Annotated in this window: 101 protein-coding genes and 8 pseudogenes; 55 read left to right on the top strand and 54 right to left on the bottom strand. The window is 70.5% G+C overall.

The features are described 5' to 3' along the window. Positions 1–144 precede the first annotated feature (144 nt). The 3 genes from AB0P41_RS33435 to AB0P41_RS33425 all read right to left on the bottom strand — a co-directional run bounded on the left by AB0P41_RS33435 (position 145) and on the right by AB0P41_RS33425 (position 3,792). On the bottom strand, positions 145–318 hold the full coding sequence (locus AB0P41_RS33435; protein ID WP_365935878.1) for a hypothetical protein: 174 nt from the start codon (positions 316–318) through the stop codon (positions 145–147). A 375-nt stretch (positions 319–693) separates the two neighbouring features. Next, on the bottom strand, positions 694–2,184 hold the full coding sequence (locus AB0P41_RS33430; protein WP_356714611.1) for an SDR family NAD(P)-dependent oxidoreductase: 1,491 nt from the start codon (positions 2,182–2,184) through the stop codon (positions 694–696). Between the two features lie 132 nt (positions 2,185–2,316). After that, positions 2,317–3,792 carry an MFS transporter gene (locus tag AB0P41_RS33425; protein WP_356714610.1) on the bottom strand — a complete coding sequence of 492 codons (1,476 nt, stop codon included), beginning with the start codon at positions 3,790–3,792 and terminating at the stop codon, positions 2,317–2,319. Positions 3,793–4,020: 228 nt separating this feature from the next. Here AB0P41_RS33425 and AB0P41_RS33420 point away from each other — a divergent pair, with 228 nt between their 5' ends. From AB0P41_RS33420 to AB0P41_RS33395, 6 genes are all read left to right on the top strand, one after another. Then, entirely contained in the window at positions 4,021–4,917 is an 897-nt protein-coding gene (locus AB0P41_RS33420) for an RNA polymerase sigma factor SigF (protein WP_356714609.1), read from the top strand. Between the two features lie 147 nt (positions 4,918–5,064). Then, the gene (locus tag AB0P41_RS33415; RefSeq protein ID WP_365935877.1) at positions 5,065–6,291 is read left to right on the top strand and encodes a fused response regulator/phosphatase; all 1,227 of its coding nucleotides are present in this window, start codon (positions 5,065–5,067) and stop codon (positions 6,289–6,291) included. Further along, entirely contained in the window at positions 6,288–7,913 is a 1,626-nt protein-coding gene (locus AB0P41_RS33410; protein WP_356714608.1) for an ATP-binding protein, read from the top strand. Before AB0P41_RS33415 ends, AB0P41_RS33410 begins: the two co-directional genes overlap by 4 nt. After that, entirely contained in the window at positions 7,910–8,353 is a 444-nt protein-coding gene (locus AB0P41_RS33405; RefSeq protein WP_356714607.1) for a response regulator, read from the top strand. Before AB0P41_RS33410 ends, AB0P41_RS33405 begins: the two co-directional genes overlap by 4 nt. A gap of 98 nt (positions 8,354–8,451) precedes the next feature. Beyond that, positions 8,452–8,907: an ATP-binding protein gene (locus AB0P41_RS33400; protein ID WP_356714606.1), complete on the top strand. Its 456-nt coding sequence runs from the start codon at positions 8,452–8,454 to the stop codon at positions 8,905–8,907. A gap of 244 nt (positions 8,908–9,151) precedes the next feature. Next, complete coding sequence (locus tag AB0P41_RS33395; protein ID WP_356714604.1) at positions 9,152–10,288, top strand: DMT family transporter; 1,137 nt, start codon at positions 9,152–9,154, stop codon at positions 10,286–10,288. Here the strand turns inward: AB0P41_RS33395 and AB0P41_RS33390 are convergent. Beyond that, positions 10,258–11,556, bottom strand: a complete 1,299-nt coding sequence (locus AB0P41_RS33390; RefSeq protein ID WP_356714603.1) for a transglycosylase family protein — start codon at positions 11,554–11,556, stop codon at positions 10,258–10,260. The two genes, AB0P41_RS33395 and AB0P41_RS33390, sit on opposite strands and share 31 nt — an antisense overlap. Before the next feature lie 207 nt (positions 11,557–11,763). Here AB0P41_RS33390 and AB0P41_RS33385 point away from each other — a divergent pair, with 207 nt between their 5' ends. Beyond that, positions 11,764–12,834, top strand: coding sequence for a LacI family DNA-binding transcriptional regulator (locus tag AB0P41_RS33385; protein WP_365935868.1), 1,071 nt, complete (start codon positions 11,764–11,766; stop codon positions 12,832–12,834). Between the two features lie 81 nt (positions 12,835–12,915). On the opposite strand, the gene AB0P41_RS33380 is transcribed toward AB0P41_RS33385, so the two are convergent. After that, entirely contained in the window at positions 12,916–14,250 is a 1,335-nt protein-coding gene (locus AB0P41_RS33380) for an ROK family transcriptional regulator (protein ID WP_356714601.1), read from the bottom strand. Between the two features lie 143 nt (positions 14,251–14,393). On the opposite strand from AB0P41_RS33380, the gene AB0P41_RS33375 reads away from it, so the two are divergent. From AB0P41_RS33375 to AB0P41_RS33355, 5 genes are all read left to right on the top strand, one after another. Then, entirely contained in the window at positions 14,394–15,707 is a 1,314-nt protein-coding gene (locus tag AB0P41_RS33375) for a sugar ABC transporter substrate-binding protein (RefSeq protein WP_356714600.1), read from the top strand. A gap of 10 nt (positions 15,708–15,717) precedes the next feature. After that, positions 15,718–16,728 (top strand): sugar ABC transporter permease, encoded by a 1,011-nt coding sequence (locus tag AB0P41_RS33370; protein ID WP_356714599.1) that lies wholly within the window; start codon positions 15,718–15,720, stop codon positions 16,726–16,728. Positions 16,729–16,747: 19 nt separating this feature from the next. After that, positions 16,748–17,587 (top strand): carbohydrate ABC transporter permease, encoded by an 840-nt coding sequence (locus AB0P41_RS33365; protein ID WP_356714617.1) that lies wholly within the window; start codon positions 16,748–16,750, stop codon positions 17,585–17,587. A 20-nt stretch (positions 17,588–17,607) separates the two neighbouring features. Continuing rightward, positions 17,608–18,966: a GH1 family beta-glucosidase gene (locus AB0P41_RS33360; protein ID WP_365935866.1), complete on the top strand. Its 1,359-nt coding sequence runs from the start codon at positions 17,608–17,610 to the stop codon at positions 18,964–18,966. Positions 18,967–19,098: 132 nt separating this feature from the next. Then, the gene (locus AB0P41_RS33355; protein ID WP_356714597.1) at positions 19,099–19,476 is read left to right on the top strand and encodes a hypothetical protein; all 378 of its coding nucleotides are present in this window, start codon (positions 19,099–19,101) and stop codon (positions 19,474–19,476) included. A gap of 214 nt (positions 19,477–19,690) precedes the next feature. On the opposite strand, the gene AB0P41_RS33350 is transcribed toward AB0P41_RS33355, so the two are convergent. From AB0P41_RS33350 to AB0P41_RS33280, 15 genes are all read right to left on the bottom strand, one after another. Next, positions 19,691–21,457 (bottom strand): discoidin domain-containing protein, encoded by a 1,767-nt coding sequence (locus tag AB0P41_RS33350; RefSeq protein ID WP_365935863.1) that lies wholly within the window; start codon positions 21,455–21,457, stop codon positions 19,691–19,693. 91 nt (positions 21,458–21,548) lie between these two features. Next, on the bottom strand, positions 21,549–22,679 hold the full coding sequence (locus tag AB0P41_RS33345; protein WP_365935861.1) for a DUF1996 domain-containing protein: 1,131 nt from the start codon (positions 22,677–22,679) through the stop codon (positions 21,549–21,551). Between the two features lie 538 nt (positions 22,680–23,217). After that, positions 23,218–24,351, bottom strand: a complete 1,134-nt coding sequence (locus tag AB0P41_RS33340) for a S1 family peptidase (RefSeq protein WP_365935875.1) — start codon at positions 24,349–24,351, stop codon at positions 23,218–23,220. A 176-nt stretch (positions 24,352–24,527) separates the two neighbouring features. Continuing rightward, positions 24,528–26,042 carry a carboxylesterase family protein gene (locus AB0P41_RS33335; protein ID WP_365935859.1) on the bottom strand — a complete coding sequence of 505 codons (1,515 nt, stop codon included), beginning with the start codon at positions 26,040–26,042 and terminating at the stop codon, positions 24,528–24,530. Positions 26,043–26,235: 193 nt separating this feature from the next. Next, positions 26,236–27,738, bottom strand: coding sequence for a UDP-N-acetylmuramoyl-L-alanyl-D-glutamate--2,6-diaminopimelate ligase (locus AB0P41_RS33330; protein ID WP_356714593.1), 1,503 nt, complete (start codon positions 27,736–27,738; stop codon positions 26,236–26,238). Positions 27,739–28,069: 331 nt separating this feature from the next. Then, positions 28,070–29,617, bottom strand: a complete 1,548-nt coding sequence (locus tag AB0P41_RS33325; protein ID WP_365935857.1) for an ATP-binding cassette domain-containing protein — start codon at positions 29,615–29,617, stop codon at positions 28,070–28,072. Further along, entirely contained in the window at positions 29,614–30,423 is an 810-nt protein-coding gene (locus AB0P41_RS33320) for an ABC transporter permease (protein WP_356714591.1), read from the bottom strand. Before AB0P41_RS33320 ends, AB0P41_RS33325 begins: the two co-directional genes overlap by 4 nt. Further along, entirely contained in the window at positions 30,420–31,373 is a 954-nt protein-coding gene (locus AB0P41_RS33315; RefSeq protein WP_365935855.1) for an ABC transporter permease, read from the bottom strand. The genes AB0P41_RS33320 and AB0P41_RS33315 overlap by 4 nt, the downstream gene beginning before the upstream one ends. Beyond that, on the bottom strand, positions 31,370–32,962 hold the full coding sequence (locus AB0P41_RS33310) for an ABC transporter substrate-binding protein (RefSeq protein ID WP_365935853.1): 1,593 nt from the start codon (positions 32,960–32,962) through the stop codon (positions 31,370–31,372). Before AB0P41_RS33310 ends, AB0P41_RS33315 begins: the two co-directional genes overlap by 4 nt. Beyond that, positions 32,959–33,798 carry a class I SAM-dependent methyltransferase gene (locus AB0P41_RS33305; protein ID WP_356714588.1) on the bottom strand — a complete coding sequence of 280 codons (840 nt, stop codon included), beginning with the start codon at positions 33,796–33,798 and terminating at the stop codon, positions 32,959–32,961. Before AB0P41_RS33305 ends, AB0P41_RS33310 begins: the two co-directional genes overlap by 4 nt. Next, entirely contained in the window at positions 33,795–35,069 is a 1,275-nt protein-coding gene (locus AB0P41_RS33300) for an MFS transporter (protein WP_365935852.1), read from the bottom strand. The genes AB0P41_RS33305 and AB0P41_RS33300 overlap by 4 nt, the downstream gene beginning before the upstream one ends. Beyond that, positions 35,066–36,133: an enolase C-terminal domain-like protein gene (locus tag AB0P41_RS33295; RefSeq protein ID WP_365935850.1), complete on the bottom strand. Its 1,068-nt coding sequence runs from the start codon at positions 36,131–36,133 to the stop codon at positions 35,066–35,068. Before AB0P41_RS33295 ends, AB0P41_RS33300 begins: the two co-directional genes overlap by 4 nt. Then, positions 36,130–37,215, bottom strand: coding sequence for a pyridoxal-phosphate dependent enzyme (locus AB0P41_RS33290; RefSeq protein ID WP_365935848.1), 1,086 nt, complete (start codon positions 37,213–37,215; stop codon positions 36,130–36,132). Before AB0P41_RS33290 ends, AB0P41_RS33295 begins: the two co-directional genes overlap by 4 nt. Then, complete coding sequence (locus AB0P41_RS33285) at positions 37,212–38,051, bottom strand: DUF364 domain-containing protein (RefSeq protein WP_356714584.1); 840 nt, start codon at positions 38,049–38,051, stop codon at positions 37,212–37,214. Before AB0P41_RS33285 ends, AB0P41_RS33290 begins: the two co-directional genes overlap by 4 nt. Beyond that, entirely contained in the window at positions 38,048–39,304 is a 1,257-nt protein-coding gene (locus tag AB0P41_RS33280) for an ATP-grasp domain-containing protein (protein ID WP_365935846.1), read from the bottom strand. Before AB0P41_RS33280 ends, AB0P41_RS33285 begins: the two co-directional genes overlap by 4 nt. A 212-nt stretch (positions 39,305–39,516) precedes the next feature. Here AB0P41_RS33280 and AB0P41_RS33275 point away from each other — a divergent pair, with 212 nt between their 5' ends. Together AB0P41_RS33275 and AB0P41_RS33270 are read left to right on the top strand one after the other, a co-directional pair. Next, a complete protein-coding gene (locus AB0P41_RS33275; RefSeq protein ID WP_365935844.1) occupies positions 39,517–39,993 on the top strand; it encodes a DUF5709 domain-containing protein in 477 nt (158 codons plus the stop codon). A gap of 417 nt (positions 39,994–40,410) precedes the next feature. Further along, positions 40,411–42,243, top strand: coding sequence for an ABC transporter ATP-binding protein (locus tag AB0P41_RS33270; protein WP_356714581.1), 1,833 nt, complete (start codon positions 40,411–40,413; stop codon positions 42,241–42,243). 83 nt (positions 42,244–42,326) lie between these two features. Here AB0P41_RS33270 and AB0P41_RS33265 read toward each other — a convergent pair whose 3' ends face one another. Continuing rightward, a complete protein-coding gene (locus tag AB0P41_RS33265) occupies positions 42,327–43,175 on the bottom strand; it encodes a DUF1963 domain-containing protein (RefSeq protein WP_365935842.1) in 849 nt (282 codons plus the stop codon). A 209-nt stretch (positions 43,176–43,384) separates the two neighbouring features. On the opposite strand from AB0P41_RS33265, the gene AB0P41_RS33260 reads away from it, so the two are divergent. The 6 genes and pseudogenes from AB0P41_RS33260 to AB0P41_RS33235 all read left to right on the top strand — a co-directional run bounded on the left by AB0P41_RS33260 (position 43,385) and on the right by AB0P41_RS33235 (position 49,886). Further along, the gene (locus tag AB0P41_RS33260; protein WP_365935840.1) at positions 43,385–43,981 is read left to right on the top strand and encodes a hypothetical protein; all 597 of its coding nucleotides are present in this window, start codon (positions 43,385–43,387) and stop codon (positions 43,979–43,981) included. A 218-nt stretch (positions 43,982–44,199) separates the two neighbouring features. Continuing rightward, positions 44,200–45,639: an NADP-dependent phosphogluconate dehydrogenase gene (gene gndA, locus AB0P41_RS33255; protein WP_356714578.1), complete on the top strand. Its 1,440-nt coding sequence runs from the start codon at positions 44,200–44,202 to the stop codon at positions 45,637–45,639. A gap of 567 nt (positions 45,640–46,206) precedes the next feature. Then, complete coding sequence (locus AB0P41_RS33250; RefSeq protein WP_365935838.1) at positions 46,207–46,857, top strand: ATP-binding protein; 651 nt, start codon at positions 46,207–46,209, stop codon at positions 46,855–46,857. Between the two features lie 155 nt (positions 46,858–47,012). Next, positions 47,013–48,395: a DUF3500 domain-containing protein gene (locus AB0P41_RS33245; protein WP_365935836.1), complete on the top strand. Its 1,383-nt coding sequence runs from the start codon at positions 47,013–47,015 to the stop codon at positions 48,393–48,395. 54 nt (positions 48,396–48,449) lie between these two features. After that, positions 48,450–49,071, top strand: a pseudogene (locus AB0P41_RS33240) (LysE family translocator). Positions 49,072–49,181: 110 nt separating this feature from the next. Beyond that, positions 49,182–49,886, top strand: coding sequence for a GNAT family N-acetyltransferase (locus AB0P41_RS33235; RefSeq protein ID WP_356714574.1), 705 nt, complete (start codon positions 49,182–49,184; stop codon positions 49,884–49,886). An 88-nt stretch (positions 49,887–49,974) separates the two neighbouring features. On the opposite strand, the gene AB0P41_RS33230 is transcribed toward AB0P41_RS33235, so the two are convergent. From AB0P41_RS33230 to AB0P41_RS33220, 3 genes are all read right to left on the bottom strand, one after another. Continuing rightward, positions 49,975–50,277 carry a sulfurtransferase TusA family protein gene (locus tag AB0P41_RS33230; RefSeq protein ID WP_365935834.1) on the bottom strand — a complete coding sequence of 101 codons (303 nt, stop codon included), beginning with the start codon at positions 50,275–50,277 and terminating at the stop codon, positions 49,975–49,977. Next, a complete protein-coding gene (locus AB0P41_RS33225; RefSeq protein ID WP_356714572.1) occupies positions 50,274–50,957 on the bottom strand; it encodes a carbonic anhydrase in 684 nt (227 codons plus the stop codon). The genes AB0P41_RS33230 and AB0P41_RS33225 overlap by 4 nt, the downstream gene beginning before the upstream one ends. Before the next feature lie 73 nt (positions 50,958–51,030). Then, complete coding sequence (locus tag AB0P41_RS33220) at positions 51,031–51,516, bottom strand: Lrp/AsnC family transcriptional regulator (RefSeq protein ID WP_356714571.1); 486 nt, start codon at positions 51,514–51,516, stop codon at positions 51,031–51,033. A gap of 81 nt (positions 51,517–51,597) precedes the next feature. Here AB0P41_RS33220 and AB0P41_RS33215 point away from each other — a divergent pair, with 81 nt between their 5' ends. From AB0P41_RS33215 to AB0P41_RS33180, 8 genes are all read left to right on the top strand, one after another. Further along, complete coding sequence (locus tag AB0P41_RS33215; RefSeq protein WP_365935832.1) at positions 51,598–52,845, top strand: MalY/PatB family protein; 1,248 nt, start codon at positions 51,598–51,600, stop codon at positions 52,843–52,845. 55 nt (positions 52,846–52,900) lie between these two features. Continuing rightward, positions 52,901–53,365 (top strand): RidA family protein, encoded by a 465-nt coding sequence (locus AB0P41_RS33210; RefSeq protein WP_356714569.1) that lies wholly within the window; start codon positions 52,901–52,903, stop codon positions 53,363–53,365. Positions 53,366–53,524: 159 nt separating this feature from the next. Beyond that, the gene (locus AB0P41_RS33205; protein ID WP_365935829.1) at positions 53,525–54,958 is read left to right on the top strand and encodes an amino acid permease; all 1,434 of its coding nucleotides are present in this window, start codon (positions 53,525–53,527) and stop codon (positions 54,956–54,958) included. Positions 54,959–55,124: 166 nt separating this feature from the next. Next, positions 55,125–55,658, top strand: coding sequence for a DinB family protein (locus AB0P41_RS33200; RefSeq protein ID WP_365935828.1), 534 nt, complete (start codon positions 55,125–55,127; stop codon positions 55,656–55,658). Beyond that, positions 55,621–56,175: a hypothetical protein gene (locus AB0P41_RS33195; RefSeq protein WP_365935826.1), complete on the top strand. Its 555-nt coding sequence runs from the start codon at positions 55,621–55,623 to the stop codon at positions 56,173–56,175. Before AB0P41_RS33200 ends, AB0P41_RS33195 begins: the two co-directional genes overlap by 38 nt. Positions 56,176–56,300: 125 nt before the next feature. Continuing rightward, positions 56,301–57,044 carry a DsbA family protein gene (locus AB0P41_RS33190; RefSeq protein ID WP_365935824.1) on the top strand — a complete coding sequence of 248 codons (744 nt, stop codon included), beginning with the start codon at positions 56,301–56,303 and terminating at the stop codon, positions 57,042–57,044. Then, on the top strand, positions 57,041–57,907 hold the full coding sequence (locus AB0P41_RS33185; protein WP_365935822.1) for a cytochrome c biogenesis CcdA family protein: 867 nt from the start codon (positions 57,041–57,043) through the stop codon (positions 57,905–57,907). Before AB0P41_RS33190 ends, AB0P41_RS33185 begins: the two co-directional genes overlap by 4 nt. A gap of 67 nt (positions 57,908–57,974) precedes the next feature. Continuing rightward, positions 57,975–59,336, top strand: a complete 1,362-nt coding sequence (locus AB0P41_RS33180) for an MFS transporter (RefSeq protein WP_365935820.1) — start codon at positions 57,975–57,977, stop codon at positions 59,334–59,336. 229 nt (positions 59,337–59,565) lie between these two features. Here AB0P41_RS33180 and AB0P41_RS33175 read toward each other — a convergent pair whose 3' ends face one another. Then, complete coding sequence (locus AB0P41_RS33175) at positions 59,566–60,648, bottom strand: FAD-dependent oxidoreductase (RefSeq protein ID WP_365935818.1); 1,083 nt, start codon at positions 60,646–60,648, stop codon at positions 59,566–59,568. 77 nt (positions 60,649–60,725) lie between these two features. Further along, positions 60,726–61,754, bottom strand: coding sequence for an alcohol dehydrogenase catalytic domain-containing protein (locus AB0P41_RS33170; protein WP_365935816.1), 1,029 nt, complete (start codon positions 61,752–61,754; stop codon positions 60,726–60,728). Positions 61,755–61,881: 127 nt separating this feature from the next. Here AB0P41_RS33170 and AB0P41_RS33165 point away from each other — a divergent pair, with 127 nt between their 5' ends. The 4 genes and pseudogenes from AB0P41_RS33165 to AB0P41_RS33150 all read left to right on the top strand — a co-directional run. Next, the gene (locus AB0P41_RS33165; protein WP_356714560.1) at positions 61,882–62,769 is read left to right on the top strand and encodes a LysR family transcriptional regulator; all 888 of its coding nucleotides are present in this window, start codon (positions 61,882–61,884) and stop codon (positions 62,767–62,769) included. Between the two features lie 127 nt (positions 62,770–62,896). Beyond that, positions 62,897–63,178 (top strand): hypothetical protein, encoded by a 282-nt coding sequence (locus tag AB0P41_RS33160; RefSeq protein WP_365935815.1) that lies wholly within the window; start codon positions 62,897–62,899, stop codon positions 63,176–63,178. Positions 63,179–63,218: 40 nt separating this feature from the next. Further along, the gene (locus tag AB0P41_RS33155) at positions 63,219–63,746 is read left to right on the top strand and encodes a carboxymuconolactone decarboxylase family protein (RefSeq protein ID WP_365935813.1); all 528 of its coding nucleotides are present in this window, start codon (positions 63,219–63,221) and stop codon (positions 63,744–63,746) included. Positions 63,747–64,202: 456 nt separating this feature from the next. Further along, a pseudogene (locus tag AB0P41_RS33150) lies at positions 64,203–64,908 on the top strand (DUF475 domain-containing protein); the annotation flags it as partial. Positions 64,909–65,071: 163 nt separating this feature from the next. Here the strand turns inward: AB0P41_RS33150 and rraA are convergent. Further along, positions 65,072–65,557, bottom strand: a complete 486-nt coding sequence (gene rraA, locus AB0P41_RS33145) for a ribonuclease E activity regulator RraA (protein ID WP_365935812.1) — start codon at positions 65,555–65,557, stop codon at positions 65,072–65,074. A 188-nt stretch (positions 65,558–65,745) separates the two neighbouring features. On the opposite strand from rraA, the gene AB0P41_RS33140 reads away from it, so the two are divergent. The 5 genes from AB0P41_RS33140 to AB0P41_RS33120 all read left to right on the top strand — a co-directional run bounded on the left by AB0P41_RS33140 (position 65,746) and on the right by AB0P41_RS33120 (position 73,627). Further along, positions 65,746–66,624 (top strand): GntR family transcriptional regulator, encoded by an 879-nt coding sequence (locus AB0P41_RS33140; RefSeq protein ID WP_356714556.1) that lies wholly within the window; start codon positions 65,746–65,748, stop codon positions 66,622–66,624. Positions 66,625–66,786: 162 nt separating this feature from the next. Further along, positions 66,787–69,429 carry an aconitate hydratase AcnA gene (gene acnA, locus AB0P41_RS33135; protein WP_365935810.1) on the top strand — a complete coding sequence of 881 codons (2,643 nt, stop codon included), beginning with the start codon at positions 66,787–66,789 and terminating at the stop codon, positions 69,427–69,429. Between the two features lie 126 nt (positions 69,430–69,555). Continuing rightward, complete coding sequence (locus AB0P41_RS33130) at positions 69,556–70,722, top strand: extracellular solute-binding protein (protein ID WP_365935808.1); 1,167 nt, start codon at positions 69,556–69,558, stop codon at positions 70,720–70,722. A gap of 54 nt (positions 70,723–70,776) precedes the next feature. Beyond that, positions 70,777–72,549: an iron ABC transporter permease gene (locus AB0P41_RS33125; RefSeq protein ID WP_356714553.1), complete on the top strand. Its 1,773-nt coding sequence runs from the start codon at positions 70,777–70,779 to the stop codon at positions 72,547–72,549. Beyond that, positions 72,542–73,627 carry an ABC transporter ATP-binding protein gene (locus AB0P41_RS33120; protein ID WP_356714552.1) on the top strand — a complete coding sequence of 362 codons (1,086 nt, stop codon included), beginning with the start codon at positions 72,542–72,544 and terminating at the stop codon, positions 73,625–73,627. Before AB0P41_RS33125 ends, AB0P41_RS33120 begins: the two co-directional genes overlap by 8 nt. Positions 73,628–74,028: 401 nt before the next feature. Here AB0P41_RS33120 and AB0P41_RS33115 read toward each other — a convergent pair whose 3' ends face one another. Together AB0P41_RS33115 and AB0P41_RS33110 are read right to left on the bottom strand one after the other, a co-directional pair. Then, positions 74,029–74,304 (bottom strand): GlsB/YeaQ/YmgE family stress response membrane protein, encoded by a 276-nt coding sequence (locus tag AB0P41_RS33115; RefSeq protein ID WP_356714551.1) that lies wholly within the window; start codon positions 74,302–74,304, stop codon positions 74,029–74,031. A 216-nt stretch (positions 74,305–74,520) separates the two neighbouring features. Then, positions 74,521–75,702: an alpha/beta hydrolase gene (locus AB0P41_RS33110; RefSeq protein WP_365935806.1), complete on the bottom strand. Its 1,182-nt coding sequence runs from the start codon at positions 75,700–75,702 to the stop codon at positions 74,521–74,523. Positions 75,703–75,996: 294 nt separating this feature from the next. Here AB0P41_RS33110 and AB0P41_RS33105 point away from each other — a divergent pair, with 294 nt between their 5' ends. Both AB0P41_RS33105 and AB0P41_RS33100 read left to right on the top strand, forming a co-directional pair. Beyond that, positions 75,997–77,298: a histidine kinase gene (locus AB0P41_RS33105; protein ID WP_365935805.1), complete on the top strand. Its 1,302-nt coding sequence runs from the start codon at positions 75,997–75,999 to the stop codon at positions 77,296–77,298. After that, positions 77,295–77,987 (top strand): response regulator transcription factor, encoded by a 693-nt coding sequence (locus AB0P41_RS33100; RefSeq protein WP_365935803.1) that lies wholly within the window; start codon positions 77,295–77,297, stop codon positions 77,985–77,987. Before AB0P41_RS33105 ends, AB0P41_RS33100 begins: the two co-directional genes overlap by 4 nt. Positions 77,988–78,152: 165 nt before the next feature. Here the strand turns inward: AB0P41_RS33100 and AB0P41_RS33095 are convergent, their stop codons facing one another. Beyond that, the gene (locus tag AB0P41_RS33095) at positions 78,153–79,076 is read right to left on the bottom strand and encodes an SDR family oxidoreductase (RefSeq protein ID WP_365935801.1); all 924 of its coding nucleotides are present in this window, start codon (positions 79,074–79,076) and stop codon (positions 78,153–78,155) included. Positions 79,077–79,289: 213 nt separating this feature from the next. After that, positions 79,290–80,270 (bottom strand): TIGR03557 family F420-dependent LLM class oxidoreductase, encoded by a 981-nt coding sequence (locus AB0P41_RS33090; protein ID WP_356714546.1) that lies wholly within the window; start codon positions 80,268–80,270, stop codon positions 79,290–79,292. A 282-nt stretch (positions 80,271–80,552) separates the two neighbouring features. Between AB0P41_RS33090 and AB0P41_RS33085 the strand changes: the two genes are divergently transcribed. The 8 genes and pseudogenes from AB0P41_RS33085 (at position 80,553) to AB0P41_RS33050 (ending at position 85,607) form a co-directional block, all read left to right on the top strand. Continuing rightward, the gene (locus tag AB0P41_RS33085; protein ID WP_365935800.1) at positions 80,553–80,963 is read left to right on the top strand and encodes a four-helix bundle copper-binding protein; all 411 of its coding nucleotides are present in this window, start codon (positions 80,553–80,555) and stop codon (positions 80,961–80,963) included. Between the two features lie 191 nt (positions 80,964–81,154). Then, positions 81,155–81,481: a plasmid stabilization protein gene (locus tag AB0P41_RS33080; protein WP_356714545.1), complete on the top strand. Its 327-nt coding sequence runs from the start codon at positions 81,155–81,157 to the stop codon at positions 81,479–81,481. 100 nt (positions 81,482–81,581) lie between these two features. Beyond that, positions 81,582–81,821 carry a hypothetical protein gene (locus tag AB0P41_RS33075; RefSeq protein WP_356714544.1) on the top strand — a complete coding sequence of 80 codons (240 nt, stop codon included), beginning with the start codon at positions 81,582–81,584 and terminating at the stop codon, positions 81,819–81,821. Between the two features lie 91 nt (positions 81,822–81,912). Then, positions 81,913–82,973 (top strand): annotated as a pseudogene (locus AB0P41_RS33070) (cytochrome P450). A gap of 114 nt (positions 82,974–83,087) precedes the next feature. Continuing rightward, entirely contained in the window at positions 83,088–83,324 is a 237-nt protein-coding gene (locus tag AB0P41_RS33065) for a DUF2945 domain-containing protein (RefSeq protein WP_356714542.1), read from the top strand. Beyond that, positions 83,321–83,662 carry a DUF3140 domain-containing protein gene (locus AB0P41_RS33060; protein WP_365935798.1) on the top strand — a complete coding sequence of 114 codons (342 nt, stop codon included), beginning with the start codon at positions 83,321–83,323 and terminating at the stop codon, positions 83,660–83,662. The genes AB0P41_RS33065 and AB0P41_RS33060 overlap by 4 nt, the downstream gene beginning before the upstream one ends. A gap of 134 nt (positions 83,663–83,796) precedes the next feature. After that, positions 83,797–84,621 (top strand): SigB/SigF/SigG family RNA polymerase sigma factor, encoded by an 825-nt coding sequence (locus tag AB0P41_RS33055; RefSeq protein ID WP_365935796.1) that lies wholly within the window; start codon positions 83,797–83,799, stop codon positions 84,619–84,621. Then, positions 84,618–85,607 (top strand): polysaccharide pyruvyl transferase family protein, encoded by a 990-nt coding sequence (locus AB0P41_RS33050; RefSeq protein WP_365935794.1) that lies wholly within the window; start codon positions 84,618–84,620, stop codon positions 85,605–85,607. The genes AB0P41_RS33055 and AB0P41_RS33050 overlap by 4 nt, the downstream gene beginning before the upstream one ends. A gap of 42 nt (positions 85,608–85,649) precedes the next feature. Here the strand turns inward: AB0P41_RS33050 and AB0P41_RS33045 are convergent, their stop codons facing one another. The 13 genes and pseudogenes from AB0P41_RS33045 to AB0P41_RS32985 all read right to left on the bottom strand — a co-directional run. Further along, positions 85,650–86,546, bottom strand: coding sequence for a glycosyltransferase (locus tag AB0P41_RS33045; protein ID WP_365935793.1), 897 nt, complete (start codon positions 86,544–86,546; stop codon positions 85,650–85,652). Further along, the gene (locus AB0P41_RS33040; RefSeq protein WP_365935873.1) at positions 86,543–87,427 is read right to left on the bottom strand and encodes a glycosyltransferase; all 885 of its coding nucleotides are present in this window, start codon (positions 87,425–87,427) and stop codon (positions 86,543–86,545) included. The genes AB0P41_RS33045 and AB0P41_RS33040 overlap by 4 nt, the downstream gene beginning before the upstream one ends. Positions 87,428–87,452: 25 nt before the next feature. After that, entirely contained in the window at positions 87,453–88,466 is a 1,014-nt protein-coding gene (locus AB0P41_RS33035; protein ID WP_365935792.1) for a glycosyltransferase family 9 protein, read from the bottom strand. 2 nt (positions 88,467–88,468) lie between these two features. Next, on the bottom strand, positions 88,469–89,950 hold the full coding sequence (gene rfaE2 / locus AB0P41_RS33030) for a D-glycero-beta-D-manno-heptose 1-phosphate adenylyltransferase (protein ID WP_365935791.1): 1,482 nt from the start codon (positions 89,948–89,950) through the stop codon (positions 88,469–88,471). Continuing rightward, positions 89,947–90,570 (bottom strand): SIS domain-containing protein, encoded by a 624-nt coding sequence (locus tag AB0P41_RS33025; protein WP_365935789.1) that lies wholly within the window; start codon positions 90,568–90,570, stop codon positions 89,947–89,949. Before AB0P41_RS33025 ends, rfaE2 begins: the two co-directional genes overlap by 4 nt. Next, positions 90,567–91,808 (bottom strand): glycosyltransferase, encoded by a 1,242-nt coding sequence (locus AB0P41_RS33020; protein ID WP_356714534.1) that lies wholly within the window; start codon positions 91,806–91,808, stop codon positions 90,567–90,569. The genes AB0P41_RS33025 and AB0P41_RS33020 overlap by 4 nt, the downstream gene beginning before the upstream one ends. Further along, a complete protein-coding gene (locus AB0P41_RS33015) occupies positions 91,805–92,767 on the bottom strand; it encodes a glycosyltransferase (protein ID WP_365935787.1) in 963 nt (320 codons plus the stop codon). Before AB0P41_RS33015 ends, AB0P41_RS33020 begins: the two co-directional genes overlap by 4 nt. Beyond that, positions 92,764–93,771: a glycosyltransferase family 9 protein gene (locus AB0P41_RS33010; protein WP_365935785.1), complete on the bottom strand. Its 1,008-nt coding sequence runs from the start codon at positions 93,769–93,771 to the stop codon at positions 92,764–92,766. The genes AB0P41_RS33015 and AB0P41_RS33010 overlap by 4 nt, the downstream gene beginning before the upstream one ends. Further along, positions 93,768–94,322 carry an HAD family hydrolase gene (locus AB0P41_RS33005; protein WP_356714531.1) on the bottom strand — a complete coding sequence of 185 codons (555 nt, stop codon included), beginning with the start codon at positions 94,320–94,322 and terminating at the stop codon, positions 93,768–93,770. Before AB0P41_RS33005 ends, AB0P41_RS33010 begins: the two co-directional genes overlap by 4 nt. Next, positions 94,319–95,308, bottom strand: a complete 990-nt coding sequence (locus tag AB0P41_RS33000) for a glycosyltransferase (RefSeq protein ID WP_356714530.1) — start codon at positions 95,306–95,308, stop codon at positions 94,319–94,321. Before AB0P41_RS33000 ends, AB0P41_RS33005 begins: the two co-directional genes overlap by 4 nt. Beyond that, on the bottom strand, positions 95,305–96,939 hold the full coding sequence (locus AB0P41_RS32995) for a carbamoyltransferase C-terminal domain-containing protein (RefSeq protein WP_365935782.1): 1,635 nt from the start codon (positions 96,937–96,939) through the stop codon (positions 95,305–95,307). Before AB0P41_RS32995 ends, AB0P41_RS33000 begins: the two co-directional genes overlap by 4 nt. Positions 96,940–96,951: 12 nt before the next feature. Continuing rightward, positions 96,952–97,947, bottom strand: coding sequence for an NAD-dependent epimerase/dehydratase family protein (locus AB0P41_RS32990; protein WP_356714528.1), 996 nt, complete (start codon positions 97,945–97,947; stop codon positions 96,952–96,954). Positions 97,948–98,237: 290 nt separating this feature from the next. Continuing rightward, positions 98,238–98,558: pseudogene (locus AB0P41_RS32985) on the bottom strand (CBS domain-containing protein); the annotation flags it as partial. 137 nt (positions 98,559–98,695) lie between these two features. Between AB0P41_RS32985 and AB0P41_RS32980 the strand changes: the two are divergent. The 3 genes and pseudogenes from AB0P41_RS32980 (at position 98,696) to AB0P41_RS32970 (ending at position 101,031) form a co-directional block, all read left to right on the top strand. Next, a complete protein-coding gene (locus AB0P41_RS32980) occupies positions 98,696–98,926 on the top strand; it encodes a DUF6480 family protein (RefSeq protein WP_356714527.1) in 231 nt (76 codons plus the stop codon). Positions 98,927–99,439: 513 nt separating this feature from the next. Continuing rightward, positions 99,440–100,738, top strand: a pseudogene (locus AB0P41_RS32975) (MFS transporter); the annotation flags it as partial. Between the two features lie 98 nt (positions 100,739–100,836). Next, complete coding sequence (locus tag AB0P41_RS32970) at positions 100,837–101,031, top strand: hypothetical protein (RefSeq protein ID WP_356714526.1); 195 nt, start codon at positions 100,837–100,839, stop codon at positions 101,029–101,031. Positions 101,032–101,121: 90 nt separating this feature from the next. Here AB0P41_RS32970 and AB0P41_RS32965 read toward each other — a convergent pair whose 3' ends face one another. The 5 genes from AB0P41_RS32965 to AB0P41_RS32945 all read right to left on the bottom strand — a co-directional run bounded on the left by AB0P41_RS32965 (position 101,122) and on the right by AB0P41_RS32945 (position 105,230). Then, entirely contained in the window at positions 101,122–101,796 is a 675-nt protein-coding gene (locus AB0P41_RS32965) for an HAD family hydrolase (RefSeq protein ID WP_365935779.1), read from the bottom strand. 223 nt (positions 101,797–102,019) lie between these two features. After that, positions 102,020–103,078 (bottom strand): YihY/virulence factor BrkB family protein, encoded by a 1,059-nt coding sequence (locus AB0P41_RS32960; RefSeq protein ID WP_365935778.1) that lies wholly within the window; start codon positions 103,076–103,078, stop codon positions 102,020–102,022. Between the two features lie 92 nt (positions 103,079–103,170). Then, on the bottom strand, positions 103,171–103,398 hold the full coding sequence (locus AB0P41_RS32955) for a DUF5133 domain-containing protein (RefSeq protein ID WP_365935872.1): 228 nt from the start codon (positions 103,396–103,398) through the stop codon (positions 103,171–103,173). A 93-nt stretch (positions 103,399–103,491) separates the two neighbouring features. Next, entirely contained in the window at positions 103,492–104,301 is an 810-nt protein-coding gene (locus AB0P41_RS32950; RefSeq protein ID WP_356714523.1) for an SDR family oxidoreductase, read from the bottom strand. A 140-nt stretch (positions 104,302–104,441) separates the two neighbouring features. Further along, on the bottom strand, positions 104,442–105,230 hold the full coding sequence (locus AB0P41_RS32945) for a VOC family protein (protein WP_365935776.1): 789 nt from the start codon (positions 105,228–105,230) through the stop codon (positions 104,442–104,444). Positions 105,231–105,483: 253 nt separating this feature from the next. On the opposite strand from AB0P41_RS32945, the gene AB0P41_RS32940 reads away from it, so the two are divergent. Beyond that, a complete protein-coding gene (locus AB0P41_RS32940) occupies positions 105,484–105,615 on the top strand; it encodes a hypothetical protein (RefSeq protein WP_365935774.1) in 132 nt (43 codons plus the stop codon). Beyond that, the gene (locus AB0P41_RS32935; RefSeq protein ID WP_365935772.1) at positions 105,612–106,958 is read left to right on the top strand and encodes a diaminopimelate decarboxylase; all 1,347 of its coding nucleotides are present in this window, start codon (positions 105,612–105,614) and stop codon (positions 106,956–106,958) included. The genes AB0P41_RS32940 and AB0P41_RS32935 overlap by 4 nt, the downstream gene beginning before the upstream one ends. Positions 106,959–107,315: 357 nt before the next feature. Here AB0P41_RS32935 and panD read toward each other — a convergent pair whose 3' ends face one another. After that, positions 107,316–107,744: an aspartate 1-decarboxylase gene (gene panD, locus AB0P41_RS32930; protein ID WP_356714519.1), complete on the bottom strand. Its 429-nt coding sequence runs from the start codon at positions 107,742–107,744 to the stop codon at positions 107,316–107,318. A gap of 431 nt (positions 107,745–108,175) precedes the next feature. Here panD and AB0P41_RS32925 point away from each other — a divergent pair, with 431 nt between their 5' ends. Continuing rightward, positions 108,176–108,415 (top strand): helix-turn-helix domain-containing protein, encoded by a 240-nt coding sequence (locus tag AB0P41_RS32925; RefSeq protein WP_356714518.1) that lies wholly within the window; start codon positions 108,176–108,178, stop codon positions 108,413–108,415. A gap of 38 nt (positions 108,416–108,453) precedes the next feature. Next, positions 108,454–108,576, top strand: a pseudogene (locus AB0P41_RS32920) (3-hydroxyacyl-CoA dehydrogenase family protein); the annotation flags it as partial. A gap of 785 nt (positions 108,577–109,361) precedes the next feature. Here the strand turns inward: AB0P41_RS32920 and AB0P41_RS32915 are convergent. The 3 genes and pseudogenes from AB0P41_RS32915 to AB0P41_RS32905 all read right to left on the bottom strand — a co-directional run. Then, positions 109,362–109,600, bottom strand: a pseudogene (locus AB0P41_RS32915) (hypothetical protein); the annotation flags it as partial. A 79-nt stretch (positions 109,601–109,679) separates the two neighbouring features. Further along, entirely contained in the window at positions 109,680–110,591 is a 912-nt protein-coding gene (locus tag AB0P41_RS32910; protein ID WP_356714517.1) for a hypothetical protein, read from the bottom strand. Positions 110,592–110,758: 167 nt separating this feature from the next. After that, positions 110,759–111,586, bottom strand: a pseudogene (locus tag AB0P41_RS32905) (energy-coupling factor ABC transporter ATP-binding protein); the annotation flags it as partial. Between the two features lie 131 nt (positions 111,587–111,717). On the opposite strand from AB0P41_RS32905, the gene AB0P41_RS32900 reads away from it, so the two are divergent. After that, positions 111,718–112,593 carry an IS5 family transposase gene (locus tag AB0P41_RS32900; RefSeq protein WP_356714515.1) on the top strand — a complete coding sequence of 292 codons (876 nt, stop codon included), beginning with the start codon at positions 111,718–111,720 and terminating at the stop codon, positions 112,591–112,593. Positions 112,594–112,609: 16 nt separating this feature from the next. Here AB0P41_RS32900 and AB0P41_RS32895 read toward each other — a convergent pair whose 3' ends face one another. Beyond that, positions 112,610–112,999, bottom strand: coding sequence for a signal peptidase I (locus AB0P41_RS32895; RefSeq protein WP_356714612.1), 390 nt, complete (start codon positions 112,997–112,999; stop codon positions 112,610–112,612). Positions 113,000–113,149 lie beyond the last annotated feature (150 nt).

Here is a 113,149-nt window from a genome sequence, read left to right as displayed (position 1 = left end):
CCGTCCACTGAGCCAGGTAGCGGTCGGCCAGGGCCTCCGCGTCGATCTCGGTCATGTGCGTCTCCTTACCGGGTGAGTGGTCCGCCCCCGTCCGGGGACGGGGGCAGAGGCACGAGGCGCTGCTCGAAGAGGGCCGGGCGCGGATCAGTCGATGCCGGGCAGGATGTGCGGCTCGGCCAGATCGTCCTCGTAGCCGGCCAGCCTGATCGGTGCCGACCTTGCCCAGACCTCGATGTTCCGGAGCTTCTCGGGCCGGCGGGCCCGCTCTCCGGTCATCTCGGTCGGGCGCGTCTCGGTCTTGGTCATGTCAGGTGTCACCGCGGACTCCTTTGTGTCGCGTAACCCCGGGCGGTGGCGACGCTGCGGCTGTGAGAACCGTGCCGACCACCCCCTGCGGGGCAGGGGCAGAAACAGTTCGGTCGCGGTGGCGCCGGTACGGGGTGGGACGGCGGGCTGCTTACAGACCTGTCCCAGGACGGCCGAGGACGTTTCGTGGATCCCTTGGTGGCGTCCGTTCATCCCAGACTAACCAAATGAGCGCCGCCGCGCTCGACAGAACGTGTGGCCTGGGTCACTTTCAGCCAACAGAACGGCGGCGGCCCCGCTGTCCGCGGGGCCGCCGCCGAGCCATCTGTCATCGCAGGTGGCGGGAGGGGCTGACGAGTCCGGAGGTACGGAGCCTGCCGAAGGGGGTCACCAGCCGGCAGGGGCGTAATCCTTCAGGAAGCAGCCGTACAGCTCCTCGCCCTCCTCGCCGCGCACGATCGGGTCGTAGACCCGCGCGGCGCCGTCGACGAGGTCCAGAGGGGCGTGGAAACCCTCCTCCGCAAGGCGGATCTTGTCGGGGTGCGGCCGCTCGTCCGTGATCCAGCCGGTGTCGACGGCCGTCATCAGGATGTGGTCCTTCTCGAACATCTCCTGGGCGCTGGTGCGGGTCAGCATGTTCAGCGCCGCCTTGGCCATGTTGGTGTGCGGGTGTCCCGCGCCCTTGTACCCGCGGCCGAAAACGCCCTCCATCGCGGAGACGTTGACCACGTAGGCGCGCTTCGCCTCGGTCCTGGCCATAGCCGGCCGGAGCCTGCTGATCAGGATGAAGGGCGCCGTGGAGTTGCAGAGCTGGACCTCGAGGAGCTCGATCGGCTCGACCTCCTCGACGGTCTGGATCCAGCTGTTCGTGTCGTGCAGGTCCGGCACCAGGCCGCCCGCGTCGATCGCGGTGCCCGCGGCGATGCGGGCCGGCGAAGCGGATCCGGTGACCAGCGCCAGGTCGGTGACGTCCTGGGCACTGAGCCCCTGGCCCGCCTTGCGGGCGGCAGGCAGGGCAGCCACCCGGTCGACGGTGCCGCTGCCGAACGTCCCGATGACCTCGGCGGCCGGCAGTTCGCCCGCGGGCAGCGGCGCGGACTCCGCGCTCAGCAGCTCGCTGTAGGCCTGGGGGGAGCGGCGGACCGTCTGCGCGGCGTTGTTGATCAGGATGTCCAGCGGCCCCTCGGCGGCGACCGAGTCGGCGAGCGCGACGACCTGGGCCGGGTCACGGAGGTCGATGCCGACGATCTTCAGCCGGTGGATCCACTCGTCGCTGTCCGGCATCGCCTTGAAGCGGCGGATGGCGTCGTTGGGGAAGCGTGTGGTGATCGTGGTGTGGGCCCCGTCGCGCAGGAGCCGCAGGGCGATGTACATGCCGATCTTGGCACGGCCACCGGTGAGCAGGGCCCGGCGGCCGGTGAGGTCGGTGCGGGCGTCGCGCCGGCTGCGGTTCTCCTTGGCGCACTGCTGGCAGAGCTGGTGGTAGAAGGCGTCCACCTCGACGTAGCGGGTCTTGCAGATGTAGCAGGACCTGGGGCGCTGGAGTATTCCCGCGATCTCGGCGGTGGCCGAGGAGGACGGGAGGACGCCCTGCGTCTCGTCGTCGATGCGCTCGGCCGAGCCGGTCGCCGTGGCCTCGGTGACGGCCTTGTCGTGCGCGGTCTTGGCGGCGCGACGCTCCTGGCGGCGGCGCTGCTTCACGGTGCGGTAGATGCCCGCGGTGGCCCGGCGCACGGCGACGGCGTCGGGGTGGTCGACCTCGATGGTGTTCAGCTCGTCGAGCACGCTCAGGCAGACGGCCAGCCGCTCCGGGTCGATACCGGGACCGAACTCGTCGATACCGGGAGCGAACTCCTGGCTGTCCTCTGTCACCGTCATTGCCGTTCCTCTGTCACTCGTCACTCATGCCGTTGCCGGGTTTCGGTGGGGAGTGATCCGGCCGGGAGCCGGCGAGGGCAGGCGCGCACGGGCGGAATGCCCCGGTCAAGTCTGCCATGAGTCGGGCGTTGGTCAGTTCGGTCCTGTCCCCCGCCCGGCTTCGGCGGAGAGCGGGGTGGCGATGGACTCGAGGGACTTCTGCTCGGCCGCCACCGCGAAGAAGTACGCGACCGTTCCCGCGGCCACCATGAGGCCCGCTCCGATACAGAACGCCAGCACGGTGTCCCCCACCACCCCGCTCGCCGTCAGGTCCGCGAACACCAGCGGTCCCGTGATACCTCCCGCCGCTGTGCCCACGGCGTAGAAGAACGCGATCGCCATCGCCCTGGTCTCCATCGGGAAGATCTCGCTGACCGTCAGATAGGCGGAGCTGGCACCGGCGGAGGCGACGAAGAGGACCAGGCACCAGCAGCCGGTCATGGTGACGGCCGTCAGCAGGCCGGCGCCGAAGAGCCACGCCGTGGCGAACAGGAGCAGCCCGGAGAGGATGTACGTCCCCGCGATCATCGGTTTGCGCCCCACCGTGTCGAAGAGGCGGCCCAGCAGCAGCGGACCCAGGAAGTTGCAGAAGGCGATGACGGCGAAGTAGTAGCCGGTGGCGCCGCTGGAGACGTCGAAGAACTTCACGAGGATCGAGCCGAAGCCGAAGGTGATGGCGTTGTACAGGAATGCCTGGCCGATGAAGAGGGCCAGTCCGAGGACGGCCCGTTTGGGGTACGAGCGGAAGACGGTCCGGGCGATCAGCCCGAACCCGATGCTCTTGCGCTGCCGTACGGTGATGGGCGGCTCGGCCGGGGGCAGAGTCCTCCCGGTCTCCGCCTCCACCTCTTGTTCCACACCGTCGACCAGCCGCTCCGCCTCGGCGTCGCGCCCGTGGATGAACATCCACCGCGGGCTCTCCGGCACATGACGGCGCACCAGCAGGATGACGAGCCCGAGGACCACGCCCAGCGCGAAGGTGAGCCGCCAGCCGATGTCCTTCGGGAAGATGTCGGTATTGAGCGCGAGCACGGAGAGCAGGGAGCCGGCCACGGCCCCGAGCCAGAAGCTGCCGTTGATGATGAGGTCGACGCGGCCCCTGTACTTGCTGGGGATCAGTTCGTCGATGGCCGAGTTGATCGCCGCGTACTCGCCGCCGATGCCGAAGCCCGTCAGGAAACGGAAGAGGAAGAACCACCACGCCGAGAAGGAGACCGCCGTGAGCGCGGTGGCCGCCAGATAGACGGCGAGGGTGATCAGGAAGAGCTTCTTGCGCCCGAAACGGTCGGTGAGCCATCCGAAGACCAGCGCGCCGGAGCAGGCACCCGCCACGTACAGCGCGGCGGCGATGCCGGTCACCTGGGCGTCGGTGATGGCCAGTCCGCTGCCGTCCTCGGACAGCCGGCTGGCGATGTTGCCGACGACCGTGACCTCGAGGCCGTCCAGGATCCAGACCGTTCCCAGGCCGATCACGATCATCCAGTGCCAGCGCGACCAGGGCAGCCGGTCCAGCCGCGCGGGGATCCGAGTCGTGACAGTGGGTCCGTCTGCCGTGCCGGTGTCGCTCATGAGACCTCCTCAGCTTCCGGAACCACAGGTGCCCGGAACGAGGCGTGACTCACACATCGGCCGTGAACACCGACGAAAAGCACCCGTGCGCTCACGGATCGTTACATCTGACGGCCCCGTCCGGCCCGTTCACACCTTTCCGGGAAAATCTTCGGAACTCGGTGGCATTACTTCCGGATCTCGGGGCATGCGCCCGTCACTGCACCGGACACCAGGGAGGGCGACACCATGACGGCCATGTCAGTGCGAACCACCGAAGCGATCGGCAGCGCGGCCACGCGCTACGAGGAGGCGGGCGCGGTTTCCGACTCGGCCGAGCTTCCGTGGATCGAGGACGCCGGCAAGGTGGCGCCGCAGGACGCCCGGGCCATGTCGAAGCTCTTCTTCGACCGGCTCCAGGTCCTCGAGGAGGGGACGCACGAATACCAGTACGCCCGCAACACCCTGATCGAGATGAATCTCTCCCTCGTGCGCTTCGCCGCCTCGCGGTTCCGCAACCGGGGCGGTGACGACACCGAGGACATCATCCAGGTGGGGACGATCGGCCTGATCAAGGCGATCGACCGGTTCGACCTGTCGCGAGAGGTCGAGTTCGCGACCTTCGCGGTGCCGTACATCGTGGGTGAGATCAAGCGGTTCTTCCGCGACACCACCTGGTCCGTGCACGTGCCGCGACGGCTGCAGGAGCTGCGGGTCGAGCTGGCCAAGGCCAAGGAGCAGCTGTCGGGGAAGCTGGACCGTGACCCGACGGTCGCGGAGCTCGCCGCACATCTCGATCTCCCCGAGGAGGAGATCATCGAGGGCCTGGTCGCGGCCAACGGTTACTCGGCGGGCTCGCTGGACACCCCCAACGCCGACAGCGAGTCGGGCGGCGACCAGCGCGCCTACGCCGATCTCCTGGGTGACGACGACCCGGGGATGGAGAGCGTCGAGAATCTTCACACCCTGGCTCCGCTGCTGCGGCAGCTGGACGACCGGGAGCGCAAGATCGTCCGCATGCGCTTCGGCCAGGAGATGACGCAGGCGCAGATCGGCGCGGAGCTCGGCGTTTCCCAGATGCATGTATCGCGCCTGCTCAGCAGGATCGTCCAGCGCCTGCGCGCGGGCATGAGCGTGGAGGCCTGACGCACGGAGTACACGGATTGACCGAGGCCCGGCCGAGTGCCGGGCCTCGGTCACATATGCTTCACGCCGATACGGCTGTGACTGTACGTGCCGTCCGTCAATAGGGGGTGGAGTGTGACCGACTCGTCGCTGGACACCTCTGCACGTGTGCAGCAGACCAATGCGATCCCGCAGCAGCACAGGGCACCGGCCGGTGCCGACACGTCCGTCTGGGACGTCGACGCGGTTCTGCTCCTGGTCGAGGACGACGCCGGAGACGCACTGCTGGTCGAGGAGATGCTCACCGACAGCGAGCTGGAGGCCCCGCTCACGTGGTGCAAGACGCTGGCCGAGGCGCGGCGGTTCCTGCTGGCCTGCGAAACGTCCGTCTGTGTCCTGCTGGACCTGCACCTGCCCGATGTGAACGGCCTTGATGCCGTCCGTCAGCTCGTCGAGTCCGCCCCTGACGCGGCCGTCATCGTGCTGACGGGCCTGGACGAGTCGGAGACCGGACTGTCCGCGGTCGCGCAGGGCGCCCAGGACTACCTCGTCAAGGGCCGGATCGAACCCGAGGTGCTGGGCCGTGCGATCCGCTACGCCCTCCAGCGCAAGCACGCCGAGCGGTCGGCCTCCGCGATGCGCACCAGCCGGCTGATCGCCCAGGAGAACGCCCGTCTGGAACGTGCGCTGCTGCCGATTCCGCTGCTGCTGGACGACAGCTTCCAGGTGGCCGCGCGCTACGAGGCCGGCCGTGCGCACGGCCTGCTGAGCGGCGACTTCTACGACGTGGTCCAGACAGCGGACGGCGCGGTGCACGCGGTGATCGGCGATGTGTCGGGGCACGGCGCCGCGGAGGCCGCCCTGGGTGTCTGTCTGCGGGTCGCCTGGCGCACGGCCGTACTGACCGGCGTCACACAACTCGAGAAGACCGGTCTGCTGGAGGGCATACTCGTCGCCGAGCGGTCGGATCCGCATGTGTTCGCCACCGTGACCACGCTCGTGTTCCCGCCGAGCCGGGACAGGGTGCTCGTCGCGCGGGCCGGTCATCCCGGGCTGCTGGTGCGGCACGGCACGGACGTCGCCTGGGTGGAGCCCGAGCCCGGCATGGCCCTCGGAGTGCTGCCCGGCGCCGGCCGCTGGACGATCACGGAGCTGGAGCTCTCCCCCGACAGCGAGCTCGTTCTGTTCACCGACGGTCTCTTCGAGGGGCGTACGGGTCCCAAGTCCCGGCTGGGCGAGGAAGGGCTGCTGGCCATGGCGGGCAAATACGGCGCACTCGAACCCCGTGCGTTCGTCGACGCGCTGGTCGCCGAGGCCACCGAGGGCGCCTCTCCGTACGGTGGGCTGGCCGACGACGTCGCCGTCCTGCACCTTGGCTGGAAGGATGACGCATGAGCTCGAAGGAACCGGCGGTCGGTACGACCGGCCCGATATCCCGGCTGTCGGTGCAGAACTGGGTCCATCTGATCCTGGCCGGCTTCGTGCTGGTGGTCTGCGGCTGCCTCGTCGTGGGAGGGCTCGTCCTCTCCCGTATCTCCGACCGGACCACCGATCTGGTGGACCGCATCCAGCCCGCCCGCTCCGCGTCGTTCCAGCTGCAGAACTCGCTCCTCGACCAGGAGACCGGCGTACGCGGTTTCGCGCTGACCGGGGACGCCTCCTTCCTGGATCCCTACGAGGAGGGCAGGCAGGCCGAGAAGGTACGGCTGGCCCAGGTGCGCTCGCTCATGGGGGACGAAGAGCCGTACGCCGAGGACCTGGACCGGCTCGAGCGGGCCTCCCAGCAGTGGCGGACCCTCCGGGCGGAGCCGCTGATCGCCGCGGTGCGGGCGAGCGGGCCCGCCGGTGAGTCCTCGGCGCCGATCAGGCGCAGCAAGGCGGACTTCGACGCGTTGCGCGTTCTCTACACCACCCAGCAGAGCCACCTGGACGACGCGCGTGACCTCTCCCGCGCCGAGCTCGATGACGCGCGCACCACGCGGGACCGGGTGCTCGTCGCTCTGGTCGCCGGCTTCGTACTGGCCGTCGTGGCGCTGAGTCTGCTGCTGCACCGCGTGGTGGGCCGGCCGCTGAGCAGGCTGACGGCGGCCTCGATGAAGGTGAGTTCCGGAGCGTTCACCGAAAGGATCCAGGTCCGCGGCCCATCGGACGTCAGAGCGGTGGCCGCGGCGGCCGAGGACATGCGCAGGCGGCTGGTCGCGGAGCTGGCCGAGACCCAGGAGCGGGAGACGCTGCTGGACGAGCAGACCACGGAGCTCCGCCGGTCCAATTCCGAACTGGAACAGTTCGCCTACGTGGCGTCGCACGACCTCCAGGAGCCGCTGCGTAAGGTGGCCTCCTTCTGCCAGCTGCTGGAGAAGCGGTACAGCGCGCAGCTGGACGATCGCGGCCGGCAGTACATCGACTTCGCGGTCGACGGCGCCAAGCGGATGCAGGTGCTCATCAACGACCTGCTGACCTTCTCACGGGTGGGCCGGGTGCAGCAGAGCTGGAAACCCGTGGACCTCGACGCCGCCCTGGACCGGGCGCTGGCCAATATCACCCTGGCGGTCGAGGAGTCCGGAGCCGTCCTCGTACGCGAGGATCCGCTGCCGGAGCTGCTCGGTGATCCGACGTCGCTGACCATGGTGTGGCAGAACCTGGTCGGGAACGCGGTCAAGTTCCGTCGGCGTGACGTGCCGTGCCGGATCACCGTCACATGTGTCCGTGAGGGCGACGACTGGCATCTGACGGTCGCCGACAACGGCATCGGGATCCCGCCGGAATTCGCGGACAAGGTGTTCGTCATCTTCCAGCGCCTGCACGCCCGCGACGAGTACGAGGGCACCGGGATCGGGCTCTCGCTCTGCCGCAAGATCATCGAATTCCACGGTGGCCGGATCTGGCTGGACCCGGAGCCGGCCGAGGGCACACTGATTCACTTCACCCTGCCCGTCCTGCCTGAGGCACCCACGCACACCACGGCGGAGCTCCTCGCCCCCGCCCTGCTCACCCCCCGGTCGGGAGACCCGCTGTGAACGACGCCGTCAAGCCCATCGAAGTCCTGCTCGTCGAGGACGATCCAGGCGACGAACTGATGACCCGGGAGGCCTTCGAGGACAACAAGATCCGCAACACCCTCCATGTGGTCCGCGACGGACAGGAGGCGCTGGACTTCCTGTACCGCCAGGGTGAGTACGGCGACGCGCCGCGCCCGGACCTGGTCCTCCTGGACCTGAACCTGCCGAAGTACGACGGCCGCCAGGTGCTGGAGCGGATCAAGACCGACCCGGAGCTGGCGCTGATCCCGGTCGTCGTCCTCACCACATCCTCGGCCGAGGAGGACATCCTCCGCAGCTACAAACTGCACGCCAACGCCTATGTCACCAAGCCTGTCGACCTGGAGCAGTTCATCGGGGCGGTGCGCCAGATCGACGATTTCTTCGTGAGCGTGGTCCGGCTGCCCCGGCGCGCGTAAGATCTGCAGGGATCTCCCTGAGTGGGATCTCTCGACGCGGGTAGACGAACGGCGAGAAGAGGTCCACGACCTCCCCTGCGGCGCCTTGGCTGGAGCACATGAACGAACAGGCCACCTCACGGCCGGACGACCCGTTCCAGGGGTCACCGTCCACGGAGGTTCTGCTCACCGCCGAGGTGTTCGACGGCGAGCCCGGGTGCATCGCGCAGGCCCGGGCGCTCGCCGACCGTTTCCTGGCACGGCTCGTGGCGGAGTGGCTCGCGGTCCTCGGTGAGCACACCCGCAGTGATCTGATGCTGGCGGTCAGCGAGCTCATCACCAATGCGGACCGCTACAGCCACGGCCCGTACCTGCTGGAGCTGGAGGGCGACGCGCGGCGCATCAGCGTCACGGTGTACGACAGCAGCACGGCGCTCCCGGTGCTCTACTCCCCCGACCCGGCCCGTCTCGGCGGTCACGGCATGGAGATCGTGGTCGCGCTCTGCGACCGGGTCACGGCGGAGCGGGTGCCCGTCGGCAAACGCATCCGCGCCGAGTTCATGCTCAGTACCTGAGCGTCCTCGACGACGGCACGTGCCCCCGGTCCGGGGCGACCGGGCATTCCGCTCGTCCCGGCCGCGTGGTGCGCCGCTCCGACGGCATGGTGCCACCTTCCCGGTGAACTTCTGAGCCCTCGGGCGAGGCGGACTACCGTCGGGAGGAGGACCCTGGAGGGATGGACGTACTACCGGAGCAGTACGCCGAATCGCCGCCTCAGGGACGACGACGCGGAGGCTCCGACGGGACATCGTGGTGTACATGAGTTCCCTCGCGCTTTCCGTGCTGCTGTCACTGGTCTCCGCGGTCGCCTACGCGGCCGGGGCGATCGTCCAGGAGCACGTGGCCGCGGCCGGTGACAGCCGCCCGTACGCACCCCTTCGCAACGCCACCTGGTGGGTGGCTGTGGCGCTCAACGGTGTGGGAGCGGTGCTGCACGTCGTGGCGCTGGCGTACGGGCCGCTCAGCCTCGTGCAGCCCCTCGGTGCCCTGACTATCGTCTTCGCGCTGCCGATGGCGGCTCTCTTCGTCCGCCGCAGGGCGGGACGGACGGCGTGGCGCGGGGCCCTGATGGCCACGGTGGGTCTCGCCGGGCTGCTGGCCCTCACGGGGAGCGCCGGGTCCCACACGCTGGCCGGTCCCGAGCAGCTGATGCTCGCGGCCGGGACGTCCGGTGCCGTGGTGGTCCTCCTGGTCCTCGCCAAGGGGCTGCACCGGCCGATGCCGCGCAGCGTGGTGCTGGCCGTCGGGGCCGGTGTCGCCTTCGGTATGGCGTCGGTGTTCACGAAGACCGTGGCCGTGGAGTGGACCTCCGGCTCGGTGACGTCCGGATTGCCGACGCTGCTGGTGATCGCGGGGCTCGCAGCCGCGGGGCTGCTGCTCTCCCAGGCCGCGTACCGGGGTGCCGGGCTGACGGCGCCGCTGGCGACGGTCACCGTGGTCAACCCGGTCGTGGCGGCCGCCGTGGGCATCACGATGTTCGGGGAGCAGTTCCGCTACGGCATGACGGGCACCCTGCTCGCCCTCGGCTGCGGTGCGCTGGCGACGGCCGGTCTGGTGCTGCTGACCACGGAGCGGGTGGGAGCTGAGCGGCGTACGGCGGAGCGGGAGGAGTCCGGGGAGCGTACGCCGGGGGGAGAGGGCGCCACCGACGTGCCTCATGCCGTGGTGCTGCCGGAGCCGGCGAAGCCCGCGACCGCGCAGGGGACGGCGGCCCTGCCGGACCCGTTTCCCGCCCCGACGGCGCTCTCCCTCCCGCTGACGCTGCCGTTGGACCACGGGGGCGGGCGCGTGGAGTTCGGCGGCGGCCGGCCCGCCGCCGGCTCTGCTCACCGGGGTGACTTAGGAGGCCGCCGGGCGGGGGCCGTTCAGACGCTGACGCCGCCGGCCCTGAGGTAGGCCAGGGGGTCGATGTCGGATCCGTAGCCGGGGCCGGTGCGGATCTCGAAGTGCAGGTGCGGGCCGGTGCTGTTGCCGGTGGATCCCGATCGGGCGATCCGCTGGCCGCTGCCGACCTGCTGTCCCTCGCGCACGTGGAGCGAGGAGAGGTGGGCGTACTGGCTGTACTTTCCGTCGCTGTGCCGGATGACGATCTCGTAGCCGTAGGCGCCTGCCCAGCCGGCGGAGACGACCTTTCCGGAGGCCACGGCCTTCACGGAGGTGCCGGTGGACACCGGGAAGTCGACGCCCGTGTGGTAGCCGCTGGACCATGAACCGGCCTGGTGGTACGGCGTTCCGGTGCGGGCCGACACGGGGGCGGTGAGGGCGGACCGCGGCTTGGACGCCTTCTTCTCGGGCTGGGCCGCGGGCTTCGCCGCCGGCTTGGGCCGGGCCTTCTCCGTGGCCTTGGGGGCGGCCGTCCTGGGCGCCGTCTTCTCCGTGGCCTCGGGTTCGGCCTCGGTCTTGGGCTTGGCCTTGGGAGCCGTCTCCTGCTGCGGGGCCGCTTTCCGCTTCGGTGCGGCTGCCGGGGGTGCGCCGGCCACGTCGAGGGTCAGCCGCTGCCCCGGGAGGATGAGGTCGGGATCGGCACCCACCACGGTGCGGTTGGCGGCGTACAGCCGCTGCCAGCCGCCCTGCACCCGTTCGGCGGACGCGATGCCGGAGAGGGAGTCACCGCGTGCGACGGTGTACGACTCGCGCTGACCGGGTACGGCGGTGGGCGACGCCTTCGCCGTACCGGTGTCGGGGGCGGCCTTCTTCGGCGTGCCGGACTTCGGTGTCCTGTCCTGCACTGTCGTCTCGACGGCGACCTGGCGCTGTGACTGAGGGGTGATGCCGGGTGCGTCGCTGCCCTGCTTCAGCCCCGCCCGCACGGAACATGTCGGCCAGGCTCCCGGTCCCTGCCCGCCGAGCACCTTCTCGGCGACGGCTATCTGCTGGTCCTTGGTCGCCAGGTCGGCCCGCTCGGCGTAGGCGGTGCCCCCGTACGCCGCCCAGGTGGAGCGGGTGAACTGGAGGCCGCCGTAGTAGCCGTTACCGGTGTTGATGTGCCAGTTGCCGGTCGACTCGCAGGCGGCGACCTTCTCCCACACATCGGTCGAGGCAGCTCCGGCCGAGGCAGCCGTGAGCAGCGGGAGCGCGATGCCCGCGCCTCCCGCCGTCACCGTGAGCGAGGCACGGTTGAGCCGGCTGGGCTGGTATCTGCGGTGCCGTCCGTTCGCGGCCATGATCAGGCTCCCCCACTGCAGTAGGACACGTCGCAAGCGGCCAACTTATGGGCATACAAAGGGCGGTGACAAGTGAACAGTCGCCACACACCGCCCGCACGCCCCGGCGCACACCCCAGGGGCCGGGGCGGCGCCCGCCGTCCGACCTCTGCGACCCCCTCAGGAGAGCGCTCTATCCGGCCGCCCTCTGATGCTATAAAGGCCCTCATGACGGATGCTCTCCGATCCCCCGGTGCGGCGCCCACCCTGGAGGACGTGGCGCGGGCGGCCGGCGTCTCGCGCGCGACGGTCTCGCGGGTGGTCAACGGGGTGCGCAACGTCGACCCGGCGATCCAGGAGGCCGTCCGGCAGGCGGTCTCGGTCACCGGCTACACGCCCAACCGCGCGGCGCGCTCCCTGGTCACCCGGCGCGCGGGCGCCGTGGCGCTGGTGGTCTCGGGCGCCGGGGTGGAGCCGGAGGGCGAAGAACCCGCCGGGGAGGGGTCCTTCACCTCCCAGGTCTTCGCAGATCCGTTCTTCGGCCGGGTGGTGGCCGGAATCGTCGACTACCTACGGCCGCGCGGGATGCACCCGGTGCTGATGTTCGCCGAGACATCGCGGGCCCGGGACGAGGTGGTGGCCTATCTGCGCCAGGGCAGCGCCGACGGGGCACTGATCGTTTCGACCCACCCGCAGGACCCGCTGCCCGGCCTGATCACTGACGCCGGACTGTCCGCCGTGCTGTTCGCGCGCCCTGCCCTTCCGGCACGGATCAGCTATGTCGACCTGGCCCACCGGGACGGGGCCCGGCTGGCCGCCGAACACCTGCTGGCGCGCGGCTGCCGCCGGATCGCCACGATCAGCGGGCCCCTGAACGTCCCTGCGGGCCAGGAGAGGCTCGCGGGCTTCCGGGATGCGATGGCGCAGCACGGGCACGCCGACGTCCCGGTGGCCGAGGGACTGTTCACCCAGGAGAGCGGCGAGGCCGCGATGGAGCGGCTGCTGGCCCGGCACCCCGCCCTGGACGGCGTGTTCGCGGGCAACGACCTGATGGCGATGGGTGCGTGCCATGTACTGCGGGAACACGGCAGGCGGGTGCCCGAGGACGTCGCCGTGATCGGCTTCGACGACAGCAGTGCCGCGTCGGCCTGCCGCCCGCCGCTCACGACGGTGCGGCAGCCCGTGGAGGACATGGCGGCGGAGATGGCCGGTCTGCTGCTGGACCGGCTGGCGGCACCGGACCGGCCCACGACCTCGGTGATCTTCGAACCGGTGCTGGTACTGAGGGACTCCGCCTGAGCGGCCTGCTCCCCTGTCCGGTCCGGGTCCTGTCGTGTCCTGTCCGAACGGCAGCGGCCCGCCGGGTGGTATCCGGCGCGGTCAGTCCGCCACCGTCCGGCTGCGGCCCGTCGCCGGGCGGGGGCCCGGAGCCGGGGTGGTCGCCCGGAGGGGCTGGGGCGTGGGACGGGTGCCGCCGCGTGCCAGGAAGTCGGACAGGGGCAGGGTCGCCGCGCCCACCGTGACCGCGTCCGGGCCCAGGTGGCCCAGGTCGATCGCGGTGCGGGCGACCGCGTGATCGAGGGCGTACTCCTGGACGTACCTGCGGATCGCCGGGAGCAGATGAGGGCCGATGAGCAGGCCCGCCCAGCCGCCCAGCAGGATGCGTTCGGGCAGGAAGAGGTTGACCAGGTCGGCCAGGGCCGCGCCGAGGCACTCGGCCGTCTCGTCCAGGATCGAGACCGCCACCGGGTCCGGGGCGGCACCGCCGCGCCCCGGGTAGGCGGCGGCGAGCAGTGCCGCGAGGGCGGTCTCGTCGTCGGCGTCCGGGGGCAGCGGTCCGCCCGCCTCCTGCCAGCGCTCCCGCATGGCCTCCGCACCGGCGTACGCCTCCAGGCAGCCTATGGAGCCGCAACGGCACCGGCGGCCCCGTAGCTGCACGGTGGTGTGACCCCACTCCAGGGCCGCGTTCGAGAGGTCCTCGTCGAGGATGTCGCCCCGGTTGACGCTCGCCCCCACCCCGGAGCCGATCAGGGCGACAGCTGCCGCGCCCGCGCCCCTGCCGCCACCGAACCACATCTCGGCCTGACCCAGCGTCTTCGCGCCGTTGTCGATGAAGAACGGCACCTCGGGCTGCACCTCCACGGCCTCGCGGAGCAGCCGCTCGAAGGGGACGGCACTCCATCCGATGGTCTGACCGTGCACCACCGCTCCCGGGCCGCCGGCGGCCTCCGGGGCGTCGCGCTCGATGATCCCGGGCACCCCGATGCCGATGCCGAGCAGCATGCGGGGGTCGGCGCCCGCGTCGCGCAGGACGTCGGCAACGCCCGACCGGACATGCCCGACGATGCGCTCCACGTCGTAGCCGTGCTGCGCCAAGAGGCGGTCGGTACGGGCCAGCTCCGTCAGTGAGAGGTCGAAGAGCTCGACGCGCACCCGGGTCTCCCCGATGTCGATGCCGACGAACAGCCCTCCCCCCGGAGCGGTCCGCAGCAGGGTGCGCGGGCGCCCGCCGTCGGAGTCGACGATGCCCGCCTCCTCCAGGAGCCCTTCGGAGGCCAGCTCGGCGACCACGTTGCTGATGGATCCCGAACTGAGCCCGGTCGCGGGTCCCAGCTCCTGACGGCTCAGCGGGCCGTCGAAATACAACCGTTGCAATACCCGCGCCCGATTGCCCCTTCGCAGGTCACGCACGGTCCGTCTGCTGCGCTCAGCCATGTTGCTCCCTTCGCCCCGGCAACATACCCCGGCCCCGGCTCTTGACGCGCACTTTCTTCACCTCTTAAATCACATCTTAAATTAAGAGCGGAAGGGTCGTTCGGATCCCGAACCGCGCCCTCCCCGGAAAGGGGCCACCTTTCATGCGTCACCTCAGAGCCGCAGCAGCCGTCACGCTCGCCATGTCCGTCGCCGTCGGAGTCACCGGCTGCGGGGGCGGGACGTCTTCGGGCGGCGGCAGCAACGAGTCGCCGAAGACCCTGACGTACTGGGCGTCCAACCAGGGGCCGAACATCGAGGCCGACAAGAAGATCCTCACTCCGGAGCTGAAGAAGTTCGAGAAGGAGACCGGGATCAAGGTGAAGCTGGAGGTCGTCCCCTGGGCCGACCTGCTGAACCGCATCCTCGCCGCCACCACGTCGGGGCAGGGCCCGGACGTACTGAACATCGGCAACACCTGGACCGCGTCACTCCAGGCCACCGGCGCGCTGCTCCCCTGGGACGACAAGAACTTCGAGGCGATCGGCGGCAGGGACCGCTTCATCGACTCGGCGGTCGCCTCCGCCGGCAAGGAGGGCGAGCCTCCCGCCGCGGTGCCGCTCTACTCCCTGTCGTACGCCCTCTACTACAACAAGAAGATGTTCGCCGACGCGGGCATCACGACGCCGCCGGCCACCTGGGACCAGCTCGTCGAGGACGGGAAGAAGCTCTCCAAGGACGGCAAGTGGGCCCTGGGCGCCGAGGGTTCCAACCTGTCCAACAACATCCACCAGACGTTCGTCCTGGGGCAGCAGCACGGCGCGGACTTCTTCGACGAGGAGGGCAAGGCGGACTTCACCTCGGACGGTGCCGTCGCCGCCGTGAAGCAGTACGTCGACTTCATGGCGAAGGACAAGATCATCGCTCCGGGCAACGCGGAGTACGCCCAGAACCAGTCGTTGACGGACTTCGCCAAGGGCCGGACGGCCATGGTCCTGTGGCAGGCCGCCGCCACCACCTTCGCCGCCCAGGGCATGAAGCCCGAGGACTGGGGTGTGGCCCCCGTCCCCGTTCCGTCCGGTGCGCCGGGCGAGGGCAGGCAGACCAACTCCATGGTGGCCGGCATCAACATGGCGGTGTTCAAGAACACCAAGAACATCGACGGCGCGAAGAAGTTCGTGAAGTTCATGACGAGCGACGAGGAACAGAAGATCCTCTGCAAGACCTACGGATCGATACCGCCGGTCAAGGCCGCCCAGTCCGATCCCGCGTTCGCCGCCCCGGAGCTCAAGGTCCTGCGCGACACCCTCGCCAACAGCGCCGCCCCGCTCCCCCAGGTGCCCAACGAGTCGCAGTTCGAGACAGCCGTGGGCACCGCGGTCAAGGAGCTGTTCGCGGACGCCGCGGCCGGCACACCCGTCACCACCGACTCAGTCAAGGCGCGCCTCGAAAAGGCCCAGCAGACGATGCAGCAGTGAGGCTCTCTCCATGACCGCCACCGTGACCACCGACCCCGGAGTCGACAAGTCGGCCAGGGGTTCGAACCGGGGCAGCGGGGGTGCGCGGCGCCGGATGCCGCGCATCCCCGACCGGATCCGCCGCGGCGGACTGCCCTACCTCCTGCTCCTCCCGGCCGTCCTGCTCGAACTCCTCATCCATCTGATCCCGATGATCACCGGCATCGTGATGAGCTTCCGTCAGCTCACCCAGTTCTTCATCAACAACTGGGGCGCGGCGCCCTGGACGGGTCTGGAGAACTACGAGATCGCCGTCGACTTCGACGCGCCGATCGGTGAGGCCCTGCTCCAGTCCTTCTTCGTCACCTGTGTCTTCACCTTCTTCGCCGTAGGTCTCGCATGGCTTTTCGGAGTGGCCGCGGCGATCATGCTCCAGGAGAACTTCCGGGGCCGCGGCTTCCTGCGGGCCGTCTTCCTCGTCCCGTACGCCCTGCCGGTCTACGCGGCGGTCATCACCTGGGCGTTCATGTTCCAGCGGGACAACGGGCTGGTCAACCACGTGCTGCACGACCAGCTGGGTCTGACCGACCAGCCGTCCTTCTGGCTGATCGGCGACAACAGCATCTACGCGCTGATCATCGTCTCGGTCTGGAAGGGATGGCCCTTCGCGTTCCTCATGCTGATGGCGGCGCTCCAGAACATCCCGCGTGAGCTGTACGAGGCCGCCTCGATCGACGGTGCGGGCATCTGGCAGCAGATCCGCAAGATCACACTTCCCTCGCTGCGGCCCGTCAACCAGGTGCTGGTGCTCGTGCTGTTCCTGTGGACGTTCAACGACTTCAACACGCCCTACGTCCTCTTCGGGAGGGCGGCTCCGGAAAACGCGGACCTCATCTCGGTCCACATCTACCAGTCCTCGTTCGTCACCTGGAACTTCGGGACCGGCTCCGCGATGTCCGTGCTGCTCCTGCTCTTCCTCCTGGTCGTGACCGCCGCCTACCTGTTCCTCACCTCACGCGGAAGGAAGGGTTCCCGTGCCTAGCCGCACCGCCCGGTCCCCCATGGCCGCACCCCGGTCCTTCCTGTGGACCCGCCGCGTCGTCCTGACCCTGCTCGCGGGCTTCGTCCTGCTGCCGGTCTACGTGATGATCAGCAGCTCCCTGAAGCCGCTCCAGGACGTGTCGGGGAAGTTCCGGTGGATCCCCCAGGATCTGACCGTCCAGCCGTACTTCGACATCTGGGAGACCGTCCCGCTCGCCAAGTACTTCGTGAACTCGCTGATCGTGGCGGGCTCGGCGACCGTCTTCTCGGTGGTGATCGCGGTGTTCTCGGCCTATGCCGTGAGCCGCTACAGCTTCCGCGGCAAGCGTGTCTTCACCGTCACGGTCCTCTCCACCCAGATGTTCCCGGGGATCCTCTTCCTCCTCCCGCTGTTCCTGATCTTCGTCAACATCGGCAACAGCACCGGCCTGGCTCTGTACGGCTCGCGGGGCGGGCTGATCCTCACCTATCTGACGTTCTCGCTGCCCTTCTCCATCTGGATGCTGATCGGCTACTTCGACTCCATCCCCAGGGACCTGGACGAGGCCGCCATGGTGGACGGCTGCGGCCCGATCCGCGCCCTCTTCCGGGTGGTCGTGCCGGCCGCCGTGCCGGGGATCGTCGCGGTGTCCGTGTACGCGTTCATGACGGCGTGGGGCGAGGTGCTGTTCGCCTCCGTGATGACGAACGACGCCACCCGCACCCTCGCGGTGGGGCTGCAGGGTTACGCCACCCAGAACGACGTCTACTGGAACCAGGTCATGGCCGCCTCACTCGTCGTGAGCGTGCCCGTGGTCGCGGGATTCCTGCTCCTGCAGCGCTACCTCGTCGCCGGACTCACCGCGGGAGCCGTCAAGTGACCGTTACGGAAAGGCAGCCAGTGAACGACCTCAGTGCTCTCCCCCACGACTTCACCTGGGGGGTCGCCACCGCCGCGTACCAGATCGAGGGCGCTGTGGCCGAGGACGGCCGCTCCCCGTCGATCTGGGACACCTTCTCCCACACTGCGGGCACCATCGACAACGGTGACACCGGCGACGTGGCCTGCGACCACTACCACCGGGTCCCGGAGGACATCGGTCTCATCAAGCAGCTCGGCGCGGGCGCCTACCGGTTCTCCGTGGCCTGGCCCCGCGTCGTGCCCGGTGGCGACGGCCCGGTGAACAAGGCCGGACTCGACTTCTACGACCGGCTGGTGGACGGCCTGCTCGAGGCCGGGATCACCCCGTTCGCCACGCTCTACCACTGGGATCTCCCGCAGGTGCTCCAGGACCGGGGCGGCTGGACCGTACGCGAGACCGCCGAGCACTTCGCGGCGTACTCCTCCGTCGTCGTCGAGCGCCTCGGCGACCGGGTGAAGGACTGGGCGACGCTCAACGAGCCCCTCTGCTCGGCGTGGATCGGCCACCTCGAGGGGAGGATGGCGCCGGGCCTGACCGATCTCACGGCGGCCGTGCGTGCCTCGTACCACCTCCATCTCGGCCACGGTCTGGCAGTGCGGGCGATCCGCGCGCTGTCCCCGGACGCCCGCGTCGGCATCGTCAACAACCTCAGCCCGATCGAGCCCGCGAGTGACAGCCCCGCCGACCTCGCCGCCGCGGTCCGGGCCGACGGCCACATCAACCGGTGGTGGCTGGACCCGATACACGGCCGGGGCTACCCGCAGGACATGGTCGACCTCTACGGCGTCGAACTCCCCCTGCGCCCGGGCGACCTGGAGACCATCGCCGCGCCGCTGGACTGGATCGGGCTGAACTACTACTTCCGCCAGATCGTCACCGCCGACGCGCACGGCCCCGTCCCGCACGCCCGGCAGGTACGACTGCCCGGCGCCCGGGAGACCGCCATGGACTGGGAGGTCCACTCCGAGGGCCTGGAGCAGCTGCTGCTGCGCCTCACCGAGGAGTACGGGGCCCAGCGGATCTACGTCACCGAGAACGGCTCGGCCTACCGTGACACCGTCCGGCCCGACGGCTCGGTGCACGACCCGGAGCGCACGCGCTATCTGGAGGAACACCTCGCCGCCTGCGCCCGCGCGGTACGCAAGGGCGCGCCCCTGGCCGGCTACTTCGCCTGGTCGCTCCTGGACAACTTCGAGTGGGCGTACGGCTACGACAAGCGCTTCGGCCTGGTCCACGTCGACTACGCGACCCAGCGGCGCACCGTCAAGAGCAGCGGGCGGCGTTATGCGGAGCTGATCCGCGAGCTCTCGGGCGGCAGGCCTCGCGAGGTGGTCTGAGCCCCTTCCCCGGGCGACGGCCAGCGCCCCCGGACACAGGCAGCCCCACCTGCCGGTGTCCGGGGGCGCTGCCGTCCGGCACACCGCCGGAGGGCGATCGGACGTGAGAGGTCAGGCGCATATGCTCACCGTATGGAGCAGAGCGAAGTCCTCAAGCGAGTGATCGGCATCCTCACGGAGGCGGGCGAGATGCAGCGCCACGCCGAGGAGGAGATGGGCGGCGACCCCGCCGCCGGCGAGAACATGGTGACGACCCTTCTCAACGAGACGATGCCGCACATCGCCATCCCCTCAGACGCCACTGTCGAGGAGATGGCCGTCCTGGTGGGGCGCGAGGTCGGCGGCGCCGTCGAACAGCTGGTCGGGGCGTTCACGCTGGCCTTCATCGCGCTCGCCCAGATCCACGACTCCGGGCAGGAGGACGTGACCTCTGCCGACGTGCTGCAGGACCTGGCCCTGCGGGCCGAGGAACTGAGCTCGGGCGACGAGGGCCCGGAGGAAACCCCCTGACGGTTGAGGGCGTGCGCGGGGCCGGTGCGGCGGAGTGCCTGCCGTCCGGTACACCGAGCGGCTCTCCGGTGACGGTCCGTCGCCGGCCAGGGACCCACGCCTGCGGGGCACGCGCACGAGTCCGCGGCGGACCTCGGTCTCCCGTGGCCCGCCGCGGGCTCCCCGGCCGCACCGACGGCGGGGAGTGGGACGGTGCGGTGGTTCCTGCGGGCGGTCAGCTCCGGTAGACCCCGAACTCGTAGAGCGAATAGCCCCAAGGGGTGCCGCGCACGGTGGTGTTCACCCGTACGTAGCGCGCTTCACCCGTGACGTCGAGGTCGTCGATACCGCCGTTGCCCTCCGTGACGGTGTGTACGGTGGTCCAGTTCTGGCCGTCGTCCGAGGTCTGGAGGGTGTATCCCTTGGCGTACGCGGTCTCCCAGGCGAGCTGCACGTGGTCGAACGCGGTCCTGGCCCCGAGGTCCACCTGGATCCACTGCTGGTCTGACCAGTCGCTGGCCCAGCGGGTGTCGAAGGACCCGTCGACAGCGTTTCCGGCGGGGCAGGGGCAGCCGGTGCTGTCCGGCTGGAAGGTGGACGCGGTGGCCGGCTTGCCCGCCGCCACGTTCGTACCTCCGGCCTGGGGCGGGACGACCCGGAAGGACTTCGTCTCGATGCCGACGTTGCCCTTGCCGTCCGAGCTCTTGATGTAGACCTTCCACACGCCGAGCCGGTCCGGAGCGGTGACCTCGAAGGTGCCGTTGCCCTTGTCCGTGAACGGCGCGTCGACGAGCTGCCCGCTGTCGTCCACGTACTTGCTGCCCAGCAGCACCTGGTGCGTGAGCTGGTCACCGTCGGGGTCGGAGACCGACGCCCTCACGGTGAAGGGCTTGCCGGCCTGGACGGCCGAGGCGTTGTCCACCGTCATGCCGGTGATCACGGGCGGTGTGTTGTCGCCCGGGGTGGCGGCCCCGTACGCCTTCTTCACCGCGTAGTAGGAGAGCCTCTTCTGGCCCGCCGGGAGCAGGTTGAACCAGACGCCGCCGAAGTCGTACTCGGTGCCGTAGTGGAACAGGGTCGCGCCGAGCGCCACTCCGGTGTGGTCCGTGACGCACTCCCACGCCTTGCCGTACCCGTCCGCCTTGGCGACGTCGGTCGGCTCGTCCGGTACGCCGTTGGCGTCGTCGGGCACCTCCCACTCGCCCGCGGGGCCGCCCTCGGTCACTATGTAGGGCTTGTCGAAGCCTCCCTCCTCCCAGGTCTTCCGTATGTCGCAGACGGCGCCGTAGGAGTTCACCGCGTACAGGTCGAGATCGGGCGCGTTCTTCTTGTAGTACGGCCACGCCCCGGTCCACGCGTCGGTCGAGGTGACCGGGTGGTCGGCGTCGACGGCGTGGATCTTCTTGGTGATGTCGTTGACGAACGTCGTGTAGGCATCGCGCTGCTGTTCGAGGGCGTCACCGCTGTAGCAGTTCTGCAGACCGAGCACGGACTCGTTGCCCACGTTCCACATGAGGACCCCTGGGTGGTCCTTGTAGGTCTCCACCCACTTGGGGAACTCGGCGAGCATGTTGTTCTTGTAGTCGGTGTCCGTCAGGTAGTTGACGCACCCGCCGCTGCCGGGGCCGCCGCCCGGCTGCAGCCAGAAGCCTGCGACGACCTTGATGCCGTTGTCCGCCGCGCTGTCCAGCAGCGGCTTCGTCGTGGCGTCCGTGCCCCAGGTCCGGATGGTGTTGACGCCCATCGACCTGACGTCCGGCATGTACTTCCCGGCGTCCGCGACGGCCGGGCCCCAGGTCAGGCCCTTCACGGTGTACGGCGAACCGTCGACGGTCAGCTTCCAGGCGCCCTGCGATCCCTCGACCTTCACCACGCTGCCGGCCGCCTGCGCGGCGGGCACGGGGAGGGTGGCCGCTCCTGCGGCGACGAGGGCGGCGACGGCGAGACGTGCCGTCGTGCGTCTGCGGCGGCGGGCCGCGGGGGTGGGACGTGACGTCTTCATGGGTGACAGCTCCTCGTGGGGGGAGTCGAGTTGATCAGGAGAGCGCTCTCCCTCGCGGGCGCGGTGCACCCACGAGGGAGAGACGGGGAGATCAGGGCAGTTCGTAGTTCTCGTCCAGTGCGGCGCCCTCGCCGGGGTTGTTCTGGTCGTAGCCCCGGGCGTCGCACTGCAGGCCGCCCACGATGCAGTGGCCGACCATGGCGTCCAGGGTCGCTTCGTCCCAGGCGTTGAAGAAGTCGTAATGGAAGGAGTGCCCCGTGCCGCTGGCCAGTCTCACCCGGGACATGTCACCGTTGACCGGCCAGGCCATCTTGAACTCGATCATCGGCAGGGCGACCGGGTGGCTGGCCGGGCAGACGTCCTGGTTGGCGCCCATCACGACCGGGTAGGCCATGTGGGCCTGGTGGTCCGGGGTGTCCAGGTGCTTGCCGTCCCAGCAACTGGGCGCCTGCATACGGAGGTTGAGCTGTGTGTCCTGACTCGTCGGGCATGTGGCCGGGAACTCGTAGTTGTGGTAGCTCTCGCCGCACTCGTACCCCTCGACCATGCCCGGGTGGTCGCGGAACTGCTGGGCGGTCTGCGTCGGGCTGCCGACGACGAAGCGCAGCCCCTCGGGGAAGGGCCGCACGGTCCGGTAGTCGGTGACGCCCGCCTTGTAGTAGATGGTCTGCGGACCGACCGGGCGGACCTCCTGGTCCCCGTTGTAGAGGGTCGGCATCCAGTAGGCGGACAGGTCGCCGGGCGCCTTGCACGCCGTGCCGCCCGCACCGAGCGAGGCGGTGGTGCTGTTCTCGTCCGTGGTGTCGTTCCCCATGAACGTGTGGTTGTGGGACTTGCCGATCCGGCCGGGGTAGACGATCGGGTCGACCGATCCGGTGTGGCTCACCGAGCAGTTCGCCTGGAACTCGTGGAAGTAGCGGTGGGGCGGGATCTCGGTGGACGGCTCCACCCCGGTGACCGGCGGGTTCGCCGGAATGTATCCGTCGCCGTCGGGGTCGTCCCCCGAGGGGACGGGGTCGGCGGCCGCCATGACGTGGCCCTGCGTGTGCCGCGTCCCCTGCATGACGTGTGCCGCGGCGACCGGCTCGCCGGCGGCCGGGGCCGCCCCGTCCGCCGGAACACCGCTGCGGGCGATCGACGCGAGACTCATGACGACCAGGGCCAGTGCGGTGGCGACGACGAGCGCGGACACCAGGGTGGTTCTGCTGATTCTTTCTGTCATGCGGACCTCCATGACGCTCTGCGTCCGCACACATCGGGTGCGCGGTGGGGGAGAGTGGAGCTGGACGGTGCGTCGTACGGAATGGTGCACGGAGGCTCGGGAGAGCGCTCTCCCGGGCGCTGTCAGTGTTGCGCCGCGGTTGAGAACATGTCAAGAGTCCGCGAACGGGAGTCACTGCGAGGGGAGTTCGGGGCGGTGGCTGTCGAGCGGCAGCGCTTGAGCGCACCGTGTTCCGCGGGGTCGTTCAACTGCGGCGGGAGCCGGCTCCGTCAGCCTCGTTCCGTACGTCGCGCGGTCCGCCACCACCGAGGAGCCGCGGACAGCGGCTTCGTACGCGGCCGCCCGTCCCGCCGGAGCGGTGACCTCACCCGCACGGGGAGGGCGGTCCGGCGAGTGACCGGCAGCACCGCGAAAGGGGCCCGCGAGCCCGGCTCGATCCGGACGAGGGCCCCATGGGTCTGCTGCGGCAGGGGGCCACCCTGCTGCCGCAGCAGACCGGTCACGTTCCGCCGGACCGTGGGCCCGGCGGGCTTCACCGTCAGGCCGTGTGGAGGGTCAGTCCGTAGCGGTTGAGGATCTCGTTGACGGGCTGGTACCAGGTCTCACCGCCGCTGCTGCAGTTGCCCCAGCCGCCCGAGGTGACACCCTGCGCCTGGTCACCGCTGATGAACGAGCCGCCCGAGTCGCCGCCTTCGGCGCAGACGCTGGTCTTGGTCATCTGGTGGACGGCACCCTGGCTGTAGTTGACGGTCTCGTTCTTGGCGAGGACGTTGCCGCAGTGCCAGTGGGTGGTGGAGCCGGAGCGGCAGATGGACGCGCCGATCGGGGCCTCGTTGGACCCGCGGACCAGCTGGTCGGACACGGTGCCCCAGCCCAGGACCACGGGCACGGTCCACCAGCCGCTGCCCACGTTCACCCAGGCGTAGTCGTTGTCCGGGAAGGACGAGCCCTGGAACGAGCCGATGGCGGAGTTGTCCCAGCCCCGGACCGCTCCGCCCGCCTGGCCGCAGTGGCCTGCCGTGACGAAGCCGCCGTGCACCGAGAAGCCTATGGAGCAGCGGACGTTGCCGGTGTAGTACGGGTCGCCGCCGACCGTGCCCGCAGCGAACGTCTGCGGGGCCTCGGCGGTCGGTTTCACCGTGACGGGGCCCGCCTTGCGCGCCTTGGCGACGAACGCCCGGACATCGTTGTCACCCTGTTCGGAGGCGACGACACTCACCACGACGCTGTTCGCCCGGGGATCGACGTGCCAGCTGCTGACGCCGCTGGGTGCGGACAGTGCGTCCAGCTTGTTCTTGACCGCGTCGAGTTCGCGCGCCGTGTGACCGACCACCCGGACCTCGGCGCCGGTCGCCCGTACGGCACCGGCCTTGCCGCTGTCCGTGACTGCGACCGTCAGCCGGCCGCTGTCCGCGTCGAACCAGGAGCCGCCGAACGACGTCCCGGCCGCCTTCCGCGCCGTTCCTTGCAGAGCTGTGGCCGCCTTCTCCGCGGTGAGCCGCGCCTCGGCCTGCCTCTTCGTCAGGCCGAGGTCGCGCTGCATGGCCGTGATGATCCCGGCCGACGCCTGCGGTTCGGCGGAGGAAGCGGAGTCCGCCGCCGACGCCTGTGTCAGACCGGCGGTCGCCCAGGTGCCGATGATGAGCAGTGCGGAGAGACCGGTCCGCACCATCGTCGTGTGTCTCAAGGGAGTGCCCCTTCTGTTGTTCCAGCATCGTGGGGGTGGAACAGAAGCATCCGAGAGCCGTCTGAGAGCGCTCTCAGAGGTACCGCTACGGACTGTAGTCCAGTTGGACGGGCAGGTCCATGCCAATGACGTCGTCCGAATGAACCGGCCGCTCCGGAAGGTCAGGGCATCAGCAGCGGGAGGCCGGAGCTGCGCCACGGCACACGGAACGCGTCCCACCGGCCTGCGGGGGCGTCGTCGGTGGAGGTGTCCCAGATCCGTACGGGTCCGCCCTCTGCCGTGAGCGGTGGCCAGCCGGGGTCGCCGGTGGCCGCGAACTCCGCCCAGGCCCGCGTCATGCGCGAGGCGAGTGCGCGGTCGGCTGCCCCCGGAGGCCCCCCGATGAGGAAGTGGACGTGTGCGTCGTCCACGGTGCCGAAGGCGAAGGGGATGTCCGCGCAGTGCCAGGCCCTGACCGGCCTCCCCCGCCCGTCGCGCTGCCGGACGAAGCGCGAGAGCCGGCTCCGCCCGCCTCCCCGTGTGTGGGCCTCGGCCAGTCCGCAGCTGTACTCGCCGAACAGCAGATCCCCGTACACGGCCAGATAGGTGTCGTGCACGGAGGCCTCCGGCCTGAGCTCGCGATAACCGTCCAGCACGGCTGCCGGGACACCGAAGTCGCGGGCGAAAGCTTCGAGTTGTCGCTTCTCGGTGACCTTCGCGCAGCTGCCCACCGCGTCCAGCAGCCAGTACTCCTCCGCGGTGTGGCAGACCAGCAGGTCGATCTCGCGGCCGGCGCCGCGGGCGAACGCGGTGAGGGGGTCGAGCGGCAGGGTGGCGCTCCCGGCCACGGGTCCGTAGATCGCGGGGTCGTAGTGCCGCGCCCCGGAGCCGGGATCGCGCCGGTATCGGTCGGTCACCCGGTCGGTGGCATCGACCAGCGTCTTCGGGGAGGCGGAGACCAGCCCTCCGTACGTGGCGGGGACACCGGCCGCGGCGGCGACCTCCGCCGTGGTGCGGGCAGCGGATTCCGGGGAGGCGCAGGCGTTCACGGCGCTGTGCGCGACGGCACGGTGGAACAGGCCGCGCGCCCCGTCCATCACCATCAGGCAGGCGACCGAGGTCGCCCCGGAGGACTGTCCGGCCAGGGTGACCCGGCCGGGGTCACCGCCGAACGAGGCGATGTTCTCCCGTACCCACCGCAGAGCGGCGATCTGGTCGAGCAGCCCACGGTTGTCAGGACAGGGTTCCTCGCCGTCGGCGGGCGGGACATGGCCGAACCCCTCGAAGCCCAGCCGGTAGTTGAGGGTGACGACCACGAGTCCATGACCCGCCAGGACCGTTCCGTCGAAGTCCGGCTGGGCCGAGGAGCCGAAGGCGTAGGCGCCGCCGTGGATCCAGACGAGCACGGGGAGCGTGTCGCCGCTGCCGCCGGGGGTCCAGATGTTGAGGCTGAGGATGTCCTCGTCCCCCGGTGACCACGTCGGCGACCCGGGCAGCTCGGCGGACTGCGGGGCCACGGGTCCGAATCCGGCGCAGTCCCGGACGCCGTCCCAGGGGGCGGCGGGGCGGGGAGCGCGGAACCTTCCGGCGTCGAACGGGGGCGCGGCGTAAGGGATTCCGCGCAGTACGACGACCCCCGGATCACGGTCGGCTCTCCGTCCGGCGACCACTCCGGCCTTCGTCCTGAACTCTTCCATCGATGCTCCCCGTTCCGCCCCGGCCGGGGCCCGGTGCCAGCCTCGCACCGGGCGGACGGTCCGGGCCAACACCTGTACGGCGCCGATCCACACGGCGGCGATGTGAATCAGCCGGGCGGTCCACGGTCCGTCGGTACCGGCGTCCGGGAGGTCCGCTCGACGGCGTTGAGCGGGAGCCCGCCTTCGCGCCGGCCTACCGCAGGACGGGCTGGGTCCGCGCGGCCGGGATGTCGGCGAGTTCCCGCACCGTGGCCATGTCGCTGAAGGGCAGCAGTCGGTCACCGACGATCTGGTAGGGCTCGCTGCCCTTGCCCGCGATCAGGACGATGTCACCGGGCCCTGCTTCCGCGAGTGCGAAGGCGATGGCCCGGCGGCGGTCGGCGAGGCGTTCGTACGGGGTGCCGGTGGACTCGATGCCGGGGGCGACCTGGTCCAGGATGGCCTCGGGGTCCTCGTCGCGCGGGTTGTCGGAGGTCAGCACACACAGGTCGGAGTACGTCCCGGCGATCGCGCCCATCTCGGCTCGCTTGGTGGTGTCCCTGTCCCCGCCGCACCCGAAGACGGTGATGACCTTGGACCGGGCGAAGCCGCGGATGGTGCCGAGCACCTTGTTCAGCGAGTCCGGCGAGTGGGCGTAGTCGACGATCACCGAGGCGCCTCCGACGGTCGTGACACGTTCGAAGCGGCCCGGGATCTGCGGCATCCGTTCGAGCGCGGAGACGAGCCCGGCGAGGTCGTGCCCCAGGGTGTGGCAGGCCGCCACCGTGGCCAGCGCGTTGGAGACGGAGAACCTGCCGGGTGCGGGGATCGCGGCCGGGTACTTGCGGCCGTCGTGATGCAGCGTGAAGCGGGTGCCCGAGGCGTCGACGACCAGATCGGTGGCCCGGTAGTCGGCCTCGGTGTCGAGGGCGTAGGTGGTCACCGCGCCCGGCATCATCGTCCCGATCCGGGCACCCACGGGGTCGTCGGCGTTGACCACGGCGTGCTCGCACAGTCCCTGGAAGAGCCGGAGCTTGGCGTCCCGGTAGTTCTCCATCGTGCCGTGGTCGTCCAGGTGGTCCTGGCTGAGGTTGGTGAAGACCCCCACGTCGAGGAACGTGCGGTCGACGCGGTGCGTCAGCAGGCCCATGGACGTGGCCTCCAGCACGACGGTTCCGGCACCCCGGTCACGCATGCACCCCAGCAGGTACTGGAGATCGGGGGACTCGGGGGTGGAGAGGACCGACCGGGGCATCGGGATCACCTCGTCACCGATGCGGCTGCCGGCCGTGCCGATGACCCCGGCGGTCGCCCCTTCGGAGATCCGCAGCACGGACTCGACCATGTACGAGACGGAGGTCTTGCCGTTGGTGCCGGTGATCGCCACCATGTCCATCCCGCGCCCCGGCTCGCCGTAGTACCGGGAGGCGGCGACCGCCGCCGCGGCCCGGGTGTCCGGCACCCGCACGACACAGGCGTCCTCCGCCGCCGCCGGCAGTACGCAGCCGTCCTCCACCATGACCGCCACCGCGCCCCGGGCGAGGGCGGGGGCCACCGCTCCGGGGCCGCCCTCCAGGTGGCCCGGCACCGCGATGAAGAGCGATCCCGGCGCCACCCGGTCCACGTCGAATGCCGTGCCCGCGGTGATGCGCGTCCGCTCCGGGTCACCCTGGAGGATGTGGTGGGTCTGTCCGGCCAGCAGCTCGCTCAGCTTCAAGGTGGTCCCTTCGAGGGGTGGCTCGAGCCGTGGTGCGGCCGTCGCCGGAACGCCGCGACGGCGGTGCGCCGAAGCTGCGGTGGTGAAGTGGAGCGCGTACGAGGTGGAGCGCGTACGAGGTGGAGCGCGTACACGGTGAGGAGGCGGGACGGGCGGTGACAACCGCCGAAGGTCGCTAGCCGTGTCCGTGCAGGGCGAGGCGGTGGCTCGCGGGCACACCGGGGGCGGCCTTGTGCAGGCACTTCCCTGTGACGCCGGTCCGACCCATGGGCCGAGTGTACGTCCCGGACAGGTGGCCCCGGTTCCGCTTCCAGCGGGCCCCGCTTCCGCTTCAGGGGCGCAGGGCGGTCCCCCGCCGCCGCGACGCACCGAGCAGTGAGACCGTGAACGGGTGCCGGGGAGCGGTCAGTATCCGTTCCCGGGGCCCCTCCTCGACCACCTCTCCGCCGTCCAGCACCGCCACGCGGGTGGCCGGGGCCGCGGTGTCGAGGTCGTGGGTGATCAGCACGACGCTCGGACCGTCCTGGCAGCGGACCGACGTGGCGAGCAGGTCCAGCAGGGATCGCCGCGCCACCGGGTCCAGCCCCGAGGTGATCTCGTCGCAGACGAGCACCCTGGGCCGCGCGAGGAGGGCTCTGGCGAGGGCCGCACGCTGGAGTTCGCCCCCGGAGAGCCGGCCCGGCAGCCTGCCGGCGAGGCCCTCGTCCAGTCCGAGATCGGTCAGCACACGCCGGGCCTCCGCCGTCGCCTCCCGGTGTCCGGTGCCGTGCAGGCGTACCGCCGTGCGGGCCACCTGGTCGAGGACCGGCCGGTGTTCGTCGAAGGCGGCCCGGGCGTCCTGGAAGACGTACTGCACGGCGGCGAGCTGCTCGCGGCTGCGGTCCCGCAGGCTGCGCGGCAGCGCGGTGCCGTCGAGCAGGATCTGCCCCGTGTGGTCGCGGTGGAGCCCCGCGAGACAGCGGCCGAGGGTGGTCTTCCCGCTGCCCGAGCGTCCGACGACGGCGAGGCATTCGCCTGTGCGGAGCGAGAGCCGGTCCACGCTCAGCACGGGGACGCGGGCGCCGCCGGTGCGGTGGCGGGCGGTGAGTCCGCTGACGCTCAGCAGTTCCGCGCCGGTGCGCCCGGGGTCCGCGTACGGCAGGGTCCTCGGTTCGGCGAGGAGTTCCTTGGTCCACGGATGCGTGGGGGCGTCCAGGATCCGCTGGGCCGTCCCCTGCTCCACCACGCGGCCGGCGCGCATCACCAGTACCTCGTCGGCCAGTTCGCGTACGACGTCGAGGTCGTGGCTGAGCAGCAGCACGGCGATGCCGCGGGCCGTCACCGCCGCGAGCTGGTCGACGATGCGGCGCTTGGTCAGGGCGTCCTGCCCGGTGGTGGGCTCGTCCGCGACGATGACACGGGCGCCGAGCAGCAACGCCTGCGCCAGGACGACGCGCTGCTGCTGGCCGCCGGACAGCTGGTGCGGATACCGGCCCAGCACCTCCTCGCCGCCGTCGAGCTGGGCGTCGGCGAGAGCCCGGGTGACGCGCTGTCGAGCCCCGGCGCGGCGCTGCGGCCGGGGCAGGTCCCGCACCTGCTGACGCGCCATGTCGTGCAGGAGGGCGCCGGTGCGGCGGGCCGGGTTGAGGACCGCTGCTGGATGCTGGGGGACGTAGCCGATCCGGGCACCGTGCACGGCCACCTCGCCCGTCACCCGCGCGCCCGCGGGGAATTCGCCGAGCAGGGCGAGGCCGGTCGTGGTCTTGCCGCTGCCGGACGCCCCGACCAGGGCGGTGACCGTGCCTTGCCTCATCCGGAGCGAGAGCCGGTCGACGAGCGTCCGCCCGTCGACCTCGACGGTCAGCCCGGTGACGGAGGCGATCACGGGGTTCTCGTTCATGGGCGGCGGCCCTTCCGGGGCGGGGTGCGGTTCTCCATGGCGGCGTCGACGAGCAGGTTGCTGCCCATGGTGAGTGCGACGATGAGCAGGGCGGGCACGACGACCGCCCAGGGCTGGATGAGCAGTCCGGTCCGGTTGCGGTCGACCATCACGGCCCAGTCGGCGGCGTCCGGTGCGACCCCGATGCCCAGGAAGGCGGCGGTGGCGACCAGGTAGAGCACGCCGGTCAGCCGGATTCCGGCGTCGGTGGCCAGGGTGCGCAGGATGGACCGCCCGACGTATCCGACGGCGAGGCGCCACCAGCTCTCCCCCTGCATGCGCAGGGCCTCGACGGCGGGCCGGGACGCCGCCTCGGCGGCGGCGGCCCGGACGATCCGGGTGGTGTCCGGGACGGAGACGAAGGCGACCAGCAGCGCGAGACCCGCCGTTCCGGGCGGGAAGACGGCGGCGACCAGCAGAACCATGAGCAGCGAGGGAACGGCGAGCAGCACGTCCAGCGGACGCATCAGCGCTTCCTCCAGCCACCGCCGGTGGGTGAGCGCACTGATCAGACCGACCGGCAGGGCGACGAGGTACGCGAGGACCGTGGCCGCCAGCGCGACGAGGACCACGGGCCGGCCGCCGAGCAGCACCTGGTGCACGACGTCCCGGCCGACGAAGTCCGTGCCCAGGAGGTGGCCGCCGCCGAGGGTGAAGGAGGCGGCGCGGGCAGAGGGTTCTCCTACGAGGAACGGGCCGGCCAGGGCGAGGCCGAGCGGGACCGCGGCGACGGCCGCCCCGGGTCCGTATCTGCCGAACCGCTTCACGCCGCCACCCCCGAGCGGGGTGCGAGCCGGTGGGTGACGAGATCGGCGCCGAGGTTGAGCACGACGGTGGCGAGACCGAAGACCACCGCGAGTCCCTGCACGACGGGGATGTCACGGTCGGCCACGGCGTTCATGAGGACGGTGCCGAGTCCGGGGATCACGTAGAGGGCCTCCACGACGATGACGCCGCACAGCAGCCAGTCGATGGTGCGGGCGAGTTGCTGCGTGGCGGGGGCCAGGGCGTTGGGCAGGGCGTGCCCGTAGCGGATGCGGGCACCGGAGATCCCGTACCGCTCGGCGTGGGCGATGTACGGGGCGGCGAGCGCCTCGATCATGCCGGCCCTGACCAGGCGGGCCAGCGAGCAGACGGGCCGGGCGAGCAGGACCAGGACGGGCAGGACGAGCACCGAGGGGTGTGCGAGCAGCCCTGTGCCGTAGCCGACGGCGGTCGGCGGGAACCAGCCGAGCCGCAGGGCGAAGACGCTCACCAGCAGGATTCCGAGGGCGAATTCGGGCACCGCGTAGACCCCGAGGGTCGCTGAGCTGATCAGCCGGTCGGTGAGCCGCCCTTCGTGGCGGGCGGCGAGTACCCCGAGCCCGACCCCCACCGGGACGAGGAGGAGGACGGCGACGGTGGCGAGGAGCAGGGTGGGGCCGAAGCCGTCCGCGAGGAATCCGGCGACGGGCCGTCCGGAGGTGAGCGAGGTGCCGAAGTCGCCGTGCAGCAGCCCCATGACCCACTCCGCCAGCCGTTCGTGGGCGGGCCGGTCGAGCCCCATCGCCTCGCGGACCGCCGCGATGCGCTGCGGGTCGGGCTGGTCGCCGGCGAAGGCCACCGCCGCGTCGCCCGGCAGCGCCTCGGTGAGCGCGAAGACCAGCAGCACGACGGCCGAGGTCTGCAGGACGCCGAGGAGCAGCCGCCGGGCGATCCAGGAACGGAGTCCGTTCACGCCAGCCAGACCTTGTCGAAGCGTGCCCAGTCCAGGGTGTTGGCGGGTGCCTCGCGCGCGACACCGCGCAGGGAGCGTGAGGTGCCGAGGATCCAGTCGCCGAAGCCCCAGACGAGGAAGCCTCCTTCGGCGTGCAGCTGTCGCTGCATCCGTCCGTAGAGGGCCGCCCGGGCCGTCCTGTCCTTGGTGGACTGGGCCTCCCGGTAGAGCGCGTCGAAGTTCTTGTCCTGCCACCTGGTGGCGTTGGTGGTGGAGTCGGTGAGCAGCCGCTGGGAGATGTGGGACTCGATGGGCATGGCCCCGGACCGGTAGCAGCACAGGGTGCCGGAGTCGAGGATGTCCTTCCAGTAGGAGTCCTTGCTCCCCATCCGTACGTCGACGGTGACTCCGGCGCGTGCCGCCTGGTCCCGGAAGATGCCGGCGGCCTCGGTGAAACCGGCGGCGACGGCGGAGGTGTCGAGTGTGACCTTCAGGTCCTGCGCACCCGCCTGCTTGAGCAGACTGCGAGCACGGGCGATGTCCTGTTCGCGCTGGGGGAGTTCGTCCGCGTAGTACTCGTATCCCTTGCCGAAGAGGTCGTTGCCCTTCTCGCCCGCGCCGGACAGGGCACCGTTGACCAGTTCCTCGCGGTCGGCGATGAGGAAGAAGGCTTCGCGGACCCGGGGGTCGTCGAAGGGCGGCCTGTCGGTCTTCATGGCGAAAGCCTGCATGGCGCTGTTCCGGAGCCGGACGATCTCGACGGCGCCGGCCTTCTCGTGGGCACGTCCGGTGGCGGGGTTGAGCTCGTGCGCGTATTCGACCTGGCCGCCGAGGAGGGCGTTGACGCGGGCGGACTCCTCGTTGGCGACGACGAATTCGAGCTCGTCGAGGTGGGGGGCGCCCTCCCAGTGGGTGTCGTTGCGCCGCAGGACGGTGGACCGGCCGGGGGCGAAGGAGACGAAACGGAAGGGGCCGGTGCCGATGGGCTCACGGTCGAACGAGGTGGCGCCGTCCTGCACGACGAAGGTGCCGAAGGCGGCCATCACGTTGGGGAATTCGGCCGTCGGCCGCTTGAGCACGAACTCCACGGTCCGCTCCCCCTTGGCGCGGCTCGCCTTCAGGTCGATGGGCTCCAGGGAGGCGCGGGCGCGGTACGCCTTCGCCGGGTCCGCGATGCGGCGGTAGCTGTAGAGGACGTCGGCGGCCGTCACGGGCTTCCCGTCGTGGAACTCCGCCTCCCTCAGGGTGATGGTCCAGCGGTCGAGGCCGGCGTTCGGTTCCCATGTCTCGGCCAGCCGTGGGACCGCGGCCAGGTCGGCGCCGTAGTCGGCGAGCTTGTCGAAGAGGGCCTTGCCGCGGGCCGCGTCGGCGAAGAGGTTCCCCAGGTGCGGGTCGAGGGTTTCGCTCGCGCCGCCCCCGGCGAAGGCGGCGCGCACCCGCCCGCCGCGTCGGGGGGTGCCGTCGCCCTTGCCGGAGCCGGCCCCGGTGGCGGCGGGCGCGGAGCATCCGGCGAGCGCGAGCGCGCCGAGCCCTGCGGCTCCCCCGGCGGCGAGGAATCCGCGCCTGCGCAGGCCGGGGAAGCGTTCGTGTCTGTCGGCTGATGCGGTCATGGCTGTTCTCCCGTTGCTCGATGTGCTGAATTGCCGGTGGACGCCGGTCCCCGTTTCCGCGCGACGACGTGGAGCCGGTCGCCGTCGGCCGCCGTACCGGGGAGGGCTCCCGGCTGCCAGGCCGGTTCGGTGCGTGGCCCGGGGCCGTCGTGCAGGGCGAGCACGTCGAAGCCGTGCGCGGTGAGGAAGTGGCGCAGTTCCTGGGGCAGGAGCAGCCGCCACGCGGAGTGCTCCTCGACGGGCGGACCGCCGTCGTCGGTGGTCCAGACGCGTGTGCGCCGCAGGAGCTGGGCGGCGCGGTCGACGCGCAGTGCGGTGGTCGAGCGGTACGTCGTGCCGTGCCAGGTGAAGCGGGAGACGGCGGGCGCGGCGGGGGGTGCGTCCCGGCCGAGGAAGTACGCGCCGTTGCGCATCTCACCGACCAGCAGGCCGCCGGGCACCAGGGTGCGCCGGCAGGACTCCAGGAAGCCGTCCAGCTGCTCGTTCGTGTGGCAGTAGAGCAGCGAACTGTCCAGGCACACCACGGCGTCGAAGACCCGCTGACCGAAATCGAACCGGCTGAGATCGGCCTGTACGTACTCCGGGCCCGGGTGGTGGGCGCGGGCGTGGGCGAGCATGGTGCCGGAGAGGTCGGCACCGGTGACACGCCGTCCGGCGCGGTGGAGGACGGCGGCGTCCCGGCCGGTCCCGCACCCCAGGTCGAGCACGGCCGGTCCGGCTCCGTGGCGTCGCAGGAGGTCCTCCGCCCAGCGCCCGGCCAGGTGCCCGGGGTCCGGGAATCTGGCCTCGTACAGCTCGGGGCGGTCGGTGAGCAGATTCCCCGTACGGTGCTTCATGCCGTCACCGCCACAGGCGCGGGCCGCGTGCCCGGCAGGGTGCCCTTGCGGTGCAGCCAGGTCACCCCCGCCGCGGAGGCGAGCCCGGCCGCGAGACAGCAGGCCCAGGGGAGCAGCTCGGCCGGGCTGTTGTCCCCGCCCCTCCGGGCGGCGTCCATCGTCCAGCCGACCGCCGCGTTGCCGACGGCCGCCGCGATGCCGGAGACCGCGTAGAAGATGCCGAAGTACGTGCCTGTCAGCGTCTGCCGGCCGAAGCCCGGGATCAGCTCCATGACGAAGGGCTGTGCGGTCATGACGCCGAGGTGGAGCAGGAGGGCGCCGGTCAGCACGGGCAGGGCGCGCAGGGTGGCGTCCAGGGCGCCGTCCGGTGGTGTCTCCGTGCCCGCGACGAGCATCGGCGGTACGAAGGCGAGTCCCATCAGCACCATGCCGGTGGCGATCCAGCGTCCTCTGGTCCCCCGGCTCTTGAGCGCGCGGGTGATCCGCAGCTGGAAGGCGATGCCCGCGACCGTCCCCACGAGGAAGACGAGGCCGGCGGCTCCGTCCCAGCCGGTGGCCTGCCGGGCGCCGGCCGGAAGCAGCAGATAGAGCTGGTTCTCCAGGGTGAACATGCCGACCATCGCCAGTGCGAAGGCGAGGAAGGGGCGGTTGCCGACGGCTTCGCGCCAGTCGGAGGTGACACTGCCCGTGGCCGGTGGCACGTCACGGGCGGGGAGCACCAGGGCCTGGGCGACGGTGAGCAGGGCGAAGATTCCGGCGGCGGTGAGGGCGGACGCCCGGAAGTCGACCAGCAGCAGGGCGCTGCCCAGGAGCGGTCCGATGAGGGCACCGGTCGTCGCGAAGACGTTGAACAGGGCGAAGGCCTCGGCTCTGCGCTCCCCCGCCTCCTGCGCGAGGTAGGTGCGGACGGCGGGGTTGAACAGAGCGCCGGCCACTCCGCTGAGCACGGAGGCGGCGAGCAGCACGGGCAGCCCGTCACCGAGTGCGAAGAGGGCGAAGCCGACGGTGCGTATCGCGCAGCCGGCGATGATGACGCCTCGGGCGCCGAGCCGGTCGGCTGCGGATCCGCCTATGAGGAAGAGGCCTTGCTGGCTCAGGTTGCGTACCCCGAGGACGATGCCGACAACGGCCGCCGACATGCCCAGGTTGTCGCCGAGGTGGGTGGCGAGGTAGGGGATGAGGAGGTAGAAGCCGGTGTTGACGCCGAGTTGATTGACCAGCAGCAGTCGGATGGCGAGCGGGAAGCCGCGGATCTCGCGCAGGGTCCTCATGAGGCGGCGCTCCAGACCCTGGCTTCTGCGCGGGGTTGTACGCCGAGCCCGGGGTGTCCGTTGGCGGCCACGAAGCCGTCGTCGCCGCCGATTCCGGTCCATGGGTCGTGGGCGAGCAGGAGGTGGCCGTCGAGGTCGGTCCAGCGGGCCCGGTCGGCGATGTGGACGGCGGGGGCGATGCCCAGGGTGCTGGCGGTCAGACAGCCGAGCATCAGGTCCGTGCCACTGCCCTCGATCAGGGCGGCGATGCGGAGTGCGGCGTGGACACCGCCGCATTTGGCGAGTTTGACGTTGATGCCCTGGACGCGTCCGGCGAGCCGCCGCGCGTCCTCGTAGGTGACCGCGTCCTCGTCGGCGATGACGGGGACGGGGGAGCGGGCGGCGAGCCGCGCGAGAGCCTCCGGGTCGCCGGGGGTGAGGGGCTGTTCCACGGCTTCGACGCCGAGTTCGGCGAACCGGGGCAGAAGCCTGCGTGCCTGTCCCGCCGACCAGGCGCCGTTGGGGTCGAGGAGAAGCCGGGCGGTGGGTGCGGCGGCGCGGACGGCGCGTACCCGGTCCAGGTCGGTCTCCTCGTCCGGGTCGCCCGCCTTGATCTTGATGACGGAGAACCCGGCGTCGGCCAGTCTGCGGGCCTGGGCGGCTGCCCGCCCCGGGGAGGTGAGGGAGATCGTGCGGGCGGTGGCGGCCCTCGGAGCGGCGGGAGAGCCGAGGAAGCGGTGGACGGCGGTGGCGGTGCGCTTGCCGACCAGGTCGAGGAGGGCGGCCTCGGTGGCGGCGGTCACGGCGGCCGGGGTGCCGGCTGGGGAGAGCTCGCCGACGCGCAGCGCGTGCAGCGCGGTCTCCGGTCCGGCGAAGCGGGTGAGCCGCTCCCCGGTTCGGGAGGCGAGGCGTTGCAGGGCGGGCGTGTCGAGGCCGTAGAAGACGCTGGTGACGGCCTCTCCGTGACCGCTGAGCCCTTCGTGCTCGATGGTGAGGCGTACGGCGTCGCGGGCGGTCATGGTCGATCGCGAGATCCGCAGCGGCTCGGCGAGGACGAGCCGCACGGTGTGCTGGGTGAGTTTCACGGCTTCCTCTCCAGTCGTTCCGCCAGCGGATCGGTGACGTCGGTGCACCTGGACCAGCCCCCGGTCTGCGGGGCGCGTGGGTGCGGGACGTCGACGGGGGTGCCGGCCGCGCGGGCGGGGTCCAGTTGGTGGGCGGTCATGAAGTCGTCGTCGTAGACGGTGGAAAGGTAGCGGTGGGGCCCGTCGGGGAAGACGGTGGCGACGGCGGCCCCGGGATGGGTGCGGGCCGCCCAGGCGGAGACGCGGGCCACGGCGCCGGTGCTCCAGCCGCCGCTGACGAAGTTGCCCCGGGCGAGGCGCCTGCAGGCGTCGGCTGCTTCGGCCGGACCGATCCAGTGGACCTCGTCGAAGGCCTCGTAGGCGACGTTGCGCGGGTGGATGCTGCTGCCGAGACCGCGCATCAGCCGGGGCGCGGCGGCCTGGCCGAAGATGGTGGATCCGATGGAGTCGACGGCGACGATGCGCAGGCCGGGCCAGTGTCTGCGCAGTGGTCCGGCGATCCCGGCGCTGTGGCCCCCGGTGCCGACGCTGCAGACGAGGATGTCGAGGCGGTCCAGCTGGGTGGCCAGTTCGGCAGCGAGCGAGGCGTAACCCGCCGTGTTGTCGGGGTTGTTGTACTGGTCGGGCCAGTAGGCGCCGGGCAGCCGGCCGAGCAGGTCGCGCAGTCGCTCCAGGCGCGCACCCTGCCAGCCGCCGTGTGCGGCGGGGCGGTCGACGATTTCGAGGCGTGCGCCGTACGAGCGGAGCAACTGCCGCATGAAGGGTTCGAGTTCGCTGTCGCCGACGAGCACGACGGGGTGCCCGAGCGCCTGCCCGGCGAAGGCGAGTCCTATGCCGAGTGTGCCGGAGGTCGACTCCACGACCGGTGCGCCGGGCAGCAGTTTGCCGCGTTCCTCGGCGCCCAGGAGCATGGAGACGGCGGCCCGTGCCTTCATCCCGCCGACGGCGTGTCCTTCGAGCTTGGCCCAGAAGCCGGGGTGGGGCAGGGGCAGTCCGGTGGTGATCCTGGCCAGCGGGGTGCGGCCGAGGAGGGAGAGGAGTTCGCGGTTGGGGGCGAGGGCGGGCAGGGATGCCGTGGTCACGAGGTGCCTCCGTCGTCCGCGCGGTAGCGGTGGATGGTGCCGGGCCCGCCGTCGAGCCAGAAGAAGGGATACGGTTCCGCGCACACGGCGGTCACTCCGGCGCCCAGGAAGCGGGGCAGGACCGCGCTTCCGGTCTGCGCGAACATGACCAGTGGCTTGCCGTGCTCCTGGCAGCTCCGGCGCAGCGGGTCGAAGGTTCCGTTGCCGAGCGTCATGCCGGAGGCGAGCACCGCGTCGCAGTGGCCGATCTCCCCGAGGGCGTCCGGTGTGATGGGCTGACCCCACTCGGTGGTGCCGCCCTTCAGGTCACAGGGGATTCCGGTGAGGCTGCGCGAACGGAGTTCGGCGAGCAGGGAGTTGACCACGCCGACGACCAGGACGGTGGAGCCGGGCTCCAGGTCCAGCAGGTCGGTCACGGCGGCGGCCCGCGCCTGCGAGCGCTCCAGCGAGCTTCCGGCGGGGATGGTCACCGGCTGCGCCCCGTGGGACGGCGTGTGCGGCACGGCGTCCATCAGGTAGGCGTCGAGTGCCGCGACGCGTACGGGCAGCAGCGGGTGGGCGAGGAGCGCGGCCACGTCCGCGCCGGCGCATTCCTCGACCGTTCCGGCGGGAAGCGCCCCGGGCTCGACCGCGCACGACCCGACGGCGCGGCCGAGCCGGAGGCTGAGGACCTCGTTGCGGTATCCGCCCCGCCGCCCGTCGTGCCGTACGGCCTGGGACGTCGTGAAGGCGACGGCGATACGGCGGGTCAGGGGGTCAGGGCCGAGTTCACCGTGGAGCGCCCGCTGGAGGAGGGTGCCCAGACACGGTGCCCGGTCGGGCGGGACCGTCGTCATGAGCGCACCAGCCGGGGGCGTACGTCCGCGAGCAGCGCCTCGACACGGGCCCGCGCGCCGAGCCCGTCGGCGTCGCCCGCCATGATGTGCCCGAGGTACGCGTTGTTGCTGTCCGCCTCCTCGACCGTGCGGCCGGCCTCGGCGACCTGGACCTCCAGGACCCCGTCGGCGTCCCGCACACCGTCGGCGCCCTCCACGGATGCGAGGGTGCCGGCGCTTCGGGGGACGAGGAAGCCGATGGCCGCACTGCGCAGTCCCGTGTCATGGCGGCGAAGGTCGGGTTCCCGGCCGAGCGCCACGTCGACGCAGGCTGCGGCGAGGTCGATCCCGGTGACGTGGCGGACCAGCTCGGTGATGCGGTTGCCCGCCGGGCGGGGATTGACCTCCACGACCCGGGGGCCGTCGGCCGTCAGCTTGACCTCGGTGTGCGCCACGACGTCGTCGAGCCCCAGCGCCGCCCCGGCGCTCACCGCTGTGCCGGCTGCGGCGGCCAGGTCGTCCGGCTCCAGGGCGGCCGGGAACATGTGGCCGGTCTCGACGAAGGCGGGCGCTCCGCCGACACTTTTGTCCGTCACGCCGACGACGTGCGCCATGCCGCGGTAGGTCACGGTCTCGACGCTCACCTCGGGTCCGTGGAGGAACTCCTCGAGCAGGACGTGGGGTGCGCGCCGCTGTCCCCTGGCGTTGCGCGGGAAGCCCGCCAGTGCACGGCAGGCCGCGGCCAGTTGTTCCGCGTCGTCGACCCTGCGTACGAGCATGCCCGCGCAGAGGTCCACGGGCTTGACCACCAGCGGATAGCCGATGTCCCGGGCGGCCATCGCGGCCTCCGCCCCGTCCGCGCACACCGCGAAGCGGGGACCGGGGACTCCGGCGGCGGCCAGGACACGACGGGTGGCGTCCTTGCGGCAGGCGTTCTCCATGGCTTCGGCCGAGGGGCCCGGCAGACCCAGCAGGGCGGCGATCCTCGCGGCTGTCGGCAGGTAGTAGTCACACGACGTGACCACTCCGTCGAAGCTCAGTGCACCGTGCAGCCGTTCGACCTGGGGAAGCAGCGTGTCGACGTCATTGGTGGGTGCCGTGACGACGTTACGGGCGGTGAGCAGCGGATGCCCCGCTCCCTCCGGAGCCGCCCGGAGGTAGTGGTGCAGATCGCGGGTGAGGAAGGTGAAGTGGTGACCGCCCTCCCCCAGGGCCCGCGGCAGCAGTCTGCTCATCGATCCGACCCAGCTCTCGACAACCAACAGATGAGCCACGAGCTCCCCTTCTCACAGTGCGTCGGTGTTGCGGGCAGGCAGAGGCCACCCCTGACGCGGAGACTTCCGGCCCGACCGCACACACGCTATCGACAATCGTTTTCATTGTCATCTAAAACAGCGTCATCCATGCTGGGAAGCGGCTTCCGTTGCGCCCCTCGCCGGACCGGAGTGGAATTGCACATAGGGGACCCGGAGGAAGGGACCACGCCATGACTGACAGCGACCGGGGGGACGACGTCTACCAGCCGCAGGAGCCGGAGGCCTCCGACCCCGATGACCTGCTGGATCTCGAGGACACCCTGGACACGTCCGCGATCGAGGACGTCCTGGACGAGGGCTACTCCCCGCCGGACCGGCCCTGGGCGGTCGACGACGAGGGCACCACCGCCTCGGAGCAGCACACGGGCGAATCCCTCGACAGGCGCCTGACCAGGGAGGTTCCCGAGGACATCGCCCCGTCCCAGGACGGTCCGGGAGATCTGGCGGACGGCGACGGGGAGCTCTACGACACCGAAGTGGGGACGGACCGCGCGGGCCGGCTCACGCAGGAGGGGGACGGGCACGTGCCGTCCACCCTCACGGCGCAGGACGTCGGCGTCGACGGCGCGGCGGCGTCGGCCGAGGAAGCGGCGATGCACCTGATCCCCGAGGAGAGGGACCTGTTCGGGGGCGAACCGGCGCCCTGAGCACGCGCCACCAGGCTCGGAGCAGGGGTGCCCACGGCACCGAGCGGCCGGGGCCGAGGAGAGAGCCGTCGCGCCCGAGAGCTCGACGAGCCGGCCCATGAACGTCGCACCCGAAGAGCTGGTCGAGCCGGCCACAACGGGCTACCCGATCGCGAGGGCCGGCCAGGAACAGGAACCAGCCACGCCGCCTGCCTGCCGGCGCCCGGCCGAAACACGCCGCTGCGCCGCCCGTTCCCCCGAAAACGCTTGGACGCCGGCCGCCCGGCCACGGAAGACTCCGCTCCCCCGGATCTCTCGCCACGGACGGGCGGCGAGTGCTTCCGCCCGGTACGGTGCCGTGCCCTTCGGTGCGCGGCCTCCGCCGCGGTGAAGTCCGGAGCAACTGCCCGCGACACGACATCACGACATGAGGTCGGCATGGAATCGCAGCAGTCTCACGGCACCGGACCGCGCAAGGGCCCGGTCCGGCTCGCTCTCCGCAACTACTTACGGGAGCTGTCCCGCCAGCGCGGCCTCTCCGTTCCCGCGCTGGCGCTCCCGGCGCTCGGCAACATCGGCATCACGTACGTCGCGCCTCTGGTGGTCGCCAAACTCGTCGGCCGCATAGCCGAGGACGGAGCCCTGGGCGTCCGCGAAGCCCTCCCGTACGTCGGCGTGTTCGCCGGAGTCCTGCTCCTGGCGGAAGCCATGTGGCGAGTGGGACTCCACTGCCTCAACCGCGTCGACGCCCGTGGCATCGAGCACCTGTACGTCACCGGCATGGACGAACTCTTCGCCAAGGACGCCTCGTTCTTCCAGGACAACTTCGCCGGGTCCCTCACCAAGAGGGTGCTGAGTTACGCCTCCCGCTTCGAGGAGTTCGTCGACACCCTCACGTTCAACATCGTCGGAAGCCTGGCCCCGCTGCTGTTCGGCACGGTGATCCTCTGGAGTTACGACCCCCTGCTGGTGGCGGGCCTGCTGACGATGATCACGCTGACCGCCGTGTGCGCCACGCCGCTCATCCGGCGACGCCAGAAGCTGGTCAACCGGCGCGAGAAGGCGATCGCCCGGGTCGCGGGCCACGTGTCCGACGCGCTGATGAACATGGACACCGTGCGCGCGTTCGCGGCCGAGGAGCGCGAGGCGGCCGAACACCGGGCGCGGGTGGCGGAGTCCCGGCGGCTGACGCTGCGTTCGTGGGACTACGGCAATCTCCGCATCGACACACTCGTCGCACCGCTGTCCGTGCTCACCAACGGTCTCGGCCTGCTCCTCGCCGTCGGGATCGGCGCCGGTGGCGGCAGCGTGGAGGCGATCGTGGTCGCCTTCACGTACTACACCGGCTCGACCCGCATCATGTTCGAGTTCAACCAGATCTACCGCCGCCTCGAGAGCTCGATGACCGAGGCCGCCCAGTTCACCGAACTGCTCCTCGTCAAGCCCACGGTGACCGACCCCACGGACCCCGAGCCGCTGGCCCCGAAAACCGCGGGCGTCCACTTCGAGAACGTCACCTTCGCCCACGACGGGGGCGAGCCGATCTTCGACGGCCTCGAACTGGACGTGCCGAGCGGGGCGAGAATCGGCCTCGTCGGACGGTCGGGTGGCGGCAAGACCACGCTCACCCGGCTGCTGCTGCGGATGGCCGACGTACGGTCCGGCCGCATCCTGATCGGCGGTCAGGACATCAGCCGGCTGCGCCAGTCGGACCTGCGGAGCCTGATCGCGTACGTTCCGCAGGAACCGGCCATGTTCCACCGCACCCTGCGCGAGAACATCCACTTCGCCCGTCCTGACGCGACCGACGCCGAGATCCGCGCCGCCGCCGACGCGGCCCATGTCACCGAGTTCGCCGACCAGCTCCCGGCGGGCTTCGACACGATGGTCGGGGAACGCGGGGTCAAGCTCTCCGGCGGACAGCGCCAGCGCGTCGCCCTGGCCCGGGCGATCCTGCGTGACGCGCCGATCCTGCTGCTGGACGAGGCGACCAGCGCGCTCGACTCCGAGAGCGAGACGCTCGTCCAGCAGGCGCTGTGGCAGCTGATGGAGGGCCGCACCGCCCTCGTCGTCGCGCACCGCCTGAGTACGGTCGCGGCCATGGACCACCTCATCGTGCTCGACCACGGCCGCATCGTGGAGCAGGGTACACACCACGGACTCCTGCTGGCCGACGGCGCGTACGCCAAGCTCTGGCACCACCAGTCCGGCGGGTTCCTCGTCGAGTCCGACACCGTCGCACCGCCCGCTACGGCCGAACGGACGCGATGACTGCGAGCTTTCCGCGGGCCGGGGGACGGATCGGCGTCATCCCTCGCATCCCGCATTACCGTGGGTGTTCTCTCCTGGCCCGGTCAGGGATTCCAGTAGACGGTGCTGAAGGTGCGGTCGAAGCGACGGGCCGCCAGGTCCGCGCGCTGGATTCCCCACTGCACGTCCGCGCCTTCCCGACCCGCGATGTCCGGGTTCCAGTGGGCGAGCAGTACCCAGTCCTCGACAGCGCCCGACACCGGCTCACCGCCGCCCCACCGCCCCCGCTTCGCCTGCCGCACGGCGCACTGCGCGACGAATTCCAGCGGGTTCGGGTCGGAGTCCTCCTGGTCCGCGTAGCCGCCGATCTGCAGATGCCCTCTTCTGTCAGAGGCGTCGCACCAGACATCGACCAGCTCGTGAGCGTGCGCAAACTCGGGAAGCGGATGATACGGCAGGTCCGGTTCGGTTCTGACTCCCAACTCGCCCTGCGGGTAGGAATCGACGATCCTCTGGTCCTCCTCGTCCTCGTCGACGGCGTGACCGCTCCAGCTGATCCTGTCGCGTTCCTCCACCGGTGTGCCGGCCGGAACGTAGATGGCCTGGCCGCAGTTGCCGTCGCCGTCCGTTTCCAGGAGTGAGGTGAAGAGCAGCAGGCGTCCGTCGGGCGGCAGAGGGAGGTCCGTCGCGTCCTTCGGCAACGCGGCGAAGTCGACGGACGCGAGGTACGGGTGCTCAGGGTCCGGGGCCTCGGCGGGCAGCAGCAGCGGCCCGCCGAACCTGCCCGCGACAGGCCCGTCCCCGCCCTGCGTGAGCACCGCGCAAGGCCGGACATGGCCGATCCACCGGTCCACCTCTTCGGCCGGTAGCGGGGGTATGTCTTCCCACGGGTACCCCTCCTCAACGGCCTTCGTACGGAAGGGAATCAGCATTCTCCGAAGCTCGTCAGACACACCGGCAACCGTAGTCGCCACCACTGACACCCCACGCCCGGCAGGACGACGCGGGCTTCGGCCGGGCACGGGTAGACCCTGGCGAGGGCTCCCCGGAACACGGCGGGCAAGGCCGGTGAGCGACGATGATCACTCCGTCTGCCGGCACGAGGACCGCAGCACGGGTTCACCGGTATCGCGACCTGGGAGTGCAAGATGAAACGGTCTCCATGACCCTGCGTTCCGATGTGGCCGAGTTGCTGGCAGGGGCCGGCATTTGCGACGTGGACATCGACGACGCCCTGGCGGACGAGCACGTCCGGTCGTCCGTGTACCAACGCGTCGTCTCGGTGACCGCTTCCTCGCCGAGTCGCGAACGGGACCGCGCGATGGTGGCCATGATCCTGCGCGATCCCCACGAGATGGGGGCCAGGACGGCGGTGGTCGCCCTCGTGGACACGATCGCGATGAAGGTGACCGGCCCCGACGAATTCCGGCAGTGGTCGACCGGTCTGCTGCCGGAGATCGACCGGCTCAAGGCCGAAGGACACCGCGCGTTCATTCGCCGCCGCATCCACGACTGGCTGTTCTGCCTGTCCGTCAAGGGCGGTCACGTGCCGACGCCGGCCGAGTTGGAGAAGGCCACGGACTGGATGCAGCGCGTCCTCGCCGAGGAGTCGACGTCGCCGGCGGTACTCGCCCTGCTCGCCGGGTCAGGCAGCAGCAAGAAGATACGGAACATCGCGAGGAACCGGGCCGGAGGCCGGAGCGGTCCACTTCGTCATACCGGTCAGGGAGGTACGGGCCGCGAACTCGGGGGGACCTGATCACGGCGTCGGAGCCGTCATGGGTAACGCTGTGCCGGGCAACCGCGACGACGCCGAAGCATCGAACGGACAGCGGCGGCCATCCGGGGAACATGGGCGACACCATGACAGCCTCCCAGCCGGCGATCGTCTGCACCTCGTAAGCTCGGGAGCGCGTTCCACCATGGCGGTCGGCCGAACTGCCGAGGACCACGAGACCGGAAGTAGGCGGAGCCACGATGAGCAGCACAGCGCAGATCGGTGTCACAGGACTTGCCGTCATGGGGCGCAATCTGGCCCGGAACTTCGCACGTAACGGATACGCAGTCGCTCTGCACAACCGCACGGCCGCTCGCACCCACGAACTCGTCGAACAGTTCGGCGACGAAGGTGACTTCGTCGCCACCGAGTCCGCCGAGGACTTCGTCGCGGCACTGGAGCGCCCTCGGCGCTTGGTGGTCATGGTGAAGGCCGGCGACCCGACGGACGCGGTGATCGCGGAGTTCGCCCCGCTGCTCGAACCCGGCGACATGATCATCGACGGTGGCAACGCCCACTTCGCCGACACCCGCCGCCGTGAGAAGGCTCTGCGCGACCAGGGCATCCACTTTGTCGGCGCCGGCGTATCCGGCGGCGAGGAGGGCGCCCTCAACGGGCCCAGCATCATGCCGGGCGGCAGCAAGGAGTCCTACGCCTCCCTGGGCCCAATGCTGGAGAAGATCTCCGCTAAGGCGAAGGATGGCTCCCCCTGTGTCACCCACATCGGCCCCGACGGGGCGGGCCACTTCGTCAAAATGGTACACAATGGGATCGAATATGCCGATATGCAGCTGATCGGCGAAGCGTTCCAGTTGCTCCGCGACGTGGCCGGGTACTCCCCCGCGCAGATCGCGGACATCTTCCGCACCTGGAACACCGGGCGCCTGGATTCCTACCTCATCGAGATCACCGCCGAGGTGCTCTCCCACACCGACGCGGCCACGGACAAGCCCTTCGTTGACGTCGTCCTGGACCAGGCGGAGCAGAAGGGCACCGGCCGCTGGACCGTGCAGATCGCCCTCGACCTGGGTGTTCCCGTGTCCGGCATCGCCGAGGCCGTCTTCGCCCGCTCCGTCTCCGGCCACGCCGATCTCCGCGACGCCTCACGCCACCTCGCCGGGCCGACCGCCCGCAAGCTCGGCAAGGACGAAGCCGCGGCCTTCGCCGACCAGGTAGAACAGGCCCTGTACGCGTCGAAGATCGTCTCGTACACCCAGGGCTTCCACCAGATCGCCGCCGGCAGCGAGCAATACGACTGGAAGATCAACCTCGGGGAAGTCGCCGCCATCTGGCGTGGCGGGTGCATCATCCGGGCCGCGTTCCTCGACCGCATCACCAGCGCCTACGAGGCCCAGCCCGAGCTGCCCAGCCTCCTCGCCGACAAGAGCTTCGCCGAGGAGATCGCCACCGCCCAGGACGACTGGCGCAACGTGATCTCCACCGCCGTCACCCAAGGCGTCCCCACCCCCGCCTTCGCCGCCACCCTCGCCTACTACGACTCCCTGCGCGCCGAACGCCTCCCCGCCGCCCTCACCCAGGGCCAACGCGACTACTTCGGCGCACACACCTACCGGCGCATCGACCGCGACGGCGTCTTCCACACCCTCTGGGGCGGCGACAAGACCGAAGTCGAGAGCTGACCGGCACCCGCGGAAACCCACGCCGGTAGCGGTGCGCTGGGGTGCGTCGCCACGTTCGACCGTCCAGGTGTCGTCGAGCCGGAGCGAGGCGATGACGTCCTGGGGGGGTGGGGTAGCGGATGTCCTGGCCGGCCTGCCAGGACCAGGGGCGGTGGAGGCGTGTTCGATCACGACCAGCCGCCCGCTGGGTGCTACGGCCTGGGCGGCTCGCCCCAGGACGCACTCGCGGGCGATGGTGACGGGGGTGTGGAAGTAGGTGGCGGTGACCAGATCCCAGGTGCCGTCGGGAAAGGTCTGGGAGAGGTCGTGCTGCTGGGGGCGGATGCGGTCGGTGAGGCCGGTGGCCGCGGCGCCTGCCGCCACGCGGTCGAGGGCGGTCGGGGAGACGTCGACGGGCGTGAGTCCCAGCCCTGGGCGGCGAGCCAGAGTGCGTCGCCGCCGTGGCCGCAGCCCAGGTCCAAGGCTGTGCTCGGGGTGGGGGTCAGGTCGGTGAGCAGCACGGTCAGGACGGCGTTGGGCCTGGTTCCCCACTGCGCGTCCATGCCGGCGTAGTGCTTCTCCCAGAACATGGCGGACTCGTTGGCGCTGTTCATGTGCGGGGCCTTTCGGTGCGGGTGGTCAGGAGGCGGCGACGGGGGTGCGGCGGCTTCGGACGATGAGACCGGTGGCGGCAAGTGCGAGGGCGAACAGGGCGGCGCTGGCGAGGAAGGCGACCCGGTAACCGTGCACGTATCCCTCCAGCCGGCCAGCCTGCGACACCGAACCGTGGCGGTCGGCGAAAAAGCCGGTGAGGGCGGAGACGTACAGGGTGTTGAGCAGGGCGGGGTCGACCGCGCCACCGACCTGCTGGGTGGTGCTGATCATCGCGCTGGCGACACCGGTGTCGGACGCGGAAATGCCGGCGAGGGCGGTGTGGGGCAGGGCGACGAAGAAGGCGCCCAGGCCGAGACCGGTCAGGATCATGGCAGGCAGCACGACGGTCAGGTAGCCCTCGGCGGGCTTGAGCAGCATCAGCACCAGGGTGCCCTCGAGGGTGACGGCCGTGCCCGCCGTCATCAGCGTCTTCGGGCCGAACTGGGTGGCGCCGGCCTGGGCCTGTCCACCGTCCGCTCCCTGGTCACCCTCCACGAAGGTCACGTCGACATCGACACCGCGCCCGGTCAGGGTGCCACTTTCCGCATCGTGCTCCCGCTCTACAACGAGATTTTCCACACCTGAACACGCTTACGCCGGCCGCCCCCGGCATCCCTCGCCCTGCCGGTCACCCGCCTCGCCGAACGGCACTGCTCCACTTCCGGAAGGCCCGCCGTCTCATGGCTCGTTCACAGGCGGTTCTCACATGAGGACAAGGATCATGAGCGAGGGTCACGTGCATGAACACACACCGTCCTCGCTCCCCCGCCGCCGAGCGCACCCGCCGCTGGTTCATGAACAGGTCACTGCTGCTCGGCGGTGCCGCCGCCGTCGCGACCATGACCGGCTGCTCCGCCGGCTCATCCGACGCGACAGACTCCGCGTCCGACGGCGCCCAGAGCGGAATGCCGTCCGGTGGGCCCGGCGGCGCCGGAGGCATGGGTCCCGGTGCCACCGAGGTGAAGTACGCCGACTTCAAGGGCCTCACCACCGACGGAAACATCGTCGACGACCTCTTCTCGATCCACTCCACCGGCGTCTCGACGGACGCCATGGTGAAGGCCGCACAGGCGTTCCTGGACGGACTCAGCACCAAGGTGCGCCGGGCCTGCGTCTTCGACGTGGACGACGACGAGTGGCTGGCCTGGAGCAACGTCGACGGCTACGAACGCGAGGGCGCCCGCATGGGCGACCTCACCGACAAGCAGCGCAACCTCGGATACACCCTGCTCGGCAAGGCCCTGTCGGCCGACGGGCTAGCCCAGACCCGCAACATCATGAAGCTCAACGCCTTCCTCGGCGACTACAACGGCGGCGGCAAGGAGACGCTGACCGAGGGGCACTACTACTTCACCTTCATGGGCACCCCGTCCACCACCAAGCCCTGGGGCTTCCAGTACGAGGGCCACCACGTCGCCATCAATTACTTCGTCCTCGGCGACCAGGTCGTCATGTCCCCGACCTTCATGGGCTCGGAGCCGACCTCGGCCACGTACAACGGCGAGAAGATCGCCCTCTTCAAGCCGGAGACCAAGGCTGGTCTGGCACTGCTGCGGTCCCTGACCGCGGTGCAGCGCAAGAAGGTGATCTCCGCCGACGAGAAGGGGGGCACCGACATGGTTGCCGGGGCCGGCCACGACAACCTGAAGCTCGCCTACCAGGGGCTCGCCGCAAAGGAGTTCACCTCTGCCCAGCGCCAGACGCTGCTCGACCTGGTCGGCGTCTACGTCGGCTACATGGACGACGGTCACGCAGCGGTGAAGATGAAGGAGGTGGAGGAGCACCTCGACGACACGTACTTCTACTGGATCGGCGAGACCAAGGACTCCTCCGCGTTCTACTACCGGGTGCACAGCCCGGTCGTGCTCATCGAGTACGACGCCCAGTCCCCACTGGCCTACGGCGAGAACGCCCAGACGGGCGGCGGTGGCGGCGCCTCCGGCGGGCAGCCCAGCGGCATGCCGAGCGGCCAACCGAGCGGCATGCCCAGCGGAGGCCCGGGCGGTGGTGGCGGCATGGGCGGCACTCCTACCCAGCAGCACATCCACACCATCATCCGCACGCCCAACGGCGGCGACTACGGCGTGGACCTGCTCAAACTGCACTTGGAGACCGACCACTGAGGCCAGAGGGCACCGGTCGTCCACTCCGTCCGCCGCGGATGTGAGACTGGGGACATGCTCATACAGTTCCTGACCGCAGTCGGTGTCCTGGCCGTGCTGACCGTGGTGCCCGGGCCGGACATGGCCGTGGTGACCAGGCGTGCCGTCGCCTCCGGCCGGCAGGACGGGCTGCGGACCATGGGTGGCATCACGGCAGGGTTGCTGGTCTGGGGGGGTGCTCACGGTGGTCGGCCTCGCCGCAGTCCTGGCCGCGTCCGCCACCGCGTACACAGTGGTCAAACTGTCCGGCGCCGTCTACCTGGTCGTCCTCGGCCTTCAGGCACTGCTCCACAGTCGCCGCGGCCGGTCCCGGACACCGGCCGCGGCCCTCGTCACGCCTCGCGGCAACCCCTGGCGGACCGGCCTGGTGAGCAACGTGCTCAATCCCAAGATCGCCGTTTTCTACACAGGTCTGCTGCCGACGCTGGCCCCGACCGGGTTGTCCGCCCACAGCGGCATGGCTCTGCTGGTCCTCGTGCACGCGATGCTCACCGCGGTCTGGCTCGGCCTATATGTCCTGCTGCTGTCCGGAACTCGTTCCTTCTTCCAGAAGCCGGCCGTGCGCCGGGGCATGGACCGTGTCACCGGGACCGTACTGATCGGATGCGGGCTGAAGGTGGCCACCACCCAGCCGTGAGTGCCAGAGCCGGCCGACCGGCGCGGTCACCGTCGAGTCGGTGGGTCCGGAGCACTGAGGGGCGCGGGTTGGCTGCCCTACCGCGCCGTCACCAGGAAGGGAACAGCAGGATGACGCACAACGAGGCCACCGTTCTCGATGACCCGGTGGGCCGGTCGCTCGGCGATCGGCACGCGCATCTGGCCCGCCGCCTCGGCCGGGCCGCCACCTACCTCACGGACGTGGCGACCTTCGCCTCCGTGTCCACCCAGCCGGACGCGGGTGACTGGGCCGATCTCGCAGAACTGCTGGGTCCGGGCGCCTTCGCCGACATGTTCAACTGCCCGGCCGTTCCACCGCCGAACTGGGAACCAGTCTTCAGCCTCGATGGCCGTCAGATGGTCTGGTCCTGTGGCGGCCCCCCGGACAGTCCCAGTGCCGAGCCCGACGCCTCCCTGGTCGAACTGGGCACGGACAGCGTTCCCGACATGCTCGACCTCGTCGCGCGGACCGAGCCGGGCCCATTCTGGCGGCGCACCCACGAACTCGGCACCTACCTCGGGATCCGCGTCGACGGCACCCTGGTGGCGATGGCCGGGGAGCGCCTGCGACCGCCAGGATGGACCGAGATCAGCGCCGTCTGCACCGCCCCTGAAGCACGGGGGCGGGGCTACGCCGGCCATCTGGTCAGCGCGCTCGCCGCCCACATCGTGGCGCGAGGCGACCGGCCCTTCCTCCATGTAGCGGAGACGAACACCGGCGCCATCGCGCTCTACGAGCGACTCGGTTTCAAGACCCGCCGCCAGGTGACCTTCCAGGGCTTCCGCACCCCCTGACCACCTCCCCTCGCGCTCTGCCCGCAAGTATCGGGCTCCCTCCCGTGAAACAGCCATGGAATGGAGGGCGTCACCGCCGCCGAGGGTCTTACGGCTCCTGATCCAGCGCGTGCCACGGGGCGTCCGGGCGGGTGGTGCGGGCACCGTCGGTGAGTTCCAGTGCGAACACAGGTCGCACGCCCGGAACGGGGCCGAGGTAGGTGTGGCCTGTCATGTGGCACCAGGCGGGCAGGTCAAGCGGCGCCGCGGGGTCGGTGGCGATGACGTGGACGACGGTGCCCGCCGGCGCTCCGTCGATCTTCTTGCGCAGACGGAGCAGGAGTGTGACGCACAGCAGGCCGGTGCCGTCGACGGTCAGGACGGACTCGGCGGCAGGGGACGGGCGGGTCATCGGCTCTTCGGCGCAGGTGCGGTCGCAGATACTGTGCCCGGGGCCGCCAGAGGGCCGATGCCCCGGGAGGTCACCGTGCGGACGGTGCCCTCGGCCAGGCGATAGGTCAGGCCGACGACCGCCGCGTGTCCGGACGCGACCTGGTCGGCCAGTTCTCGTGAGCGGTCCATGATGAGGTCGACCGTGTGGTGGACGTGCGTGCCGATGAAGCCTTCGTCTTCGCTCACGCCCGCCGCCTGCGCGGCCAGCACACTCGGGGTCACCCGCTCGATGACGTCCCGCAGGTGACCGCTCGCGGTCGTACCTTCCCTCACTGCGGCGCGGGTCGCCGCGACGGCCCCGCACGCGTCGTGCCCGAGGACCACCACGAGCGGACACCCCAGCACGCTCACCCCGTACTCGATGCTGCCGAGGACTTCGGATCCCACGATGTGCCCGGCGGTGCGCACGACGAACAGGTCTCCCAGCCCCTGGTCGAAAATGATCTCCGCGGCCAGCCGGGAGTCGGAGCATCCCAGCAGCACAGCGTGTGGGTGCTGAGCAAACGCGGTGTCGGCGCGGCGGGCGGCATCCTGGTTGGGGTGCCGGGGGGTGCCGGCGGCGAAGCGCCGGTTTCCGCTGCTGAGCAGGGCGAAAGCCTCGCTCGGGGTGGCCCGGGCTTCCGGGGTGGCGTTAGTCATGCGCCGCAGGTTACGTCCGGAGCCCCCACGTAGTGAGCAGGGGGGGTGCGCGGAGCGGATGCGCTGATCGCGCTCAGGCACCGGCAGCGGGCAGCGCCCCCTGGCGTGAGGGCCGCTCGGGCAGGGGGCGCGGGTGGACGGCCTGTTTCATCACGATGGTCGAGTTGAGGCTGCGCACCCCCGGGAGATGGATGAGCACCGACTCGTAGAGGTGCTGATAGGACGGGAGGTCGGCCGTGACCACGCGGACCAGGTAGTCCGGTTCTCCGAACAGCCGCTGCGCTTCGACGATCTCGGGGATGTCGGCGAGTGCCGCGTCGAAGTCCGTCACGGCGTCGGGGCGGCTGAGGGTGGCGAAGACCAGCACCTCGAACCCGAACCCCAGTGCCGCCGCGTCGACCACGGCCCGGTATCCCCGGATGATCCCACCCGCCTCCAGATCGCGAACCCGCCGCTGGCACCGGGAGACGCTGAGTCGGACCTTGTCGGCCAGATCAGTGAGCGTGATGCGGCCCTCCGCTTGCAGAGTGGCAAGAATTTTGCGATCAGTAGCGTCCATTTTTGAAATCTTAGCCATTGAAGCCTCTTGTAGGGCAAAGTTCACGAACATTTTGCCCATAGTCGTCGCTAGCATTCAGCCATGGAAACCGACCCCATCTGCCCCGACCAGACACAGCAGGCCGCCCCCGCGGGAAACACCGGATCGGTCTTCGACACCGTCATCGACCGCAAGAACAGCAACTCCATGAAGTGGGCTTACGCCCATCAGCTGCTGACCCCCGACGAGGCCGCGGCCGACCCGCTGCCGATGTGGGTCGCCGACACCGACTTCAAGGCCCCCCAGGCCGTACTCGACGCACTGCACCAGGCAGTGGACCACGGCGTCTTCGGTTATCCCGGCGGCGCCACCGACAGCTACCTCGACGCCGTGACCGGCTGGCAGGCCAAGCGGTTCGGCTGGGAGGTGGAGCGGGACTGGGTGATGCAGACCGCCGGCATCATCACCACGCTCAAGACGGCGGTACAGGCGTTTTCCGCACCGGGCGACTCGGTGCTGATCCAGCCGCCGGTTTACGCCCACTTCCACGACGACATCCTGCTCAACGGCCGCCACCTCGCGTTCGCACCGCTGGTGCGCACCGACGACGGCTACCGCTTCGACGCCCGGATATTCGAGGCCGCCATCCGGCCGGACACCAAGTTGTTCATCCTCAGCCACCCCCACAACCCCACCGGAAACGTGTGGACCGAGGACGAGCTGCGGACCATGGGCGAGATCTGCGCCCGCCACGGCGTCCTGGTCGTCTCCGACGAGATCCACCAGGACCTCGTCGTCAATCCGGACCGCAAGCACATCCCGTTCGCCTCGCTCGGCGCGGAGTTCGCCCGCAACAGCATCACCTGCACCGCCCCCAGCAAGACGTTCAACCTCCCGGGACTGCAGAGCGCCAACGTCTTCGTTCCCGACCCCAGGCTGCGGGCGGAGCTGGCCCGTCAGTACGACCGCAACATGTTCCCGCTGGTCAACGTGCTGGGCATGGTCGCCGCCGAGGCCGCCTATGCGCACGGTGAGCCCTGGCTGGAGGAGATGCTCACGTATCTGCGCGGCAACCACGCCCATTTCGCCGAGTCGGTCAACTCCGCCACCTCCAAGGTGCGCGTCCTGCCCGCCGACTCCCTGTACCTGGCGTGGATGGACTGCCGGGACCTCGGCATGGACGCCGCATCCCTCGACACGTTCATGCTCACCAAGGCACGGCTCTGGCTGGACAAGGGCCAGAAGTTCGGCATTGAGGGCCACGGATACATGCGGGTCAACCTGGGCTGTCCCCGCTCCACGGTCGACGAAGCCGTCGATCGGCTACTCAGCGCGGTCAAGGGCCTCTGAGCCGCCCGGCCCCACCCTGGCGGCAAGCACACATCCTCTACAAGACAGGACACCCATGACATCTGCCATCGAGAAGCGCCTGACCGAACTCGGCGTGCCCCTGCCCGAGCCGGCCAGGTCCGTCGCCAACTACCTGCCGTACACGCGGTCCGGGAACCTGCTGCGTACCTCCGGGCAACTCCCGCTGCGCGACGGCGCCTTGGTCGCCACCGGACTGCTCGGCCAGAACCTGGACGTCCCCACCGGTCAGCTCGCCGCCCGCTGGTGCGCGGCGAACGTCCTGGCCCAGGCAAAGTCGGCACTCGGTGACCTCTCCCGGATCCAGCAGCTGCTGAAGATCACCGTGTTCGTCGCGGGCGTACCGGAGTTCAACGAACACCACCTGGTCGCCAACGGCGCCTCCGACTTGTTCGTCGAGGTGCTGGGCGAGGCGGGCGAGCACGCCCGCTCGGCGGTCGGCGTGGCCGCGCTGCCCATGCGGGCCCCGGTCGAGATCGAGGCGGTCATCGCCTGCGCGTGACACCGCGCCTGTGACCGGGAGCCGTCTTCCGGCCTGACGCACAACCAGGCGCCCGTGGCCGGCCACGGGCGTGCGCCGCAGCACCCTCTTGCTGCGGCGTTCGTGTATCTGCACGTCCCCTTCGCCAGAGCACCACCCTCTCCGTCAGGGAGCAGTGACATGCCCGCCAGCACCGCGAAAACCCATGAGAAAGAAGATCTCAGAAGGGATCTGAAGAGCCGGCACATCCAGATGATCGCCATCGGCGGTGCGATCGGGACCGGCCTGTTCTACGGCTCGGGATCGGCCGTCGCCACCGCGGGACCGGCCATCATCGTGACCTACGTCGTCGCCTCCGTCGCGATCTACTTCGTGATGCGGGCGCTGGGCGAGATGTCGGTGGAGGAGCCGGTCTCCGGCGCCTACATCTCCTACGCCAACCGCTACATCCACCGCTTCGCCGGCTTCCTCAACGGCTGGAACGCCTTCATCTTCCTCCTCGCCACCACCGCGGCCGAGCTGAACGCCCTCGGACACTACGTCCAGTACTGGTTCCCCTCGGTACCGATCTGGGCGACGGCGGCGGTGGCGGTCACCGTCCTGTTCGTCGTCAACGTCGTAGGGGTGAAGTTCTACGGCGAGGCGGAGTTCTGGTTCGCCCTCATCAAAGTGGTGGCGATCATCGCGATGATCCTCTTCGGCTTCGCGATGGTCCTCTTCGGCGCCGGCAACGGAGGCAACGCCATCGGTCTCGGCCATCTCCACGACCACGGCGGGTTCTTCCCCAAGGGCGTCGGTGCCGCGTTCCTCGCCATCGTCATGGTCGCCTTCTCCTTCGGCGGCGTGGAGAACCTCGGCATCGCGGCAGGCGAGACGAAGGACGTCGCCACCACGATGCCGAAGGCCGTCAACGCGACCTTCTGGCGGCTGATGATCTTCTACGTGGGTGCCATCACCGTCCTCGTCACCGTCTTCCCCTGGACCTCGCTGAACGGCTCGGGCAGCCCGTTCGTGACGGTCTTCGCCTGGATCGGCGTACCCGCCGCGGCGACGGTCATGAACGTGGTCGTCATCACCGCGGTGCTGTCGGCGGTGAACTCCGCCGTCTTCACCAACAGCCGCACCTTCTACAACCTGTCGCTGCAGGGCAACGCCCCGGGGTTCCTCGGCACCGTCAACCACAGGAACGTACCGTCCCGGGCGGTCACGGCCGTGTTCGTCACGATGGCCGCCGGTGTACTGCTCAACCTGCTGATGCCCGACCAGGTCTTCACGGTCTTCTCGTCCGTGACCGTCTTCGGCCTGATATGCGCCTGGGGATCGATCGTGATCAGCCACCTGAGGTTCCGCAAAGCCAAGGTCGCGAGCGGCGAGGCGGACGGCATCCGCTACAAGATGCCCCTGCACCCGTACAGCAACTACCTCGCCCTGGCCTTCATCGCGGCCGTCCTCGTCTGCGTCGCCGTCCTCCCCGACACCCGCGTCTCGCTCCTCGTGTCGGGTGGCTGGGTCGTGGTCGTGTTCGCCGCCTACACCTTCTACACCGGGAAGAGCAGGCAGCGGCGACCGTCCGGCGATCGGCCCCTCCTCGCCGTGAGCCATACAGAGCAGTGATGAGCCCATTCGGCTTGCGCTCCTACCGGACCGCCGACCGGCTCCCTACATTGGCGGCGGTACGCCGCCGACGGCCGTACCGCGGTGACGCGCGGGACGGGCCGCTGACACGGACACGCCCCAACTCCCGTCGACCAGCCCGCATCGGACACCCGGAAGAGGAGTCATGCACGAACTGCAAGCGCTGTTGTGTGAGTACGACCGTGCTCGCAGTTACACCGACGAGTTGTGGCGGGACCTGACTCCGGACGAGGTGATCTGGCGCCCGCACGAGGACTTCAGCGCCATAGGCTGGCACCTCGGCCACCAGGCTCACGTCGCCCACTTCATGATCCGCAACCTCACTGCGGCCGAACCCAGCCCCGACCCCGCCCTCGACGCCGTAATGGACTCCGCCAACCCGGAGCAGTTCCGGGGCGCCCTGCCCACCGTGCGGCGGCTGGGCGCCTTCCGGGAAACCGTCGCCGAGCGGGTGCACGCCCGCATCGGCGACATCGCGGCCGGCAAGGCCGGCGCCCCCACGCAGATGACGATCGTCGCGACCCATCTACTGACCGCGCTCATCAACCACGAGTACCAGCACGACCAGTGGATCGGCGAGGTCCGTGCCGAGCATTTCGGACACGCCCTGCCCACGGACCCGGACTCCGACCAGGTCCGCCGTGTCGACGGCTATCTCGTTCTGGATCCTTGCCTGTGACGTGCGGATCGCGGCCGGCCCGGTGGTGACCGGGAACGAGGTGACACCGGTGCCCCGCCGGCCGGGCGCGGCCGTCACGGGTCCGACGCACACCCGGGCCCGGTGCGGGCTCACGGCCCTGCTGTCGCTTCTCCTTGTGATGAGCGCGTGGGCGTGCGGGACGCGTGCCCTCGCGAACGGCGAAGTCACCCTGGCACGGGGCCGGGCGCCCGTCACCGCCCCCGTGGATGGGAGCGCTCAGGAGCCGTCGGCGAGGGAGGAAGCTCCTGACACCGTCGACGCGGCATGGCACGGCTCCCCCCAGTGCGAGACACCCGGCAGCCCGGCGCCGTGCCGGAAGGTGCTCCCCGCCCAGCCGGACGTGAGTCTCCCGGCGGCCACGGACAAGGTCGCCCCATCGGTGGCCCTGTCCCGTGCCGTGCCGCGCACCGCCTCGGCCGACGTGCGTCGCGATGCGGTGACGTCGGGGCTCTCCCCGCCGACGGTGCGGACCGTCCCCGACCGGATGCGGATCTAGACCGAGCGCCCGCGCCCCGCCCGCGCGCCGCGTGCCGTCCGGATCGTCACCCGGTCATGGCGCGCGCTCGGTACGAGCGCCGTTCGCCGTCCACCGTTCGCACCTCCAGCACAAGGTTGATCCCGATGCCGTCCTCTGCCTCCTCCGCGTCGCGCACCCGCCGACGGGGCCGTACGCTCGCCGCCGCCGCTCTCGGGCTGGCCGCCGTTGTCACCGCGGTGCTCGCCCTCACCCTCGACAACAGCTCCTCCGACGAAACCTCACACGACTCCGCGACGGCCCAGGCGAGTACACCCGATGCCCAGTCCGAGGCCCTGCTCGCACTCGCCCGCCGCGACGGCGACGATCCCCTGGCCGTGGGCAAGGCCGATGCCCCCGTCGTCATGATCGAGTACTCGGACTTCCAGTGCCCGTACTGCGGGAAGTTCGCCCGCGACACCGAACCGGAGCTGATCCGCTCCTACGTCGACAAGGGCGTGCTGCGCATCGAGTGGCGCAACTTCCCCATCTTCGGCGACGAGTCGGAGCAGGCCGCCCGCGCCGCCTGGGCGGCCGGCCGACAGGACAGGTTCTGGGAGTTCCACAACCAGGCGTACAGCGAGACGCACAAGAAGAACACCGGCGCCTTCTCCGCCGACAAGCTGACCTCCATGGCCGAGGCCGCCGGGGTGAAGGACCTCGACAAGTGGCGCACGGACATGGACTCCGACGCGGCGGACACGGCCGTCCGGCGTGACCAGGAAGAGGGTTACGCCCTCGGTGTGACCAGCACTCCCGCCTTCCTCATCAACGACGTCCCCGTCCTGGGCGCCCAGTCGGTCGACACCTTCAAGAAGACCGTGGAGGCCGCGGCCGAGGACGCCCGGTGAACGGCGACGCGAGTCTGCTGGCCGCCTTCCTCGGCGGACTGCTGGCCCTGCTCAGCCCGTGTAGCGCGCTGCTCCTGCCGGCCTTCTTCGCCTACTCCTTCACCAGCACCACCACACTGCTGCTGCGGACGGGGCTGTTCTACCTCGGACTGTGCACGACCCTCGTGCCGCTCGGTGTCGCCGGATCGTTCGCCAGCCGCCTCTTCTACGGCCACCGCGATCTCCTGATCACCATCGGCGGCTGGACCGTGATCGCGCTGGGAGTCGCGCAGATCCTCGGGCTCGGGTTCGGCGTCCGACGGCTCCAGCAGGCCGCCGGCGCGCGCCGTTCCGGATCGGCCGTCTCCGTCCTCGCACTCGGCACGGTCTACGGCCTGGCAGGGTTCTGCGCCGGGCCCATCCTCGGCTCCATCCTCACCCTCGCGGCGCTCGGCGGCCGGCCCGCGCACGGGGGTCTTCTGCTCGCCGTCTACGCCCTGGGCATGACCGTTCCCCTGTTCGTCCTGTCCCTGCTCTGGGACCGCTTCGACCTCGGACACAAGCGCTGGCTGCGCGGCCGCACCTTGCGCCTGGGACGCTTCTCCTGGCACTCCACTTCCCTCCTGAGCGGCACCCTTTTCGTGCTTCTGGGCGCAGTCTTCCTGCTGTTCGACGGCACCGCTGCCCTGCCTTCCCCTGTCAGCGTCGAGACGGAGGCGGGACTGGAGGAGGACCTGGCACGTCTGGGCGGCGCGGTACCGGACCGCGTGCTCCTGCTCGCGCTGGCCGCCGTGGCCGCGATCACCGCCGCCGTCCTGCTGGCACGCCGGAACAGCCCTCGGCCGGAAGACCACTCCAGGACCCCGCCCCCGCACGACCCCTGACCCGCGGCGGGACCACTCCGCCTCCGACCTCCACCCACCCACTTGACCACTGAGGGAGTGCCGACACGTGAGCACGCCGGACGACATAGCCACGAAGCCGGAGCAGCCATCCGCGGAAGAGCCATCCACGCAACCGTGGCAGGCAGACGCCCGGGTCGCCGCCGTACAGAGGCGTACGGTCCGGGTCCTGTCCGCAGCCCAGATCGTAGGCGGGGTCGGCGTCGGTGTGGCGGTGTCCATCGGCGCCCTGCTGGCCGAATCGGTGGCTCACAGCGAGACGTACGCCGGGCTGGCCCGTACGGCCATGACGGCCGGCGCCGCAGCGGTCGGCGTCCCCCTGGCCCTGGTCGCACAGCGGGCCGGGCGCAGGACCTCACTGAGCCTGGGTTGGCTCGTGGCCGCCGTCGGCGGGGCACTGCTCGTGGGTGCCGCGGTGAGCCGCTCGATACCCCTGCTCATCGTGGGCATGCTGTTGTTCGGCGTCGGAAGCGCGACGAACCAGCAGAGCCGCTACGCGGCAGCCGACCTCGCCGCGCCCCACCGCCGCGCCCAGGCGCTGTCCGTCGTGGTGTGGTCCACGACCATCGGCTCGGTGATCGGGCCCAACCTCGCCGATCCGGGCGCCGCCGTCGCGTCGGCCCTGCACCTCCCCCGACTCGCCGGGGCATTCGTCCTGGCGAGCATCGGCATGGCACTGGCAGCCCTGCTCCTGGGGGGCTTCATGCGTCCCGACCCGCTGATGCTGTCCCTCCAGTACCAGTACGACGAGGAACGGCACGAGCATGAAGCCGGCACGAGGGCCGCGCCGACGCAGACCCCCGCTGCGGTGGAGAAGCCCCGGGGTACCGGGACGCTGCGCGCGGGCCTACGCCACCTGCGCCACTCCCCCCGCGCGGCGTTCGCGTTCACTGCCATCGTTCTGGCTCACACCGTCATGGCAGCCATCATGACGATGACACCGGTCAGCATGGCGCAGCACCATGCGGGTCTCACCATCGTCGGCATCACCATAAGCGGCCATCTGCTGGGCATGTACGCGTTCTCTCCGGTCGTCGGCTGGCTGGCCGACCGGATCGGTCACCTCCCGACGGTGGTGGCGGGACAGGCCGTCTTCCTGGTGTCCGCCGCGCTGTCGGGCATGGGCCACGACTCCGTCAGCCTGATGATGGCGGGCCTGTTCCTCCTGGGGCTGGGCTGGTCGTTCAACCTGGTGGCCGGGTCGGCGATGCTCAGTGAGACCACTCCCGCCCCCCTGCGTCCCGGGGTTCAGGGCACCACGGACACCGCGATGAACGTCGTCGCAGCCGTGGGCGCCGGCCTGGCCGGTCCCTCGATGAGCTGGATCGGCTTCGGCGGGCTGAACGCCGTCGCCGCTGTCCTGGTCCTGCCCGTGCTCGCGTTCTGGGCCCTCCTCGTCCGGGAACGCTGAAGCACCCCGAGCATCCTTGCTGCCGCCGCTGCGCGTGCCGTTACGGCAGTGAGCCCCCTGGGCACTCGCCCCCCACGGCATCCATTCAGCGAAAGCGCTGCTCAAGCGGCCCCGGCCCGGGGACGGCCGCCCGCACCGCACTCGGTGCCGCCGCAGGCGAGACTGCTGCCGCCGGTCTCCAGCGGGAAAGCGGCCGGACGGACTTCCAGCGCTGACAGCGCCGACCGTATCAGTCGGCGGTGTTGCCCGAGCCGTACAGCCCCGAAGACAGGACGGCGTACGCGGCGCGTTCCCCGGAGCGCAGGGCGCCCTCGACGTGTCCGGCGTATTCCGTGGCCGTCTCGGTCGAAGCCCAGTGCAGGCGGTCGTCGAGCGTCGGCCGCTGGTAGAGCGGGTGGCCGAAGAGGGAGTAGTCGGCGAGGGCGTGCACGGTCCGAGGAGCCGTCCAGGGCTCACGGCTCCAGTCGCGGACGTGCAGGGCGTCGGGGGACCCGGCGGCGGGTCCGAAGCACGCGGCGAGCTGGGCGGCCACCGCCTTGTCGAAGCCCGGCCGGACGGCGCGGGCGTGGGCGAACCCGAAGAGGGCCGCCGGCCGGCCCTCGGGGCCGGACATGTCGTGGATCTCCTGAAGCGGTCCGGACCTGCTGAAGGCCGCGCCGGCGAGCCCGTCCTGGCGCCAGAAGGCGGAGGAGTAGAGGCCGACGACCTTGGCGACGGCCCCCATCCACACCGGGGTGGAGCGCGCCAGCCGGACGACCTCGTCGGGAAGCGCGTCCCCGAAGTCGATGCGCTCCAGCGCGAGCGCGGGCGGCACGGCCAGGACGACCTGAGCGGCACGCAGCGTACGGTCCGGGGTGTGCACCTCCAAGCCGTCCTCGCCGACGGAACGGATCGCCGTGACGGGTGTGTCCAGCAGTACGGCGTCCGCGGGCAGGCTCGCCGCCAGCGCCGCGGGCAGGTGCTGCGCCCCGGCCGCGAAACGGTAGGCCGGTACGTCGATCATGTTGCCCTGCAGGCGACGGGGCCCGCTCCCGTCATGGAAGACGGCGTCGCCCGACAGATGCTGGTCGAAGACTCCGGCGCCGGTGCGCGCGGCCAGCGTGGCGACGCGCTGCTCCCCCGGCCAGAACCAGGTGGCCCCCAGATCCAGGGCGCCACCGTCGACGGCGGTACTCAGCATGCGGCCGCCGACCCGCTCCCGTGCCTCCAAGCACAGGACATGGCGTCCGGCCTCGTGGAGGGCGGTCGCAGCGGCGAGTCCGGCGGCGCCGGCGCCGATCACGATGACGTCTGGCTTGGCACTGCGGGACATGGGCGGTTCCCTCCGAGATGACGGGCGATGACGCGACCCGGATTGCATGACGGGGCGTCGAAGACGTTCGGGTACGGTCACGACACCTGCGCGGGGTCCAGCACGATGCGGAACCGGGGGGCCCCGGTCCGCAGGCGTGAGACGGCCTCACCGGCGTCCTTCAACGGCATCCGTTCGATCATGGGGCTGACTCCGTTGGTGACGGCGAAGGCCATCGCCTCCTCCGTGTCCCGGGCACTGCCCGTCAGGTGGCCCTTCACCTTCAGCCCCCGGCTCACCAGCAGGCCCACCGGGAGGCAGAGAGCGCCCGCGTCCACACCCACCAGCGTGAGCAGACCGTGCGCCCGCAGCCCCGTGACCAGTTCGTCCACCGCCTCAGAGGAGGAGGCGGTGTACACGATGTGGTCGGCGCCGCCCAGTTCCGCGAGGGCCGCTCCGGGGGACCGGCGCGTGCCGTCGATGTAATGCCGAGCTCCCAGGGCACGCGCCAGTTCCTCGCGGCCCTCGCCCCGGGCGACGGCCACCGTCTCGTAGCCCAGCCGCGCCGCGAACTGCAGGGCGAGGTGCCCGAGACCACCGAGCCCGAAGACGGCCACCCGGCCGCCGGCCCGGGTACTGGCGTTGCGCACGGCGTTGAAGGTGGTCACGCCCGCACAGCCGAACACCGCGGCGTCGAAAAGGTCCAGGCCGTCAGGGATTCGCGCCAGGGCGTCAGCCGGCACGGTGATGCTCTGGGCCCAGCCACCCGGGTAGGACAGTCCAGGCACCTTCCGCTCCGGGCAGTGCACGACATCACCGGCACGGCAGAAGGCGCAGTGACCGCAGCTGCCGCCGAACCAGCCGACGGCCACCCGCTCGCCGACCGTCCAGCCGGTCACCCGGTCGCCGACCTCGGCAATTACTCCGGCGACCTCGTGTCCGGGCGTCACCGGAGCATCCGCGTGCGCCTTCGCGGACCTGGCCGTGCCGATGTCGGCGTGGCACACCCCACTGGCCAGAACGGACACCCGCACCTGATGCTCCCCAGGCGCGACGGGGGCTGCGGCGGACGGGACCAGCGGTCCGTCCGGCTCGGTCACGACCATGGTCACAGCGGAGTCCGGCACGATGCACTTCCTGAATGAGCGATGGCCAAGTGTTATAAGGGTGAGTGATGGCGGGGCCACCAGGCGCACACGTTAGACACTGGTGAAACCGAGCGGTAGGTGACGACAGCGAATGAGGCAATAGGCCATGGCTATGACAGAACGGCTGAACACCGAAGGGCTCCGCTACGCGCAGGCGGTCGCCGAAACGCGCTCCTTCAGCGCGGCGGCACGGGCCTATGGCGTCACCCAGCCCGCCCTGTCCAACGGCATCGCCAAACTCGAGGAACGGCTCGGAGAGCGGCTCTTCGACCGGTCACCACGCGGTGTGACCCAGACCGCGTTCGGCACCCGCATCCTGCCCCTCATCGAGCGAGCCGTGGCCGCCCTCGACGCAGTAGCCGCGGAAGCACGACGGCTCACCGAACCGGGTGACCAGAAGATCCGCATGGGCATCTCGCCGCTCATCGACCCACACCTGGTGGCCCGAGCGTTCAGCGCCGTCCGCGAGCTCCCCACCCCCCGTGATCTGGTACTGCGCGAGGCCAACATGCAGGACCTGCGGGACGGCATGCAGGCCGGACAGCTCGACATCATCCTCATCCCGGCCGTCACTGCGATGCCGCGCTTCGAACACCGGGTCATCGATGTCGAACCCGTCGTCGTCGTCGGCCCCACTGCCGAGGACGACACCTCGCTCGAACTCGCCGAAGCCGGCGGCGAGCAGTTCATCCTCGTGCCCGACGCCTGCGGACTGACCACGTTCACCACCCAGCTCTTCCACGCGAACGAAGTGCCGCTGCGCACCTATCCGGGGGAAGCGGCCAGCTACCGCGTGCTGGAGGAATGGGCCGGCCTCGGGCTGGGCTCAGCCATGCTCCCCCGGTCCAGGCTCACCTCCCCGACGGTTGCCCACCGCCCCCTGCTGAACGACGGCCGAGAGGTACAGATCTCCTTCGAGGCCGTGTGGAACCAGGAATCCGCACTGCGCTCAGACCTGACCCACCTCGCCCAGGCACTCGTCGCATCACGATAGCCATACACAGCGCTTATCACCGGATTCAACAGGCACCTCTACCCGATCTCCCGAAGTCCTCTTAAGTTCGATCTGTGCTGCAGTAACCCCGCAGCGCACTCGACGAGCACGAAGGGAGGCCATAGTCATGGCCTATCTTGAGATCACCCTGCACGTGGACCCTGCCAACCGTTCCTCAGCGGCTGGCGTCTACGAGAAGTACAAGCAGACGTTCTTGGACTCCATCGCCGGCGCCACCAGCAAGGAACTGCTGATCCGAGACGAGGACGTGCAGGTGCTCCATGGCTTCCAGTCCGTGGCGGACGCCATGGCGTATCTGGACAGCGCCCTGTTCACCGAGGACGTCGTAGGCGAACTCGCGCCGCTGCTGCAGACGGAGCCCGACGTCCGCGTCTACGACATCGTCTGACACCCCCACACCTCGAACTCGCCAGCGAAGGAGAACACACATGAGCGACGTACGCGTCACCCCGTGGCAGGAAGGCGATGTCCCTGCTCCCCCGCCCGAACTCCTCGCGAGCATGCAGGGCCGCCGCCCGGGCGGCGAGCTGATCGGCATCGACCGGGTCCTGCTGAAGAGCTTCCCGCTCGCCACAGGATGGAACGGGCTGCTGGGCCGAGTCCGCGCCGAATTCGGCCTCGCGCTGCAGTACCGCGAACTGATCATGCTGCGAGTGGCCGTGCTGAACAAGGCGGACTTCGAATGGGGCGTGCACTACCCGGCGTATCTGCAGGCAGGTGGCACAGACGCGAAGTGCGAAGCCCTCAAGGAGCCGAGCGTGGACAACGTCCTCTTCACTGAGGAGGAGCGCGTTCTCCTCAGGCTCACGGACCAGTCGACGCGGCGGATCGAAGTAGACGCTGAGGTCATCGAAGAACTCAAGCGCCTGTTCGGTGAGACTGGAACCGTGGAAGCGGTCGCCACAGTCGCTGCCTACAACATGGTCTCTCGCTTCCTGGTGGCGCTCGCGGTCTGAGTCCCCGGCCTGTTCCGCCTATGGCCACGTCACGGCCGGTGGTGGGAGCGCAGGGTGTCACACCGCGGGTTCGGTATCGTGGACTTCAGCAGCGGGATGGCAACTTCGCCGAACGCGTCCAGCTCATCCAGTCTGCGTTCCAGGGCCTCGAAGCCTCAGCGTTCTTGAGGAGCAGCCGAAGTGGCACATCCCTTCGAAGATGTGTGTTGTCCGGCGAGGAGTTTCGCAAGCACGGTGACCACGCCGATGAGTGGCCTTAGCAAGGATCCTCCGCCGCCGGCACGCGGAGCGGTACATCGCGCGTTCACCTACACATCCCGGCCGCCGACAATGCCTCCCCCTGGGCCGCCGAGGAGCTATGGGAGTTCTAGCGGTGTGGCTTGAGGGCTTCTCTGACAAGCAGGCTGAGACGCCTTCACCTCACCCGCCATCGAGGGAGTGATCGGCCGGAAGGCCGACTTCATCTTCGAAGACCGGGACGTCCAGCGGCTCGGTCGGCTGGAGCGGCTGGCCAAGCTCGGCAAGTCGACATGCTGTCGGTCTGCCTCGCCCTGATCATGCTGCTGATCTCCTCGATCACCTTCGGCGTCCACGCGCACCAGCACGCCGGCACCCACGCCGACACGGCGGAGACGGTCCTGCTCTCCGGCGTCGCCGGTCTGATCACCTACCTGGTCGTTGGCGGTCTCTCCGGCTTCTTCGAGGACGAACTCGCAGAGGAGGAACGTGAGGAGGAAGAGGCGGCCGAACGCGCCGGCAGGCCGAAGTCGGCCGTGAAACTGGCCGGCGAGGCCGCGTTCTTCATGTTCCTCTATCTGGACTGGCCGCGTCGTTCTCCTTCGGCGGTGTCATCGGCGCCTTCGCCGTCACCAACGACATCGTCCTGAGGACCCTCGGTCTCGGCATCGGCACCATGTACGTGCGGTCCCTGACCGTCTATCCGGTCCGCGAGGGCACCTTGGACGACTACGCCTACCTGGAGCACGGCGCCCACTACGCCATCAACGCCCTCTCCGTCATCCTGCTAGTGACCATCCGGTACGAGATCAGTGAGATCATCACCGGCATGGTCGGCGTCGTCCTGATCGGCACCTCCTTCTGGTCCTCCTTGCTTGGCAACAAGCGTCTGGCCGCGGCTCAGAAACCTGCCGGCAGTGCTTGAGCCAGCCGCCCGGCATCCTGGCAAGGGCTCGCACCTCCAAGCGGAGACAGCGGTCCGGAGTCTACGAGGCCAAGGCTACGGCGCCGTGGTGAAGCGGGCGCCATCCTCGACAGCTCCCTGACGGGCCGTCATCACCTGCGCCGCAACCGAGCCAGACGCAGAACTACTGGTCGACCGGGAGCAGTACCACTCCGTCCTCGTCGGCATGCAGGATGTCGCCGGCGGCGAACGTGACGCCTCCGAAGGACACGGGGACATCCACCGCTCCGCGACCTGCTTTGCCGGCCCTACGCGGATTGGTGCCCAGGGCCTGCACGCCGAGTTGTATGCCGCCGAGTGCAACGCTGTCGCGGACGGCTCCCCGCACGACAACCCCCGCCCATCCGTTGTCACGGGCTCTGGTGGCCATGCGGTCACCGAAGAGTGTGGTGTCGAGCGCGCCGCCTCCATCGACGACCACGACGGCTCCATCACCGGGCATACGCAGCAACTCGTGCAGCAAAGCGTTGTCGGCGCGGCATGAGACGGTCCGCACCGGCCCGGCGAAGGAGCGGACGGCGCCATAACTCCTGAAGGGCATGTCACAAACGCGGAGTCGGTCACCGTACCGGTCGGCGAGGTCGGCGGTGGGGACGGGTGTCGTCTGCATGTTCGGAGTGCTGCCTCTCATTGGTTTCGCTGCACCGCGGGGCGCCATTGCACCCACCGGCCACTTTGCATCACTACGCGGAAAGATACAATCCTCGTGCAGGGAGGCAGACCTTTGCGACCGCGCTCACCGCGCCCCGGCTCATAGGATGAGACCGTCCCACTCCCCCATCCGAAGAGCGCAATCTGATGTCGCGGCCGAATCTGACCACTTCCATCGCCACCCGCCTGGTCGACCTCCTGCGCCGCAGCGGCCTGGACGAAGGCGCCCACATCACCGAACAGTGGGTGGCGGACGAACTGGACGTCTCGCGTACGCCGGCCCGCAAGGCGATGATCTTCCTCGCCGAGGTCGGCATTCTGAGGCGTGAGCCGAACCGGGGCTTCTTCCTGAGCCGCGCCGCCGCCACCTTGGCCAGGACGGACCTCACGCAGGGCGCCGACGTCGAGGAGGACGCGTATTTCCGGGTCGCGGACGACTACATCGGGGGCCGGTTCACCGGCCCGTTCACCGCGACCGAAATCAGCCGCGGCTACGGCCTGACGTCGCGCCAGGCCGACCGGTTGCTGGCCCGCCTGGAGTCCGAGGACCTGGTGCGCCGCAAGGTCGGTGGACGAGGCTGGGAGTTCCAGCAGGTGCTCTCGACCGCCGAGGCACACGACCAGAGTTACCGCTTCCGCATGATCATCGAGCCGAACGCTCTGCTGGAGCCCGGCTTCGCGATCGACCCGGAGGTCGCGGCCGCGCACCGCAGGCAGCAGGAGTCCCTGCTGCGCGGGGACATCCTGCTGCTCCCCCGCGCCGAGCTGTTCCTCGTCAATGCCTCTTTCCACGAGATGCTCGTGAGCTTCTCGGGCAACCAGTTCCTCCTCGACGCCGCCCGTCGGCAGCACCGGCTGCGCCGCCTGATCGAGTACCGGCACCAGGTCGACCGCTCCCGCCTGGCCGGCCAGGCCCGGGAACACCTGCACCTGCTCGACCTCACCGAGGACGGGAGGCTCGAGGAAGCGGCCGCGTTCCTGCGCCACCACCTGGACAGGGTTCGGATCATCAAGACACAGGGCTGATGAGGCAGGGCCGACACCCACACCCCAAGCCCTCTCTCACCATCCACTCCTCACAAAATTGACCGTCCCAACGGTTGTATCAATAAGCGGCTTGAGACAATATGGGCCGCGCCCGGCGCCTTGCGCTCGTGGGCTCCGCCTACCGGAACAACAGCAGGGACCATGAGCACAGACCCCATCGCCACCGCCGTCCTGACCGTCGACGGCCGCTCTTACCGCTATCAGCCGCTGGACGGACTGCTGCCGACCGAACGACTCGCTGAGTTGCCGTACGCGGTACGGGTGTTGCTGGAGAACGTCGCCCGACGCTCCCCCGCCGCGCTTGACGACGTACTCGCCCGCGCCCGCTCGGGGCACGGTGACTGCGAACTCCCGGTGCACCCGAACCGGATCATGCTGCACGACACCACGTGTCTGCCCGCCCTGGCAGATTTCGCCGCCCTGCGGGACAGCGTCGCCGAACTCGGCGGCGACCCCGCGAGGATGCAACCGGCCGTTCCCGTGGACCTCACCGTCGACCACTCGGTCATCGTCGAGGAGTACGGGCGCTCCGACTCCGTCGAGCGCAATCTGGCGATCGACTTCCGCCGCAACAGCGAGCGCTACGAGTTCGTGAAGTGGGCCGAGCGCAACCTGCGCGACTTCCGGGTCGTGCCGCCCGGCACCGGCATCATCCACCAGGTCAACATGGAGGTGCTGGCCCGCCTGGTCTGGCGCGAGGACACCACGGAGGACGGCCTGCCGTGGCTGCATCCGGACGTGCTCGTCGCCACCGACAGCCACACCCCGATGATCAACGCGCTCGGAGTCGTCGGCTGGGGCGTGGGCGGCCTGGAGGGGCAGGCCGCGATGCTGGGGGAGCCGGTCACCATCCCGTATCCGCAGGTGGTGGGCGTGCGGCTGACGGGGCGGCTGCGGCCAGGCGTCGGCGCCACCGATCTGGCCCTCACCCTGACCGAGCTGCTGCGTGCCAAGGGCGTCGTGGACCGGTTCGTGGAATTCTGTGGTCCCGGTGCCGCCACACTCGGGTGGGCGGAGCGTGCCGCGGTCTCCAACATGGCACCCGAGTACGGGGCGACCTGCGTCTACTTCCCGTACGACGAGGAGACCGCCGCCTACCTGCGGCTGACCGGCCGCGACGAGGCACACGTACAGCTGGTCGACGCCTACCTGACCGCGCAGGGGCTCAAGCGCACCGATGACCAGTCCGAGCCGCACTACGACGACGTCATCCACCTCGACCTGCCGACTGTGGAGCCGAGCCTCGCCGGGCCCTATCTGCCCCACCAGCGGCTCCCGCTGTCCCGGGTACCCGGGTCCTTCCGGACCACGACCGAGCGGCTCGCTGACACGACGGACTTCGGGGAGAGGCTGCCCGAGGGGCCGGTCGCCATTGCCGCCATCACCAGCTGCACCAACACCGCCAACCCGACACTGATCATCCAGGCGGCACTTCTCGCGGAGAAGGCCCGGCAGGCAGGGCTCTCGGCGAAACCGTGGGTGAAGACCTCCCTGTCCCCCGGCTCACGGGTCGTCGAGGACTACCTGCGCGAAGCCGGCCTCCTGGCCCCGTTGGCGGAGACCGGCTTCCACATCGTCGGCTTCGGCTGTATGACCTGCATCGGCAACTCGGGCCCCCTCCATCCCGACCTGGAGCGGCTCGCCGCCGACGCCCGGATCGACCCGGTGGCCGTCCTGTCCGGCAACCGGAACTTCGCCGGCCGCGTCAACCCTCGCATCTCCCAGTCCTATCTCGCCTCGCCACCGCTGGTCGTCGCGTACGCACTGGCCGGCTCGATCCTGCACGACTTCGAGCGCGAGCCGCTCGGTGCCGGCGCCGACGGCACCCCCGTGTTCCTGAAGGACCTGTGGTCCACCGACGAAGAGGTCGCCGCGCGCGTCGCCGCATCCGTACGGCCCGAGATGTTCCGGGCCAACGCCGCCCGCCTGCGCGAGGGCACCCGTGCGTGGCGCGAGATCGAGGCGCCCGACGGCGTCCGCTTCTCCTGGAACCCGGACTCCACCTACATCCGTCGCCCACCCCACCTCACTGGCCTGTCCGCCTCACCTCCCGACCGGCTGCGCATCGAGCGAGCCAAGGTGCTGATGATGCTGGGCGACGACGTGACCACCGACCACATCTCACCGGCCGGCGCGATCCCGTCGTCCAGCGCAGCCGGACGCTGGCTGGCCGACCGCGGAGTCGCCCGACGTGACCTCAACCAGTACTCAACCCGCCGCAGCAACCACGAGGTCATGCTGCGCGGCGCTTTCACCAACGCCGCCGTCGACAACAGGCTTCTTCAGTCAGCAGGCGAATTCGCAGGCGGTCATGCGTACACCGCCGACCGATCCGCTGTCCTGCCCGTCCACGAAGCCGCGCCGACCTACCGCGAGACAGGCCATGACCTGGCCATCCTCGCGGGCCGCAACTACGGCGCCGGCTCCAGCCGTGACTGGGCCGCCAAGGCGCAGGCACTGCTGGGGGTGAAGGTGGTGGTCGCCGAGTCGTACGAGCGCATTCACCGCAACAACCTGATCGGCATGGGCGTACTGCCCCTGGAGTTCGAGGACGGCGACAGCGCCTCGGTCCACGGCTTCACCGGGGAGGAGGAACTCACCTTCCGCGATCTCGACGATCTACGCGTCGGCGCGAACCCCGTCGCCCTGCACATCAGCCGGCCCGACGGTTCCCGTACCACGGTCCGCCTCCGACTGCGCCTCCACTCGCGCCAGGAAGTCGCCTACCTCCGGCACGGCGGGATCCTTCCCTACGTGGTGCGCCGCGCTGTCACGCGGTCATGACCGGACGGCACCGCACCCGCCTTTCCTCACTCCACCGGACCCCACGCCCCACCGGCGTCATCTCGACTTCGCCGGTCTCTCGAAGCAGCTGACAGCGCCGTCGCGCCCCCTACGAGAAGAGCCGCCATGTCCACCCTCTCCCTCGGGTCCGCACCGGACCCGGCTGCCCGCCCCTCCCGCCGCCACATCCTGCGGGGCGCCGCGGCTGCCGGAAGTCTTGCCGCCCTGGGCAGCACACTCTCCGCCTGTACCGCCGAGGAGGCGAACGCCGCCGCCCCGCAAGCCCTCGCGTACTACCCACCTTCTTATGACACGATCGTCGAAGCCTCGCGGCGGGAGCGAAAACTCCTGATCTACTCGAACACCTCCCAGACCAACTGGCAGCCGGTCTTCGACGCGTTCGCCCGGCGCTACCCCTGGCTGTCGGACATCCGTGCCACCAACCTCGGCGGCTCCGCCGTCTACGAGCGGTACTACAGCGAATCCGCCGCCGGCACCTCCCCCGCGGACGTGCTGGCCAACAACGCGGGACCGCTGTGGGGCGATTACGCGACCCGTGACGCCGCCGCCGACTACCGCTCCCCGGAGAAGGAACACCTGCCCGACTGGGCCGAGCTGCTGCCCGGCGTGTGGACCATGTCCACAGACCCGGTCACTCTCATCTACAACCGCAAGACCCTCACCCGAGACCAGTTCCCCGACGGTCTGCGGTCGTTGGCGGCGATCGTAGAGGCGCAGCCGTCCCGCTTCCGCGGAAAGGTCGGCGTGTACGACCCGACAAACGCCTACGGCTATGCCGGCAACCAGGGTTACACCTCGAACGTCAGGGGCGGATGGGACACGTTCCGGCGGCTCCTGCCGTTCGCCCATGCCGACCACTCCTCCGGCACGCTCGTCGAGAAGGTCGTCTCCGGTGAGTACGACTTCTCCGTCAACCTCAGCGGCGGCGTCGCCATCCCGGCCGCCGAGCACAGCGGTGATCTGCTCGGCTGGAGCTACTACACGGAGGGCACCGTCGTCATGCCACGCGGGGTGTCCATCGTGAAGACCGCCCCACACCCGAACGCGGCCCGCCTCTTCCTCGACTTCCTCCTCTCCGCCGAAGGCCAGGCGAAGGTCGCCGACGGAGGGCTGGTGCCGTACCGGGCGGGCGTCCGCCAGGACGCCATGGACAGCCTGCAGGACATGCGGCGCAAGCTCGGCGCTGAGCGAGTCCATCTGTACCGGCCGGCGCGGGTGCCGGAACACGTGCAGGAGGCGTACGTCGCGCGCTGGCAGAAGGCGGCCGGCTGAGCCGCCCCGCCTGCCCACCGCCCCTTGCCTTCAACCCGTTCGTACGGAGTCGCCATGGCCATCCGAACATCCTCCGCACCACCCGCCCCGACCCGCACCACCCCACGCGCAGGCGAACTCGGCACACCTCGGTACCGGCGCCTGTTCGGCGCCGGACGTGAAGTCACCATCCACTGGCTGACATTCCTCGTCACCGCCGTACTTGTCCTCGCCCCCGTCGTCCCGATCCTCTACCAGTCGGTCCGGAACCAACCGCTGTACGAGGCGGGCGGCGCCTTCACCCTCTCGAACTACGCCCACCTCTTCGGCAAGGCAGGCTTCGGCTCGATCATCCTGGACACCCTTCTCTTCGCCGTCCTGACAACGGTGTTCGCGCTTGCCATCGCGGTGCCGATGGCAGTCCTGCTGGAACGCACCCGTTTCCCCGCCGCCCGTGTGTTCGGCCAGGTACTGCGCTGGCCGATCTACATTTCCCCGCTCGTCCTGGCCTTCGGCTGGATCGTCGTCTACGGCCCGGCCGGCTTCCTGACCGGCGCCGTGCGCGAAGGCTTGGGCTGGGTGCCGTGGAACCTGTACTCCCTGCCCGGCATGGCGTTCGTCGAGGCCGTCGCACAGGTCCCGATCGCCTATCTGTTCTGCGCCAACGCTCTGGCCGCTTCCGACACTTCGCTGGAAAACGCGGCCCGCAGCGTGGGCGCGGGACCCCTGCGCATCCTGCGCTCGGTCGTGGTACCCATGCTGCGTCCGCCGATGCTCTACGCGGGCCTGCTGATCTTCGGAACAGCGATCGAGACGCTTTCCATCCCACTCATCCTGGGTGAGCCCGCCGGCATCACCCTGTTCTCCAACTTCCTCTACGAGCAGGGCATCGACTCCATCAACCCGGACTACGGGCTGCTGGGCGCGGCTTCCACCTTCATGCTCCTCAGTACGATCGCCCTGGTCGTGTTCCAGACACGGCTGCTCAAGCACGCACAGCGATTCGTGTCGGTGCGCGGCAAGGCGACCCGCTCCGACCTGCTCGACATCGGTGCCTGGAAGTGGCTGGGCTTCGCCTTCGTCGGTCTCTACGTCGTGTTCGGTGCGCTGCTGCCGATGCTCGCGCTGATCCTGCGCGCGTTCACCTCCCTGCTCACCCCGCTGGTGAACCCGTTCGACCTGCTCACCCTGGACAACTTCCGCCTGATCTTCGACTACGCGCCCTACACCGAGTCGATCGTCAACAGCATCACCGTGGCCTTCGTGGGCGCTGTCGCCGTGACCCTGTTCGGCACCGTGGTGGTACTCGTGGCACGCCGCTCCGACTTCCGCTTCGCCCGGCTCCTTGAGACAACCGCACAGTCACCGCACGCGGTCCCGGGCCTGATCGTCGGCATCGGCCTGTTCTGGGCCTTCACCTGGATACCTGGCGGCGACCTGATACGCGGCACGCTCTTCGCACTGATCGTCGCCTTCGGCATACGGGCACTTCCATCCGCGTACGGTGCGATCTCACCCGCGACCATGCAGCTCGGAGCCGAGCTCGACGCCGCCGCACGGGTCGCCGGCGCCGACTGGTGGCGCACGGTGTCCCGCATCCTGATCCGCCTGCTGGTGCCTGCGATGCTCGCCTCGTTCCTGCTCATCTGGACCCAGATGATCCGCGAGTACGCCCCCGCCATGTTCCTGGCCGGCGCCGAGTCACAGGTCATCGGCACCACCGCCATCGACCTGTGGACCCAGGGCGAAACCGGCTCCGTCGCCGCTCTCGCCACCATCCAGATCGCCGTCACCGCCCTCGTCGCCGGCCTCGCCGGTCTCCTCCTGAAGGGGAAGCAGAATGCCTGAGCTGGTCGTCGAGAACATCAAGAAGTCCTTCCACGGCACCGCCGTCCTGGAGGACATCAACTTCACCGTCGCCGACGGGGAGTTCTTCACTCTGCTGGGCCCCTCGGGCTGCGGCAAGTCCACCACGCTGTCGTGTGTCGCGGGCCTGGAGACCCCGGACTCGGGCACCATCCGCGTCGGAGATCAGGTCTTCTTCGACGGCACCCCTCACCGAACGGTACCCCCGGAGGGGCGCAACCTCGGCCTGGTCTTCCAGTCGTACGCACTCTGGCCGCACATGACCATCGCCGAAAACCTCGCCCTGCCGCTCAAGCTCCGCAAGGTGACCAAGGAGGAACGGCGCCGCCTCATCGACGACGCCCTCGCCAAGGTCGACATGGCCCACCTGCGAGACCGTTACCCGCACCAGCTCTCCGGGGGCCAGCAGCAGCGTGTCGCCCTGGCCCGCGGCATCGTCTACTCCCCCGGAGTGCTGCTCCTGGACGAGCCGTTGTCCAACCTGGACGCCAAGATGCGCGACCAGGCCCGCATCTGGCTCAAGGACCTCCAGCGCGAGGTGGGCATCACCACCGTCTACGTCACCCACGACCAGGTCGAGGCGATGTCTCTGTCAGACCGCATCGCGGTGTTCATGCACGGCCGCCTCCAGCAGGTCGGCACCCCCACCGAGATCTACGAGACCCCCGCCACTCCTGAGGTCGCGGGCTTCATCGGCCGGTGCAACCTCCTGGAGGGCCGCGTCGGCTCGTCCGAGGGCGGCACCGTGCAGGTGGAACTCGGCGGGTCGGGTCAGTGTCTGAGGGTGGCCGGCACCGGCTCCGAGGGAGCGTCCGCGACTGTGGGCCTGCGATCCGAACGCATCACGCTCACCGAACGTGCGGACGCTCCGCACGACGGTGCCGTCAATGTGCTGCGGGCCAGGATCGAGCAGTGCTCGTACACCGGCGCCCGTTTCGAGTACGAACTCAGCGTCGGCGGCCTGCGCGTCCACGCCGAGAGCCCCGTCCGCCACGCCGACGGCGAGATCACCCTGCTCATCCGCCCCGAGGACTGCCTGCTGTACCCAGCAGCGGTCTGAGCCACCTCTGCCGATCGTGCGCAGATGGACGACTTGGGGGATTCTGATTCGACGCCGGTGTGCCGGACCGCTGGCCCAGCGCGGGCAGGTCCGGGATGTCGTCCCCGGCCGGTGCTGCTTCGGTGTGTTCGGCACGGGCGGTCGGGACCGCGGTACGGACGCGGGTGAGGCGGCGACGGTAAAGCGCGGGCGCATCTGCTCGTCGGTGAGACCGCATGCCCCTCCTGTGGAAGCGAGTCCGGCTTCGACGACCTAGTTGTACTGATCACGAGCGGGGTTGACACGGGGGCCTTGATCAAAGGTGAAGACCTCCGGTGTGATGGAGCTGGGTACGACGAACGGCTCCCCGCCAAGCAGAGGGGAGCCGTTCACAGCGAGCGCGGACTTCGGGCAATCGGGAGTCAGGCGCGACGCGAGTGTCGATTGCCGGTGATGACCCGGTACAGGACGAGGAGGATGATGGAGCCGACAACGGCGGCGATCCAGGTGGAAAGGTCGAAGAAGCCGTCGATGGAGTCGACGCCGAAGATGACCTTGCCGAGCCAGCCGCCGAGCAGTCCGCCGGCGATGCCGATGAGCATCGTGATGATGATGCCGCCGGGGTCCTTGCCCGGCAGGAGTGCCTTGGCGATGACGCCGGCGAGCAACCCGATGAAGATCCAGGCAATGATGCCCATGATGCGTCCCCTACCTCGTCGTATAAAGCCTGTGTCAATGCACCGTCTTTACCGTCGCAGCCATTTCAAACGCGGCGCATCTGCCGTCACCGGCAGGGCGCGAGTCTGGGGCGGGCGAGCTGATGCATGGCAGGAAGGGGTCGTAGGGCCGTCCGTGCCGCTGTCACCGCTGTGTCTGTCTCACTGTCGCCCGGCACATGAACCCCCGGACGGAGCTCAGACGCAGGCGCTCGTCTCCGGGGTGCAGAAATGGACCTGCGGGTAGCGCGTGGAGGGCTTGTCCAGGAGAGGGCGCGGCCGGTGGCGCAGATGCAGGTCGAGGAAGGCTCGGGTGTAGCGGCGGACGATCTCTGCGGCCCGGTCGGCCGGCAGATCGGCGCCGATGTCGATTCCCAGCTGCTCGGCCAGCAGTCCGACGTCGGTGAAGGAGGCGTGTTCGGCTCCTTCCACCACGAGCCACCGCTTCCACCCGGTGAGGTGTCGCCAGTCGCGTTCCCAAGTGGTGACGGCCCCGTCACCGCTGCCCGGGGTGTACTGGTTCTGCCGGCCGAGGAACAGGAACGGCCGGGACAGGCCGCTGTCCGGGATCGGGACCTGAGTCGTGCCGTCGATGTCGATGCCCGCGCGTACCCGGGGGTCAGCAAGCATCGAGGTGACGGCGCTCGCACCGCCGACGGAGTGGCCCGCCATCGCGATCCGAGACGGGTCGATGAGCCGGGCCCCGTTCCAGCGCGCGTGCGCTCCGGTCAGGTCATCCAACACGAAGGAGACGTCGGCGGCCCGGCTGGCGACCAGCCGGTTCCAGAACGCCTCGTCATGCGGAATCTCGCAAGAAGTGCAGGTGGCCACCCGCCCGTCCGGGAAGGTGGTGGCAACACTTTCGTAGGTGTGGTCGATCGCGGCCACCACGTAGCCGTGGCTCGCGAGGTCCTCGGCGAGGGTGGTCAGCGTGGCACGGGGCTTGGTGAAGCCCGGGGAGAGCACGACCAGCGGCAGACCGCGCACGCGCCCTGCCGGCCGGGCGTCGGTGAAGGCATTGGTGCGAACCGTGCTCAGCACGTCCGACGGCACACCGGTGATGTCCCCGTCCTTGAGGAGCAGTTCCGACTCGGTCGGCGTCATGTACTGCGCCCGTCGCCCGTTCGGTGAGGCCGTCGGATACCACAGGGAGACCATGAGTTCGCGTGCGTTGACCCCGGAGGCCCATGGGTCGGGGCGTGAGTCGTCCGTGAGGTGCAGGGACGTGGTGCCGACCGTCCGGGGCCCGGTCGGTCCGGGCAGATACGGTGCGCTGTCCGGGCCATCGGCCGCCGCGGCGGGAGATCCGCCCGGCCCGACGGCGAGCGTGAGCAGCGCGGTAGCGACGGTGAGGCCACGGCGGAAAAGTGCAGTGTTCACGAGTCCGTCCGTTCTCCACTCGGAGCGGACGGGCCGTCGTAGCGACGGCTCACCTCACACAGTTCGATCACCGGCATGGTCATGAAACGGCTCCTAGGGTAGGGCAGTTGGCTTCATGCAACTTAGGAGCGGGTCCGGCTGTCGCACGTCACCCGCTCGAACCCATTTCGGTACCGCGCTGGGACGAGCCCCGCAGACGTCATCCCTGCGATGTAGGCGGGTGACGTACCCGGTGCGACGGATATGACCGCCGCGGCGGACTCCGCGGGACAGCGGGGCAGCAACAATGAACCGGTGACGAACGTACATACGGGGCTGGAGCGGCTTCAGGAATCCGCGCGTCAGACGGTCCGCGACCTCTGGCTCCCTGGTGGTCCGCCTTTGCGGCCCACCAGGCGCGCCTGGCAGTTCGACGTGCTGGTGGCTGTGACGATCGGTGTCGCCACCGTGTACTACGGCGTCGACAACGCCGACAACGTGGTGCTGCGGGAGGTCGCGCCCGGGGTGGAGCGCGTCATTCCACGCCCGAACGGCCCCGTCGGCATGGCCTTCATGGTGACCCTCGCGTTCATCGCCTCGGGCTCCCTGGTACTGCGGCGCCGCTATCCGCTGGCCGTGCTGTGCGTCGTGACGGCCGCGACACTGGCGACACCGCAGAGCGTCCTGCGGCTGACCTTCTACGCCTTCGTCATCGCCGTCTACAGCGCAGCCGTGTACAGCCCCTGCCGGGTGGCGACCCTGGCGGCGCTGCCGACGTCGGTCCTCCTGGTCAGCGCCTCGGGGAACTCGGTGACCCCGATCGTCCCCAACGAATACATCGCCCTGCTGATCCTGGTCCCGATGGCCGTGGCCGCGGTCGGCCTGCGTACCTGGAAGCTCCGTACGGACGAGGGGCGCGCCCGGCTCTCCGCCCTGGAACGCGAACAAGTCGATGCGCTACGCCGGGCCGTCGAGCACGAGCGTGCCAGGATCGCCCGTGAGCTGCACGACGTCGTCACACACAACGTCAGTGTGATGATCATCCAGGCCGGAGCCGCCCGCAAGATCATGAAAACCTCCCCCGAGCAGGCCGACGGGGCACTCCTCGCCGTCGAGGCGGGCGGGCGAGCGGCCATGACCGAACTGCGCCACGTGATGGGACTGCTCACCATGGCCGACGAGAGCGAGGTGACAGGGATGGAGGATCCGGATGCGGTGCCGGCCCCGCAACCCGGCTTGGCCCAGCTTGAATCCCTGGTCGAGCGGGTTCGGGACACCGGGCTGCCGGTCGACCTGAGGGTGACCGGCCCGCCATGCCCTCTCCCGCCCGGCGTCGAACTCGCCGCCTACCGCGTAGTGCAGGAAGCCCTGACCAACACCGTGAAGCACGCCGCCGGTGCCACCGCCGCCGTGACCGTCGATTACGGCCGGGCCCAGCTTCGAGTGAAGGTCACCGATACCGGAGGACACGCGGGCGGGGGCACGGCCGACGGCACCGGGCGGGGGCTGATCGGCCTGCGCCAGCGTCTCGCCGTCTACGACGGAACCCTGGACACCGGCCGGTCCCGGGCCGGCGGCTACCGTGTGGAGGCCCTGATCCCCTTGGAGGCACCATGACCGAGCCGCTGCGTGTCCTCCTCGCCGACGACCAGACCCTCGTCCGCACCGGATTCCGGATGATCCTCGGCGCGGACGGCATCGATGTCGTCGCCGAGGCGACCAACGGCACCGAAGCAGTCGCAGCGGCCCGCCGCACACGTCCCGACGTGGTCCTGATGGACGTCCGCATGCCCGAGACGGACGGTCTGGAGGCCACCCGCCGCATCCTCACCGGCGCCCCGGGCGAGCCCCGCGTCATTATGCTGACCACCTTCGATCTCGACCGGTACGTCTACGCGGCCCTGGCCGCCGGGGCCAGCGGCTTCCTCCTCAAGGACGTCACTCCCGAGTACCTGACCGCGGCCGTCCGCACCGTCCGTACCGGCGACGCCCTCCTGGCGCCATCCATCACCCGCCGCCTCGTGCAGCGTTTCGCGGAGCGTGACAGCGGTGGCGCCGCCACCCTCCACCGCGACCTCGCCTCGCTCACTCCGCGCGAACTGGAGGTCCTCGGCCTGCTGGCCCGAGGACTGAGCAACGCCGAACTCGCCGCCCGCCTCCACCTGGCGGAGACGACCGTCAAGACACACGTCGCCCGCATCCTCGCCAAGCTCGGACTCCGTGACCGTGTCCAGGCCGTCATCGTCGCGTACGAGACTGGGCTGGTCAGCACAGGCGAACGCGAGGCCGCCGCTGAACGAACCTAGGCCGAGGCCGGGTTTCCCGGGATCAGCAGGAGGGAGCGGGGCCGGCCAGCTCTTCCGGTACGTACGTCCTCCATGGTGACGAACCCTATGACGGTGCCCTTGTCGCCGGTGACGGGGGCCGGGTGGGTCACCTCGACCCCGGATAGGTCGCGGTTCGGACAGGGCTCACCGGGTGTCCGTCAGGCCGCCGGTGACGGCGATCACCTCTCCCACGGTGAAACTCGAGTCGGCATCGGAGGCCAGGTAGACGTAGGCGGGGGCTACCTCCTCCGGCTGAGCCACACGTCCCATGGGGGCGGAACTGCCCAGATCGGTGAGGTACTCGTCAGGGAAGCGCTGACCCGACAGGTTGAGCACGGTCCAGGTGGGCCCAGGTGAGACCACGTTGGCACGGATGCCGCGTTCGGCGAGGTGGGAGGCGATGGACTTGGTGAAGACCACCATGGCCGCCTTCGAGGCGGCGTAGTCCATCATCATGTCGCTGCCCTTGAGTGCTTCCTCCGACGAGGTGGCGATGACGGCGTCACCATGGGAAAGGTGCGGCAGCGCGGCCATGACCAGGTGGAAGTACGCGTAGACGTTGGTCTTGAAGACACGGTCGAAATCTTCGGCGGTCAGGTCGGAGAGGCTGTTCTGGCTGTTGAGATAGGCGGCGTTGCTCACCAGGACGTTGAGCCCGCCCAGCTCGTCCACCGTCCGCTGGACCACGTCGGCGCAGAACGCCGGCTCGCAGAGGTCCCCGGGCAGAAGCAGGCACGTCCGCCCTTCCTTCTCGACCGCTTCACGAGCCTCTTCCGCGTCGGGCTGTTCCTCGGGCAGGTAGACGATGGCCACGTCCGCGCCTTCTCGGGCGTAGAGCACGGCGACCGCACGGCCGATGCCTGAGTCGCCCCCTGTGATCAGCGCCACCTTCCCCGCGAGCTTTCCGGCACCCCGGTAGTGGGGAGCGAGATAGCGCGGGCGGACTTCCATCCGCCCCTCCAGGCCCGGACGCTGCTGACGCCTGAAACGGTAAGGCGGGGAGATCTCCGCCTCCTCCTGAGGCATCGCCGGGCGGTCGGCCGGTCCACGGCCCGTCTCGTTGCTCACTACAGTCACCAGCCTTCGCAGTGCGTCGGCGCCGCCTTCCGGCAGCGCTCAGTGGCGCCTGTCCCGACTCATGGGTACTCAAACGAGGCGTACAAGAGGTGCACTCGGCAGGACGCGGGACACGGGCGGGTCTGCCGGTACGGCCCGCCGGGGCCGTACCGTTCATCCGCAGGTACCCCGGACCCGGGGTGCCCCGCCGGGCCCGCGCACGCTTCAGGCTCGCGTGTCGCTCGGCTCGAGCTGTCGGATACGCCCGTCGAGTTCGCGCTGATAGAAGTCGACGAAGCCGTCCGGGTCCGGCCCGGCGTTCTGCATGACCAGCCGGTCGAAGCCGGCGTCGACGAACTGCTGAGCCACTTCGACGTACCGAGCGGGGTCCGGGCCGCAGGCGAACTTCTCGAGGATGTCCTCCTCGCGCACAGTGCTGGTCGCGGCGTCGAAGTTGACCGGGTTGGGCAGCTCGCTCATGACCTTCCACCCGGTCACCGCCCATCGCGAGGTCTCCAGGGCCGCCTTCGCCCCGGTGTGCGCGTCGGGCGCCCAGGCCATGGGGACCTCCGCGTAGCGCGGACCGGTGCCGCCGGCGTCGGCGTACTGCCGCACGATGTCCGGCTTGGCCTCGGTGGCGAACAGACCGTCACCCAGTTCGGCCGCGATGCGCGTCGACGCCTGTCCGCTGGCGGCCACCGCGATCAGCGGCAGTTCCTCGGGAAGGTCGAAGACCCGGGCGTCCTCCACCCGCAGGTGCTTCCCTTCGTAGGAGCGGTAGCCCCCGCTCCACAGCAGCCGGATGATTTCCAGGGCTTCCCTGAGCAGCTCGTGCCGGGTGCTCACGGCGTCGGGGAAGCCCCTGCCGACGACGTGCTCGTTGAGCCGCTCACCTGAACCGAGGCCGAGGACGAAACGGCCCTCCGAGAGCAGAGCGAGGGTGGCGGCCGCCTGAGCGATGATCGCTGGGTGATAGCGCACGGTCGGACACGTCACGCCGGTCGCCAGCCCGATCCGTGAGGTCTTGGCCGCGATGCTGCCCAGCACCGTCCAGGCGAACGGCGAGTGTCCCTGGTTGTCGAGCCAGGGGTGGTAGTGGTCGCTGATCTCGACGAAGTCGAAACCTGCCTGCTCGGCGAGAACCGCCTGCCTCACCAGCTCCGCCGGGCCGAACGCCTCGGCGGCCAGCTTGTAACCCACCTGCATGTGATCCCCATTCCTCTGCGATGTTGCGGTCATGGCATCCGGACAGGGGTACCCCTGGACGGCAGGGTCTAACGCCTGCCGATACCCGCCGGCAGCGCCTGCCGATATCCGCCGGCAGCGAGGAGGGCCCCGCCGCTCAGCTGCGGACGCGCCCGTGGCGGGTGGGCCGGACCCGGTGCCGCCGTACGCGCTGCCGCGGCGGGTTTCACCGGCCGTCCTCGGTGTTACCCGTAGAAGGCGGCTGCTGCCGCGCACTGACATCCCGCACTGCTGGAGGTACTCATGACCACTGTGGTCAGGGACATGCTCGACACCTACCCCGGGGCCCTGAGCGGTATGGACCGCGACAAGCTCATCCGTTGCATCGAGGAGTGCGTCGCCTGCGCCCAGGCGTGCACCGCTTGCGCGGACGCCTGTCTGTCGGAAGAGATGGTCGCGGACCTCACGAAGTGCATCCGTACCGATACCGACTGCGCCGATGTCTGCCGGACGACCGCCGCGGTGCTCTCGCGCCGTACGGGCTACGACGCCGCCGTCACCCGGGCCGTCCTCCAAGCCTGCGCCACCGTCTGCAAAGTCTGCGGCGACGAATGCGCGAGCCATGCCGACCAGCACGACCACTGCCGGGTCTGCGCCGATGCGTGCCGCCGCTGCGAACAGGCGTGCGACGCCCTGCTCTCGTCCCTGGTCTGACGGCCGACACGAGCCTGGCCCGGACGACTGTCGGCCGGTCTTGCCGCGCCGGTCGGCCCCCGTCGGCAGGTCATGCCTCGGGGCAGGCGCTCGGATCGCGAGCCCCGGGTTTTGCGGCTGTTATGGGGGTAGCCGTCCATACGCCGCGAGTCGTGGAGGCTCGCCGGCCGGATCGAGAGAAGGAGTGTGCCATGCCCGCAGGATCCAGCCCCAAGCGTGAGCGCCAGTACGAACACATCAAGGAAGGTGCCGAGAAGCGCGGCACATCCGAGAAGCGGGCGAAGGAGATCGCCGCCCGTACGGTCAACAAGGAACGGGCCCGCTCGGGAGAGTCGGAGTCGGCGAGCAAGACGTCCACACGGGACCCCAAGTCAGCTTCCGAGCGCGGTGGTCAGCGTTCACACAGCGGCCCCGGAGGGCCGACCAAGGACCAGCTGTACGAAGAGGCCAAGAAGAAGAACATCGAAGGCCGGTCGTCGATGAACAAGGAGCAGTTGAGCAAGGCGCTGGGCCGCTGAGGACACATCCACCGGTCGCGAGGAGCGCCGGGTACGCGCAGTGGCGAACGAGTACGAGTACGACGAGCCGGACCGGTCGGCCCGGGAAGGAGGCGGCGTCATGCCGCAGGGTTCCCCCTCGAAGCGTGATCCACAGCCTGAACACCCCAGGGAGGACTCCGAGTCGTCCTCCCGTGACCAGCGCCCCGGCACGGCTCTCGGCGAGGTCCTCCACGAGGTGGAGGAGGCCGGGACCCGTGTGGGGGACGACGACGAGCGACGGCGCAAGGACGGGGAGAGCGGGGACGCGATGACCCCGAACGAGAAGGAACAGGAGCACAGCGAGCCGGACGGCGCCTGAGTTGTACCGCCGACGCCCACCCGGCTTTCGGCCCGCCTGCCCGTCCACCCGTGTGCGGTCCTCGTACCCGGCCACCAAGCGGAGGCCCTGCATGTTCGGCAGCACCTTGGCAGTGCTGACCGAGGGGTACGCGTGGTTGCCCGACCGGCGCCGACGCAGCCGTGGCAGACCTGTGCACTGCCGGCTCATGGGCAAGGACGCGATGGCGGTGCACGGCCCCGAGGCGGTCCGGTTCTTCTACGACGAGAGCCACATCGAGCGCCACGGCGCCCTGCCGGGTCCTCTTCTCGACACCCTCTTCGGCCGCGGCGCGGTCCACACGCTCGACGGCCAGGCGCATCGGGTGCGCAAGGCCCTGTTCACGTCCCTGCTCAAGGACCACGGTGGCCTCGACAGCCTTTCCGGCCACCTCGAGGCCGCTTGGGACGACGCCCACCAGCAGTGGGCAGGCCGCGACCAGGTGGTGTTCTTCGACGAGGGGAGCGTGCTCCTCACCCGCGCCGTCTGCACGTGGGCCGGGATCCCCGTGGCCCGTGGTGAAGCCGAGGAGACCGCTCGCGATCTCGTGGCCATGGTCGACGGTTTCCTGTCCCGCGGGGCCCCGCCACCTGCGGGCGCGCCGCGCCCGCAGCCGTCAGTAAGCCAGGCTGGCCCGGCGTGTCGAGAGGCTCAGAACCGGAACGGAAATGGCTCCGCCGGCATCTGTACTGGCGACGGTGGCCGCCCATCGTGACGCGGACGGCCAACCGCTCGATCCGCACACGGCGGCGGTCGAGGTCCTGAACGTCATCCGCCCGACGGTCGCGGTCACCTGGTTCCTCACCTTCGCCGCGCACGCCTTGCATCGCCGGCCCGAGCACCGCAAGGTCTTTGCCGAGGGCGACGCCGCCTACGCGCGTGCCTTCGCCCACGAGATCCGGCGTTTCTACCCCTTCGCGCCCTTCATCGGTGGCCTCGCGGCCGCCGATCTGCGCTGGGCGGGGCAGGACATCCCTGCGGGCAGCAAGGTCCCTCACGCCGAGGGTGCTCGAGACGCTCGTCCCCCGGCTGGCGGCACTGCGCTACGACGTGCCCGCCCAGGACCTCACCGTTCCGCTGCGGCGCATCCCCACGTCGCCTCGCAGCGGATTCCTCATGAGCGGCATCGTGTGAGGAGCGGCTGCCCCTGTCGCCGTGCGCATGGGCCGCCCAACCGCCATCCTGGCAGGGCCGGGCACGCGCACGCGGCCGGTGAGCGGCTGCGGTCGGTAGCGGAAGGACTTCACCATGCCGAAGAAGGACAAGAAACTCTCCGAGGGCGACGACGTCACCTGGAAGAGCCACGGGCAGGAAGTCGAGGGGTCCGTCACCAGGAAGATCGATGAGCGCACCCGGGCCGCGGGCCGGACCGTGGACGCCTCCGAGGACGAACCGCAGTACGAGGTGCGGAGCGATGAGACGGGCAGGAACGCCGTCCACAAGCCGGAGTCACTGCGTAAGAAGAAGGGCGGGGGCGGCTCATGAGCGGCGGGACCGACGAGGACCGGCAGGACACGCTCGACCGCTTCGGCGAGGCGGTCAACATGACCGCCGGGGAGCTGGAGAAGTGGCTCGACACCGACCGGTCGCGCGAGGCGGGTCAGAAGGATGACGGCGAGGAGTCCACGGGTCATGCCTCCGGCCGCCGGATCGTGGAGCTGCTGCGCACCCGGCAGGACGACCTCGGCGACAGCGACCTCGCCCACATGCGCAAGGTCACCGGCTTTGTGCGGCGGCACGTCGAACAGCGTCCTGAAGGCGACGTGAGTGACACCCGCTGGCGCTACTCACTGATGAACTGGGGCCACGACCCGGAGAAGTAGCGGCCTCCCCCGCCTGTCCGAGTACTGCCGTCGTGGACGGGCATGGAGGCGGGCAGTCCACGAACCGACGTCACCGACCGCCACAGGGCACCCGGAGGCCGGTGTCCGCACCCCGGGGCAAGGGAGCGATCGTCATGCCCGACCAGCGACAGCCGAAGCAGCGGCGTCATGAGATCCCACCCGCCACGGCACAGGCACGGGACGGTTTGTGTCCCTCGACCGACGCGGCGTTCCGGAGGCTGCGCACGCTTCCCCCGGGGCCGGAACGGGACGCGCTGAGGAACGACACCGTCTGCTCGTGGCTGCCGATGGCGCACCGGATCGCCTCGCGGTTCCGCTACCGCGGCGAGAGCGTGGACGATCTCCGTCAGGTGGCAGCGATGGGGCTGGTGAAGGCGGTGGACCGGTACGACCCCTTCCGGGGCAAGGCCTTCGAGACCTATGCCGTCCCGACAGTGACGGGCGAGCTGAAACGGCACTTCCGCGACCACACGTGGGACGTCCATGTCCCGCGCCGGGTCCAGGACCTGCGCAACCGTATACGGGTCTCCCGGCGCGAGCTCGCCCAGGCCGACGGGGGGCGCCTGCCCAGTTGCGCCGAGATCGCCGCGGACACGGGCCTCGGCGAGGACGACGTCCGGCTGGGCACGGAGGCTCTGAACGGTTACAGCGCCCTTTCCTTGGACGCCGAGCCGCAGGGGGACGGCCGAACCAGCCTGGCGGACCGGCTCGGCTTCTGGGACCGGGCCCTCGACGTCGCCGTCGACCGAGAGGCCGTCAAGCCGGGGCTGAGGGCGCTTCCGGAACGCGAACGTACGGTGCTCTACCTGCGGTACTTCCGCGACATGAGCCAGGTGAACATCGCGGAGGTGCTCGGCATCTCGCAGATGCACGTGTCCCGGCTGCTCCACCGGTCCTGTGCGCGACTGCGCGCCTCCGCCCTGCGGGAGTCGGCTTGACCGCCTCGGACCGGCCTGCCGAGTCAGCCACACGGCCAGGTCTGTCGTCCGTTCTGGAGAAGTCGCTGCTGGAGGAGTTGCTGCTCGATGAGGCACCCGGCCCCCGCGACGGGTGCCGAGTACTGGTCACCGGCTGGTTCAGCTTTCTGGACGGCGAGGTGACGGCCGGGGACGCGCTGGCACAACGGGCGGTGGCGGCCGCTCTCGAACGGCTGAAGGTCCCGCATGACACGGCCTGGAGTCCGGTCTTCGCCCCGGGCGCGCTGACGCTCGACGACGCGCGTCCCGGTGACTACAGCCATCTTCTGTTCGTCTGCGGCCCGCTCCACGGGGAGCAGATCGCTGCGTTGCACCAGCGCTACGCCTCATGCAGACGCGTGGCTGTGGGAGTCAGCGTGGTGGTACGGGACAGCCCGGCAGCCGGCGGCTTCCACCGCGTCCTGGAGCGCGACGGTCCGGACGGCGGTACTCTCCCGGACCTGTCGGCCGCCGCTCCCCCGATGGTTCCCACTCCGGTCGTGGGGATCGCCCTGACCCATGGGCAGGGGGAGTACGGCGAGCGCCGCCTCCACGACAGTGTCGCCGGAACCGTGCTGCCCTGGCTCGCCGGCAAGGACTGTGCGCGGATCGACGCCGACACCCGGCTGGCCCACGACGACTGGCGTCACTGCCGGACCCCGGACCAGTACCTCTCACTGCTCGGCCGGCTCGATCTGATGGTCACCGACCGGCTGCACGGCCTGGTGCTCGCGCTGCGCGCCGGCGTCCCCGCCCTGGCGGTCGATCCCGTACGGGGCGGCGCCAAGGTGACGGCGCAGGCGCACCTCCTTCGGTGGCCGGCGGTGCTGTCCGGCGAGAGTGTCTCGCCGGAACTCCTGGACCGCTGGTGGGACTGGTGCCGTTCCCCGGCCGGTGCGTCCGCGGCCCGCCGCCGCCGCGCACGGATGCTCGGCGGGGACACCGCCGCGCACCCGCCCCGCCCGTGAGGCGGCGGCCCGGCCGCATCTGACTTCCCGGGCCGCCGCCGGTCAGCCCACGTACCGGCGGGCGGTGTACGCGCGGCGGGCCCGTTCCAGGGTGCGCAGCCGTGCCTCGACAGGAGGTGACACGGGCCGCCGCCTGCGGAGCACCCAGGGCAGGCCGGCCACCGCCCGCCCGAAGGCCCTCAACGATGCCCTGTCCCGTGGGACCGTGCACAGGAGGTGAACGGTCCGGCGTACGGCGGGGACGAAGGGGCGGCGCAGCCAGGTGAACCAGAGCGTGTTCCGCAGTCCCAGTACGCGCCGCTCGGTGCTGTCCCGGGCCTCGGACGCCGCATGGTGGATCAGGAGGTCCGGCACGTAGCTGAGCCACCATCCTCGCTGCAGCAGGTCGGTGGCGAGCAGTTCCTCCTCGCCTCCCAGCCACAGTCCGGGATGGAACCCGCCCACCGACCGGAAGGCGTCCGTCCGCATGACTGTCGCGGCGGCGAGGAAGGAGCCCAGGGCGGGGCCGGGCAGCCAGTCAGGCCCGGCGAGCGGTGAGTCGCGCAGCTCCGCGACGACGGGGTCCTCCTCCCCCGACGGTTCCACGACGATGCGCGCGGTGACGGCGGCCAGTCGCGGACGGGTGTCGAGGATGTCGGCGGCTTTCCGCAAGGACAGCGGCTCCCACCAGGTGTCGTCGTCGCAGAACGCCACATAGGGGCTCCGCACCTCCGCCACCGCCAGGTTCCGCCCCACCGCGCCGAGATTGCGGCCGGGGGTCAGCAAGGTCATCTCGGGGAAGAGCCGCGTCACCGCCTCGGCGGTGCCGTCCGAGGAGGCGTTGTCCGTGACGACGACCCGTGGCCTCTCGGGCAGGTCGCTCAGGGCGTGGAGCGTGCGCAGCAGCTCGGGCCTGCGGTTGTGGGTGATCACCACCACGGTGACACGGTGATCGGTCATGTCGTCCTCCGTTCTCCCGCGTCCTCGTACGCCGATGCGGCGGGCACGTACTCCTCCAGCAGACGCACGGTCCGTTCGACCCGAAGGGGCAGGCGGCGGCGCAGCCGGAGCGCGGCGGGCATCCGCGCCGCGACCCCTCCCAGCGCCGCGGCGGCCCCGGCGTCGCCCCGCACCGCGGCGGCGCTCAGCGCGAGGGTGTGCCGGAGTGCCAGGCGGACAGGGCGCCGAAGCCAGTCGGTGAGAAGGGCGTTACGACGCAGCAGTACGGTGCGGCCGGGGCGCTCGCCGGGGTCGGGGTGGTGGTATGCGGTCACGGACGGGTCGTAGGACACGCCCCAGCCGGCTGCCGCCAGGTCGTAGGCCAGCAGTGTCTCCTCGGCTCCGAAGAAGAGCAGTGGGTGGTAGCCGCCCGCGTCGAGGTGGGCGCGCCGCCGGACGACGCACGCGCAACCGAGGAAGCCGAGGACCGGCCGCCCCGGCAGTCCTGGGTCGGGCGGCAGCGGCGAGCGGGCCAGCAGTTCGTTCAACGGGTCGTCACGCTGCTCGGGACCGACCAGGCTGCGGGCCGCCAGGAGTCCGAGGCGCGGGTGTGCGTCGAGAAGGTCGGCGGCTCGCCGTAGGGCGCCCGCCTGCCACCAGGAGTCGTCGTCGCTGAAGGCGACGTACGGGCTGGCCGCGTGGCGCACCGCCAGGTTCCGGCCCAGCGCCCCCGTGTTGCGACCGGGTGCCAGTACCTGCGCGCCCGCCGGATGGGCGCGCAGCGCCTCGGTCACCGCGGGGTCCAGACCGTTGTCGACCACCACGACGGGAGGCCGCTCGGGCAGCGCCGCCAGCCGGTCGAGGGTGCGCAGGGCGCTGTCGGGCCGGTCCTTGGTGATCATGGCGACGGTGGTCCTCGGGTCGGCCTCAGGCACAGCCGTTCGCCCCCACCGGCCGCGATCCGTCCCGGCCGCCGGTCGCACCCCCCGGGCGGATGTGCGCCAGTACGGACGCGATCACCTCGCCCGCGCCGATACGGAGCAGCGACGGGTCGGCCGTGGTGCCGTGCGGGTCTCCGGGCGGGCCGGGGTACCAGAGCGCCGTGTGGCGCGGGTCTTCCGGGGGTGGCCCCCAGAGGCGCGGAGCCACCGGGCCGAACAAGGTCACCGAGGGGGTTCCATGGGCGACGGCGAGGTGAGCGGGACCGGTGTCTCCGCTGACCAGGCAGGCGGCCCCGGCGACCAGTGCGGACAGCTCCGCGAAGGGAAGTCCGCCGGACAGCACCTCCACGGTCCCGTCGCCGGCGGCGTCCGCCACGGCCGACGCCAGTGCCTCCTCGCCGGGGCCGCCGGTCACGACGACGCGGCGGCCCGTTGCGAGCACCGCGCGGATCACGGTCGCGAAGCGTCCGGCGGGCCACCGCCGGGCGGCGGCCTCGGCACCGGGGTGCACCACGACGGCGCCCGGCGCCGGAGAGGGGCCGGGCGGAGACGGCAGCAGGACGTCCCGTGGGTCCGCCTCGATGCCGTACGCCTTGAGCAGCCGGCACCAGCGTTCCCTTTCGTGGTCCTCGCCCCGCCATACGGGCGGCGCGGCCGCACCCGGTGACGGGCAGGAGTACGACAGGATCCGGCGTGGGCCGAGCGCGGCGAGTGCGCCGTGGCTCTCGGAACCGTTTCCGTGCAGGTCGATCGCGACGTCCGGCGGAGCACCCTGCCAGCCGGTGAGCTCCGGGACCCCGCGCCGGGGGGCCGAGGCCGGAAGAAGCGTGTCCACTGCCTCCGTGGCCAGCGCGGCGTCCCGGAGCGAGGACGGGGCGGCGAGCACGATCTCGTGGCGTGGAAACGCACGGCGTACGCCTCGCAGCGCGGGCACCGCCGCGAGGAGATCACCGAGGCCGAGAGCGCGCAGGACGAGCACGCGGGGCCGCGAGGAGGGCATCGTCACGCCTTCCTGGCCGGACGGCGGTGGCCCGCGGGGTGGTCGGCCGGTCCGAGGGCCGCCCGTTCGGCGAGCCGGGTGGTGCTCCTGCCGTCCAGATAGGGCAGGAGCACCACCTCTCCTCCCCAGCTCCGCACGAGCCGCGCTTCGGGAAGCCGGGTCAGCGCGTAGTCGCCGCCCTTGGCCCAGATGTGAGGCCGCAGTTCCGCCAGCAGCTCTTCGGGGGTGTCCTCGTCGAAGACGGCGACCGCGTCGACACAGCCGAGAGCCAGCAGGACCCGGACCCGGTCGTCGGCCGGAACGAGAGGCCGCGAACCGCCTTTGCGCCGCCGCACGGAGGCATCGGAGTTGACGCACACGACCAGGCAGTCGCCGATGCGCCGGGCCGCCTGGAGCAGTGCGACGTGCCCGGCGTGCAGGAGGTCGAAGCAGCCGCCGGCGGCCACGACCGTGCCGCCCTCCGCGCGCACCCGGGCCGCCAGTGCGAACGGGTCCGGGGCCGTGTCGGCTTCCGCCGCGCCGGTGTCGGCCTCGGGAGCGGCTGGAGCCGTGTCGAGGCGGAGTCCGTTGGCCCCGCCGTCCTCGACGTACCGGGTGGCGGCGCGTACGGCCTCCTGGACGGCGGTCTCCGGCAGCTCGCCGTCGGCGAGCAGGCAAGCGGCGGTCGCGGCGAAGCGGTCGCCCGCTCCGCAGGCGTCCCCCTCCACGGACCGAGGGGCCGACACCAGCAGCGGGTCCCCGCCGTGCGTCAGCAGCGCGCCTCCCGCACCGAGGGTCACCGCGACGGAGGTGACCCCCCAGGCCCGGATCAGTTCGCGGGCGTCGTCGGCCGACCGGCGGACCTGGGCTCCCGCCCCGGACCCGGTGAGCGCAGACGGTTCGCCGGGGGTGGCACGGGCACCGGGGGCGGACGCGGCGAAATCCCGGGCCTCGGCCGCCGACGGCGTGACCAGTCGCACTCCCCGCACCGGCGGACCGCCCCGGGGGTGCGGGTCCCACACGACGGGCACCCGGGCCGCGGCACCGGCGAGGGCCTCGCGGAGTACGTCGGCAGCACCCCGGCCGTAGTCGGCGACGAGGACGGCGCCCGCCGCACCGACGGCGGCCAGCGCTTCGTCCGTCGTCCCGGAGGCGCGTCCCTCACCGTCGTCCAGCCGCAGGACCGGCACGCCCTGGGCCATCACCCTTGTCTTGCAGGACAGCTCTCCGGCGAGCGGCAATTCGACGACGCGGACGAGGCCGTCCAGGAGCAGCCGCAGGGTGCGGCCCGCCTCACCGTCGCCGAGCGCGGTGACCAGGGTGACCTCGCGGCCGTCCTGGGCCGCGAAGTACGCGGCGAGCGCGGCGCCGCCGGGCCTCGTGACCCTTCGGGTGCCGTGGACCACCGGCACCGGCGCGTCGGGGGCCAGTCGGTCGGCCCGGCCGGACAGGTCGTGGTCGAGCAGGGCGTCTCCGACGACGAGCAGCGGGGCGAGCGGGCTCACAGCGCTCCCTCGACCGCCGGAAAGCCGGGCTTCCGGCCGGAGGCGGCCGTGCTCTCCTCACATGCCTGGTCGAACGCCTCACACAGCATGTGCACGGCGACCAGGTGGAGTTCCTGGACGGTGGCCGACACCGGCGCGTTCACACACAGGGATTCGTCGCAAGCCGCTTCGAGAGGGTTGGGCGCCGGGCCGGTCAGCGCCCATACGGTCATTCCGATACGGCGTGCTTCGACCGCCGCCGACAGCAGGTTGGCGCTGGCGCCGCTGGTCGACAGGAGCATGAGGACGTCGCCGGCCCGGCCGTGGGCGCACACCTGCCGGGCGAAGACCTCCTGGACCCCGTAGTCGTTGGCGATCGCGGTGGTGGAAGAGGTGTCGGCGTGCAGTGCCAGGGCGGAGAACGGCGGCCGGTCGTCGCGGTAGCGACCGACCAGTTCGGCCGTCAGGTGCTGGGCCTGGGCCGCGCTGCCGCCGTTCCCGGCGACGAGCAGCCTGGCTCCGGCGCCGAGGCGGCCGGCGAGCTCGGCCCCCCACCGGTGGACGAGAGAGCACGAACCGCGGAAGGCGGTGAGCGCGTCCGCGAGGTCGTCGCAGTGCTTGCCGTGGTGCGTGCGGTTCATCGGATGACTCCCGAAAGTGAGGGGGTGGCGGTCACGGCGCTGTAGACGCGGGCGACTCCGTCGGCGACGCGGTCCCAGGTGTAGTGCGCGAGCACCCGCTCGCGGCCGGCCGCTCCGTAACGGGCCAGCCGTACCGGGTCGTCGAGCAGCGTGCGGATCACAGCGGCGAGGTCGCGGTCCCCGTCCGCGGCGGGCGGGACCAGCGCCCCCGTGACGCCGTCCACGACGGTGTCGAGGTGGCCGCCGACGGCGGTGGCGACCACGGGCGTGCCGCATGCCATGGCCTCGATCGGCACGATGCCGAAGGGTTCGTAGTCGGGCAGCGACAGAACCAGGTCGGCGCCGGACATCAGAGCGGGCATCCGGCCGTGGGGCACCGAGCCGAGCAGGGTGAAGCGGTCGGCGACACCGTGGTCCTCGGCCACCTTCCGCAGCCTCTCCGCCTCCGGCTCGGCGAACAGGAGGTCGGCCGGCGGTCCCCCCGCGACGAGGAGTTCGGCGTCCGGGACCTCGGCGAGCGCCCGGATCGCCCGGTCGAAGCCCTTACGCCGCACGAGTCGTCCGACAGCGACCAGTCGCCGCGGTCCCGACGGCGCGCCTGCCGGGCCGCCGGAGGGGGCGAAGTGACGCGGGTCGACGCCGCACGGGACGACGGAGACGCGGTCGTGTGCGACGCCCATGGCGGCGAGTTCCGCGACCTCGTCGGCGCAGGTGGCCAGCACCCGCCGGCAGGAGTTGCCGATGGCCGCCTCGGTCGCCAGCCGCTGGGGCGGACTGGTGTCCTCCGCCCCCTGATGGCGCTTCTTGACCGTGCCGAGTGCGTGGTACGTCTGGATCACGGGAACGCCGAGGCCGCGGACGCCGATCATGGCCGCCGTGCCCGACATCCAGAAATGGGCGTGCACCACGTCCGGGCGCTCCGACCGCCACCGCCGGGCGAGGAAGGCACCGAACTCGGGCATGTGGGCGATGAGTTCGTCCTTGGGTACGCGCGAAGCGGGCCCGGCCGGCACGTGGACGACACGCACCCTGCCGGGTGTGACGACCTCCGGCGACAGGTCGGGGCTGTCCTGGCGGGTGTAGACGGTGACGTCGTGCCCGCGCCGGGCGAGGTGGTCGGCGAGCTGGGCCACGTACACGTTCTGTCCGCCCGCGTCGGGGCCGCCGAGCTCGGCCAGCGGGCTGGCGTGCTCGGAGACCAGAGCGACACGCAGGGAGGCGGGGCGGGCGTACCTCATCGTGTGACCTCTTTCAGCAGATGTTCCCAGTCGTCCTGGAAGCGCTGCACCCCGTAACGGGACTGTGCGGCGGACCTGGCCCGCTCCCCGGTGCGGGCGGCGAGGCCGGGGTCGGCGAGAAAGGCGCGGACCGCCTCGTCGAGGACGTCGAGGCGGTTGGAGACGACTCCCGCGTCCTCGGGCACCGCTTCGCGGACTTCCGTGGTGTCCAGTGCGACGACCGGCATGCCGAGGAACATCGCCTCCAGCAGCGAGAGACCGAGCGATGTCCACCGCACCGGGTGCAGGTAGAGCCGGCAGCGGGCCATGGCCGGGTGCAGCGCGCCCTGCGGCAGGTCGCGCGCCCGGCAGCGGTCCTCCGACAGTCCGAGGTGGGCCGGGAGTGCCTCGGTACGCATGCCGAAGACGTCCAGCGGCGCCGCGCGGGCGAAGCGCGGGAGCAGGTCGGTGCCGGTGGTACGGCCGCGCCGTACGGGATCGTTGACCACGACGGCGGCCCGTCGCTCCGTGCCGGTCCACAGGGCCCCCGGGTCGATGATGCCGTGCTCGATCACCGTGGTCGGGGCCCGCCCGTTGTCCCACATCAGCCGGTTGAAGTGGGTGACGTGGACCAGGGGGATGTCGTCCCTGCCGGCCAGCGGATGCCGGGTGCCGGCCGCCGTTCCGTCGGGGCTGTTGTGCTCGACGTACACGGCGGGCACGTCGACGCCCGGCCGCCGCCCGGTCCAGGCCGCCGCCAGTTCCAGCTCGTGGGGCCGCTGGAGCACCATGAGGTCCACGTCCGCGTCCCGCAGCCGGTCCGCGGGCACCTCGACGGCGTTCGGCGGCCAGTCCCAGGTCGCCGCCCGCCCCAGGCCGTCCGGGCCGCGGTCCGGAGTGACGGGGATCAGGAAGGTGTGCGGTCCCTGGACGAACGATGTGGCCCAGGAGCCGTGTACGTGCCAGATGAGGATGTTCACGCGGTCTCCTCGATGAGCTTGTGGACGGCCAGGACCACGTCCCGGGGGGTTACGCCGTCGAGGCACGGATGTCCGGGTACGGGACAGTGCCGGGCACGGCTGCCGGCGCACAGGGCCGTCTGGTCCCCGAGCACTACCGCCGGGACCCCGTAGGGGCCCCACCGTTCCGCCGGCACCACCGGTGAGAACAGCGAGACGACGGGTGTGCCGACCGCTGCGGCCAGGTGGGCCGGTCCGGTGTTTCCGCTGACCAGGACGTCGGCGTTGCGCAGGACGCCGGCCAGCACGCGCGGCTCGGTACGCCCGCCGAGATCCAGAGCGACGTCACCACCGACCCGGCGTGTCAGATCCGTCTCGTCCGGCCCGCCGGTGACCACGACGCGATGTCCGGCGTCCGCGAGGCGCTGGACGGCGTCGGCGCACCGCTCGGGACCCCAGGCGCGGGCCGGGGCGCTGGCCCCGGGATGGACGACGACGTAGGGCCCGTTGCCGGTCAGCGGCACGGTGTCGGGGGACGGCAGCACCCGCAGTCGGCGGTCGTCCCCGGGCGGCGGCGCGAAGCCCATCGCCACGGCGGTGTCGAGCGCCGCCTCGGCCTCGTGGCGGTCCGGGAGCCGCTGGTGCCGTACGTCGAGCAGCGTCCCGGGGTGATCCACGCTGTCGGCGCCGATCCTGCGGACGCCGGCCATGCGCAGCAGCAGCGCGGTGGGCAGGGGGCTCTGGTGGAACGAGGTGAGGACCAGCGCGGTGTCGAACACGGCTTCCCGCAGCCGCCCGACGAGGGCGTCGACGCCGGCGTCCTCCACGGTCGGCGGTCTCACCCCCTCCCAGGGCGCCTCCCAGACGATCACTTCGTCGACCCCTGGGAGCAGTCGGGCCGCCGGCTCACCACGTGGCCCGCACAGCAGGGTCACCCGGGAGGCGTGCGCGGCGACCGCGCGGACAGCGGGTCCGGCGAGCAGGACGTCTCCGAAGCTGTCCAGCCGGACGACGAGTGCCCTCACGTGAAGTCCTCCCGCCGGCTCAGGACCATCCGTACGGCCGTCAGTACGTCGGGCGCCGTCCAGCGCTCCGCCTCCACCTCGGAGCGCAGGGTGGCGGCGTTGGGGACGAGGACGCCGCGGGCGCCCGCCGCCCGTGCGGCGAGGACGTCCGCCTGGATGTCGCCGATCACCACGCACGCCTGTGGCCGTACGCCGAGGCGCCGGGCGGCCTCCATCACGAGGCCCGGTCGTGGCTTGCGGCAGGCACAGTCGGCCTGCGGGGTGTGCGGACAGTACACCCAGGTCCCGAGGGTGCCGAGCAGTTCGTCGGCCCGCCGGTTGACCCGCAGCACGTCGTCTTCGCGCAGCAGTCCCCTGCCGATGCCCGACTGGTTGCTGACCACGCCGGTCGCGACGCCCTCGGCTCTCAGCAGGTCGGCCGCCTCGCGTGCTCCGGGCAGAAGCCTGACCTGTTCCGGGTCGCCGTTGTAGGGCACGTCCTCCACCAGCGTCCCGTCCCGGTCGAAGAGCACGGCGGACACCTGGCGGAGGGCGGGGGAGTCTCCGTTCACCGGTTTCCTCCCGGCGGCCGGACACCTCGGTGCCTGATCTGCCCGCCGAGCCAGTGCCGGACGGCGACGGGCGGAATGGCGACGCTGGTGGCCACCATGGTGACGACCTCCTGGCGGGTCCTCGGTCCGGGGGCGATGCGCGCCCAGGCGAACTCAGCCGTGGCCGCCGTCCAGAGCGCCGCGGCGAGCGCGGCGCCCTTGCGCCGGCCGGCCACCGCTGCGAGGACGGTGACGCAAGCCAGTCCCGTCGTGGCCAGGTGTCCGGGCAGCCGCCCCCGGGGTGCCTCGGCGCGCGCCCACCAGTCGCGTCCGTGCAGACGGTTCATCAGCACGTCGTCGGCGTTGCCCCGTTGGGCACGCACCGACGCCCAGCGGCCGGACGGGCGGACCGGATGGCGGGTGACGCGCCGGCCGCGGCGCAGCGACCAGCCCGCGCCCCTCACGCGCAGCGCCAGATCGGCGTCCTCGCGGAAGGCGCGCGGGAACCGCTCGTCGAAGCCGCCGGCCTCCTTGAGCGCCGTCGCGCGGTAGGCCATGTCCGCGGTGGCCCAGGCCGCCGCTTCCAGTCCTGCGGTGCCGCGCTCCCAGTCCGTGGGCCTGCGGTCGTCGGGCAGTGGCACCGTCAGGCGCCCCTGGACACCCCCGGTCCGGTCGTCGGCCTCGGCCAGGTCCTCGGCCAGCCGCTCGGCCCAGTCGGGCAGCACCTGGACGTCGTCGTCGAGGAAGACCACCCAGGGTGCGCCGACCGCCCGCGCGCCCGCGTTGCGTGCGGCGGCGGGGCCGCGGCCGCCGGTGGCCAGGACACGGACGGGGAGTGCACCGACCGGCCCGAGCGGCAGGGCGCCGTCGGCCACGGGGCGGTCGTCGACCACGACGACCTCCGCCGGACGTGGGCCGGAGGAGACGGCCAGCGCCCGGAGGCAGTCCGCGAGACAGACACGGCCGATGGTGGGGACGACCACGGCGTACTCCACCGGGGCGCTCATGCGAACGCCTTTCCCCGCCGGATCGCGAACGGCCCGAGCGCGAGCAGGTCGACGGGAGCGGATCCGAAGCACTCCAGCGCGTCACGGGGATCGTCCACCATGGGCCGGCCGGCGGTGTTCAGGCTGGTGTTGACGACGACGGGCAGTCCGGTGCGCCGTTCGAAGGCTTCCAGCATCCGGGCAACCAGCGGCTCGGCGGCGGAGTCCACGGTCTGGACCCGCGCGGTGCCGTCGACGTGGACGACCGCCGGAATCCGGTCACGCCACTGTTCGGCCACATCGTGGACGAACAACATGTACGGGCTCGGCAGCGGGCCGTCGAAGAGCTCGGCCGCCCGCTCCGCCAGCACCATGGGCGCGACCGGCCGGAACTCCTCACGCCCCTTGACCGCGTTCAGACGCTCCAGGTTCGCGGCGCGGCCCGGGTGGGCCAGCAGCGAGCGGTGGCCCAGGGCCCGCGGGCCGAACTCGGCACGCCCTTGGAACCAGGCGACGACGCCGTCCCGGCTCAGTTCTTCCGCCACGGTCTCCGCGATGTCGTCGGGCTCCTCGTACGGCACGGCGGCCCGCTCCAGCCAACCGCGCAGTTCGTCGTCGCTCCAGCCGCGGCCGAGAGCGGGAGTGGGCATCGCCTCGACGGGCTCCTTCTCGCCGGCCACGTGCAGGGCCGCTCCGAGAGCCGTCCCCGCGTCGCCCGCGGCGGGTTGCACCCAGACCTCCCGGAACGGCCCCTCGCGGTACAGCCGTGTGTTGGCGACGCAGTTGAGCGCCACTCCCCCGGCGAGGGCGAGCACGTCGTCACCCGTGCGGCCGTGCAGCCACCGGGCGAGGTCCAGGACGACGTCCTCGAGACACGCCTGGGCGCTCGCCGCCACATCGGCGTGGTCCTGGGTCCACGGGGTGCCGGGTTCACGTCCGGGCACCAGCGAGGCCCACGGCACGGGCCGGGCGGTGAAACCGCCCGTGTCGTCCGCCTGTACGAACTCCCGCAGCCGGTCGGTGAAACGCGGCTTCCCGTAGGAGGCGAGCGCCATCACCTTGAACTCGTCGCTGCTGCGCAGGAATCCCAGGTGCTGGGTGAGGTCTTCGTAGAACAGACCGACCGAGTCCGGCAGCTTCTGGGAGGCCAGGACCGTCAGCTGCCGGTCGACGTACCGGCCGGAGAGGTGGGACCCGCACTCGCCACGGCCGTCGAGCACCAGGACGGCGCAGTCCGGGTGCGGCGACGCCTGTCCGGCGGATGCCGCGTGCGCCACGTGGTGGGCCACGAAGCGCACTTTGCCCGGGTCGAGCCCAGGCAGGGCCTCGGCGAGGAATTCCGGGGCTCTGCGCGCGTACTCCTGGCGCAGATGGTCCCAGGGATCGTCGAGACCCATCTCGCCGGCCGGACGGGCGAGGCCCGGGTCGTAGGAGTAGGCGACGACGTCGAGGTCGGCGGGGCGCAGACCCGCCTGCTCCAGACACCATCGGGCGCTGAGCTCGGGCAGTTCCCAGGCGGAGAAGGGGAGGGGCCTCTTGCCGTGCTTGCGGCGGCTGAAACGTTCCTCCTCCGCGGCGGCGACGATCCGTCCGTCGACGACCAGGGCTGCCGCGGGATCGTGGAAGAGTGCGTTGACACCGAGGACGCGCATGGGAAACCTCCGTCAGAGCCGCGTGGCCGGGGACATCGTTTCGGGCAGTGCGGAGAAGTGGGCGATCGTCCTCTTGATGCCTTCCTCCCAGCTCACCTTCGGCTCCCAGCCGAGCATTTCGCGGGCGAGCGCGGTGTCGGGCCTGCGTCGCTCAGGGTCGTCCTGGGGTCGCTCGATGAACGTGAGCCGGGAGGAGGAGCCGGTCAGCGCGACGACCCGGCGGGCGATGTCCAGGACCGTCACCTCGTCCGCGCCGCCGATGTTCACCGGGCGGACCGCCTGGCTCGCCGCGACGAGCAGGACGCCGTCGACCGTGTCGTCCACGTAACACAGCGAACGGGTCTGGCTGCCGTCGCCCGCCACCGTCACCGGCTCCCCGGCGAGCGCCTGGCAGACGAACGTCGGCACGGCACGGCCGTCGTGCGCGCGCATCCGGGGCCCGTAGGTGTTGAACATCCGCACGATGCCCGCGTTGATCCTCTTGGTACCGACATAGGCCGTGACCAGTGCCTCGGCGAACCGCTTCGACTCGTCGTACACACTGCGCGGCCCCACCGGATTGACGTTGCCCCAGTAGTCCTCCCGCTGCGGATGGACGAGCGGGTCGCCGTAGACCTCCGACGTGGACGCGAGCAGGAAGCGCGCGCCGTCGCGGAGCGCCACGGCCAGCGCGTTACGGGTGCCGAGGCTGCCGACGTCCATGGTTTCCAGCGGGTGCCTCAGATAGTCCGCGGGCGACGCCGGGCACGCGAAGTGCAGGACCAGGTCGTAGGGTCCGGGCAGTTCCTCCGTCGTCGAACCGGCGGACACGTCGCACCGCACGAACCTGAAGCCGGGACGGCCGATCAGGTGAGCGATGTTGTCCTCGGAGCCGGAAAGGAGGTTGTCCGCGCAGTCGACTGCGACTCCTGAATCCAGCAGCCGTTCGCACAGGTGGGAGCCGAGAAAACCGGCACCCCCGGTGACGACCGCCCTGCGCCAGGGGCCGGGTGACGTCAGCAATGCCATTGGACGGCCTTTCGTCCGCGGTGAAGGAGAAAGTTGTTGCGCCGGCCGGGAGAGCGACGTACTGCCGCGCTCGAAACCCCTGCGGGGCCCGTCGGCACAGGATCGGCACCCTCCGTTCGCCTCAGCACACCCATTGTTAGCAGCCGCTCCGGTAAGGCGCTCGTCGGTGGGCTCGGCGGTTCGCCACCGGGCGGACCCCCCGCGCGCTCCGGCCGGGGCACCGAAAAGCCGCCGGACCGGCCTCACGGCCGTGCCCGGCGGCTGTTTTCGGCTCCTGCGGAGTTCCTGGTTCAGTCGGTGGAGAGGGCCTGGAGCAGATCTCCCACCTGCGGGTCGTTCAGCGAGCGGGCGACATCGGCGGTGGCGACCACTCCGACGAGCGTGTGTCCGTCGATCACCGGCAGGCGCCGGACCTTGTGCGCCGTCATCGTGCGGAGGATCTCCTCCGCCTCGTCGTCGGCGCCGATGGTCACCGCCTCGCCCTGTGCCGGTTCACCGGCCGTACAGGCGGCGGGGTCCTTGCCGACACCGAGCACCTTGGTCACGATGTCACGGTCGGTGAGCATGCCCTTGAGCTTCTCGTCCGTGCCGCAGACCGGCAGAGCGCCCACTTGAGGACGATGGGGTCTCGGGCGCCGGGTTCCCCGCCAGGGACGCGCGTAACGCCGGGTACGGCCATCCGGGCCATCGGCCGGCAGATTCGCCGTGGGATGCGTGTGGTTTCTTCCGATGGGGTTACTCACTGGGCATGACCCACGAAAACCAGGACCCCGATCCCCGCGAGGCGTCCGGCCTCGACGCCCACGGAGGCGTACCCCCGGGGGAGACTCCGCCGGCCGAAGGCAGCATGTCGGAAGCAGGACCGCGGAACGAACCACCCAAGGGCTGGGCCAAGGGCCCACTGGTCGCCATCCTGGTGATCGTCGTTCTGGTGGCAGCCTTCTTCCTCGCCTACGCGCTGCTCATCTGGACGGACTGAAGACCCCGGGCGCGGCAGGGGCGGGCTCACGGACGGTGACCTGCGGGACGCGCGCCGCAGCAGAACCCGTGGCGGGCCTTGGTGTCCGGGTGCTGTCCGTTCACCGGCAAGGTCCGCCGGACCGCGCACGCCGACCGGTGTGAGCAAGGACACCGGGCCGGGAACGGCCGTACGCAAGACGGGACTTGGGCCGTGCGCGGCTGCGGGTCACTGCCTTCCGTTTCCGGCCGCGGGGAAGCGTTTGTGAAGATGTAGGGGCACCGGCCGGCGGGGTACCCCGCCGTGTCCATCCACCGGCGCCCGAGGGACACCGGCCGGTACACGTGCCATCCGGGCAGAGTCTCCCGCCCCGTACCCCTCGTCCGAAGAGTCTCTGCCGTGCCCTTCTCCATGCCTTCCCCAGCCCCGTCCGCGGAGGCGGCCGACCCCGCCGACGGGGCTTCGCCACCCTCCGCCGACCGCCTCTCCGCCAGGCTCACGCGCCGCCGGTCCGGCGGTGGGGCCGGCAGTACCTGGCGTTGTCTGCGCACACCGAGCATGCGGTGGTGGTCACTCGCCAACCTGGTGTCCAACGCGGGCACCTGGATGCAGCTCACCGTGCAGAACCTCCTGGTCCTCCAGATCACGGGCTCCGCGGCGGCGACCGGCCTGTCACTGGCCGTGCAGGCCGGCCCGGGGCTGCTCCTGGGCGTGGTGGGAGGAGCGGCGGTCGACCGCTGGCCCCGCAAGGTCACCGCGGCGGTGAGCCAGACGGTGCTGGGCGCGGTGGCCTTCTCCACCGCGGCTCTGCTGGCCTTCGGCCTTCTCGACATGCCGGTCCTGCTGGCGCTGGCAGCGGTGACGGGCATCGTGAGCACCATCGACGGCCCGGCGACCGCGCTGCTCGGCAATGACCTGGTCCCCGCCGAGGACCTCCCCTCGGCGATCGCTCTGGGGTCCATGGTGCACAGCGCCGGCCGGCTCGTCGGGACCGCGCTCGCGGCCGTCGCCGTCGGCGCGTTCGGCTCCACAGTCGCCTATGCGGCCAACGGGGTGTCCTTCCTCTTCGTCGCGGCGGTGATCCCCTTTCTGCGGCCCGCCGCGGACGCCGCCCGGGAGGCGGCCGCGGTCGCCACCTCGAAGGCAGCCGGCCGCAAGAAGCCCGACCGGGCTTCGAAGGCCCGGAGCAGGGAAGGGCTCACCTACTTCCTGGGACGGCCCCGGCTCATGGCTCTCGCCGCGATCACCGGTCTGAGCTCGGTCTTCGGGCGCAACTACCAGCTGACGCTCGCCGTCCTCGTGACGGGGCCGCTTCACGCGGACGAGAGCGACTTCGGCACCATCTCGACCGTGCTCGCGATCGGTGGCATCGTCGGCGCGATGATCGCCGGACGGATGCGGAACCCCTCGGTGCGACTGGTCGGCGCGCTGGCTGCCGCCGGGGCGCTGCTCCAGGTCGCGGCAGGTCTCTCCCCGGGGCTGATCGTGCTCGCCGTCCTGGTGATACCGATGGCCGTGGTGGAGTCCGTGTCGGACACCGCGGGAGCGACGGTGCTGCAGACCGACCCCCTCCCGGAGATGCGGGGCCGGGTCCTGGGGGTCTGGCGCAGCGCCAGTACGGGATGGGGGCTGGCAGGGCCGCCCCTGCTGGGTCTCATGCTGGAGTACGGGGGCGCACGCGGAGCCCTGGTCTCCGGCGGGCTCCTCATAGCCGGCGGAATCACGGTCGGCGCGCTCGGTCACCGTGCTCGAAGTCGTCGCGGGGTACGGCGCTCCCTGGCCGTGCCGGCCGCTCCGGTGCCACTGCTGCAGGAGGTGGGCAGGGCGGCCTGACCCCTCAGGCCGGGCGGCCCGCTGCGGACGGGGGGAGAATGGCAGGTGGGCGTGCGGGAAACGGGCCCGGCGCCACCGGCACCACTCCGGGAGAGCACATGTCGAATCCGCAGCAACCTGAGCAGCGCAGGAGCGACAAGGGCGGTTCCACACCGCAGGACAGCGCCGAGATGAAGGCGCGACAGGCCGGGCGCGGGGCCGGTGGCAAGCGGGCGCACGGGACGGACAAGGGGCACAAGGGCGGCGGCGAAGGCGGGGCCACACCCCCGGCTCAGCAGCCCGACCACCCGTGAGCAGGCGCATGGCGCCGTCGGCCCGCCGCAGGCCCGGGCTCCGTACGTCTCCGTAGCGACCGCCTGAGGCCCGTAGCGGATCCGCGTACGTCAGTCGGCGCGGCCGGCCGTGGAGAAAGCACTGCTGTCCAGTCGCGCGAGCAGGTCAGCGGGGTCCCGGTACACCTCGGCGGCCCCGGCCTCTACCAGCTCCTGCCGGGCGATGCCGCCCGACAGGAGCGCCACGCAGGTCACGGAGGCACGGGTCGCGGCTTTCATGTCCCAGACCGAGTCGCCCACGTACACCGTCTCCCCGCTCGTTCCACCGGCGAGCTCCATGGCGTGCCGGACCGGTGCGGGAGCGGGTTTCCCCTCGTCCACATCGTCTGCGCTCGCTGTGTCGGTGATGACGTCGTCGGCGTCCAGCACGCGTCGCAGAGCTTCGAGTTCCGGGCCGGACGCGGAGGTGACCAGCACCACTTTCCACCCCCGGGCCGCCAGGGCCCTCAGCAGGTCGGCCGCTCCGTCCACGGCGATCAGCCGCTCGAAGTACGTCGCGTACAAGGCTGAGTGCGTGCTGCTGATCCGCTCGTCCCGTTCGCTGTCCCGCCCGGCTCCGAGAAGGTGCTCGATCAGATCGGCGGAGCCCAGACCGATGGCTCGGTGCACGGCGGTCATCGGCACCGTGTGCCCGGCCTGCCGAAAGGCCTCCCACCAGGCGGTGACGTGGAGATAGTTCGTGTCCACGAGCGTTCCATCCACATCGAACAGAGCTACGCGAACCATGACACTCCTGGGTGTGCGCCGACGGCCGGTTCTCTGCATCGTAGGGCTGGTGCCCGGCATGTATGCGCCGCGGTCGGCCGCGGCGTGTCGCTTCCCGGAGCCGGCAGCCGTGTGCCCTGACCCGAGATTCAGGGCTCGGCCGCTGGGAGGGCGCCTTCCGTCCTTCCCGTGCGGCGCGGGCCGCGCCGGGCCGCCTGGAAGTCGGCTGAGCCGGGACGACCGGTCAGGAGCGGGGGTCGGAGGGGCCGGTGTCCCCCATGCCCCTGCGGTCCTGGTCCGTCCACTTGCTGGTGTCCCGGGGGGTGACGTACGGCTCCTCCCGGTGAGGGTGGCCGCCGATGACGGCCCTCTCACGAGCCGTCTCCGCGTCGAACTCGAGACCGAGCAGAATCGCCAGGTTCGTGATCCACAGCCAGACAAGAAAGATGATCACACCGGCCACGGCACCGTACGTCTTGTTGTACGAACTGAAATGGGCGACGTAGACGGCGAAGCCTGCCGACGCTGCCATCCAGATCAACAGCGCCAGCAGGCTCCCCAGGGACACGAACTTGAAGCCACGTCCCTTCGCGTTCGGCGCGGCCCAGTAGAGGATCGCCAGCAGCATGGTCACGAGCACCACCAGGACGGGCCACTTCGCGATCGACCACACGGTCATGGCGGTGTCGCCGACGCCGAGTGCGGTACCGAGCCGCTGCGCGAGGCCGCCCGAGAGGACGACGATCAGCGCGCTGACGCAGGCCAGCACCATCAGCGCCAGGGTCAGACCGACCCGGACCGGGAGCACCTTCCAGACCGGCCGTCCCTCGGGCACGTCGTACACGGCGTTGGCGGACCGCATGAAGGCCGCCACATAGCCGGACGCGGACCACAGGGCGGCCAGCAGTCCCACGATCGCCATGACCAGCCCGGTCCCGCCGCCGCCCTGCAACTGGGTCACCGCGTTCCTGAGAACGTCGCGCGCCGCTCCGGGGGCGAGCTTCTGAATGTTGTCCAGCACCTTCTGGGTGTTCGACTCCCCGGCGATGCCGAGCAGGGAGACCAGGACGAGCAGGGCCGGAAACAGCGCCAGGATGCCGTAATACGTCAGTCCCGCCGCCCGGTCGGCGAGCTCATCACGCTTGAACTCCTTGAGCGTGCGCCGCAGCACTGCTCCCCACGACGCCTTGCCGACCTTCGTAGGTGTGTCCGGTGCGGCGCGCTCCACCTCCGGGTCCGGTCCCGCACCCGGTACGTCCCGGCGCGGCCCTGTGCTGTCCTGGCTGTTCTGCTCGCTCGACATGTGGACCAGACAATCCCGGGCGCGCCCGCTGCGCGACTTCACAGCGCGACCCTGCGTCCAGGCGGACGAACTGCCCCGCTCGCCTGCAGGCGTCAGCCGCGGATGAGGGAGTCGTCCTGCGGGCGTGCGCCGGGCAGCCGGTGACGTGCCGCGATCAGAGCGGCGTCCACGTCCCGGGTGCCGGTTGCCACGCACAGCGTGTAGGCGATGTCGTCCATCCGCTGTTGCACCTCGGTGCCACCGTTCTCCGCCCGCAGAATGCGCAAGGTGTCGTACTGCTCCACAAGGTTGCGCAGCACCGCGGGGTGGGCCATCAGCACCGGAGACTCCCTCTCGTCGTCGCTCACAGGTCTTCCCCCGCCTACCCCTGGTCCTCGCCGCCACACCGTCCCTTCCGGTGCCTGCCAAGGGGGTCAGGGACGGCGCCAGTCGCCGGAGGGCAGATGCGATCCCGCCTGCGGCCCCATGCGCAGCATGCCGCCGTCCACGACCCAGGACGCCCCGGTCGTGTAGGACGACTCCGGGCCGGCCAGGAAGGCGACGACGGACGCGACCTCCCGGGCGTCGCCGGGCCGCCCGAGCGGGATGCCGGGCCGGTCCTCGGCCTGCACGTCCGTGTCCTCCTGACCCGTCATGGGGGTGGCGATCTCACCGGGGGCCACGGAGTTCACGGTGATGCCGTACTCGGACAGCTCCAGGGCCATCACCTGCGTCAGCAGACCAAGACCTCCTTTCGCCGCGCAGTAGGGGGCCGCGCCGACCCTCGGCTGGTGCTCGTGCACGGAGGTGATGTTCACGATGCGGCCCCCTTCGCCCTGGGCGATCATGCGCCGGGCGGCCCGCTGCGAGCAGAGAAGGGGACCGATGAGGTCCACGTCGATGACGTGCTGGACCGTGGTGTGGTCGAGGTCGAGGAAGGGGGTGGACGTGCCGGTGCCGGCACAGTTGACGAGCACGTCGACGCGGCCCAGTTCGTCCGCCAGCGTGTCCACCACCGCGGCGGCCTCCGGCACGTCCGCCAGGTCCAGGCGGGCCACCGCGGCACGTCGGCCGGCCGCGCGGACCTCGGCTGCGGTGCCCTCCGCCCCGTCGTGATCGCGGTGCCAGGTGATACCGACGTCCATTCCCTGGTGCGCGAGCCGTACGGCCACGGCTCTGCCGATACCCGAATCCGCCCCTGTGACGAGGGCCACAGGGGTGACAGCCGGAAATGCCTCGGTCATGAGTCCTCCTGAGCCGTGTCGGCGGTGTTCCCGTCGTGGTCGGAAAGACGGGTACCACGCGACTCCCGCGCCAAACCGTCGATGCCCGCCCGAAGCACCGTGAGGCCGGTCCGCCGGGTGGGCGCAGTGCCCTGTGCCGTTCAGTCGCCGCCCGGATGGGTGAGGGTGAACAGTCCCCCGTCGGGGTCCTGGAGCGTCCGGAAGAACCCCTGCGGTGCCCAGGAGGCGGGGGCCGGCCGGGGTTTGCTGCCACCCGCGTCGAACGCGGCGGCCGCAGCGCGTTCGACGTCGTCGACCGCGAAGGTCACCAGCCACCGTGGGCGCAGATGGGCTTCCGCGGATGTCTGTACGCCACCGCCGTGCAGGGAGAGAACTGCCTGTCCGCCCCGGTCGACCTCCACATGGTCGTGCCGGTAGACGACCTCCGTGTCAGGTCCGGCCGCCCACTCGAAGACTTCCCCGTAGAACATCGCGGCGTCGAACACGTCGCGGGTCTGCAGATCGAGACGGACGGGCGCCCGGCCCTCGCCCGGGGACCAGGCAGGCGCAGGCCCCTCCCAGAAACCGAAGGTGGCCCCGTCCGGATCCGCGGCCAGGCCGGCGCGCCCCTCCCCCAGTGCCACCGGGCCCACCGCCAGGGTGGCGCCCCGTTCCTGGATCCGTGCTGCCGTGAGATCGGCGTCACGCACGGCGAAGTACGGCGTCCACACCGACACCGGAGCAGTACCTGGCTGCCGCCGGCCGATCCCCGCCACGGGCGAGCCGCCGGCTGACGCTACGAGGAACTGCTCGCCCAGTGCGCTCGTGCCGAAATCCCACCCGAGGACCGCCGCGTAGAAGGCCTGGGCTCTGTGCAGATCGCTGACCATCAGGTTGACCCAGCAGGGCATGCCGGGGACCGGCACCATGTGATCAGCGGACTCGGGCATCATCACTCCTTCGCAGCCACTCCTACACCGGTTCCGTAGGGGGTGCGAGTCGATGGTGACCGGAGAACACGCCGTATGCGCGCTCGACGCGCTCCCGGGACCGGCGAACACCAGGTCGCAGGCAGTGCGTACGCGAGCAGGTGCGGCCTGGACACACCGCGCGGTCGCCCGGCCGGTCCGGTCCGGCGTGCGGCCCGGAGCGTGGTGTGGATAAGTGGCGGGGAGCCCTGTCCACCATCCACGGAGTGCACGCATGTCCGACGCCGTACCGGAACCCGTCGTGGTCCAGCCCGTGGTGGCGGCGCTCAACCGTGCCGCGGTGGTGCCGGTCGTCACGGTCCAGCCGGGCGGCGGGTCCGCCGTACGCCACCGCCGGAACCCGTGACCGGCCCCTCCCGCGCGCCGCGCTCCGCCAGATTCGCGGAGGCCCTGCGCCTCGCGGTGGCGGAAGGGCTGCTCGGCGAGGAGCGGCCCCTTGCGGGGTTCCTCGACGCGGACGGGATACGCGCCTCCGTCGAGGCGCTGCGGGACGCCTTCGACGCCGAGCCGGGCGTGCGCGTGCTGCACACCTTCGCCGCCAAGGCCGCGTCGTTGATCCCGGTGCTGCGGCTGTTCGCCGGCTGCGGCATGGGCTGTGAGGTGGCGGGCCCGGGCGAGCTGAGGCTCGCGGTCGAGGCCGGCTTCGCCCCGGCCCGGATCGTCCTGGACTCCCCCGCCAAGACCCGCGACGAGCTCCGGCTGGCGCTGGCGCTCGGTGTCGCCGTGAACGCGGACAGTTTCGGTGAGATCCGCCGCATCGAGGAGCTCCGCTCACCCGGGTCGGCGTCCGTCCTGGGGCTCCGGGTGAACCCGCAGGTGGGCGGCGGGTCGATCGGGGCCATGAGCACGGCGACGGCCACGTCGAAGTTCGGGGTGGCCCTGCGTGACCCCGGAGCCCGCGAGCGGGTGGTCCGGACCTTCGCGGAACATCCCTGGCTGACGCGGCTGCACGCGCACGTCGGCTCGCAGGGCTGCCCGTTGGAGCTCATCGCCGCCGGCATCGCCGAGGCGTACCGTCTCGCCGAGGAGATCAACGCGGCGTCGGCCACACGCCAGGTCACCGGGATCGACATCGGCGGCGGGCTGCCGGTCAACTTCGACGACGACGAGACCCGCCCCGCCTTCGCCGAGTACGTGGCGGCGCTCCGGGCCGCGGCCCCGGGCATCTTCGACGGGCGCTACGACCTCGTCACCGAATTCGGCCGGTCCCTGCTGGCCAAGAACGGCTTCATCGGGGCGCGCGTGGAGTACACGAAGGACGCGGGAGGCCGCCGCATCGTCCTTACCCACGCGGGGGCCCAGATCGCCACCCGCACCGTCCTCATGCCCGATGCCTGGCCGCTCAGGGTCGGCGCGTTCGACGGAGAGGGCCGCCCCCGCAGCGGCCCTCCGATGATCCAGGACATCGCGGGGCCGTGCTGCTTCGCCGGGGACATCGTCGCCCACGGCCGCGAGCTTCCGGAGCTGCGGGAGGGGGACTTCATCGCCCTCTACGACACCGGCGCGTACTACTTCTCCACTCCCTGGGCCTACAACAGCCTGCCCCGGCCGGCCGTGTACGGCTTCGCCGGCGAATCGGGCCGCCTGCGCTTCGCCCCGGTGCGCGAGGCGCAGTCACTCGACTCGGTGGCGGCGGAGAGCGGGCTGCGCCACGCGGACGCGCTGACGGAACTCCACGGGAAACCCTAGGAGCCCCTGCTCACCCCGCCGGCTGGGGCGAGGGCTCCGGCTCCGGCCCCGGTTCGGGGTTCGGGTTCGGCGGCTGGGGAATCGGGTCGGGCGCGGGGCCGGGAGGCACCGGGCCCGGCGGTACGGGTGGCGGGGAAGGCACCGGCGTCGGCGGCCCCGGCACGGGCGGGGGCGTCGGCGCGGGCGGCACGGGGTCGGGACTGGGGTGTGTCATCTCGGTCCTCCAGTTGCGACGGACAGGACGAGTGGATCTCCTCTCCACCGTCCCCCCGTGCGGCTTCCCTCGCCTGCCGAGTCCACACGTACGCACCGTGGCCCCTGGCCCGGGACGCTCCCGGGCCAGCAGCGCGGGACGGCTCAGCTCCCGGCGGGGACGACGGCCTGCGGGCTGCGTTCGGTGCGCGTGCCCGGCACGGGGGCCGAGGCGTCGGCGCCGAGGGCGACGATGCGGTTCCCGGCGTCGACGTGCACGACACTCGGCACGAGAGCGCGGGCCTCGGCGTCGTCGACCTGGGCGTAGCTGATGAGGATGACCAGGTCACCGGGGTGGACGAGGTGGGCGGCGGCGCCGTTGATCCCGATGACGCCGGAGCCGCGCTCGCCCTCGATGACGTACGTCTCCAGACGTGCGCCGTTGTCGATGTCCACGATGTGCACGAGCTCGCCGGGCAGCAGGTCCGCGGCGTCCATCAGGTCGGCGTCGACCGTGACGGAGCCGACGTAGTGCAGGTCGGCCTGGGTCACGGTGGCTCGGTGGATCTTGGACTTGAATATCGTTCGTAGCATTGAGGTACTCCTGGACATAGGCTCCCTGCCTGCGTTTTTGCAGGTCAAGTGCTGTTTCCACACTCTACAACGATTCGCGTGTTCGAGCAGCTGTCCCCAGGTTTTTCAGGACTCATGCTGACCACTTGCTGACTTTCCTGACGCATCATCAAGCAACGATGGAGGGCCTTGCCCACTCTCCTGGCCTCCGCCCCGACGACTCTTACGAGCCTACGCAGCACTCCTCCCAGAGCACTCGTGATCATCGTCACCCCGAGAGCGTGACGACGCCCCCGGCCCAAACGGGGGCCCCGCCTCCGCAAGAACCTTCGAAGCAGCGCGGCTGCCTAGCAGCGAATCCCGGCTCCGCAAAGCCGACCTCTCTCGTGACTATGGCCACGACAACGGAACGTGACCCGCCACTCACCTAGTCGCAAGGAGCCACCTCCCCCATGGATTCGCAGCCGCACCCCTTCGAAAACAGCCGAACCCGCAAGCAGCGACCCATAGAGGCCGTCCTCATGGAAACCTCCGAGGTCGCCGCGATGCTTAGCATGTCAACGAGTTGGGTCTACCGGGAGGCGGCGAAACTGGGATTGAAAGGGTACAAACTCGGCCGAGGAAAGAACGCCAAGGTCCTGTACAAGAGGGCTGAGGTCTTCAAATGGCTGGAGCAACAGAAGATCCGCTGAACATCAATTAAAAGGCCGCACAGAGGGCCATACACAGTGCTGACCAGTTGTACGCGGAGTACAAGGAGCCGCTGTACGCCGCTCCTCCGCTGCTCCAGCGCATGGTCGACGCGGGCCGGCTCGGCCGCAAAACGGGCTCGGGCTTCTACCCGTACGACTGACCGTTCCTGGCGGGCCCGGCGATGACGACGCCGGGCCTGACAAAGCGCGTTCCCCCAGGTCAGGACAATGGGTGGCCCCCAAGGGTCTCGCCTTCTACTACCAGCCCGCCGTCGTGCCGGAGCGCTTTGGAGGGAGGGCGCGGAGGCTCGGACTCGAAGCCCTGGGCCTTTCAGCGCTGTCGCGGCCTTCCGTGCTTGTACTGCGAAAAATCCCTCGGATGTCCCTCCGACAAAGCTGAAATCCCCTGAAAAATCCATGGACCTTCGCCTCCAGACCAACACGCTACAAGGCCATGAGCGCTCACGTCCCTGCTCCGTCCGGAGGCGCCCGGCCAGTTGATCGGGCGCCTCCAAAGCGGGGCGCAAGAGATCAGCTCGAAGGAACTGAACTGATCGCCCGCACCAGCCCTCCTGGTCGACGCGGAGCGCCCGCCACACCGCCTCAACCAACTCCCCATCGTTTATCGATAGGCGCGGGGTGAGGGCGGGGCCATCGCCATCCAGACCAGTACCGCAAGCGAGCCGCGATCTACGACGGGTCCTGTGGCCTCGCGGCCCTCTCTTCCTACACGCCGTCCGATCGGCTGACGGCGACTGTGTCGTGGTGTCCATGCCACGACATGTGTGGGCAATGCCCCATCCCACCAGTGCCGCGGCCAAGGCCGTGAGCAGGAGGCCGGCCAGGGTGACTGCCTCGCCGAACTCCGCTGTCTGGTCAGCGCTCCAGTTCGAGGTGGCGATGTCGCCGGTGAAGAGTGCTGCGAGCATGGTCCCGCTGACGGCGATGCCGATCTCTCGAGCAGTTCGGCACGGGGCGCGTTCAAGTGGTCGGCTATACGACTCACCAGGTCGCGTTCGCGCGCCAGGTACCCGAGTCCTCGATTCCGGCCGCGGTTTCCGGGCGGCGCATGCCGGCGCCGATGGAGGACTCCGCAGTGAGGATGACGGTGCCGATCTGGGCGGCATGCTCGACGCGGGTGCCGCCGCACAAGTTTCTTGACCAGGCGCCCCCGATCTCCACGACCGCACCTTCTCGGCGTACGTCTCGTCGGGTGGTGGGGTCCAGCGCGACGCGGAGCTGGTCGACGGGCATGCCAAGGGGGCTACGCTCCCAGGGCGTCCAACTCGTTGCGGGCCTCCATAACGAGTGCGTCCCTGAGACCCCTCAACACCACACGATTCTGTGCCAGCGATTCACCACGTGCTTGACGGTCCACGCACGCGGTATGGGACAACAAGGCGGCTTCCGATTCGCTCAGGCCAGCGGCCATGAGCGCCTCGCGGGCTCGGTTTTCTGCCGCTTCGTCTCCGAGTGCCTGCGCCGCTTCGTCGAGCGCCTCAAGGGCAGCGCGAGCGGTCTCGCCTCGCTCGAACCTCGCCGGCATGTCCTCAAACTCCGAGGGGGACTCCGGCCCCACGTAGTCCCACTCGTCAGCTGCAATCTGGACCTGCTCGACGAAGCTGCCTCCTGCGGCTCGGGACAGCCGTGACGCTGCTGCCACGTTTTCGACCAGCCGCCTCCTCGTCAGTGCCAAGCTGATGTGGTGCCTGCGCTCCGTGTGTTCCGCGTACAGCGCCGTGGTGAAGTCCAGCGCCCGATCCTTCGCCTCGCGCGCCTTGGCCAAAACGCTTGGCGGGCTCAGCAGCTCCACCATGGCGTACGCCTTCAACAAGCCCTCGGACCTGGCTTCCTGATCGTTGGCTTCCGCCTTGGGCAACAGCAGATCAAGCTCTTTCACGTAGTCCGCCCAGACTTCCTGGCACCGGTCTCGCTGCCACTGGGCGTGGTTCTCCCGGGAGACCTCCCTGGCGCTGTCGAGGGCGGCGCGGTAGGAGAGGTGAGCCTGTTCCTTCGCCGCGTCGAGAGCCGCCTTGGCCTGCACCTCTCCCGCTTGGCGGGCGTTCTTGCCCTGGATATGGCCGGCGATGATGACGCCCGGGATCGCCAGAAGTGATACCGCGGCAGTCGCTACGGAACCGAAGCCCTCGGATATAAAGGTGCTGAGATCAGGCATGGACGGTTCCCCCTTGTGTGCATCACGCGTCCGCTGCACAGTACCGAGGAGCGCACAGACCCACTGCCGAGGATCCATCGCGGCCACAGGAAGGCTTGGTCGAGTTCCTGCCCGACGCTCTCCAGCATTGAGTGGGGATCCACCGGAGGTATCTTCCTCCAGCTCGTGACACGTACGGTTCCGGCTCGGCGTGGGCCGGCGCCCTGGCGTGCCCAGAGCGGGGAGGACTTGCCGGAGGTCGACTTCGCATACGGCGGGGACCCAGCGGTAACTGACGGTGACGCTGCATGCGGTCAGCAGTGCGGGATTCCGGGATGCCGGCGCGCGCGGACCGAGTGAGGTGACGCCGACAAGCCGGGTCCGTAGGGGGCGGCGGCGCGGCGGGCGTCGCGTACGGAGAGGGGCAGCGGGTTCCAATGGGCGGCACGGGACACTTCCACGATGGGCGGGGCAATGGAGGACGTGCGCAGGATGTCCGCCGGTGATCCGTGGACGACGTGTCCGTCGCCGGGGAGGTTGACGATGCGGTCGGGGCACTGGACGACGTCCTCCAAGCGGTGTTCGGCCATGAGGACGGTGACACCGAGGTCCTGGACGAGCCGGGTGGTGGTCGCGAGGACTTCGTCGGCGGCGGGGTCCAGGGCGGAGGTGGGTTCGTTAAGGACGAGGACGAGGACGCGGGGGTGTGCGGTGAGGACGGAGCTGATGGCCACGCGTTGCTGCTGACCGCCGGAGAGTTCGCACCGGGCGGCAGGAGCTCGGCGAGCCCGCGCAGGTCGAGAGTTTCCTCGACCATGTAGACGAGTGCATCCTCGACGGTGTCGGTGACGGAGCCGTCGAGCGGGTCCTGACCGCCGACGACGTCGGCGAATACTCGGGGCGGGTGGGTGGCAGTGTCCCGGCCGTGGAGGGTGCCGCCGGTGAACTACGGTGCGAGCCCGTTAACGGTGCCCAGGAGGGGCGGACTTGTTGACGCCGGTGTGATCGATGACGAGGGGGTGGCCGTCGAAGGCGGTGTCTTACGCGAGCAGTTCTCGTCCAAGTCGCGCACAACTCACCACCCACTCGATGCCCTCCGCTAGGCCGTGTATCGAAAGTGGATCATGAGGATGAATGATCACGGTGCATGGGGCGGGGAGATCTCACGGACGAACAGTGGGTGGTGTTGGAGCCGTTGCTGCCGAAGGGGACGAAGGCGGGGCGACCACCTATCTGGTCCCGGCGGCAGTTGATCGACGGCATAAGGTTCCGGGTCCGAACGGGGGTTCCGTGGCGGGACGTGGCCGCCGAGTACGGGCCGTGGGGCCGGATCTACGACTTGTTCCGCCGATGGCAGCGGAACGGCACCTGGCACAGGGTCTTCAGCCGGCTGCAGTCTCTGGCGGATGCGAAGGGTGCGATCACGTGGGACCTGAGCGTCGATTCCACGGTGTGCCGCGCGCATCAGCATGCGGCCGGGGCCCGGAAGCAGGGTGACCTGCAGAAGGAACCGCCGGGCGGTGTCTTCACCGAGCCCCGTGATCATGGGCTAGGCAGGTCGCGCGGCGGGTTCACCACCAAGCTCCACCTGGCAGTTGAGCAGGGTCAGAAGCCCATGTCGATCGTGGTGACGGCAGGGCAGCGCGGGGACTCGCCGCAGTTCGAACCCGTGCTGGAAAAGGTCCGCGTTCCCGTCATCGGGCCGGGTCGGCCGCGCGTCCGTCCCGATCGGGTGCGTGCTGACAAGGCGTACGCCTCCCGCAAGAACCGCGCCTACCTGCGCCGCCGCGGGATCCGCTGCACCATCCCGGACAAGGCCGACCAGGCACGCAACCGCCAGAAACTCGGCTCCCGCGGTGGCCGGCCGCCGCACTTCGACCCGGTCGACTACCGCGAGCGCCACGCGGTCGAGTGCGGGATCAACCGCCTCAAGAGGCACCGCGCCGTCGCCACGCGATACGACAAACTGGCGGTCCGCTACGAAGCGACCGTTCTCGTCGCGGCCATCAACGAGTGGCTGTGACCATCGCTCATTCGTGTCAGGTCCGCAGTTGCGCCTGGTCCTTCTCAGTTACTGCATAGCCGGGCACAGACGGCCACCGAACAGTCAGTACCACCGACTCTTCCTCAGCGAACCAAGAGTGATCGACTCCGTGCCCCCACACAACGTAATCACCCTGCTCTTCCAGAAGGACGCTGCGGCCGGGCAGCTCGACGCGGAAGCGGCCGCTGATGAGAACCAGGAGAGCCGTGCGTTCCTCGCCTCTCACCCACTGCGATCGCGCATCGGCGCGGGGGTGGACGCCCCATTTGATCTCCAGGGCCTCGCTGTGGCGCGGGTCACCAATGTCCTTAAAGTGTCCGAGGAGCCAACCTCGGTCCAGCGCCGCATCCTTGCCCGCGTTGCCCACATACACGCTGTCATTCACGTAGCCGAACGCTAGCAGCCGCTCTTGTACTCGCAGCCAGCGCTTTCGATACACGGCCTAAAGGTTGTTGCAGAAGGGTGGGTGTGGGCAGGCCGGGATGGCGTTTGACCTGCTGGTTCAGCCTGTCATGGCGAGGTTGTGCATGGTGGA

It is taken from the genome of Streptomyces sp. NPDC079167, from assembly GCF_040686735.1.
GTDB lineage: Bacteria > Actinomycetota > Actinomycetes > Streptomycetales > Streptomycetaceae > Streptomyces.
Note: the sequence above shows the minus strand (reverse complement) of the source record. Positions and strands in the feature narration are given on the sequence as shown.

Coding starts and splice junctions, on each gene's coding strand:
- AB0P41_RS33130 (WP_365935808.1), top strand. CDS start 69,556: ATGTCCACCCTCTCCCTCGGGTCCGCACCGGACCCGGCTGCCCGCCCC.
- AB0P41_RS33060 (WP_365935798.1), top strand. CDS start 83,321: ATGAGCGGCGGGACCGACGAGGACCGGCAGGACACGCTCGACCGCTTC.
- AB0P41_RS33115 (WP_356714551.1), bottom strand. CDS start 74,304: ATGGGCATCATTGCCTGGATCTTCATCGGGTTGCTCGCCGGCGTCATC.
- AB0P41_RS33155 (WP_365935813.1), top strand. CDS start 63,219: ATGAGCGACGTACGCGTCACCCCGTGGCAGGAAGGCGATGTCCCTGCT.
- AB0P41_RS33385 (WP_365935868.1), top strand. CDS start 11,764: ATGACGGATGCTCTCCGATCCCCCGGTGCGGCGCCCACCCTGGAGGAC.
- AB0P41_RS32910 (WP_356714517.1), bottom strand. CDS start 110,591: ATGCCTGATCTCAGCACCTTTATATCCGAGGGCTTCGGTTCCGTAGCG.
- AB0P41_RS33230 (WP_365935834.1), bottom strand. CDS start 50,277: ATGACCCGCCCGTCCCCTGCCGCCGAGTCCGTCCTGACCGTCGACGGC.
- AB0P41_RS33000 (WP_356714530.1), bottom strand. CDS start 95,308: ATGAGCGCCCCGGTGGAGTACGCCGTGGTCGTCCCCACCATCGGCCGT.
- AB0P41_RS33160 (WP_365935815.1), top strand. CDS start 62,897: ATGGCCTATCTTGAGATCACCCTGCACGTGGACCCTGCCAACCGTTCC.
- AB0P41_RS33190 (WP_365935824.1), top strand. CDS start 56,301: ATGCCGTCCTCTGCCTCCTCCGCGTCGCGCACCCGCCGACGGGGCCGT.
- AB0P41_RS33420 (WP_356714609.1), top strand. CDS start 4,021: ATGACGGCCATGTCAGTGCGAACCACCGAAGCGATCGGCAGCGCGGCC.
- AB0P41_RS33220 (WP_356714571.1), bottom strand. CDS start 51,516: ATGGACGCTACTGATCGCAAAATTCTTGCCACTCTGCAAGCGGAGGGC.
- AB0P41_RS32960 (WP_365935778.1), bottom strand. CDS start 103,078: ATGTCGAGCGAGCAGAACAGCCAGGACAGCACAGGGCCGCGCCGGGAC.
- AB0P41_RS33205 (WP_365935829.1), top strand. CDS start 53,525: ATGCCCGCCAGCACCGCGAAAACCCATGAGAAAGAAGATCTCAGAAGG.
- AB0P41_RS32970 (WP_356714526.1), top strand. CDS start 100,837: ATGTCGAATCCGCAGCAACCTGAGCAGCGCAGGAGCGACAAGGGCGGT.
- AB0P41_RS33165 (WP_356714560.1), top strand. CDS start 61,882: ATGGCTATGACAGAACGGCTGAACACCGAAGGGCTCCGCTACGCGCAG.
- AB0P41_RS33365 (WP_356714617.1), top strand. CDS start 16,748: ATGGCCGCACCCCGGTCCTTCCTGTGGACCCGCCGCGTCGTCCTGACC.
- AB0P41_RS33375 (WP_356714600.1), top strand. CDS start 14,394: ATGCGTCACCTCAGAGCCGCAGCAGCCGTCACGCTCGCCATGTCCGTC.
- AB0P41_RS33080 (WP_356714545.1), top strand. CDS start 81,155: ATGCCCGCAGGATCCAGCCCCAAGCGTGAGCGCCAGTACGAACACATC.
- AB0P41_RS33355 (WP_356714597.1), top strand. CDS start 19,099: ATGGAGCAGAGCGAAGTCCTCAAGCGAGTGATCGGCATCCTCACGGAG.
- AB0P41_RS33350 (WP_365935863.1), bottom strand. CDS start 21,457: ATGAAGACGTCACGTCCCACCCCCGCGGCCCGCCGCCGCAGACGCACG.
- AB0P41_RS32900 (WP_356714515.1), top strand. CDS start 111,718: ATGGGGCGGGGAGATCTCACGGACGAACAGTGGGTGGTGTTGGAGCCG.
- AB0P41_RS32995 (WP_365935782.1), bottom strand. CDS start 96,939: ATGCGCGTCCTCGGTGTCAACGCACTCTTCCACGATCCCGCGGCAGCC.
- AB0P41_RS33305 (WP_356714588.1), bottom strand. CDS start 33,798: ATGAAGCACCGTACGGGGAATCTGCTCACCGACCGCCCCGAGCTGTAC.
- AB0P41_RS33275 (WP_365935844.1), top strand. CDS start 39,517: ATGACTGACAGCGACCGGGGGGACGACGTCTACCAGCCGCAGGAGCCG.
- AB0P41_RS32965 (WP_365935779.1), bottom strand. CDS start 101,796: ATGGTTCGCGTAGCTCTGTTCGATGTGGATGGAACGCTCGTGGACACG.
- AB0P41_RS33175 (WP_365935818.1), bottom strand. CDS start 60,648: ATGTCCCGCAGTGCCAAGCCAGACGTCATCGTGATCGGCGCCGGCGCC.
- AB0P41_RS33100 (WP_365935803.1), top strand. CDS start 77,295: ATGACCGAGCCGCTGCGTGTCCTCCTCGCCGACGACCAGACCCTCGTC.
- AB0P41_RS33025 (WP_365935789.1), bottom strand. CDS start 90,570: ATGAACCGCACGCACCACGGCAAGCACTGCGACGACCTCGCGGACGCG.
- panD (WP_356714519.1), bottom strand. CDS start 107,744: ATGCTACGAACGATATTCAAGTCCAAGATCCACCGAGCCACCGTGACC.
- AB0P41_RS33260 (WP_365935840.1), top strand. CDS start 43,385: ATGACCCTGCGTTCCGATGTGGCCGAGTTGCTGGCAGGGGCCGGCATT.
- AB0P41_RS33215 (WP_365935832.1), top strand. CDS start 51,598: ATGGAAACCGACCCCATCTGCCCCGACCAGACACAGCAGGCCGCCCCC.
- AB0P41_RS33300 (WP_365935852.1), bottom strand. CDS start 35,069: ATGAGGACCCTGCGCGAGATCCGCGGCTTCCCGCTCGCCATCCGACTG.
- AB0P41_RS33085 (WP_365935800.1), top strand. CDS start 80,553: ATGACCACTGTGGTCAGGGACATGCTCGACACCTACCCCGGGGCCCTG.
- AB0P41_RS33325 (WP_365935857.1), bottom strand. CDS start 29,617: ATGAACGAGAACCCCGTGATCGCCTCCGTCACCGGGCTGACCGTCGAG.
- AB0P41_RS33310 (WP_365935853.1), bottom strand. CDS start 32,962: ATGACCGCATCAGCCGACAGACACGAACGCTTCCCCGGCCTGCGCAGG.
- AB0P41_RS33210 (WP_356714569.1), top strand. CDS start 52,901: ATGACATCTGCCATCGAGAAGCGCCTGACCGAACTCGGCGTGCCCCTG.
- AB0P41_RS32990 (WP_356714528.1), bottom strand. CDS start 97,947: ATGGCATTGCTGACGTCACCCGGCCCCTGGCGCAGGGCGGTCGTCACC.
- AB0P41_RS32945 (WP_365935776.1), bottom strand. CDS start 105,230: ATGCCCGAGTCCGCTGATCACATGGTGCCGGTCCCCGGCATGCCCTGC.
- rraA (WP_365935812.1), bottom strand. CDS start 65,557: ATGCAGACGACACCCGTCCCCACCGCCGACCTCGCCGACCGGTACGGT.
- acnA (WP_365935810.1), top strand. CDS start 66,787: ATGAGCACAGACCCCATCGCCACCGCCGTCCTGACCGTCGACGGCCGC.
- AB0P41_RS33090 (WP_356714546.1), bottom strand. CDS start 80,270: ATGCAGGTGGGTTACAAGCTGGCCGCCGAGGCGTTCGGCCCGGCGGAG.
- AB0P41_RS33235 (WP_356714574.1), top strand. CDS start 49,182: ATGACGCACAACGAGGCCACCGTTCTCGATGACCCGGTGGGCCGGTCG.
- AB0P41_RS33345 (WP_365935861.1), bottom strand. CDS start 22,679: ATGACAGAAAGAATCAGCAGAACCACCCTGGTGTCCGCGCTCGTCGTC.
- AB0P41_RS33270 (WP_356714581.1), top strand. CDS start 40,411: ATGGAATCGCAGCAGTCTCACGGCACCGGACCGCGCAAGGGCCCGGTC.
- AB0P41_RS33285 (WP_356714584.1), bottom strand. CDS start 38,051: ATGACGACGGTCCCGCCCGACCGGGCACCGTGTCTGGGCACCCTCCTC.
- AB0P41_RS33040 (WP_365935873.1), bottom strand. CDS start 87,427: ATGATCACCAAGGACCGGCCCGACAGCGCCCTGCGCACCCTCGACCGG.
- AB0P41_RS33430 (WP_356714611.1), bottom strand. CDS start 2,184: ATGACGGTGACAGAGGACAGCCAGGAGTTCGCTCCCGGTATCGACGAG.
- AB0P41_RS33380 (WP_356714601.1), bottom strand. CDS start 14,250: ATGGCTGAGCGCAGCAGACGGACCGTGCGTGACCTGCGAAGGGGCAAT.
- AB0P41_RS33340 (WP_365935875.1), bottom strand. CDS start 24,351: ATGGTGCGGACCGGTCTCTCCGCACTGCTCATCATCGGCACCTGGGCG.
- AB0P41_RS32950 (WP_356714523.1), bottom strand. CDS start 104,301: ATGACCGAGGCATTTCCGGCTGTCACCCCTGTGGCCCTCGTCACAGGG.
- AB0P41_RS33425 (WP_356714610.1), bottom strand. CDS start 3,792: ATGAGCGACACCGGCACGGCAGACGGACCCACTGTCACGACTCGGATC.
- AB0P41_RS33335 (WP_365935859.1), bottom strand. CDS start 26,042: ATGGAAGAGTTCAGGACGAAGGCCGGAGTGGTCGCCGGACGGAGAGCC.
- AB0P41_RS33045 (WP_365935793.1), bottom strand. CDS start 86,546: ATGACCGATCACCGTGTCACCGTGGTGGTGATCACCCACAACCGCAGG.
- AB0P41_RS33245 (WP_365935836.1), top strand. CDS start 47,013: ATGAACACACACCGTCCTCGCTCCCCCGCCGCCGAGCGCACCCGCCGC.
- AB0P41_RS33065 (WP_356714542.1), top strand. CDS start 83,088: ATGCCGAAGAAGGACAAGAAACTCTCCGAGGGCGACGACGTCACCTGG.
- AB0P41_RS33250 (WP_365935838.1), top strand. CDS start 46,207: ATGGCGGACTCGTTGGCGCTGTTCATGTGCGGGGCCTTTCGGTGCGGG.
- AB0P41_RS32980 (WP_356714527.1), top strand. CDS start 98,696: ATGACCCACGAAAACCAGGACCCCGATCCCCGCGAGGCGTCCGGCCTC.
- AB0P41_RS33410 (WP_356714608.1), top strand. CDS start 6,288: ATGAGCTCGAAGGAACCGGCGGTCGGTACGACCGGCCCGATATCCCGG.
- AB0P41_RS33055 (WP_365935796.1), top strand. CDS start 83,797: ATGCCCGACCAGCGACAGCCGAAGCAGCGGCGTCATGAGATCCCACCC.
- AB0P41_RS33225 (WP_356714572.1), bottom strand. CDS start 50,957: ATGACTAACGCCACCCCGGAAGCCCGGGCCACCCCGAGCGAGGCTTTC.
- gndA (WP_356714578.1), top strand. CDS start 44,200: ATGAGCAGCACAGCGCAGATCGGTGTCACAGGACTTGCCGTCATGGGG.
- AB0P41_RS32940 (WP_365935774.1), top strand. CDS start 105,484: ATGTCCGACGCCGTACCGGAACCCGTCGTGGTCCAGCCCGTGGTGGCG.
- AB0P41_RS33390 (WP_356714603.1), bottom strand. CDS start 11,556: ATGGCCGCGAACGGACGGCACCGCAGATACCAGCCCAGCCGGCTCAAC.
- AB0P41_RS32925 (WP_356714518.1), top strand. CDS start 108,176: ATGGATTCGCAGCCGCACCCCTTCGAAAACAGCCGAACCCGCAAGCAG.
- AB0P41_RS33035 (WP_365935792.1), bottom strand. CDS start 88,466: ATGCCCTCCTCGCGGCCCCGCGTGCTCGTCCTGCGCGCTCTCGGCCTC.
- AB0P41_RS33120 (WP_356714552.1), top strand. CDS start 72,542: ATGCCTGAGCTGGTCGTCGAGAACATCAAGAAGTCCTTCCACGGCACC.
- AB0P41_RS33400 (WP_356714606.1), top strand. CDS start 8,452: ATGAACGAACAGGCCACCTCACGGCCGGACGACCCGTTCCAGGGGTCA.
- AB0P41_RS33075 (WP_356714544.1), top strand. CDS start 81,582: ATGCCGCAGGGTTCCCCCTCGAAGCGTGATCCACAGCCTGAACACCCC.
- AB0P41_RS33125 (WP_356714553.1), top strand. CDS start 70,777: ATGGCCATCCGAACATCCTCCGCACCACCCGCCCCGACCCGCACCACC.
- AB0P41_RS33140 (WP_356714556.1), top strand. CDS start 65,746: ATGTCGCGGCCGAATCTGACCACTTCCATCGCCACCCGCCTGGTCGAC.
- AB0P41_RS33200 (WP_365935828.1), top strand. CDS start 55,125: ATGCACGAACTGCAAGCGCTGTTGTGTGAGTACGACCGTGCTCGCAGT.
- AB0P41_RS33395 (WP_356714604.1), top strand. CDS start 9,152: ATGAGTTCCCTCGCGCTTTCCGTGCTGCTGTCACTGGTCTCCGCGGTC.
- AB0P41_RS33020 (WP_356714534.1), bottom strand. CDS start 91,808: ATGAGGTACGCCCGCCCCGCCTCCCTGCGTGTCGCTCTGGTCTCCGAG.
- AB0P41_RS33370 (WP_356714599.1), top strand. CDS start 15,718: ATGACCGCCACCGTGACCACCGACCCCGGAGTCGACAAGTCGGCCAGG.